Genomic DNA, 110,958 nt, shown 5'->3' with positions numbered 1-110,958 from the left:
TCAACGGCCTGAATCTCTGCTTTGAAACGCGGGAGGGCATTCTCAAGCACTGCTCGCGCGAGAACGCGCGGCGGCTCGGCGCGCTCGGCGAGCGTTTTCTGGAGGGGCGGCAGCCTTCCATCGAAGCGCAGATCGCCAATGTCGCCGATGAGATCGCTTACAACAACCACGACGTCGACGACGGCTTGCGCTCCGGCTTGCTCACGGTGGAGCAGCTTGCCGAAGTCGAGTTATGGCAGACGCACTACGTGGCGGCGCGCGGCGACTTTCCGCAGATCGAAGGGCGCCGGCTGATTCACGAGACGGTGCGCCGCATCATCAATACGTTGATCGTCGACCTGATCGATACGACCTCGCTCAATCTTGCAAAGCACGCGCCGGTCTCGCTGGACGCAGTGCGCGCCGCACCGCCGCTGGTCGCGCATAGCGAAGCAATCGCCGCGCAGGCGGCGGCGCTCAAGCGTTTTCTGTTCAAAAACCTGTACCGCCACTATCGCGTGATGCGCATGGCCAACAAGGCACGCCGTGTGGTGGCCGGTTTGTTCGATGCGTTCACCGAAGATTCGCGGCTATTGCCACCCGGTTATCAATCGACAGACGCGTCGCAGCAACCGCGTCTGATCGCCCATTACATCGCGGGCATGACGGATCGATACGCGGTGAAGGAGTATCAGCGGCTGTTCGTGATCGACGACAACTGAACGGGCCTACACCGACGGGTGTCGGCGCAAAAAGGCCGCCGAGGCGGCGGCCCGTCTCGCTGCTCGTTGCAACAACTCGCCTAGCGCAGCCGCGATGCGAACAGCGCACCCGCGATCAGCGCGACGCCGCCGACGATCGCAATCGTCTGCCAGGGGTTTTCGTGCACGTAGTCGTCGGCGTCGGCGATCGCCACTTCAGCGCGTTCGCGCATGGCTTCGCGGGTGTCGTTCAGGCGCTCGCGAGCGGTGTCGAGCTGCTTGCGCAGTTTGCTGCGCAGTGCCACTGCGTCCGCCTGGGTGCCGTCCGCCAGGGTGGATTCGAGTTCGGACATCAGCGTGCGCAGTTCACCTGCGATATCTTCGGCCGCGTGGCGGCTATGGCGAGCGATACGCCGCGCACGGCGGCTGGTAGTGGTCCAGGATTCGCCGAGGGCGTCTCGCGTGTTTGGAAGTGCTGTCATGATCGCTCCGTCGATGAAATTGAGAAAAGTCTCCGAGTACTCAAGCGTGAAGCATGGCGTCACGCAACTTTGATGCCACAGGCGGCGAGCCGTTCCGGCGAGATCAACGCACATGTGCAGATCGTTTCTGTTGGGAGAAATTGCACAGGAAAGGTCGATTGGTGGTCAAAATTACAATGCATCCGGCATTCACCACAATGGGTGACAGAGGCATAGAATCAAAAAACGCCGCCACATGGGTGACGGCGTTTGGTTGAGGCGCGAAATGTTCGCGACGGTTCGATCTAGGCGGGCACAGCCGGCTTCCCTAGAACACGTAACCTATCTTCGCGTAAGTAACGATCGGGTTGAGTTTGATTTTTGCCTCAGACGTCACGGTCAGGTTGCCGACCGGAGTTGACGCGTTCGAGGTCAGCTTCGCGGTTACGCTAAGCGGTATGTACGAGACGGAGAGCCCTGCGAACCAATGTTTGGTGATCGCATAGTTGAAACCGAGATTAAACACCGGCGCCCAGGAACGATCCGTCGATACTGAGGTCGGACCATGCAGTACGCCTTGTTCAAACGCGGTGTTGGTGATCTTTGCGTCGGTGAACCAGACGTACGTGACCCCGAGGCCTGCATACGGTCGGAACTTCGCGGCGGCGTCGTTGAAGTAGTATTTGAACAGGAGAGCAGGACTCCATTGCTTCGCGGAGCCGAGCGTACCGAATTGCGAGAAGGTGCCTGTACCTAGCAGATTGAATTTCGGCGGAATGCCAATTTCAGCTTCCGCGGAGATGTGATCGGTGACAAAGTAGCCTAGGCTTAAGCCGAGGGTGTCGGAACTGTCGATGCCAGCGCCCGTGCCGGGCAGTGAAATGTTGACGGGTGTTCCGCCGACGCTTGTTTCCTTCAACGGATCGCTACTGTCTTGGGGGGCGAAATGGAACCACCCCGTCGTAGCGTAGAAACTGCCGGCCGATTGCGCGTTGGCTGCCGTCATGCAGGCAAGCGCCGCGATCCCCGTTATGGCCTGTTTTAATTTCATATGTGCTCCTCCAAAAAAGGCCCGCTCATTATGACCACAACGTTTGAAACAAACCATACGCGGCAGTTAGAGCTTTCTCCCTAAGCGCCGGGCGGTTTCTGGCTAAGCCGCGCCGCGCCGAACCCAGCGCCCATGCGGCTTTTCGGACCTTCGGGTATATACCAACGCGACTATTGGATACTCCAGCATGGCACGGCTTGCACGTCTCTATGTCCCTGACCAGCCGCAGCACGTCATCCTCCGTGGACTCGATCAGCAGCCCGCATTCGTCGACGACCAGGACTACGAGCTTTTCATCGACTGTTTGAAAGCGGCTTCACGCGACCATCACTTGTCCATCCACGCTTATGCGTTGATGCCTGGCTCCGTCCAACTGCTCGTCACGCCTACTGAGGAGTCGAGCCTGCCGAAGGCAATGCAGGCGGTGGGGCGCCGCTACGTTGCGCACTTCAACCGGCGTTACGCGCGCCGCGGCACGCTGTGGGAGGGCCGCTACCGTGCCACGGTAATCGAAGGCGAGCGGTATTTCCTGCTGGCGAGCCGCGTGGTCGAGATGTCGCCGGTGCGCGCCGGGCTCGTGAGCGCGCCCGAGGACTACCGCTGGTCGAGCTATCGCCATCACATCGGCCTCACGCTCGACAGCCTGATTACCGACCACCCGTTGTACTGGTCGCTCGGCAACACGCCGTTCGAACGACAGCGCGCTTACCGGGAGTTGTGCGAGCAACCGCTCGACGAACGCGAGGCCAGTCAGCTTCAGCAGGCCACCCTGAAAGGCTGGGTTCTGGGCAGCGACACCTACCGCGAATGGGCGGCGCGGGCCGCCAACCGGCGTGTTTCGCCGCTGCCGCGCGGGCGGCCGCGCAAGGTCCGCGAAACGCCGCAGACGCAATAAAGCGTTCCATATCAAAGGGCTGCACCCGAAACGGCATCTTCGCATGCCGTTTTCTTTTGCACCTTTTTGATGTGGCACCAATAAAAAATAGCCGCAATGCACCAACTTGATAATTGGGGTTCGAACATCATGTTTTATTTGCTATTCCGTTGATTCGTCGCGTATATTCCGAATTCCGGCACTTTTTGGCACGCGTAACATTCAGCGTACCGAGTCGCCGACGCGGTTGCGGAGCGCACTGCGGCAATAGAAAAACGGTTTTAACGGCCTGTCCGGCCCCTCACAGACGGTGTCCCCATGAACGACCACCAGCAACCGACTCACCCGGTTCCCGCCGCGCAAGGTCTGTACGACCCGCAAAACGAACATGACGCCTGCGGCGTCGGCTTCGTCGCTCACATCAAGGGCAAGAAAAGCCACGAGATCATCGAGCAGGGCCTGAAGATTCTCGAGAACCTCGACCACCGGGGCGCCGTCGGCGCCGATCCGCTGATGGGCGACGGCGCGGGCATCCTGATCCAGATTCCGGACGGTTTCTACCGCGAGGAAATGGCCAAGCAGGGCGTGGTGCTGCCGCCGAACGGCGAGTACGGCGTCGGCATGGTGTTCCTGCCGAAGGAACACGCATCGCGTCTCGCCTGCGAACAGGAGCTGGAACGCACGGTGAAGGCCGAAGGCCAGGTCGTGCTGGGCTGGCGCGACGTGCCGGTCGACCACACCATGCCGATTTCGCCCACCGTCAAGGCGAGCGAGCCGCTGATCCGCCAGATCTTCATCGGCCGCGGCAAGGACATCATGGTGACCGACGCGCTCGAGCGGAAGCTGTACGTGATCCGCAAGACCGCGAGCCACCGCATCCAGGCGCTCAAGCTCAAGCACGGCAAGGAATACTTCGTGCCGTCGTGCTCGGCGCGCACGGTCGTCTATAAGGGGCTGCTGCTGGCGGGCCAGGTCGGCGTGTATTACCGTGACCTGCAGGACGAGCGTACGGTGTCGGCGCTGGCGCTGGTGCACCAACGCTTCTCGACCAACACGTTCCCGGCGTGGGAACTGGCTCACCCGTACCGCATGATCGCCCACAACGGCGAAATCAACACGGTGAAGGGCAACGTCAACTGGCTGAACGCCCGTACCGGCGCGATCGCGTCGCACGTGCTCGGCGACGATCTGCCGAAGCTGTGGCCGCTGATCTACCCGGGTCAATCGGATACCGCGTCGTTCGACAACTGTCTCGAACTGCTGGTGATGGCCGGGTACCCGCTCGTGCACGCCGTGATGATGATGATCCCGGAAGCGTGGGAACAGCACACGCTGATGGACGACAACCGCCGCGCGTTCTACGAATACCACGCCGCGATGATGGAGCCGTGGGACGGCCCTGCCGCGATCGCCTTCACCGACGGCCGCCAGATCGGCGCCACGCTTGACCGTAACGGTCTGCGTCCGGCGCGCTACATCGTCACCGACGACGACCTGGTCATCATGGCGTCGGAGGCTGGCACGCTGCCTATCCCCGAGTCGAAGATCGTCAAGAAGTGGCGTCTGCAGCCGGGCAAGATGTTCCTGATCGACATGGAACACGGCCGCATCATCGACGACAAGGAACTGAAGGACAACCTCGCGAACGCCAAGCCGTACAAGAGCTGGATCGACGCCGTGCGCATCAAGCTCGACGAAATCGAGGCGAAGGCCGAAGACGTCGCGACGGAACGCCGCGAAGCCGCTGCTTTGCTGGATCGTCAGCAGGCGTTCGGCTACACGCAGGAAGACCTCAAGTTCCTGATGGCGCCGATGGCGCAAGCCGGCGAAGAAGCTGTCGGTTCGATGGGCAACGACTCGCCGCTGGCCGTCATGTCCAACAAGAACAAGACGCTCTATCACTACTTCAAGCAGCTGTTCGCGCAAGTCACGAACCCGCCGATCGACCCGATCCGTGAAAACATGGTGATGTCGCTGGTGTCGTTCGTCGGTCCGAAGCCGAACCTGCTGGACACCAACAACATCAACCCGCCGATGCGCCTCGAAGTGTCGCAGCCGGTGCTCGACTTCAAGGACATCGCCAAGATCCGCGCGATCGATCAGTACACGGGCGGCAAGTTCAGCTCCTACGAACTGAACATCTGCTATCCGGTGGCCTGGGGCAAGGAGGGTATCGAAGCGCGTCTGGCATCGCTGTGCGCGGAAGCCGTGGACGCGGTCAAGTCCGGCTACAACATGCTGATCGTGTCGGACCGCAAGACCGACCGCGACAACGTCGCGATCCCGGCATTGCTGGCCACCGCCGCGATCCATACGCACCTCGTCCAGCACGGTCTGCGCACGAGCGCGGGTCTCGTCGTTGAAACCGGCTCGGCGCGTGAAACGCACCACTTCGCGCTGCTTGCGGGCTACGGCGCGGAAGCCGTGCACCCGTACCTCGCGATGGAAACGCTCAGCCAGATGGCAGTGGGCCTGAAGGGCGACCTGTCGGCGGAGAAGGCGGTCTACAACTTCACCAAGGCAGTCGGCAAGGGTCTGATGAAGGTCATGTCGAAGATGGGCATTTCGACCTACATGTCGTACACCGGCGCGCAGATTTTCGAAGCGGTCGGTCTGGCTGAAGGCCTGGTGTCGAAGTATTTCAACGGCACCTCGTCGAAGGTCGGCGGGATCGGCCTGTTCGACGTCGCGGAAGAAGCGATCCGTCTGCATCGCGATGCGTTCGGCGACAACCCGGTGCTCGCGAACATGCTCGACGCGGGTGGCGAGTACGCCTATCGCGTGCGCGGCGAAGAGCACATGTGGACGCCGGATGCGATCGCCAAGCTGCAACACTCGGCGCGCAGCAACTCGTACCAGACGTACAAGGAATACGCGCATCTGATCAACGATCAGACCAAGCGTCATATGACGTTCCGCGGCCTGTTCGAATTCAAGTTCGACCCGACCAAGGCGATTCCGCTCGACGAAGTGGAATCGGCGAAGGACATCGTCAAGCGTTTCGCCACCGGCGCCATGTCGCTGGGCTCGATCTCGACCGAAGCCCACGCCACGCTGGCGGTCGCGATGAACCGCATCGGCGGCAAGTCGAACACCGGCGAAGGCGGCGAGGACGTGAACCGTTATCGCAACGAACTGCGTGGCATTCCGATCAAGAACGGCGACACCATGAAGTCGGTGATCGGCGACGAAGTGATCGTCGACATTCCGCTGAAGGACGGCGATTCGCTGCGCTCGAAGATCAAGCAAGTGGCGTCGGGCCGTTTCGGCGTGACGGCGGAATACCTCGCGTCGGCCGATCAGATCCAGATCAAGATGGCGCAGGGCGCAAAGCCGGGCGAAGGCGGTCAGTTGCCGGGTCACAAGGTGTCGGAATACATCGGCAAGCTGCGTTACTCGGTGCCGGGCGTCGGCCTGATTTCGCCGCCGCCGCACCACGACATCTACTCGATCGAAGATCTGGCGCAGCTGATTCACGACCTGAAGAACGCCAACTCGGCCGCCAGCGTGTCGGTGAAGCTGGTGTCGGAGTCGGGCGTCGGTACGGTCGCTGCCGGTGTCGCCAAGGCGAAGGCCGATCACGTTGTGATCGCCGGCCATGACGGCGGCACGGGTGCATCGCCGCTGTCGTCGGTGAAGCATGCCGGTACGCCGTGGGAACTGGGTCTGGCCGAAACGCAGCAAACGCTGGTGCTGAACCAGCTGCGCGGCCGTATTCGCGTGCAGGCCGACGGTCAGATGAAGACCGGTCGCGACGTCGTGATCGGCGCGCTGCTCGGCGCGGACGAATTCGGCTTCGCGACGGCGCCGCTCGTCGTCGAAGGCTGCATCATGATGCGCAAGTGCCACCTGAACACCTGCCCGGTCGGTGTCGCGACGCAAGATCCGGTGCTGCGTGCGAAGTTCCAGGGACAGCCGGAACACGTCGTCAACTTCTTCTTCTTCGTTGCCGAAGAAGCGCGCGAAATCATGGCGCAACTGGGCATCCGCAAGTTCGAGGACCTGATCGGTCACGCCGAACTGCTCGATATGAAGAAGGGCGTCGAACACTGGAAGGCGAAGGGTCTCGACTTCTCGCGCGTGTTCTATCAGCCGCAGGTTTCGGCTGACGTCGCACGCAAGCACGTCGACGTGCAAGACCACGGTCTCGACCGCGCATTGGATCACGTGCTGATCGAGAAGGCGAAGGCCGCGATCGAGAAGGGCGAGCACGTCTCGTTCATTCAGCCGGTGCGCAACGTGAACCGTACGGTCGGCGCGATGCTGTCCGGCACGATTGCGAAGAAGTACGGCCACGACGGCCTGCCTGACGACACGATTCACATCCAGTTGAAGGGCACCGCGGGCCAGAGTTTCGGCGCGTTCCTCGCAAGAGGCGTGACGCTGGATCTGGTTGGCGACGGTAACGACTACGTCGGCAAGGGCCTCTCGGGCGGCCGCATCATCATCCGTCCGACTAACGATTTCCGCGGCAAGTCCGAAGAAAACATCATCTGCGGCAACACGGTGATGTACGGCGCGATCGAAGGCGAATCGTTCTTCCGCGGCGTCGCGGGCGAGCGTTTCTGCGTGCGTAACTCGGGCGCGACTGCGGTTGTCGAAGGCACGGGCGACCACGGTTGCGAATACATGACGGGCGGCACGGTGATCGTGCTCGGCGAAACGGGCCGTAACTTCGCGGCCGGTATGTCGGGCGGTATCGCTTACGTGTACGACCCGGACAACACGTTCGCGGGCAAGTGCAACAAGTCGATGGTCGCGCTCGATCCGGTTCTGCAACAGGCGGAACAGGAACGCACGGTCGACAAGGGCTTGTGGCACAGCGGCGCAACCGATGAAGTTCTGCTCAAGGGTCTCATCGAACGTCACTTCCAGTTCACGGGTTCGCCGCGTGCGAAAGCGTTGCTGGAAAACTGGGATGCATCGCGCCGTCAGTTCGTGAAGGTATTCCCGACCGAATACAAGCGCGCACTGGGCGAAATGGCAGCGAAGAAGGCGAACAAGGAAGTCCTCGCCGCTTAACTGACCCGCCCGCGGCTCGACCCGCAGACGTCACACTTAGCCGTACCCGCCGCGCTCAACTACTCGATTGTTCGACGCGCGGCGGGTGTAGATCACCTCACCTGATACAGATAGAGAAGAGAACCACATGGGCAAGGCAACCGGTTTTCTCGAGTTCGAGCGCCGCCACGAGGCGTACGAAGCTCCGCTCACGCGTGTGAAGCACTACAAGGAATTCGTCGCGGCACTGACCGACGACGAAGCCAAGATTCAAGGCGCACGTTGCATGGACTGCGGCATTCCGTTCTGCAACAACGGCTGCCCGGTGAACAACATCATCCCGGACTTCAACGACCTGGTGTTCCATCAGGACTGGAAGACCGCGATCGAAGTGCTGCACTCGACGAACAACTTCCCCGAGTTCACGGGCCGCATCTGCCCGGCGCCGTGCGAAGCGGCGTGCACGCTCGGCATCAACGACGACGCGGTCGGCATCAAGTCGATCGAACACGCGATCATCGACAAAGCGTGGGCCGAAGGTTGGGTCGCGCCGCTGCCGCCGAAGCACAAGACGGGCAAGAAGGTCGCCGTGGTCGGATCAGGCCCCGCCGGTTTGGCCGTCGCGCAGCAACTCGCGCGTGCGGGGCACGATGTCACCGTGTTCGAAAAGAACGACCGCATCGGCGGTTTGCTGCGTTACGGCATTCCTGACTTCAAGCTGGAGAAGTGGCTGATCGACCGCCGCATGCGTCAGATGGAAGCCGAAGGCGTGACGTTCCGCGCCAACGTATTCGTCGGCAAGGCGGATTCGCTGCCGGCGCATATCGGCAACACCGCGAAGGAAACCGTCACGCCGGCCGAGCTGAAAGAACAGTTCGACGCGGTCGTGATCGCCGGCGGTTCGGAAACGCCGCGCGATCTGCCGGTGCCGGGCCGCGAGCTGGAAGGCATCCATTACGCGATGGAATTCCTGCCGCAGCAGAACAAGGTCAACGCCGGCGACAAGGTCGCGAACCAGCTGCTCGCCAAGGGCAAGCATGTGGTCGTGATCGGTGGCGGCGATACGGGTTCGGACTGCGTCGGTACGTCGAACCGTCATGGCGCGAAGAGCGTCACGCAATTCGAACTGCTGCCGCAACCGCCGGAAGAAGAAAACAAGCCGCTCGTGTGGCCGTACTGGCCGATCAAGCTGCGCACGTCGTCGTCGCATGACGAGGGCTGCTCGCGCGATTGGGCGGTGGCTACCAAGCGCCTCGAAGGCAAGAACGGCAAGGTCGAGAAACTGATCGCCGCGCGCGTCGAATGGAAGGACGGCAAGATGCAGGAAGTGCCGAACTCGGAATTCGAAATGAAGGCCGATCTGGTGCTGCTGGCCATGGGCTTCACGCAGCCGGTGTCGCCTGTGCTCGAAGCGTTCGGTGTCGACAAGGACAACCGTGGCAACGTGCGCGCGTCGACTGAAGGCGACAAGGCGTATTACACGTCGGTGGACAAGGTCTTCACCGCGGGCGACATGCGCCGTGGCCAGTCGCTGGTGGTGTGGGCGATCCGCGAAGGCCGTCAGTGCGCACGTTCGGTCGATGCATTCCTGATGGGGCATTCGGAACTGCCGCGTTAACCTAACGTCTCCGGCTGGTTTTCGCTCTTCAAAGCGGAAACCAGCCACTGCTTGCAGGATGTGGTGGAGACGACAAAGCGGCAAAAACAAAGCCGGGCACCTGAGAGGGTGACCCGGCTTTTCTGTTTTTGCGACGCCAGGTGTGTCACGTGGCGTTCGTTGAAGCGTCCTGCCTACGCGTGGGGGCGCGCGGTCATTTCCGATAGCGCGCCAGCGTCAGCCCGTCCAGATCGATCTCCGGCGTGCGCTGCGTAATCAGATCCGCGACCACCCGGCCCGAGCCCATCGACATCGCCCAGCCCGTCGAGCCGTGCCCGAGATTCAGCCACAGATTCTCCACACCGGACGGGCCGAGTAACGGCGCACCATCGGGCGTCATTGGCCGGCGGCCCACCCAGAAGTGTGCGGAGGTCGGGTTGGCCGCGTGCGGAAACCAGTCCTTGAGCACTTTCATCAGCGTCTGCAAGGCCTGCTCGCGCAACGTCGTCTGGCGATTGCCGAGTTCCGCGGTGCCGGCCACGCGCAGGTTGTTGCCGAAGCGCGTGATTGCCGTCTTCAGCGACTCGTCCATCAGTGCGGCATGCGGGGCTTTTTCATCGTCGGTGACCGGCAGCGTCGCCGAATAGCCTTTGACCGGGTAGAGCGGCACCTTCACACCAAGCGGCGCGAGCAGCGCCGCACTGTCGACCCCCAGCGCCACCACGACCGCTTCCGCTTGCAACGTCTCGCTGCCCCGTTCGCTCTCGAGATGCACCGCGCGCACCGTACCGCCTCGCACGTCGAGCGAACTTATCCGCGTGTCGAAGCGAAACTGCACACCGTTGCGCTCGCAGATCGCCCGCAATTCACGGGTGAAGCGGGCGCAATCGCCGGCTTCGTCGTCGGGGAGATAGAGACCCGAGAGCGGCGTCTGACGTGCCCAGCGCAAACCCGGTTCGATCTCGACGCACTGCGCCGCGCTGACCTCACGGTGCGCAATGCCCGCATCGCGCAAGACCGCCAATGCCGGTTGCGCGAGCTCGACGTCGTACTCGCTGCGGAACAATTGCAGATAGCCCTGGCTGCGGCCATAGTCGAACGGATGACGGCCACGGAATTCGTGCAGGCACTCGCGGCTGTAATAAGCGATGCGTTGCATGCGCTGCTTGTTGACGCGAAACCGTTCGAGGTCGCATTCACGGAGCCAGCGCGCGATCCAACGCCATTGAGCCGGATCCAGGGTGGGGCGGAAAATCAGCGGTGAGGCCGGCTCGAACAGATACTTGAGAATCTTCGCCGGCATGCCGGGCGCGGCCCACGGCGTCACGTAACCCGGCGCGATCACGCCGGCGTTGCCGAAGCTGGTCGAGAGCGCGACATCCGGCTCGCGTTCGATCAGGGTAACGTCGCAGCCTTGCTGGCGCAGATAAAACGCGGTGGCGACGCCAATGACGCCGCCGCCGAGAACAATCGTTTTCATGGTTGTGTGCAACGATTTCAGGCGGTAGGGCTGGTCGCGCCGAGCACTTTGCCCTTGGTTTCCGGCAGACACACTGCGGCGACGATCACCAGCAGATAGCCCGAACCGGCGACAATACCCATCGCCTTAACAAGCGTCATGGTTTGCGACAGTGTACCCACCAGGATCGGAAAGAACGAGCCGAGGCCGCGGCCGAGGTTGTAGCAAAAGCCCTGCCCCGAGCCGCGGATCGCATTCGGATAGAGCTCCGATAAATACGCGCCGACGCCCGCAAAAATCCCTTGCACGACGATACCGAGCGGGAAGCCGAGCGCGAGCATCATGCCGTCGGTGATCGGCAGCATCGTGTAGACCATGCCGAGCACGAACGAGCCGATTGCGAACAGCACGAACGATGCGCGCCGGCCGATCTTGTCGCACAGAATCGCCCCGACGATATAGCCGGTGAACGAGCCGACGATAAGCACGATCAGATAGCCGCTGGTGTTGAAGACCGACAGATGGCGCACGGTCTTCAGATAGGTTGGCAGCCAGGTGGTGATCGCGTAGTAGCCGCCGAGCATGCCGGTGCACAGCACGCTGCCCAGCAGGGTGGTCTTGAGGTGAGGGAAGGAGAAGATCTGCAGGAAATGCGAAGTATCGAAACCGCTGTCGCGAGCGCGGCGTGTTTCGAGAAAAATTTCAGGATCGCTGACATTGCGGCGAATGTAGAAGATCCACAGCGCGGGCAGCAGGCCGATCCAGAAGCAGGCGCGCCATGCGACCTGTTCTGGCAGCAGCGCGAAGAACGCCCAATAGATGATGGCCGCCGCGGCCCAGCCGACGGACCAGCTGCTCTGCACGGTGCCGACAGCTTTCGCGCGATGTTGAGGTGAACGGATGGTTTCGGCCATCATGATCGTCACGACCGACCATTCGCCGCCGAAGCCGATGCCCTGCAGCGTGCGGGTGGTCAGCAGTTGCCAGAACGAGTGGGTGAAACCTGACAGGCAGGTGAAGATCGCGAAGGTGGCGATGGTCCACTGGAGCACACGGACGCGTCCGTAACGGTCGGCCAGAATGCCGGCGAGCCAGCCGCCGATCGCCGACGAAATCAGCGAACTGGTCGCGATCATGCCGGCTTCGCTTTTGGTCATGCCCCACGTTGCGATCAGCGTCGGGATGAGGAATGAGTAGATCATGAAGTCGAACGCGTCGACTGCATAGCCGCCGAAGCCAGCGTAGAGGGTGCGGCGTTCGCGCTGGGTCAGTTCGGTGAACCATTGGAGAGAGGGCATGTTTTTTTGTGGTCTCCAGGCGGTTTTTGCCTTCCGGCGGCTTGATCGGGGGTTTTTTGTATTCTAAGGGGACGAGGTGTTGTGCGGCCAGTTGTGGTCAAAAATGGCGATGGAGTAAGAGATTCCATTCCGGTTCCTTACCAACTACTACGATGTAACCCGAAAAAAATTATTCGCCGTTAAACTGCGCCCGCAGCACTCAAGCTGCGAAAGTCCTATTCACGTCCGCACCCGTCACCCTTAATGCACGCAACCGCAAAAACCTGCTCGCCATTCCGCCGCTCCGCGAGCACGCCTTTGCGGGCTTATCAATCGCGCCGCGCATTCCTGAAGTCCTCGGCAAGCGTGTTGCTGCTTTCCGGCATGGGCAGTTCGCTGCTGTCGGCTTGCGGGGGCGGAAATCTGGACGCCGATCAGCCGGAAACGCCACGCCTCGCCTCGGTGAGTAACTTCCGCGATGTGGCGGGCGCGGCCGCCGGTTATCCCACGGTTGACGGCAAACAGATGCGTCGCGGGGCCTTTTATCGCGCGAACGCGCTGACCCTGAGCGCTGCCGACACGGCCGCGCTCGACAAACTCGGCATCGCCGCGGTCTACGATCTGCGCACGCCTGGCGAAATCGCGCGTACCGCGGATATCCTGCCGGTCGGCGCGACATCGCAGGCGCTGGACGTGCTGGGTGTCAGCGACTTCGTCGCGCCAACCTTCGATACGGCAGGCGCCGCCGTCGCGTTCATGGAGGCCCAGGCGCGCGCCTATGTCACCGGCGCCGCTCAGCGCGTCGGCTACGGCGAGCTCCTTACGCGACTCGCCAATGGCGCCGGCGCGCAACTGTTTCATTCCAATGCCGGTAAGGATCGCACCGGTTGGGTCGCGGCTCTCCTGCTCAGCATTGCCAACGTGCCGCTCGACGTCATCATGCAGGACTATCTGCTGAGCAACGTCTATCTGGCTCAGTCGATCGCGGCGCAGACCGAGGTGTTACGCGCGCAAAGCGGCGACGCGATCGCCGCGAGCGAGTCGCCCCTGTTCACCGTCCAGGACAATTATCTGCAGGCGGGGTTCGATCAGGTGCAGGCGAGCTACGGCACGATGGCGAGCTATCTGACACAAGGCCTGGGCCTGTCTCAAGCGACGATCGACACGTTGCACGACCGCCTGGTCCTCTGACTCGCACTTGCCGCGCCTGGTGTGCCTTTTGTTGCGCGGACTACACCGGCAGGCACAGACGAAAAAAAGTCCGCCCCAAATAAGCGGGCGGACAGAGAAGGGCGGCATCGAGGTTGCCGGGGGCGACTATAAGGCCGCTGCCATCACAAAAGGCCATCCAGTAAGGGCGTGTAAGTGCCCGTGCTCGATGCCGCCTCACTGCCGCTTCACCCTTCTCGACCATCCTTCGCGTGTGCCGGCCCAACCGGCAATTCAATCCGCACTTCCAGCCCGCCTTGCGCGTGATTGCGCACATGGCAGCGTCCGCCGCGATCGTGCGCGAGCCGCGCGACGATCGCGAGGCCCAGGCCGCAATGACCTTCGCCACCACGTGCGGCGTCGAGCCGGACGAACGGTTTCATCGCCGCCGCGATGCGATCGTCGGGAATGCCTGGGCCGTGGTCGCGCACGCTGATGACCCAATGCCGGTCATCGCGTGCCGTGGCGATATCCACCGGCGGTGAGCCGTGCTCGAGCGCGTTGTCGACCAGGTTCGTGACCAGCCGGTCGAGCAAGGTGCGCGGAAGCGTGAACGACGAACCGGCGCGCAGATCGAGCGTGAAGAGCGGCGTCTCGGTGCTGTCGCCGGCGGAAAACTGTTCCTGCAGGAATTCGTCGACTTCGACCGGCGGCCCGGTGTCGGCGGACTGACCCGCAAACTCCAGAAACTGCTGGACGATGTTGGTCAGCGAGTCGACGTCGCGTATCAGGCCGGCCCGCTCACTTTCCGCAACCAGTACGCTCGCACGCAACTTCAGCCGCGTGAGCGGCGCTTTCAGGTCGTGCGCGACGCCGGCCAGCATCACCGCCTGGTCGTCACCGGCCTCGTTCAGACGCCGCATCATGTCGTTGAAGGAGCCGATCAGATCGCGCAGTTCGCGCGGACCCTGCACGGTCACGGGTTCCGGCCGGCCGCCTGAACCGAACGCGCGAGCGGCATCGGCCACGCGCGACAGCGGCCGCTGCATCTGCCAGACCGCGAACAGCGACAGAATCAGCGCCGCCGCCAGCATCGAGACGGATTCGATCACGAAGCGCGGGCGCGGCGGCACGTCCACCGGCACGACAACCCAGTTTGATTTGCCGGGGAACAGCACCCATAGCTGCGGCGGGCGCAGGTCGTCGACGGCGATCTGCGTGCCGGGCGGCAGGTTTTCGCGCAAGTGCCGGCTCAATTCGACCAGCGGACGCTGATCCGGCGTGCGCAGATGGACGCTCGACGGCATGTTCCACGTAGGCACGAGGTGCACCCGCATGGCGGGCGCAAGCGCGGCGCCCTTCATCGGCTCGCCGTTGATGGCCTGCAGCACGAGCAGAATGCCGCGTGCGAAGCCGTCGATTTCGTGGCGCGGCGGCTGCATCACCACCAGTACGAACCACCCGGCCTGAATTGCAAACAACACCGCCGCCGACAATAACGCCATTCTGCCGAACAGCGTGTTCAGCGGGTTTCTCATGCGCTTGAGGCAGCCTCGTCGGCGAACGGTGTGCCGTCGGCGTCGGGCACGAATACGTAGCCTTTGCCGCGCACTGTTTGCACGTAGCAGGGATTGGACGGGTCATCTTCGATCACGCGGCGCAGGCGCCAGATCGGCACGTCGAGGCTGCGATCGCGGAAAGCGAGATTGTCGCGATGCACGAGATCGTGGATCAGCACGCGCGACAGCACTTTGTACGGATTGTTGACGAAAATCTTTAGCAGGGCGAACTCGCTGTCGCGCAGCGGCAGCTTCGAGTCGTCGCGCGACAGCGCGCGCGTGGCGAAGTCGAGTTCGAACGGCCCGAAGCGATACGGCTTGCGGGCTTCCGGCGCGCTTGTGGTGGACGGCCCGCGGCGGCGCAGCACCGTATGGATGCGCGCGAGCAGTTCGCGTGGGTCGAACGGCTTGGTCAGGTAGTCGTCCGCACCGAGCGAAAGCCCGACGATGCGGTCGGCCACCGTACCGCGCGCCGTTACGAAAATCACCGGAATGTCGTCGCCGGCGGCACGCAGCGCGGTGAGCGCGCGTAAGCCGTCGGTGTTCGGCATCATGATGTCGAGCACGACGACCGACGGCCGCTCACGTTCGAGCCGGCGTTGCAAATGGGTGCCGTCGTGCAGCACTGACGCGTCGAAGCCGTTCGTCTGCAGAAACTTGCAAAGCAGATCGCGCACTACCGGGTCGTCGTCGACGATAAGGACCTGTGGATTCATGGCGAAATTTTAGACTGGCACGCGCGGCGCGCGATCGACTGTTTTCTTACCAATGCTTACCCAAGCTCGCGCCGTGTCCGCCGGTTCGGGCGTGAGGCCCGCCACCAAAGGCTCACGGCATATTTCACGGCCGCTATATTCGGCAGCGCGCCGGCAACGCACCGGCAAGGGTTGGCCCATTTGCCCATGCGCAGCGCGGCGTGGAAGTCATTTTGCACCGCTTGAATTTCTTCGGGGAAAGAATCTGTGCGCAATTGCTACTGACGGCAAGGGGTCGAAACGGGTCGTAAGAACCGCGGAAAAGCGCGCGTTCCTTCGCGCATCGCCACTACGTGCGCGGCGAGATGATTCGTCGTGCAGTACGTTGCGCCGCATGCCGAAAACAGCCTAACGCCTTGGGCCCACGGCAGGCGGCGTGAAATCGAAACCTAGCGCCACGCGAGGCTCATCATGACCGTTCATAGCAATCTCAGCTCAACCCGCTTTTCTTCGCTCGCGCCCACGCCGCCAGCGGAAAAACCCGCAGCCCCAACCAACTCACTGGCCACGCCGCAGACCAAGGAGCCCGCTAGCGAGGCGCCGCCGTCGCTGCCGACGGGGCTGGTCGGGCATCACGTCAACACGACTGCCTGACGCACCGAGGCCCGTGTGTCGACCTCGAGCATTCCTGAGCGTTTCATCCGTGTCGCTGCGTGGTTGACGCTGGGCACGGCGCTGCTGCCGCTCGGCGGCTGCGCCGTCGCCGCGCTGCCGTGCCGCCTGACGTCGGCCACACTGAAAATCGTCCCGGTCGTCGGCCATGCCGCGGCCGCCCCGTTCGACATGTGTTCATCCGCGATCGACTGAATCATGACACTCAAACGGTTTGCCTGCGTGCTGGCGCTGCTGGGCGGCGCGTTTTCGATGGTCGCTCACGCGCAGCCCGTTGCGCGCGAAGCGAGCGCGGCCAACGCCGCGTCGAAGGCTGCTTCCGCTGACGCACGGCGGCGCTCGCAGGACACGCCGTTTGCGTTTCGCGGCATTGCGCTCGGCATCACGCTCGACGAGTTCCGCGCGGGTTCGACCGTGCGCGCTACGCCGATTGGCAGCGTGCCTGTCTGCGAGACGGACGTGCAGGCGGGTGCACTCGGCATGCGGCTGAAATCGCGCGAGAGTCTGACGGTGGCCTGCCGCTGGGCGCATCGTGCGGACGATGGCTGGGCGGTGTCGCAAGCCGTCGTCGACGGCGCGCCGGCACTGGAGCATGTGCTGCGCTTTGCGCGTGTCGACGGCCAGAGCGCACTGCGTCTGTACGAGATTTCCTTCGTGATCGACGAGATTACCGCCGAAGACTTGCGCGACGCGCTCGCGGACCGTTATGGCACGCCGCGTCTGGTGACGCAAAGCGTGTCGTCATCGGGCGCGCTGCCGGTCTATGTGTGGGAAAACGCGGTGAGTTCGATCACGTTGTGCTTTCTGCCGGGCACCCGCAACGGCACCCTCACCTATCTGTTGAAAGGCTCGGATGCATGGGTGAAGTCGGTCGTGCGGCAATGGCAGGCGAGCGGGGCCGAGGCGGGGTGATGTGACGCCTCATCTGTCGCGCTATTTGCGGACTCATGCGTGGCGCAGATTGCGTCGTTCAACAAAGCATCGGCAACGAGCAAGACCGCAGAGTCCGTTTTTTACCCGGCCGATCCGGCCAAGGAGCATGCATGACTGCGCTACGTCTCACTGTCGCGCTAGGCGCGGTGGCTTGCCTCGCGGCTTGCGGGAGCGGCCAACAGCCGTCAATCGTCGAAACGCCGATGTCGCCGCCGCTCGCGTCGGCGCCGCTGAACGTCAACACGCAGGGCGCGATCTATCAGGCCGGTGCGCCCTTGCTGCTCTACGAAACGCCGCGTGCGCAGCATATCGGCGACGTGCTGACGATCCGCCTGTCGGAATCGTACAGTGGCAACAATAGCGCGACCGCCGCCGCGAGCCGTTCGAGCAGCATCACCGCGACCGCCGCCGATCAGTCGACCAACGCCGCCGCGCGGCTCGCGAGGCTGTTCAACATCGGCTCGGCCAGTACAGACTACAAGGGGCAGGGCAGTCTCACCGACGTCAGCGGCATGACCGGTACGTTGGCCGTGACCGTGATCGGAACGATGTCGACCGGCAACCTTGTGGTATCGGGCGAGAAGATGATCGCGATGAGCGGCAACCGCGACCGCTTGCGCCTGTCGGGCATCGTCAATCCGAAGGATATCGAAGCAGGCAATTATGTGGCGTCGAGCAAGGTCGCGAATGCGCGCATCGAGCAGGCCGGCGTGGGGATGGTTTCCGACTCCACCACGATGGGCTGGCTGCAGAGAATGTTTCTGAGTGTGCTGACGTTCTAACGTCGATGCGGTGCGCGCGCGAGATGCGCGACACGCCGCGTAGGTTTTCTCAAGTCCGAGGCCTGGCGCCAGGCGCTCGCCGGGCAAGCATCATGCAAGCGGTGGCGCGTCGCGCTCCGCAGCGCCGATTTCACCGTCCGGCACGAACACGTAGCCCCGTCCCCAGACGGTCTGCACATAGCGAGGCTCGGACGGATCCACTTCGATCAGCCGCCGCAAACGCCAGATCGAGACGTCAAGACTGCGATTGCGATGCACCTCGCTATTGCCGTGAAGTTTCTCCAGCAACTGCGCGCGCGTGAGTACGGTCATCGCGTGCGTGACGAACACCTTGAGCATCGCGAATTCGCTCGAACGCAGCGGAATCCGCTCACCGTCGCGGCGCAATTCGCGTGCTGGAAAATTCACCTCGAAACGGCCGAAACGATAGGGCGCGCGTTGCTCCGGCGCGCTCGGCGCAATCGTGCCGCGGCGGCGCAGGACCGTGCGAATCCGCGCGACCAGCTCGCTCGGTTCGAATGGCTTGCCGAGATAATCGTCGGCGCCGAGTTCGAGGCCGATCACGCGGTCGATCGGATCGGCGCGCGCGGTCAGCAGGATCACAGGAATATCGTCGCCGGCGACGCGCAATGCGCGTAGCGCGCTAATGCCGTCGAGCTCCGGCATCATGATGTCGAGCACGACCAGCGCGGGACGTTCGTCCTGCAAGCTACGCTGCAGCGCCATGCCATGTTCGAGCGTGGATACCTTGAAGCCACGCCCCACCAGATATTCGCTGACGAGCTCACGTACGACGGGGTCGTCGTCGACGACCAGAATGGATTGGTTCATCCAGGTCATCTTAGTGATCCACGCGAGCGGCGCAAAGCGCGAAACGCTTTCGAATTCTTTCTCGCGTAAGAGAAAGCAAGCAGGCTGGGCGCCTAGTTTGCCAGCGACGTCTGGATGGTCTGCATCGGCTGCCGGACCAGTTGGGTCTGATCGACCACCATCTTGTCGATCAGACCATTGAGTTTGGTCGAGGCGGTCGAGAAGCGGTCTGTGTTGAGGCCGCCGGTCTGGTAGCGCGCGGTGACGAGAATGCGCCCGTGCTGGATCAGCGTCAGATCGATGATCGACAGATACTGGATCGTTTCGTCGCTGAACGAACGGCGGCCGTAATCGATCGCGGCGTTGTAGACGAGGCGCGCCTCGCATCCGGCGGGCGAGGTGCCCGGATTGTAGACGTCCGAACGAATGCCGTGCCGGTCGAGCGCAAGCTGCAGCGCCGGCACGAAATCGCCGACCGTCACGGTCTGATTCACTTCGATGCAGACGTTATGCACGTCCGCCGGTCGGCCATTGACGAAGGTCGGCGATGAGTAGTTCGCCGCGATCGCGTAGCCCGCCTGAATCACGGAGCCGGTGGCGTCGGCCGCCGAGATCAGCGTCCACGCGCAGCCGTTCAGGCCGCAGGCGAGGGTGGCCGAGGCGGCGAGCCACGCACAAGGCCGCCGCAACATGACCCACGCGGCCATTGGGGCCCGCGTGAAAGCGTAAGCGCGCAAGCTTGGCGTAGAGGTCATGATGCGGTGCCTGGTGGCGGTGAGGAAGTACGGCAAATGACAACGGGTCCCAGCAGAAAAGCAGCGGAGCGTGGCAAAAACGGCCCACGCTCAGCGCGTGATGCGCAGGCGCAGTTCGTTTTGCCCTTGCACGCTGGCCGTCACGTTTACGCGCCGATCCTCGGTGGTCACGATGAAATGCTGACGCGTCGGTGTGTTGACGTCGTGCACGACGTTCGGAAAACAGGCGGCGATATCGGCGCCGAATTCTTCGAGCGGATCGTTGACGACACCGTCGGCTTGCCAGTGCGCGCGCCAGTGGCAATCGTAGGCGTGCGTGTTGGCGCGGCAGTCGTCCACGGCCGATACCCCCGGCAGTTGCGCGGCAGGTTGCACGTGCAGCTGCTTGAAGTCGGGTGCGTCGACGATGTGTTTGAGCGCGGGGCAAACATCCGCCGGCTCATTGGGCTGGGTGGCTTGCGCAGCGTACGCGGCGCTCGTGAGCAGCAGGGCTGCGCCAAGCGCAAGCGCTGCGCGCTGGGTCAAAGGATAGAAGCGGCGATCGAATGACATGTGCGGAGAGTCCAGTAGCAGTGAGGGGCGGGGCGGGCGGCGCATGGTACGGCCCGCACGACTATCGTCGCTGCTACAGGGGATTTTCAAAGCGCGGAACAGCTTGCCCGCTTCGCAAATGCTTTCGAACTGTTCTCGCGTGTTTCCGGATGTTGCGGCGTGCTGCCTAACCGAGCGTCAGGCCGCCGTCGATATGGATCACCTGGCCGGTGATGTGACGCGCTTCATCGGAGAGCAGGAAGGCGATCAGCGCGGCGATATCCGCGGGCTCGGCGACGTGGCCGAGCGGTGTCGCTTCGGCGGCGCGGGCCCACACCGATGCATTATCGGCACTTGGGCCGCGATCTTTACGGGTATAACCGGGCGCCACGCAATTGACCGTCACCCCATGCGGCGCAAGTTCGGCGGCGGCGGTTTTAGCCAGTGACTCGAGCGCCGCTTTCGCCGCCGCCGTTGCGGCGAACGGCGCATCCACGCGATAGCGATGCGCGACGAACGAACTGAGCGCGACCACGCGGCCTCGCTTCGAGGTTTCCAGCGCGTTCGTCGCACGCTTGACGAGCGCGGCGAACGCGGCCGGCATGGCGGCAAAGGCGGCGCTGAACGCATCCGCGTCGAGTGCATTGAGCGTTTGCCGTTGCGCGTGGCCGGCGTTCGCTACCAGTTGATCAAGCGCGCCGAAGTTCGCGAGCGTTTGATGAATCACATGTTCGGCAGCGCCGCGTTCGGCCAGATCGCCGAACACCGTCGCACAGCGCGCGCCGTTCGCGCTGCAATCGGCGGCGACCTGTGCAAGACGCTGGCGCGCTTCGTCGTCGACGCCGCGGGCGTGCAGCATCAAGGCGGTGCGCGGCGCGGCGATGCGTCGGGCCAGTGCGGCGCCGATGCCGGAGCCCGCGCCGGTGATCAGGACGACCCGATCGAGCCCGGCGCCGCTCATGCCAGTCGTGCTGCTCGCGTCACCGGTGCTGCTCATGTCGCTCGCGTTGTTCATGCTGTTCACGCAGCAATCGGTTCGCCCGAGCGTTCGACGTCGAGCGTTTCGTCATGGAATGCCGCCAGCGATTCGCGATGCGCGACGCTGACGATTGCCGCCTGCGGCAGCCGCTCAGTGAACAGGTGATAGAGGCGTGCCTCGTTTTCCGAATCGAGCGCACTGGTTGCTTCGTCGAGGAACAGATAGTCCGGTTTGTGCAGCAGCACGCGGGCGCCGGCGAGGCGCTGTTGTTCACCCGGCGAGAGAATGCGCGTCCAGTGCCCCGATTCCTGCAGGCGGTCGGCGTACTCCGACAGGCGGCAAGTGATGAGCGCTTCGCGGCATTCGTCGTCAGTGTAGGTATCTGCAGAAGACGGATAGGTGAGCGCGGCTTTCAGCGTGCCGATCGGCATGTAGCTGACCTGCGGGATGAACATCATGCGCGCGTTGACCGGTGCGTCGATCGAGCCGTCGCCGAACGGCCACAAGCCGGCGAGCGCGCGCATCAGCGTGCTCTTGCCGGAGCCGGACGGACCCCGCACCAGCCAGCGTGAACCCGGCTTGATCGCGATATCGCGGATGCGCGACAACGGGTTGCCGTTCGGCAGCGCAAGCTGGAGGCCTTCAGTTGTGAGCTCGTCTTCGTCGACGAAATGCAGATTGATGCCGCCATGCGCGGTAGCGGGCGAGACCGATTCCTTCAGACGCGGCGCATGCACGATGCGCTTGAATTCACGCAACCGGTTCACGGTAGCGCGCCATTCGACGAGGCTGCCGTAACTATTGATGAACCACGAAAACGAATCGCTGACGGTACCGAATGCGCTCGAGATCTGCATCAGTACGCCGAACGTGAAAGCGCCCGCAAAGTAGCGGGGCGCGGCGACCACCAGCGGAAAGATGATTGCAATCTGGCCGTAGAAGGCCGTTACGAAGGTGAGCCGCTTGGTGTACTTCATCACCTGCCACCAGTTGTCGCGGATGCGGCCGAACAGCGAGTGCGTGTTCTTCTTCTCAGTCTCCATGCCGTCGTAGAAGGCGATCTGCTCGGCGTTTTCACGCAGACGGATCAGGCCGAAACGGAAATCCGCCTCGACTTTCTGTGCCTGGTAATTGATCGACACGAGCGGATGGCCGACCTTCTGGATGATCACTGAGCCGACTACCGCGTACAGCGCTGCGGCCCACACCATATAGCCCGGAATCTGCACCGGCATGCCGCCGAGCGAAACGGTCAGCGCACCGGCCAGCGACCACAGGATCGTCATGAACGAGACCAGTGTGACGATCGTGGACAGCAGGTCGAGGGTCAGCGAAAGCGTGCTGGTGGCGAGCGATTGCAGGTCGTCGCTGATCCGCTGGTCGGGGTTGTCGGCGAGCCGGTCGCGTTCGATCCGGTAGAAAGCGCTGTCGTGCAGCCATTCGTTGAGATAACGCGTGGTCAGCCACTGGCGCCAGCGGAAGCCGAGCATCTGGCGTAGATAGCGGCCGTACACGGCAAGGATGATGAAGCCGAACGCGAGCCCCGAGAACACCATCAGCAGGTGCGGGAAATCGTGCACGTTTTTGGTTTGCAGCGCGTTGTAGAAGTCGGCGCTCCAGCGGTTCAGGCGCACGTTGATCCACACGATGAGCAGATTCATCACGACGATCGCGATGAGCAGCCCCCACGCCGTTTTTCGTTCTTCGGAAACCCAGTAAGGTTTGATCAGGCTCCATGCGGAGACTTTTTCGTCCGGCGGCAGCGCGGGGCTGGAAGCGGTATTCGGTGTCATGAGCATCCTGGTGAAGTGCTGGCCCGCGTCAGGCGGCCCCCAAGTCGGGCCGGCCCCACGGCGGGTTTGCGGTGCGTGCCCCGGGCGTCGTGCTCGACGAACGCACGTCCGGGTGAGCGACCGATTCTGGCGCGAAGCCCTTAAGTGAAAATTAATTTCCGCTCAGAGGTCCCGCCTCGATGCCGCTGGTGCGCGAGTGGCGAAGCATGTCGCCCGCGCGCCAGCGGCATCCGGTCCTGGCATTGTGCCAGAGCGCTGCATTCGGCCGTATTGATGAATCGAAAGATAGTGACGGATCAACGGCGTGTGACGGCAGAAGCCGTTGGTTTGCGGGCGCCGCGCCTTTTATGGTCTAATGACCTTCGACGAAACAGGGGTGCTTTGCCCACAGGCAGCGTGATTTTCACGCAGCGGCGGCGAGGCTGAGAGAGACCCTTTGCACCCGATCCGGGTAATACCGGCGCGGGAAGTTTCCGGAAGCAGTCAGTCTTCCATTCCCCGCCGGGCGGCGTCCGTCATTGGACGTGCATTTTGCCCGGCCGGCCTCACCCGCCGGTTTCGTCCTGGGTACGTGCGTTTTTTTGCCGTACGGAAAGGATTCGATGACCGCCTATTCTTCAGACATGTGTTTTGCTCTTCACGGCGTTTTTGTCGGTTGTGTCGGCGCGCCGGGCTGTTTTAGCGTTGCTTGCCGTTGTGACCCGGAGCGCACGCGATGAATTGTTTAGCTCAACCCGATTTCGCCGTGCTCGGCGGTGGGCTGTGCGGGCGTCTCGTCGCGTGGCGCCTCGCCGGTGAAGGGCATCGCGTGGCGCTCTATGAGCGCGGCGACGTCGCAGGTACGCAATCCGCGGCCTGGGTCGCCGCCGCCATGCTGGCGCCGCTCGCCGAAGCCGCCAGTGCCGAACTGCTGATCACCCGTCTGGGCGCAAGTTCGCTCGACACCTGGCCGCGCGTGCTGGCCGAATTGCCCGAACCGGTGTTCTTCCAGCGCAATGGCACGCTAGTCGTATGGCATCACGCCGATCGCACCGAAGCGCCACTGTTCGAACGCCGGGTGCGCTCGAACGCGCCTGCTGAATTGCTCGACGGCGGCTTCGTGACGCTGGCGGGCGCTCAGGTCGGCACCGCCGAGCCCGCATTGGCAGGCCGCTTCAACCAGGGCTGGCTGCTGCCGCGCGAAGGCCAACTGGATAACCGTCAGGTGCTGACCGCGCTCGCCGCGGGCCTCGCTGAGCGTGGTGTCGAAACACACTGGAACACGCCGGTCGACGATCATGCGCTGCCGTCCGCCCGCATCACGATCGACTGCCGCGGTTTGGGCGCGAAGTCGGTGCTGCCCACGTTGCGAGGCATTCGCGGCGAAGTCGCGCGCGTGCATGCGCCCGGTATCAAGCTGACGCGGCCGGTGCGCCTGCTGCATCCGCGCTACCCGCTGTATATCGCGCCGAAGCAGGACGATCTCTACGTGATCGGCGCCACCGAAGTGGAAGGCGAGGACATGTCGCCGGTCAGCGTGCGCTCGGCGCTCGAGTTGCTGAGCGCGGCGTTTTCCGTGCATCCCGGCTTCGGCGAAGCCCGCATCCTCGAACTGAATTCGCAGTGCCGCCCGACTTTGCCGGACCACCGTCCGGCCCTGCTGTGGGATGGCGCGCAGACATTGCGCGTGAACGGCCTGTACCGGCACGGCTACATGATCGTGCCCGAAGTCGCCGACGAAGCCGTGCGCTTCGCCGCCGCGCTGCTCGACGGCCGCATCGGCGACGCCGATGCTTTCGCCGACTGGCAAAATGCCGCGCGCTGGAGCGAGCTGTTTCAACTGGACGCCACGCGGGAGCCGGCATGAGCGTTGCGCGGCTGCTGGCGAAATAACCGCAGGCAAAACAGGCGCAGGCCGCTGCCTCAATCGATTGAACCGTATTCGAACACCATGGACATTCATATCAATCAGAAGCCGTTGTCGTTGCCCGAAGGCGCGACTGTCGCCGATGCGCTCGCCGCGTTCGGCGCGCGTCCGCCGTTCGCGGTCGCGCTGAACGGCGATTTCGTCGCACGCACCCAGCATGCGGCGCGCGCGCTGCAGCCGGGCGACAAGCTCGATGTCGTGCAACCCGTGGCCGGCGGTTAAGCCCCGCGCCACGCCTTGCCGGAGACCAGGTTTATGCAAATGACTGCCCCCCAAACCGCCGACGCGCTCACGCTCTACGGCCAGACTTTCGCGAGCCGCGTGCTGCTCGGCACCTCGCGCTATCCATCGCTGCAATCGCTGTCCGATTCGATCGACGCCGCGCAGCCCGGCATGGTGACCGTCGCGCTGCGCCGGCAGATGAACGAAGGCGGCGCCGAAGCCGGTTTCTTCGACCTGCTCAAGCGCCACGGCGTGCCGCTGCTGCCCAATACCGCCGGCTGCCTGACTGTCGGCGAGGCGGTGACGACCGCGCATATGGCGCGCGAAATCTTCGAAACCGAGTGGATCAAGCTTGAACTGATTGGCGACGACTACACGTTGCAGCCTGATCCGGTTGGCCTGATCGAAGCGGCCACGCAGCTGATCAAGGACGGCTTCAAGGTCCTGCCGTATTGCACTGAAGATCTCGTGATCGGCCGCCGCCTACTTGATGCGGGCTGCGAGGCGCTGATGCCGTGGGGCGCGCCAATCGGTACCGGCAAGGGTGTGATCAATCCGTACGGCCTGCGGGTCTTGCGTGAACGCTTGCCCGACGTGCCGCTGATCGTCGACGCCGGCCTCGGCGTGCCGTCGCACGCGGCGCAAGTGATGGAGTGGGGCTTCGACGGCGTGCTGCTGAACACCGCCGTTTCGCAGGCGACGCACCCCGACGCGATGGCGCGTGCCTTCGCGCTGGGCGTCGAAGCGGGCCGCCAGGCTTTTCTGGCGGGGCCGATGGCCGAGCGCGAAAGCGCGCACGCGAGCACGCCGGTAGTCGGCATGCCGTTCTGGCATCAAGACGGGAGCGCCGCATGACGCAAACTTTGCCTTTGACTGGCCGCGACCTTTTCTGGCCGCCTGCTGACGAACTTACCGAAGCCGCCGAGCGAATCCGCGCCCGCCTGGGCGAGTGGCCGCCGACGCACGCGCCGTGGCGCATCTGCCTGACCGCGCCGGACGAGCCGAACGGCGGCGACCTGATCATCGTCGCCGACGCGCAGCAGCATGGCGAGCAGGTGGCGCGCTGGCAGGTGCAGGGCGCAGGCGTGATCGTCGCTGCCGAGAACGCGGCGACGCTGCATCTGGGCGGCGAGAAATACAGTCTGGAAGGTCATCTGGCGGAAGACTGGATTTCCGCGCTGGCGGCGTTTCTGGATTGCGGCTTCGATCCGCACGACGCGCTGGTCCTGGCGTTGGCGTGGCGCGACGGCGACGAAATCAAAGCGGAAGACGCCTTTCCGGCCGATATCGCGCACTTCCCACGCCTCGCCGGTCTGCCGGCCGCGCCGGCGCAAGCGTTCGCGCGTTGCCCTGACCGGCTCGGCCTGTACCCGGTGCTGCCGACCGCGGAGTGGGTCGAACGGGTGGTGGGCTTTGGCGTGAAAACGGTCCAGTTGCGCCGCAAGTCGGCTGAACCCGCCGACGAACTGAAGCGCGAAATCGCCCGCTGTGTGGCTGCGGGCCGTGAGCACGATGCCCAGGTTTTCATCAACGATCACTGGCAAGCCGCGCTGGAAGGGGGCGCTTACGGTGTCCACCTTGGGCAAGAAGACGTGCATACCGCCGATCTGTCGGCACTTGCCGCTGCCGGCGTCCGCCTCGGTCTGTCAACGCACGGTTTCTACGAGATTCTGAAAGCACTGCATTTCCGGCCAAGCTACATTGCGTTAGGCGCGGTGTTCCCGACCACCACCAAGGTCATGCCGACCGCGCCGCAGGGCCTCAAGCGTCTGGCGCGGTATGTCCGCCTGCTCGACGGCGTCGTGCCGCTGGTGGCGATCGGCGGGATCGATCTGCAGGTGCTGCCGGACGTGCTGGCGACGGGCGTGGGCTGCGCGGCCGTGGTGCGCGCCGTGACCGAAGCCGCCGACCCGGCTGTCGCTGTTTCTGCGCTGCAACATGCGTTTACGCAATAATCGTCAAGTTCAGTAAAGGGACAGGGCACCTCACGGCAGCATTTCCATGATGGCCCTATAATTCGGCCTTCCGTGTAAAAGGACTGTCAGTTTCGTGTCTTCCTCCCCCGAGACCTTACTCGAGCTGCGCGACGTCGACTTCGGTTATGGCGACCGGCTCGTCCTGTCGAACCTGAATCTGCGCTTCAAGCGCGGCCAGGTCGTCGCGGTTATGGGCGGCTCGGGTTGCGGCAAAACCACAGTGCTGCGCCTGATCGGCGGTCTGGTGCGCGCGCAGCGCGGCCAGATCCTGTTCCAGGGCCAGGACATCGGCGCACAAACGCGCGACGGCCTCTACGCGCTGCGCCGCAAGATGGGCATGCTGTTCCAGTTCGGCGCGCTGTTTACCGACATGTCGGTGTTCGAAAATGTCGCTTTTGCGCTGCGTGAGCACACCGACCTTCCCGAAGAACTGATCCGCGACCTCGTGTTGATGAAGCTCAACGCGGTCGGCTTGCGCGGCGCGCGCGACCTCGCGCCGTCGGAGATTTCGGGTGGTATGGCGCGGCGGGTGGCGCTTGCCCGGGCGATTGCGCTCGACCCCGAGTTGATGATGTACGACGAGCCGTTCGCCGGCCTCGATCCGATCTCGCTCGGCATTACGGCGAACCTGATTCGCGCGCTGAATCAGGCACTTGGCGCGACGTCGATCCTGGTCACGCACGACGTGCCGGAATCGTTCGCGATCGCCGATTACGTCTATTTCCTTGCCAATGGCGGGGTGCATGCCGAAGGCACGCCGGCTGAGCTGCGCGCGTCGACCGATCCTACGGTGCGCCAGTTCATCGACGGCGCGCCTGATGGCCCGTTCAAATTCCACTATCCCAGCAAGACGCCGCTCGCGGCGGATTTCGGTATCGGCGGAGGTCAGTCATGATCAGCGCGCTTGGTCGCTCGGTACTCGACGGGCTGGGAACGGCCGGCTACGCCACGCGGTTCTTCTTCCGGCTGCTGCTCGAGTTTTTCCCGTTGCTGCGCCGGCCGCGCCTTGTCACGAAGCAGATCCACTTCGTAGGTAATTATTCGCTGGTGATCATCGCCGTGTCGGGGCTGTTCGTCGGCTTCGTGCTCGGCTTGCAGGGCTATTACACGCTGAACCGTTACGGTTCCGAACAGGCGTTGGGTCTGCTGGTCGCGCTTTCGCTGGTGCGCGAACTCGGGCCGGTGGTCACTGCGCTCCTGTTTGCGGGCCGCGCCGGCACGTCGCTCACGGCCGAAATCGGTTTGATGAAGGCGGGCGAGCAATTGACCGCGATGGAAATGATGGCGGTGGACCCGGTCAAGGTCGTTGTCGCGCCGCGCTTGTGGGCGGGCATTATTTCCATGCCGATCCTCGCCGCGATTTTCAGCGCGGTCGGCGTGTTCGGCGGTTATGTGGTGGGTGTGCTGCTGATCGGCGTCGATGCCGGCGCGTTCTGGTCGCAGATGCAAGGCGGCGTCGATGTCTGGCGCGACGTGGGCGCCGGGGTCATCAAGAGTGTGGTGTTCGGCCTCGCGGTGACCTTTGTGGCGCTGTTTCAGGGCTACGAAGCCAAGCCGACGCCGGAAGGCGTGTCGCGCGCCACGACCAAGACGGTCGTGTACGCGTCGCTTGCGGTGCTCGGCCTCGATTTTCTGTTGACCGCACTGATGTTCAGCTAAAACTGCGCTGCACGTTTTCGCTCGGCGGGCGCGCCTAGGTTTGCGCGTGACGGGAGCGGGAGCAGCGTGGCGGATTCACTTTGGGATGACGATGAAAAAGACTGCTCTCGACTTCTGGGTCGGCCTGTTCGTGGTGTTGGGTTTCGTGGCGTTGCTGTTTCTCGCGCTGAAGGCCGGCAACATGAGCTCGTTGTCGTTTCAGGCAACGTACCCGGTCAAGCTCAAGTTCGACAATATCGGCGGACTGAAGGCGCGCGCACCGGTGAAGAGCGCGGGCGTGACGGTTGGCCGGGTTGCCTCGATCGGCTTTGACAGCAATGCTTATCAGGCTGTCGTCACGATCGATATCGACAAGCAATACCCGTTTCCGAAAGACACGTCGGCGAAGATCCTGACCTCGGGTCTGCTGGGCGAGCAATACATCGGGCTCGAACCCGGTGGCGATAGCGAGATGCTTAAAGCGGGTGACACGATCTCAATGACACAATCAGCGATCGTGCTGGAAAACCTGATCGGACAATTCCTGTATAGCAAGGCCGCGGACTCGGGCGCATCCAAGCCGGGCGCGGGTTCGGCCACACCTGGGGCCGCCCCTGCCACGGCGCCCGCGTCGGCGGCGCCGACTCCGCCCGCCTCTGGTGCGGCCGGTCAATAAGGAGAATAAAAATGCAGACCCTACGCAAACGAGGCGTGCGCGCCGTCCAGATGGCGACGTTCGCGCTCGCGACCGCTACGCTCGTCGGCTGCTCGACCGTGCAGACGCCGACCAAGGGCGATCCGCTCGAGGGCTTGAACCGCACCATCTTCACCGTCAACGACAAGCTCGACCAGTACGCGCTGAAGCCGGTCGCGAAGGGCTACGTCTTCATCACGCCGCAGCCGGTGCGCGACAGCGTCACCAACTTCTTCTCGAATATCGGCGACGTCTACATCGCGGCAAACAATCTGCTGCAGTTGAAGATCGCCGACGGCGTCGAAGACATCATGCGGATCGTGATCAATACGGTGTTCGGCGTCGGCGGTCTATTCGACGTGGCGACGCTTGCCAAGCTGCCCAAGCACGACAACGACCTCGGCCTGACGCTCGGTCACTACGGCGTGCCGGCGGGTCCGTACCTCGTGCTGCCGCTGTTCGGGCCGAGCACGCTGCGCGACGCGGTTGGTTCGATCGGCAATTACTATGTGAATCCGCTCAGCTACATTCATCCGGATGGCCTGAGCTGGGCGCTGTACGGCCTGAACGTGGTCAACACGCGCGCGAATCTGCTGAACGCGGGCGACGTGCTGGAAGGCGCTGCGCTGGATAAGTATTCGTTCGTGCGTAATGCGTACCTGCAGCGCCGCCAGTATCTGCTGTCGGATGGCAAGCAGTCGCAGTCGCTGCCGAATTACGGCGACGAAGCACCGCTGCCGAAGTACGACGACGTCGATAGCGGCGCGGCTGCGGGCACGCAGGGTGCTGCCGCGAAAGCATCGGCTGCGTCCGGTGCGGCTGCCGCAACGCCGCCGCAAGCTGCTTCGGCGGCTGGCGCAACCACGGGCGCAACCGGCACGGCGGCTGCACCTGAAGCCGCTTCGGGCAGTTCCGAAACGCCGCCGCTCGACCTGAACGGCGGTCCGGAAACGACGCAGATTCCGGCCGGCCAACTGGTTCCGCCGACGCGTTTCAACTTCCCGTCATTCAAATTGCGTTGATCGTGCGGCCGTAACACCTCGATACGACTCTCGCAGTTTGCGCATGGATTGCTGCTGAACTCGCGTGTTAATGTCGGCTCAAACGGTTGCACTATTTTTAAGGCAAGCAAGGTTCGATATGAAAAAACTATTCCTGATTCCGTTGTTCGCAGCGCTGTTCTCGTTCGCCAGTGCCGGTGCATCGGCGCAAGCGGTGGACTCCAATTCGCCGGACGGCCTGATCAAGACCGTCACGCAGCAGGTGATCGACGCGGTGCGCGCCGACAAGTCGATCCAGCAAGGCGACATTTCGCACATCACCCAGCTCGTCAACGAAAAGATCCTGCCGTACACCGATTTCCGCCGCACCACACAACTGGCGATGGGCCGCAACTGGCGCACCGCGACGCCGGAGCAGCAAAACGCCGTGGTCGAGCAGTTCAAGATGCTGCTGATCCGCACGTATTCGGGCGCGTTGGCACAGGTGCGCGACCAGCAGATCCAGTACAAGCCGTTCCGTATGAACCCGGACGACACCGACACGGTGGTGCGCTCGGTGGTGATGAACAACGGCTCGCCGATCGAACTCGACTACCGTCTGTACAAGACGCCGAACGGCTGGCGCGTGTATGACATCAACGTGCTCGGCGCGTGGCTGATCCAGGCGTATCAGCAACAGTTCAACGAGCAGATCCAGCAGAAGGGCGTGGACGGACTGATCCAGTTCCTCACGCAGCGTAACCAGCAACTCGCCGCGGGCAAGCAGTCGTGAGCGAAGTGCTGAACGCGGTCGTCGCAAGCCGCTTCGAAAGCGGCGCGACGCTGACCCACGAGAGCGCGAAAGCCGCGTTTGAGGCGGGTTTGCAGCGGATCGCTGCGGGCGCGACCGGCGTGGATTGCGCGCCGCTCGCGCAATTCGACTCGTCCGCTCTGGCCGTCCTGCTCGCGTGGGAGCGTGCCGCCCAGGCGCGCGGCACCGCGTTTGAGATCGTCAACCTGCCGGCTGGTCTCGCCAGCCTCGCACAAGCCTACGGCGTCGATACCCTGTTATGTCGACCGGAGTTAGCGCTTTAGCGGTTACTCCGGTCCCATGCTGCTTGCAGCGCGCGCGACATTGACGCTCCCCTAGCGTCACTTCCAATCGCCCCGGCCGAGCCGGGGCTGCCGATTTTTGCCCTATAATCAAACGTTTTTCGGGGCATATAACCGGCCCCAATTTCGTCCCTTCCAGCACTTTTGCGCCCCCTCGGGGCTCCTTTAGGCGCCGCGACGCACGCGGCCCACAGTCATGTCAGCCATAGAAATTCGTAACGTCAAGAAGCGCTACAAGGATTTGCAGGCGCTCAAGGGCGTCAGCCTCACGGTGGAAGAAGGCGAGTTCTTCGGACTGCTCGGTCCGAACGGTGCGGGCAAGACAACGCTCATCAGCATACTTGCGGGTCTCGCGCGCGCCGATGAAGGCAGCATCGCGGTACGTGGCCATGACGTAGTCAGCGATTTCCGCGACGCGCGCCGCGCGCTCGGCGTGGTGCCGCAGGAGCTCGTGTTCGATCCCTTCTTCACGGTGCGCGAAACCTTGCGCATCCAGTCCGGCTACTACGGGCTGCGCAACAACGACGCGTGGATCGACGAGATCATGGCCAATCTCGACCTCACCGAGAAGGCCGACGCCAATATGCGCGCGCTGTCGGGCGGCATGAAGCGCCGCGTGCTCGTGGCGCAGGCGCTGGTGCACCGGCCACCGGTGATCGTGCTGGATGAGCCGACCGCGGGCGTCGACGTCGAGTTGCGTCAAACCTTGTGGAAATTCATCTCGCGCCTGAATCGCGAAGGCCACACGATCGTGCTGACCACGCACTATCTGGAAGAAGCCGAATCGCTGTGCGACCGCATCGCGATGTTGCGGCGCGGTGAGGTCGTCGCGCTCGAGCGCACCAGCACGCTGCTGCAGCGCTTTGCCGGCATGCAACTGTTCCTGCGCTTTACGCAAGGTGTGTTGCCGGCCGAGTTGCGTCCGCTCGAAGTGGAAAGCGGCGCGGGCAACGGCAATGGCCGACAGCATCTGCTGCGGCTCGCGAGCTATGACGACGTCGAGCGGATTCTCGCGCAGTGCCGCGCAGCGGGCTGCGCATTCGAAGAAATCGAGGTCCGTAAAGCCGACCTCGAAGATGTGTTCGTTCAGGTGATGAACGGTCCGGAAGTGATCGAGGGGCTGGCATGAGCGGCTTTCGCACGCTGTTTTACAAGGAAATCCTGCGTTTCTGGAAGGTGTCGTTCCAGACCGTGCTGGCGCCGGTCATCACCGCGCTGCTGTATCTGACGATTTTCGGCCACGCGTTGCGCGGTCACGTTCAGGTCTACCCGGGCGTGGAGTACACGAGCTTTCTGATTCCGGGTCTCGTGATGATGAGCGTGCTGCAGAACGCCTTTGCGAATAGCTCGTCCTCGCTGATCCAGTCGAAGATCACGGGCAACCTGGTGTTCGTGCTGCTGCCGCCGTTGTCGCACTACGAGATGTTCGGCGCGTATGTGCTCGCTGCCGTAGCCCGTGGTCTTGCGGTCGGCTTCGGCGTGTTCATCGTGACGATCTGGTTCGTGCCGGTCAGCTTCAGCGCGCCGCTTTACATCGTCGCGTTCGCGATTTTCGGCGCGGCGATCCTGGGCACACTCGGTTTGATCGCCGGCATCTGGGCCGAAAAGTTCGATCAGCTTGCCGCGTTTCAAAACTTTCTGATTATGCCGCTCACGTTCCTCTCGGGCGTGTTCTACTCGACGCATACGCTGCCACCGGTGTGGCGCGAAGTGTCGCGGCTCAATCCCTTTTTCTACATGATCGACGGCTTTCGCTACGGTTTCTTCGGGATGTCGGATATCAATCCGCTCGTGAGCCTTGCGATCGTTGCCGGTTTCTTTGTGGTGCTGGCCGTGGTGGCGATGCGCATGCTCGCCTCCGGCTACAAACTGCGCCACTGATCAGGAGCATCTCTCATGTTGCCGACTCCCGAACAGGTCAAGCAATACATCGCGGCTGGGCTCGCTTGCCAGCATCTCGAAGTCGAAGGCGACGGTCAGCATTTCTTTGCGACCATCGTTGCCGAGAGCTTCGAAGGCAAGCGTTTGATCCAGCGCCATCAACTCGTGTATGCGGCGCTCGGCGACCGCATGCGCGAAGAAATCCACGCGCTCAGCATGAAGACGCTGACGCCCGCCGAATGGCAGAACGCGTAATCTGGAAATTTAGTGCGAATTACTCAAGAAGGGCGCGACGCCGGTAGCGGCGCGTCGAACACAGTCAAAGCGGGCCCGGCTGAAGTCCGGGTCAATCAGGAACTGACAGGCATGGATAAACTCGTCATTGAAGGTGGCTACCCGCTGTCGGGTGAAGTCGTCGTCTCAGGTGCCAAGAACGCGGCGTTGCCGATCCTGTGCGCGAGTCTGCTTAGCGCGGAGCCGGTGCATCTGGAGAACGTGCCCGACCTGCAGGACGTGCGCACGATGCTCAAGCTGCTTGGCCAGATGGGCGTGCAGATCGAGAGCGGCGAGGGCCGCGTGTCGCTGGATGCGTCGAAGGTCGATAACCTCGTCGCGCCGTACGAAATGGTTAAGACCATGCGTGCGTCGATCCTCGTGCTTGGCCCGCTGGTCGCGCGCTTCGGTCACGCTCGCGTGTCGCTGCCGGGCGGCTGCGCAATCGGCGCGCGTCCGGTGGATCAGCACATCAAGGGCCTGCAGGCCATGGGTGCCGAGATCACGATCGAGCACGGCTTCATCGAAGCGCGTGCGAAGCGTCTGAAGGGCGCGCGCATCGTGACCGACATGATCACAGTGACGGGCACCGAAAACCTGCTGATGGCAGCGGTGCTGGCTGAGGGCGAAACGGTCATCGAGAACGCCGCGCGTGAGCCGGAAGTGGGCGACCTCGCGCATCTGCTGGTCGAGATGGGCGCAAAGATCGAGGGTATCGGCACTGACCGTCTGGTGATCCAGGGCGTCGACAAGCTGCATGGTGCAAAGCACACGGTGATTCCGGATCGTATCGAAGCCGGGACGTTCCTGTGCGCGGTCGCGGCTGCCGGCGGCGATGTGACGTTGCGTAAAGTACGTCCGCTCATTCTGGAAGCCGTCACCGAGAAGCTGCGCGAAGCCGGCGTCACGATCGAAGAGGGCGACGACTGGATGCGTGTGCGCATGGACAAGCGTCCGAGCGCGGTGAGCTTCCGCACGTCCGAATATCCGGCTTTCCCGACCGACATGCAGGCGCAGTTCATGGCGCTCAACACGCTTGCGGACGGCACCTCGCAAGTCGTCGAGACGATCTTCGAGAACCGCTACATGCACGTGCAGGAGTTGAACCGCCTCGGCGCGAACATCACGATCGACGGCAACACCGCGCTCGTGACCGGTGTCGAGAAGCTGTCCGGCGCGAAGGTCATGGCGACCGACCTGCGTGCGTCGGCGAGCCTCGTTATCGCCGCGCTGCGTGCCGAAGGTGAAACGCTGATCGACCGTATCTATCACCTGGATCGTGGTTACGACCGGATGGAGACCAAGCTCAACGCCATCGGCGCCAAGGTGCGCCGTATCTCGGGGAGCGAGGCATGAGCTCGATGCCGCAAACGTCGTCGTCGCCGGCTGTGAGCGCACCGCTCACGCTGGCTTTGTCGAAAGGGCGTATCTTCGAAGAGACGCTGCCGCTGCTCGCCGCAGCCGGCATTGAAGTCGCCGAAGATCCGGAAACCTCGCGCAAGCTGATTCTGCCGACTACCGACGCGAACGTGCGCGTGATCATCGTGCGCGCCACGGACGTGCCGACCTACGTCGAATACGGCGCAGCCGACTTCGGCGTGGCCGGCAAGGACGTGTTGCTCGAGCACGGCGGCAGCGGGCTGTATCAGCCGGTCGACCTGGATATCGCGCGTTGCCGGATGTCGGTCGCGGTGGCGGCCGGTTTCGATTACGCGAACGCGGTGCGCCAGGGCGCACGTCTGCGCGTGGCGACCAAGTATGTGGAAACGGCACGTGAGCATTTTGCCGCCAAGGGCGTGCACGTCGACCTGATCAAGCTGTACGGTTCGATGGAACTGGCGCCGCTGGTCGGCCTCGCCGACGCAATCGTCGACCTGGTGAGCTCGGGCAATACCTTGCGCGCCAACAATCTTGTCGAGGTGGAAGAGATCATGCAGATTTCGTCGCGCCTCGTTGTGAACCAGGCCGCGCTGAAGCTCAAGCGCGCGGCGCTGCGGCCGATCCTCGATGCGTTCGAACGCGCGTCGAAGGCCGGTGCCGCGGCCTGAAAAGTTTGACCACGCTCGTTTGACCACGCTTTAGCGCGCCTTACCGAAACGGATACCCGTATGTCTATCAAGATTCGCAAACTCGATTCCAGCGCTCCCGACTTCCAGAAGTCGCTGCACGCGGTGCTCGCGTTCGAGGCGAGCGAAGACGAAGCAATCGAGCGCTCGGTCGCGCAGATTCTGAACGACGTGAAGACACGCGGCGACGCTGCGGTGCTCGAGTACACGAACCGCTTCGACCGCGTCGAGGCGAAGAGCGTCGCGGCACTCGAGTTGCCGATGTCCGAACTGGAAGCGGCGCTCGAGGGCCTGGAGCCGAAGCGCCGTGCGGCGCTCGAGGCAGCGGCGGCGCGCGTGCGCGGTTACCACGAGAAGCAGAAGATCGAGTGCGGCAGCCATAGCTGGCAGTACACGGAAGCCGACGGCACCGTGCTCGGCCAGAAGGTCACGCCGCTGGATCGCGCGGGTATCTATGTGCCGGGTGGCAAGGCGGCGTATCCGTCGTCGGTGCTGATGAACGCGATTCCGGCGCGGGTGGCCGGTGTGCGCGAAATCGTCATGGTCGTGCCCACGCCGGACGGCGTGAAGAATCCGCTGGTGCTGGCGGCCGCCTTGCTGGGCGGCGTGGATCGCGTGTTCACGATCGGCGGCGCGCAGGCGGTGGGCGCACTGGCGTACGGCACGGAAACGGTGCCCGCGGTGGACAAGATCTGTGGCCCCGGCAATGCCTATGTCGCGTCGGCCAAGCGCCGGGTGTTCGGCACGGTCGGCATCGACATGATCGCCGGGCCGTCGGAAATTCTCGTGCTGTGCGACGGCACGACGGACCCGCGCTGGATCGCGATGGACCTGTTCTCGCAAGCCGAGCACGACGAACTCGCGCAATCCATCCTGCTGTGCCCCGACGATGCGTTCATCGCCCGCGTACGTGACGCGATCAACGAACTGCTGCCGACCATGCCGCGCCAGGACGTGATCCGCGCGTCGCTCGAAGGCCGCGGCGCGTTGATCAAGGTGCGCGATATGGCCGAAGCCTGCGCTATCGCCAACGACATCGCCCCGGAACACCTCGAAATCTCCGCGCTGGAACCGCATCAATGGGGCCAGCTGATCCGCCATGCCGGCGCGATCTTCCTCGGCCGCTACACCAGTGAAAGTCTCGGCGACTACTGCGCGGGGCCGAATCACGTGCTGCCTACGTCGCGTACCGCACGGTTCTCGTCACCGCTGGGCGTCTACGATTTCTTCAAGCGTTCGAGCGTGATCGAGGTCAGTGCGGAAGGCGCACAGACGCTTGGCGAGATCGCCGCCGAGCTCGCGTACGGTGAAGGCCTGCAGGCGCATGCCCGCAGCGCCGAATACCGGATGCGGCAGAACGGCTAAGCGCGGCTGACCGCGGCGGGCCGGAATACGGAGCAGACGGGCATCGAACCGGTGTCCGCGAACTCTGCCGACGGATTACGCGCGGTTTCCCGTTAAATAACGACAATACAGACCAACCTGGGGCAGTCCGCAAGCCGCCGATTCCCGGCCGGCGTATCCCGTGCGGCCCGGTCCACTGACTTATGACGACACCTCAAGACATCATCCGCCGCGACGTGCTCGCGATGACGAGCTACCCGGTTCCGGACGCCACGGGCTACATCAAGCTCGATGCGATGGAGAATCCGTTCTCGCTGCCACCGGTGCTCGCCGCCCATCTGGGCGAGCATCTGGCCGGCGTTGCGCTGAACCGCTACCCGGCGCCGCGCCCGGAAGCGCTGATCGAAAAGATCAAGCGCGTGATGGGTGTGCCAGCGGGTTGCGACGTGCTGCTCGGCAACGGCTCGGATGAAATCATCAGCATGGTGTCGGTGGCGTGCGCGAAGCCGGGCGCCAAGGTGCTCGCGCCGATGCCGGGGTTCGTCATGTATCAGATGTCGGCGAAGCTGGCGAATCTGGAATTCATCGGCGTGCCGCTGAAGCCCGATTTCACGCTCGACACCGAAGCGATGCTGGCGGCGATCGCCGAGCATGAACCGGCGGTCATCTATCTGGCCTATCCGAACAACCCGACCGGCACGCTGTACGACGACGCGGATATGGAGCGCATCATCGCCGCGGCGAACAAAAGCCTGGTGGTGATAGACGAGGCTTATCAACCGTTTGCGCAGCAAAGCTGGCTGCCGCGCGCCGATGCGTTCGACAACGTCGTCGTCATGCGTACGGTGTCCAAGCTCGGTCTGGCCGGCATCCGCCTGGGTTATCTGGTCGGCAAGCCCGCCTGGCTCACCGAATTCGACAAGGTGCGGCCGCCCTACAACACCAACGTGCTGACGCAAGCCGCCGCCGATTTCCTGCTCGACCACGTCGATGTGCTCGACGCCCAGGCCGAGCAACTGCGCGAAGAACGCACGAAACTCGCGCAGGCCGTGGCCCAATTGCCGGGCGCCGAAGTGTTCCCGAGCGCTGGCAACTTCCTGCTGGTGCGGGTGCCTGACGCATCCGTTATGTTCGAAACGCTGCTGGCAGCGCGGGTTTTGATCAAAAACGTGAGTAAAATGCATCCATTGCTGGTCAATTGCGTGCGTTTGACCGTCGGTTCGCCCGAAGAAAACGCCCAATTGGTCGCTGGACTGAAACTCGTGCTGCACTGAACGGCGAGCTGAATGGCCGCGTGAGCGCTTTTCCATACTGCGAAAAGCGCGCGCGGCCCGCCTTCCCATCCCACACTACTATCGCTTTCTAGCTAGATTCGAGGAATTACCATGCGCCTTGCGGAAGTCGTTCGCAACACCAGCGAAACGCAGATCCGTGTGAAGATCAATCTGGACGGCACCGGTCAGCAGAAGCTGGCCACCGGTGTGCCGTTTCTTGATCACATGCTCGACCAGATCGCACGACACGGCTTGTTCGATCTCGACATCGAAGCGCATGGCGACCTCGAAATCGACGACCACCACACGGTCGAAGACGTCGGCATCACGCTTGGCCAGGCTGTCGCGAAGGCAATTGGCGACCGCAAGGGCATCCGCCGCTACGGTCATTCTTACGTGCCGCTCGACGAAGCGCTGTCGCGCGTTGTGATCGATTTTTCCGGACGTCCGGGTCTCGAATTCCATGTGCCGTTCACGCGCGCGCGCATCGGCACGTTCGACGTCGATCTCTCCATCGAATTTTTCCGCGGCTTCGTCAATCACGCCGGCGTCACGCTGCATATCGACAACCTGCGCGGCCTGAACGCCCATCACCAGATGGAAACGGTGTTCAAGGCGTTCGGACGTGCATTGCGCATGGCCGTCGAGATGGACGAACGCGCGGCGGGACAGATTCCGTCGACCAAGGGCAGCCTTTAAGCGCTCATTTACCAGCCTTGTGACCAGGACCGGCTGCGCTTGCCCGCACCCGGTGTGCGATGGATATTCTGAAGTCGTTTATTTCGCTGCTGGCGTTGATCAACCCGGTCGGCGCCATCCCGTTCTTTATGAGCCTGACGGCGCTTCAGAGCGACGCCGAGCGGCGTAGAACAATCCGCATCGCGGCAATTTCGGTGTTCTGCGTGATTGCGGTGACTACGCTGCTCGGGCAGCAGATCATCAGTTTCTTCGGCATTTCGGTCGGCTCGCTCGAAGTGGGCGGCGGGATCATCATGCTGCTGATGGCCATCAACATGCTGAACGCGCAGATCGGCAACAGCCGTTCGACGGCGGAAGAGCGCGACGAGGCCGAGCAGAAAAACAACATCGCGGTTGTACCGCTGGCGATTCCGCTGTTGACCGGCCCGGGCGCGATCAGCACCACGATCATTTATGCGGCCGGCTCGGCGCACTGGTACGACCGGCTGAGCCTTGTCGCGATCGGTGCGGTGCTGGCGGCGATCTGCTTTTTTTCGCTGCGCCTCGCTGAACCGATTGCCCGCTGGGTCGGTCGCACGGGTATCAACATCGGTACGCGGCTCATGGGTTTGATGTTATCGGCGCTGGCGGTGGAATTCATCGTCGATGGATTGAAGGCATTGCTGCCTAACTTGAAATGAAAACTTCGATAGCGATTGTGGATTACGGAATGGGCAACCTGCGCTCGGTTGCTCAGGCATTGCGCAAAGCCGCGCCGGAAGCGGACGTAGCGATCGTCGATCAGCCCGAAGCGATCCGCTCGGCCGACCGAGTGGTGCTGCCCGGCCAGGGCGCCATGCCCGACTGCATGCGCAGTCTGGCCGAATCCGGCCTGCAGGAGGCGGTCATCGAAGCCTCGCGCAGCAAGCCGCTGATGGGCGTGTGCGTCGGCGAGCAGATGCTGTTCGACTGGAGCGCCGAGGGTGATACGCCCGGTCTGGGTCTGTTGCCCGGCAAGGTGCTGCGCTTCGATCTGGAAGGCCAGGTGCAGGACGACGGCTCGCGCTTCAAGGTCCCGCAAATGGGCTGGAACCGCGTGCGCCAGGCGCAGCCGCATCCCTTGTGGGACGGCGTCGCGGATAACGCGTTCTTCTACTTTGTACACAGCTATTACGTCGTGCCGGACAACGCCGCCCATACCTCGGGCGAAACGGTGTACGGTGTGCCCTTTACCTCGGCGGTGGCGCGGGATAACATCTTCGCGACCCAATTCCATCCGGAAAAGAGCGCCGAAGCGGGGCTGCGCGTGTATCGCAACTTCGTGCACTGGAACCCGTGAGCGCCTTTCTTCATTCTGTTGCCCAACGCCGTTCCGCAACACGCGGAGCGTCGGCCGTGCGCCACAACCGCAGCAAGACGATTTCGCTTCACTACGGCGCTCCGCAAGGGCGTCGAAAGAGTTGTACTAAACTAGCGAAACGGCGTTATGGCGGGCTGGCTTGTCAGCCGCTGCCGCCGACCTTCAACCACCTCCCAGACAACACCCGATTGCTATGCTGCTGATTCCCGCCATCGACCTGAAAGATGGTCACTGTGTACGCCTCAAACAGGGCGATATGGACCAGGCGACGATATTTTCCGAGGAACCGGCGGCGATGGCCCGGCATTGGGTCGATCGCGGCGCCCGCCGTCTGCACCTCGTCGACCTGAATGGCGCGTTCGCCGGCAAGCCGAAAAACGAAGACGCGATTCGCGCGATCATCGAGGAAGTGGGTGGTGAGATTCCCGTCCAGTTGGGCGGCGGCATCCGCGATCTGAACACGATCGAGCGCTATCTGGACGACGGTTTGTCGTACGTCATCATCGGCACGGCGGCGGTGAAGAATCCTGGCTTCCTGCAGGATGCGTGCACGGCTTTCGGCGGCCATATCATCGTTGGCCTGGATGCCAAAGACGGCAAGGTCGCGACCGACGGCTGGAGCAAGCTGACCGGCCACGAAGTGGCCGATCTGGCGCGCAAGTTCGAGGATTACGGCTGCGAGTCGATCATCTACACCGACATCGGCCGCGACGGCATGCTCCAGGGCATCAACATCGAAGCCACGGTGCGTCTCGCCCGCGCGGTGAAGATTCCGGTGATCGCGAGCGGCGGTTTGTCGAACCTCGCGGACATCGAGTCGCTGTGCGAGGTCGAGGACGAAGGCATCGAAGGCGTGATCTGCGGCCGGGCGATCTACTCGGGCGATCTGGACTTCGCGGCTGCACAGACCCTCGCAGACCGGTTGCGCGAATCGGACGACGCTTAAGGCTCCAAGCCCGGAGCGTCGCGGTCGGCACGGAATCGACGCAGCAGCGGGCTTCGGACTTTAAAAGCGGACGCAACGGCGTGTCCCGAAAGCGCGTCAAGCCGCCAGCTGGTGTCTTCGGCACATTTCCGGCTTGCGGCTTGCGGCCTGACGCGGCGAGCAGCGCCGGCACAGTGCCGCTCGTAAAGATTCAGGCGAGCGGCCTCATCAGCGGTATTGGCAGAATTGCACGATTATGGCTCTAGCTAAACGCATCATCCCCTGTCTCGACGTCACGGCTGGCCGCGTGGTCAAGGGCGTCAACTTCGTCGAACTGCGTGACGCCGGCGACCCGGTCGAAATCGCGCGCCGCTACGACGATCAGGGCGCCGACGAACTGACCTTCCTCGACATCACCGCCACCTCCGACCAGCGCGATCTGATTCTGCCGATCATCGAAGCGGTCGCCTCCCAAGTGTTCATTCCGCTGACGGTCGGCGGCGGCGTGCGCGCTGTCGAAGATGTGCGGCGGCTGTTGAACGCGGGCGCGGACAAGATCAGCATGAACTCGTCGGCGGTCGCGAATCCGCAACTCGTGCGCGACGCGACGGACAAATACGGCTCGCAATGCATCGTCGTCGCCATCGACGCGAAGCGTGTCTCCGCGGACGGCGAGCCGCCGCGCTGGGAAGTCTTCACGCATGGTGGGCGCAAGGCCACTGGCCTCGAAGCCGTCGAATGGGCGCGCAAGATGGCCGAACTGGGTGCGGGCGAAATCCTGCTGACCAGCATGGACCGCGACGGCACCAAGAGCGGCTTCGATCTCGCGCTCACGCGGGCGGTGTCCGACGCGGTGTCGATTCCGGTGATCGCCTCGGGCGGCGTCGGCTCGCTGCAGCATCTGGCCGACGGCATCAAGAGCGGCCACGCGGACGCAGTGCTGGCCGCCAGCATCTTCCACTACGGCGAACACACCGTGGGCGAGGCCAAGCGCTTCATGGCCGATCAAGGCATTTCGGTGAGGTTGTGACGTGGTGAATTCCTCGGCAGTAGAGTGGCTCGATAAAGTCAGGTGGGACGCGAACGGCCTCGTGCCGGTGATCGCGCAGGAAGCCTCGACCAACGACGTGCTGATGTTCGCGTGGATGAACCGCGAAGCTTTGGCGAAAACTGTCGAAACCGGCCGCGCGGTGTATTTCTCGCGCTCGCGCCAGCGCCTTTGGTTCAAGGGCGAAGAATCCGGCCACGTGCAGCATGTGCATGAAGTGCGGCTCGATTGCGACGAAGACGTCGTGCTGCTGAAGGTCGAGCAGGTGTCGGGCATTGCGTGCCACACCGGCCGCCACTCGTGTTTTTTCCAGAAATTCGAAGGCACGGTTGAAGATGGCGACTGGGTCGCCGTCGATCCCGTGCTGAAAGATCCCGAACACATCTACAAATGACGCAATCCACGCAATCCACCGAATCGGCTTCGTCCACCAAGGACACGCTGCTGCGCCTCGCGGCCATCATCGACAGCCGCAAGGGCGGCGATCCGGACGTCTCGTACGTTTCGCGCCTGTTCCACAAAGGCGATGACGCGATTCTCAAGAAGATCGGCGAAGAGGCCACCGAAGTCGTGCTGGCCGCCAAAGACACTCGCCACGGCGGCGCGCCGAAAGCGTTGGTCGGCGAAGTGGCGGACCTCTGGTTTCACTGTCTCGTGATGCTGTCGCATTTCGACCTGAGCCCGGCTGATGTGCTTGCCGAACTCGAGCGCCGCGAAGGCCTGTCGGGCATCGAAGAAAAGGCGCTGCGCAAGAGCCGCGAGCGCGAAGAGAACGGCGACTGATTGTCGCCGCCTGGTCGTCACCTTGTCGCCGCGTCTTGAAGTGGCGAGCGTCGGCACCCACATTGCACTGAACGAATAGGATCGCATCCTCGGGAGGACGCAAGCATGGAACAGTCGCAAGGAAATTATCCGCCGCCGGTCTACCGCAACGCGATCGAGCCAGAGCGCGAACGCAGTCTGCGCACGCTCACGCATGTGCTGTACGCGCTATATGCGGTTCATTGGCTGACGGGTGGCCTGACGATTCTGATCGCGATCATCATCAACTACGTGAAACGGCCCGATGTGGTGGGCACGCCTTACGAAGCGCATTTCGAGTGGCAGATCCGCTCGTTCTGGATGGCCTTGGCTGGCTATGCGATCGGCGGTGTGCTGCTGTTCGTGGTGATCGGCATTCCGGTCCTGTGGGCCGTCAGCATCTGGATGTTGTACCGTATTATCAAAGGCTGGCTGTATCTGTACGATAACAAGCCGCTCGCGAACCCGCGTGGCTGGTTCTGAGTTGGGTCCGGCCGCGGCCGGACCGGATACGAGCCGTGCCGCATCGCGCTTCGCGCTCTAGCCATACTGTGTCAGGAATACGATGAGCCACGACCCGAACTGCCTTTTCTGCAAGATCGCCGCCGGCGAGATTCCGTCGACCAAAGTCCATGAAGATGACGAATTCGTTGCCTTCCGCGACATCCGTCCGGCCGCTGAAACGCACGTGCTGGTGATTCCCCGCAAACACATCGCCACGCTATCGAATTGCACCGAAAGCGACGCACCGCTGCTTGGTAGAATGCTTGTTCTGGTGGCGCGTCTGGCCGACCAGCTGGGCGTGGCGTACACCGGCGGCGAAACCGGTTTTCGTACGGTCATCAATACGGGGCCGGGCGGCGGACAAGAGGTGTATCACCTGCATGCGCACATCCTCGCCGGGCCGCGTCCGTGGCAGCGCATGGGCTGATAGAGCAGGCTGATTGAGCGGGCTCGTAAATAACCGCTGGCTGCGAGGCGCGCAGCGAGTTTTGGCCGCAGACAATAGCAGGGCCGTTTTTTTGCTGCACTGTAACGACGCCGACGCGATCGTCAGGTCACAATGGCACACCGTGTCGTGGGTTGCATCGAAACAGCTCGCGGCAACATATAGATGGAGCGTACGCGCTTCGATTCACGCCGCAAGGCGCACGAGTTTTGCCGCATCACGTGCGGTGTCGGGGTTAAGGAGAGTAGTCATGGGTTCGTTGAGCATTTGGCATTGGCTGATCGTGTTGCTGATCGTGGCGCTCGTGTTCGGCACGAAGAAGCTGCGCAATATCGGTACCGATCTGGGTGGCGCGGTGAAGGGCTTCAAGGAAGGCATGAAGGAAGCCGAAACGCCCGCAGGCGAAGCGCAACAGCGCGAACTGCCGCGCAATGGCACGGTAGATGTGGATGCGAAGGAAAAGACGCCGCGTTCCGGCGATTACCGCTAAGCCGCGGCCCAACCGCGTTACTGACGGACACTCCACTTCATGCTGGACCTCGGTCTAACCAAGATGGCGCTGATCGGCGTCGTCGCGCTGGTCGTACTCGGGCCTGAGCGCCTGCCTCGCGTCGCCCGCACGGCCGGCGCGCTGTTCGGCCGTGCGCAGCGGTATATCAACGACGTGAAGGCCGAAGTCACCCGCGAAATCGAACTCGACGAATTGCGTCGCATGAAGACCGAGTTCGAAGCGGCGGCGAGCAACGTCGAAACCTCCGTTCAGGACAATCTGCGCAAGCACGAAACCGAACTGAACGACGCGTGGAATAGCGGCACGTCGGTGTCGCCGAGCATTGCCGGCGGCGCGCTTGAAGATGTCAGCAATTCGCCGTGGCAGACCAGCACGCCACCGGCAGGCCCCAAGCGCAAGAACTGGCGCGTCAAGCAGACCGCCATGCCCACCTGGTACAAGCGCGCCACCACGCGCCGCACGCGTGTGCAGTCGGGCGCGGCGCGCGTGGCGCGGCATACGCCGGCCACCATGCGTCGTCCGACGCGGTTCTTCTGATGATCAGAACGACAATCTCTAACCGAGGGCCGGTGTGAGCGACCCCCAGCAAACCCAGGACGAAGGCACTGAAGAGACCTTCATTTCCCACCTCGTTGAATTGCGCGACCGTATCATCCGCGCCGGCCTTGCCGTCATCGTGGTGTTTGTCGGGCTCGTGTATTGGGCGCCGGATATCTTCCGGCTGCTGGCGCGGCCCTTGATGCAGAATCTGCCGAAGGACGGCAAGATGATCGTCACCGACGTCACCGGCTCGTTCTTCGTGCCGATGAAGGTGACCATGCTCGTCGCCTTCGTGATCGCGCTGCCGATCGTGCTGTACCAGATCTGGGCGTTCGTTGCGCCGGGTCTGTATCAGCACGAGAAGAAGCTGGTCGGGCCGCTGGTGGGCAGCAGCTACACGCTGTTCCTGTGCGGCATGGCGTTCGCGTACTTCGTAGTGTTTCCGACCATCTTTCGCGTGATGGCGCACTACAACGCGCCGCTCGGCGCGGAGATGACCACCGATATCGACAACTACCTCAGCTTCGTGCTCACCATGTTCCTTGCGTTCGGCGTGACGTTCGAGGTGCCGATTGTCGTGGTGCTGCTGGTCCGCATGAACGTGCTGACCATCAAGAAGCTCAAGGAAATCCGTCCGTATGTGATCGTGGGCGCGTTTGTGATTTCGGCGGTGGTGACGCCGCCGGACGTGTTCTCGCAGCTGATTCTGGCGATTCCGCTGATCGTGCTGTACGAGGCGGGCATCATCGCGGCGCGGTTGATTGTCGGCAAGCAGAAACCTGTCATTGCGGAAGACAGTCCGCCGGGTTGAACGGCACGGCAGCGCAGAGAGACAAACAAAAAGGGCAGTCCATCATGGACTGCCCTTTTTGTTTTGCGGTGCCCCACAACCACTGGCCGCTATCTATCGCTTCTCAACCGCCGTCGTCGTCCTGCTGATCGCCGCCGCCGTTGTCCTCGGCCGGTTGCTTTGGCGGAGGCGGGCGCTTGCCGATCGTCACTTCCAGATCCATCTCGTGGCTCTTGCGCACCAGATGAACCTTCGCCGCCGTGCCCGGCTTGATCTGCGCGATAACGTTCAACAAACGCGTGGTGTCGGTAATCTCCTGGCCGTTCACGCTGACCAGGATGTCACCCGGCTTGATACCTGCACGGTCGGCCGGGCCATTCTTCAGCACGCCCGCGACAATCGCGCCCGACTTCTGCTCGAGCCCGAACGATTCGGCGATTTCCGGCGTCACGTCCTGCGGCTCCACGCCGATCCAGCCGCGCGTGACCGAGCCCGTCGTGATGATGCTCTCCAGTACGCTGCGCGCGGTCGAGACCGGAATCGCAAAGCCGATGCCGAGCGAGCCGCCCGAGCGCGAATAGATGGCGGTATTGATGCCGAGCAGATTGCCGTTCACGTCCACCAGCGCACCGCCCGAGTTGCCGGGGTTGATGGCCGCGTCGGTTTGAATGAAGTTTTCGAACGTATTGATGCCGAGGTGATTGCGCCCCAGCGCGCTGACAATGCCCATGGTCACCGTCTGGCCGACGCCGAACGGATTGCCGATTGCCAGCACCACGTCGCCCACGCGCGTCTGGTCCATGCGGCCGAGCGTGATGGTGGGCAGGTTGGTCATGTTGACCTTCAGCACGGCCAGATCGGTCTCAGGATCGACGCCGATCACCTTGGCATTGGTGGTGCGGCCGTCGGCGAGCGCGATTTCGATCTGATCGGCGCCGTCCACGACGTGCTGGTTCGTTAGAATGTAACCTTCCGAACTCACTATCACCCCAGAGCCGAGATTCGACGCGGGTTGTTCCTGCTGCTTGCCTTTGTTCTTGTCGCCGAAGAAGTAGCGGAACAGCGGATCTTTCGCGCGTGGATCGGGTGGCAGCGAGCCATCCTTGCTGGAGAACACATTGACGACCGCGGGCATGGCCTTTTGCGCAGCGTCTGCATACGACGCCTGCGCAGGACCCGTGCCGATGCCTGGCGCCACTTCCCGAAGGGCGACGATCGGTTCGGCGAGTTGCTTGCCGAATTGCCCTTGACGCTGGAGCCACTGCGGTTTGAGGGTCGCAATGATGAACATCAGCGCCAACAGCACAGTCACCGCTTGGGCAAAGAACAGCCAAAAGCGTCTAAGCATCTGAAGACTAGAGGTTTATATGGATCGGATCGAACTTGAATTGTACTTGAACAATCTCCTTGAAACCGCGCGCTTCAAGGACTATTGCCCCAATGGATTGCAGGTGGAAGGCCGGCGCAGGATCAATAAGCTCGCGACCGGCGTGACGGCTTCCGTGGCCTTTCTCGAAGCCGCGCTCGACTGGGGGGCGGACGCGGTGCTGGTCCATCACGGCTACTTCTGGCGCAACGAGGCGCCGCAGATCACCGGCCGCAAACACGCGCGGCTCAAGCTGCTGATCGCCAACGACCTGAACCTGTTCGCCTATCACCTGCCGCTCGACGACCATCCCGAGTTCGGCAACAACGCGCAAATCGGCGCGAAGATGGGCTGGATTAGCGACGCGCGCTTCGGCGAGAACGACCTAGGCTGGCTCGCCACGTTTCCGATGCCGATCACGCTCGCGCACTTCACCGCGCAAGTCGAGCAGACGCTCGGCCGCACACCGCTCGTGTTCGGCGATCCGGATCGCGAACTGCGTCGCGTGGGCTGGTGCACCGGCGCTGCGCAAGGCATGTTCGACGCGGCCATCAATGCCGGCGCGGATGTCTACCTGACCGGCGAAGTGTCGGAGTCGGTGATGCACACCTCGGCCGAAAGCGGCGTGGCGTTCCTCGCGGCCGGCCATCACGCCACCGAGCGTTTCGGCGTCCAGGCGGTGGGCAAGCATCTGTCCGAGCAGTTCGATATCGAACACGTGTTTATCGATATCCCTAATCCCGTCTGAATTGAAAATCGGCATTAGATAAGAAAAAGGCACGAATAACGTAGAGGGCGCTTAAAAGGAGGTGCGAAAAAGTTTGCGATCCGTACGGAGAAACCCTGACTTATCAAGGGCTTCGCACGGTTTTTGGCAATGGGGCCTTGTAAATGCCGACTCCATTCGCGCAAACTAGCGGCGGTAGAAGCGACGTGAAGGAAAAATCCAACTCAGAAGTGGGGCGTGTAATGCGAGACAAGGAAGATGAACGCGTCGACGGCGGCCGCCGTACCTGGCTGATAGCGACGACCGTAGCAGGTGGCATAGGAGGCGTTGCCACTGTCGTACCCTTTGTTAGTTCGTTTGCACCATCTGAAAAGGCCAAGGCGGCAGGCGCCCCGGTCGAAGTCGATATCAGTGATCTCAAGCCCGGCGACATGAAGACGGTCGCCTGGCGCGGTAAGCCGGTGTGGATCATCAACCGCACCGACAGAATGCTGGCCGATGTCCAGAAAGCCGATAACGAAGTAGCGGATCCCCACACCAAGAATCCTTTTTCGATGCCGTTGCCGGAGTACTGCAACAACGAATTCCGTTCGCGCACCGATCACAAGAATCTTTTCGTCGCCGTCGCCGTGTGCACCCATCTGGGCTGCACGCCGACGCCGCGCTTCCAGGAGGGCGCGCAGCCCAATCTTCCCGACGACTGGCCAGGCGGCTTCCTGTGCCCGTGCCACGGCTCGACCTATGACATGGCCGGCCGCGTCTTCAAGAACAAACCTGCGCCGCAGAACCTCGACATCCCGCCTTACATGTTCACGTCGGCCACCGGCCTCGTGATCGGCAAGGACGAGAAAGGAGAAGCGTAATGGCGATCGAACATGAAGTGGAGACGACCGGGCTGGTCGGCTGGATCGACCGGCGCTTTCCCCTGACGTCTACCTGGAAGAAGCACGTTTCCGAGTACTACGCGCCGAAGAACTTCAACTTCTGGTACTTCTTCGGTTCGCTCGCGTTGCTGGTGCTGGTCAATCAGATCGTCACCGGCATCTTCCTCACGATGAACTACAAGCCCGACGCGACGCTCGCGTTCTCGTCGGTCGAGTACATCATGCGCGAGGTGCCGTGGGGCTGGCTGATCCGCTATATGCACTCCACGGGCGCGTCGATGTTCTTCGTCGTCGTGTATCTGCATATGTTCCGGGGGCTGCTGTACGGCTCGTACCGCAAGCCGCGCGAACTGGTGTGGGTGTTCGGCTGCGCGATCTTTCTGTGCCTGATGGCCGAGGCGTTCTTCGGCTACCTGCTGCCGTGGGGCCAGATGTCGTTCTGGGGCGCGCAGGTGATCGTGAACCTGTTCTCGGCGATCCCGTTTATCGGACCGGATCTGTCGCTGTGGATTCGCGGCGATTACGTCGTCTCGGACGTCACGCTGAACCGCTTCTTCGCGTTTCACGTGATCGCGATTCCGCTGGTGCTGATCGGGCTGGTGGTCGCGCACCTGGTGGCGCTCCACGAAGTGGGTTCGAACAACCCTGACGGCATCGAGATCAAGGCGAAGAAGGACCCGGACGGCATTCCGCTCGACGGCATCCCGTTTCACCCGTACTACTCGGTGCACGACTTCATGGGGGTGACGGTATTCCTGATCATCTTCGCGGCGATCATCTTCTTCGCGCCGGAGATGGGTGGGTACTTTCTTGAAGCGAATAACTTCATTCCCGCCAATCCGCTGCAAACACCGCAGGAAATTGCGCCAGTGTGGTACTTCACGGCGTTCTATGCGATGTTGCGCGCCACCACCGATCCATTCAAGATCGTGTTGATGATCATCGTCGCGCTGCTCGGCCTGTTCGCGCTGGTGCGCGCACGCGGCAAATGGAAGCTCGGCTTGCCGGTGCTCGCGGTGCTTGTGGTTCTGGCCATGGCGTTCACCGAATCGAAGTTCTGGGGCGTGGTGGTGATGGGCGGCGCGGTGATCTCGCTGTTCTTCCTGCCGTGGCTCGATCGCTCGCCGGTGAAGTCGATTCGTTACCGGCCGTTTTTTCACAAGGTGTTCTACGGGATCTTCGTGCTCGCTTTCCTGACGTTGGGCTTCCTCGGCACCAAACCGCCGTCGCCTGCCTCGACGTTGATTGCCCAGATCTGCGCGCTGATCTACTTCGCGTTTTTCCTCGGTATGCCCGTCTGGACGCGGCTTGGCACGTTCAAGCAGCCGCCCGAGCGGGTGCGGTTCAAGCCCCACTAATCGCGAGCCCGGAGAACACGAAATGAAAAAACTGCTTTCGACGTGCGCGCTGATCGGCGCGACACTGCTCGCGGTGCTGGCCGGACCGGCGCACGCGGACGAGAATTTCCCTCTCGACCGCGCGCCCGATAACGCGGAGAATTTTGCTTCGTTGCAGCACGGCGCCCAATTGTTTGTAAACTACTGCCTGAATTGCCATAGCGCGAATCTGATGCGCTATAGCCGGCTGACCGACCTCGGCATCAAGCCAAGCGAAATCCAGTCGAACCTGCTGTTCACCACGGATAAAATCGGCAACACCATGACCGTGGCGATGCGCCCGGACGACGCGAAAGCGTGGTTCGGCGCGAGTCCGCCGGATTTGTCGGTGGAAGCGCGGGCGCGCGGCAAGGACTGGCTGTACACGTACCTGCGCAGCTTCTATCGCGACAATACGCGGCCGACCGGTTGGAACAATCTGGTGTATGAGAACGTGAGCATGCCTCACGTGCTGTGGCAGCTTCAGGGGCAACGTACCGCGAAGTTCGGTGACGAAGTCGACGAAAAAACAGGCGAAACGGTGCACAAATTCGTCGGCTATCAACAGGTCACGCCGGGGACGATGTCGCCGGTAGATTATGATTCTGCTGTGGCCGACCTCGTGTCGTACCTGTCATGGATGTCCGAACCGACGCAGAAAACCCGCAAACAGCTTGGCGTGTGGGTGCTGCTGTTCCTCGGCATTCTGAGCTTTTTCGCCTGGCGACTGAACGCCGCGTACTGGAAACATATCAAATAATCACGCCGTCACCCGGCGTGGGGCCGGCGCCAGGAAAAACCTGTTGAACGGTTTTTCCGCGCGCTGGCCTTTCAGCTTTTTGAGGAAACGTAAACATGATGGTTCTGTATTCCGGCACAACTTGCCCGTTCTCCCAGCGCTGCCGGCTGGTGTTGTTCGAAAAGGGCATGGACTTCGAGATCCGCGACGTCGACCTGTTTAACAAGCCGGAAGACATCGCTGTGATGAATCCGTATGGTCAGGTGCCGATTCTTGTCGAACGGGACCTGATTCTGTATGAATCGAACATCATCAACGAGTACATCGACGAGCGCTTCCCGCACCCGCAACTGATGCCGGCCGATCCGGTTCAGCGCGCCCGCGCCCGTCTGTTCCTGCTGAACTTCGAAAAAGAACTGTTCGTTCACGTCGGCACGCTCGAAAACGAAAAGGGCAAGGCCGCTGAGAAGAATCACGAGAAGGCACGTCTCGCGATCCGCGACCGCCTCACGCAGCTCGCACCGATCTTCCTGAAGAACAAGTACATGCTCGGCGAAGAGTTCTCGATGCTGGACGTTGCGATCGCACCGTTGTTGTGGCGTCTGGACCACTACGGCATCGAGCTGTCGAAGAATGCTGCACCGCTGATGAAGTACGCCGAGCGCATTTTCAGCCGCCCGGCTTATATCGAAGCGCTGACACCTTCGGAAAAGGTGATGCGTCGTTGAGTTTGGCTTTGGGGTGAGGGCGCCGCGTCTCGATTGTTTTCCGTGCGCGCCCAAACCCGGTAAGAGGACTGTTGATGCAAGAGATTTCCACCAAGCCTTATCTGCTGCGCGCGCTGTACGAGTGGTGCACGGATAACGGCTACACGCCGCATATCGCCGTCCGGGTCGACAATCAGACGCGCGTGCCGCGGCAGTTCGTGCGCGATAACGAGATCGTATTGAACATCAGCTTCGAGGCGACCAGCCAGTTGCAGATGGGCAATGAATGGATCGAGTTCAGCGCGCGCTTCTCCGGCAAGTCGCACAAGATCGAAGTGCCGATCGCCAATATTCTCGCGATCTACGCGCGGGAAAACGGGCAGGGCATGGCGTTCCCGGTCGAGTCGGCAGGCGGCGAAGCGCAGGATTCTGGCGCCGATGCGGAACTGGCGGACGAGACCGAAGCACCGGCCGCGCCCGTCAACGCGGCGCCGCGTGCGGTCGAAACGTCGTCCGCCGCGGATGCCGCCAAAGCGGAAAGCGCGACGGATGGCCCGCAGCCTGACGATGATGGATCGAAAGGTGGCGGAAGGGCTCGCCTCAAGATCGTGAAATGAAGTAGAATCACGGCCTCATGCCGGCTTAGCTCATCAGGTAGAGCGCTTGACTTGTAATCATGAGGTGGCGGGTTCGAGTCCTGCAGCCGGCACCAGTAGTGCGAAAGCGGGTTTCTGAATAACTTCAGAAACCCGCTTTTTTTATTTGGGGCGGGGATTTCGCGGGTTGGACGAGAGGCGGGAACGGCTCATTTTTGCCAGATCTCATTCACCTTGTCGATTGTGGACATTTTAGTCTACGAACTGCTAGCAGACCGCCGCAAAGGGCGGTGGTGTCAGCCTTCTTCAGACGGCCGCCCTCAGATACCGCCCCGCGAACCCGACTGGGAGAGGTACTATTCGGGCGTCAGTCGGCATCAAGATCAGTCACTCCGGCGGGCAACGCCCCCCGAGACGCGCGTTTTCACCGCGTCACTCCCGCAACACAGACCCCACCTTCATCATGACCAGCCCCGCAACCATCACCTGGCCCGAAGCCGACGGCCCCCGCACTGCGCGTTGGCGCTCCGAAGCCGCGGTGCCGCCGCCCAAGCGCGTTGTCGTCGCCGATGACCGCACCACCGCCGACTCCGCCTACCGTCTCGCGTGCGAAGGCACCGCGTTGCTCTGGAACGGCGACTTTCAGAACGCCCGCCAATTGCTGCAGGCGGTCACGCGCCGGCTGGAGCGCAAACCGCGCAAGCATGGCGAAACGCCGATCGACGCGTTCAACCTGCATCGTCAGGCACAGTCGCAACGCGCCCGTACGCTCGGCATGATCCTGATTCCGCTCGACGCCGCGTACGCAATTCCGCTGCGTCGCGCGCCTGAAGTGCAGCAGGCCTGTATCGAAACCTATGGTCCGTCTACCGACGAGCCCTCGGTCGTGTCGCTTCGTGAATTGCTCGGTCTGATCGGTGCGCACGAGTGGCGCAAGAAGGGCGTGGACATTCCCGCGCTGGGCGAGCGCATCCATCCGCACTACGGCGTGTTTTCGCCGGTGCGCGGTGAATATGTGGATCTGGTCGCGCGCACGCCGTTGCCGTCGTTGAACAAGGCGTTCGATATCGGCACCGGTACGGGCGTGCTGGCTGCGCTGCTCGCCAAACGCGGCGTGAAGAAAATCGTCGCAACCGATCAGGACCCGCGAGCGCTGGCCTGCGCACGCGAAAACCTCACGCGTCTTGGCTACGATCAGCAAGTCGACGTCGTGCAGGCTGATCTGTTTCCGGAAGGCCGTGCGCCGCTGGTGATCTGCAATCCGCCGTGGGTGCCGGCGCGCCCCGCCTCACCGATTGAATACGCGATCTACGATTCGGAAAGCCGCATGCTGCTCGGTTTTCTGGACGGGCTGGCGGAGCATTTGTCGCCGGGTGGAGAAGGCTGGCTGATCATGTCGGACTTCGCCGAGCACCTCGGATTGCGTACGCGCGAGTGGTTGCTTGCCGCCATTGAAAAGGCGGGGCTGACCGTGGTGGGTCGTGAGGATATTCGTCCTCGGCACCCGAAGTCGACCGATGAAACCGACGCGCTACATACGGCGCGCAAGGCTGAAGTGACGTCGCTCTGGCGTCTGAAGGCGAGCTAAACGGTCGCGTTCAAGGGGAGAGCAATTAAGCGTAAAGACGCGCCACTGAAGAACGGCGTGTCAGACCGGCACGCCGCGCGCCTTGAGATACGCTAAAGCGCCGCGTCCGGCTGCCAAGCCGCTTGCGAAGCAGGCGGTGAGCAGATAACCGCCGGTCGGCGCTTCCCAGTCGAGCATTTCACCCGCGCAGAACGCGCCGGGCAGACGCTCGATCATCAAATGTCGATCCAGCGCTTCGAAGGGGATGCCGCCCGCGGTGCTGATCGCTTCCGCGATAGGCCGGGCGCGCGTAAGTCGCACTGGCAGTGCTTTGATCGCGTGCGCGAGACCATTCGCATCGGCGAAGGCTTCCTTCGACAGAATCTCGTGCAATAAGGCCAGTTTTACGCCGCCAATGCCGACTCTGCCATGCAGGTGAGTCGACATGGAGCGCGAGCCGCGCGGTCGCGTGACCTCAGCCACGACACGCTCCAACGTCAAGCCTGGCGCCAGGTCCAGCGCGATCGTGACGTCGCCGTCGGCGAGAATCCGCTCGCGGATGGCTGCCGACAGCGCGTAAATCAGGCTCCCTTCGAGGCCGGTTTCGGTCAGAAGTATTTCACCTTGTCGATTGTGGACTTTATTGTCTACGTCGGTGAGCGTGATGGCTACGGATTTCACCGGCTGACCGGCGAAACGCTCGCGGAGATAAGGGCTCCAGTCCGCATCGAAGCCGCAGTTCGCGGGCCGCAACGGCGTCACCGGCACCTCGCGTGCGCTCAGGAGCGGCACCCAGGCGGCGTCCGATCCGAGCCGCGGCCAGCTTGCGCCACCGAGTGCGAACACCACGGCATCACAGCTCACGCGTTGCTCGCCCTCGGGTGTTTCGAAGCGCAATGTGTGCGCAGCGGTGTCGCCGTCATCGTTATCCCAGCCGGTCCACTTGTGGCGCATGTGAAAGCGCACGCCGGCTTCTCTCAACCGATGCAACCACGCCCGCAGCATCGGCGCCGCTTTCATGTCGGTCGGAAAAACGCGCCCTGAGCTGCCGACGAAGGTTTCGACACCAAGCCCATGCAGCCAGGCCCGCAAGGCGTCGGGACCGAACAGGTCGAGTAGCGGCGCGATCTGTTCGCGGCGCGCGCCGTAGCGGCCGAGAAACGGCTCGAGCGGTTCCGAATGCGTGATGTTCATGCCGCCTTTGCCCGCCATCAGGAATTTGCGGCCAACGGACGGCATCGCGTCGTAGACGTCGACTTGCACGCCGTGCTGGGCGAGCGCCTCGGCGGCCATCAAGCCGGCGGGGCCGCCGCCGATCACGGCGACGCGGGCGGAATCGAAGGAGGATGACATGCGGTCCTGCGGATGAGCGGAAGGCGGCGCGTTGGCCTGATCTGACAATCGGGCGGCGCGAAGGGCGCTATTTTCACACCGCCGGCAACGCAGGGCAACGCGGCGGGCTGCGAACGGCTGAAGAGCTAACGGGCCGGCGCGAGCCAGCGGCCGAAAAGAGCTGGGTTCGGGCGTGTCGCTATCTCTTGCGCTCACGTTCGCTCCTTCGCTATTCACTCGCGCGAACTATACTTTTCAAACACCTTCCACCGGACGCAGTCCGCTTCTTCCCCGCGTCACACTAGCCCACCGCTCTCATTTCGCCCGACACGGCCAATGCAGCCGCGTCGCGGCTGGCGACGTGGTCTGCGGGCCCGCTGTTTGTCTGGATGTTTCGACGTTTGATCTAGGAGATTGCCATGACTCGCAAATACATCGACTGCCGCGAGTTCCCGAGCGAAATGAATTGCACCGTCGCCCTGTCCGCCGACAGCGAGAGCGAATTGCTCGACGCGGCCGTGCAGCATGCGGTCACGGTGCACAAACATACGGACTCGCCGGAACTGCGCTCGCAGCTCAAAGCGCTCTTTCATGAAGGCACGCCGCCTGTCGAGGCGCCGCGCGCATGATTCGTTGTCGTTTTCCTCGAGGATGAAGGCCGGCTAACCAGTACGAGCGGCGGCGCGCCGCTCGCGCTGGTCGCGGCGGTGTCTTAGCGCCCTAGCCGGGATATGCCTCATCCACCTTCAGTCCGGCCAGCTTGAAAATAACCCGCAGCGTTTGCGGTTTGATATCGCGACGTGAAGCGAGCGTCGTCATCACAAAGTCGAGTACTTTCGCGTACTTCAGCATCGTCAGGCACGTTTCCATGTCGACGCTGCCATCGCGCATGAGCTCGGCGAGCCGCAGCATTTCGGTGGAGATGTCGCGTGCCATTTCCAGTTCGAGCTGCTGCTTTTCCGACCACGCAGGGGTGGCAGTGAGCTTCGCCAGCATTTCCTGAAACTTCTGTTCGACGTTTCCGTTGGGTACGGTGTCCATTGCTGCCTCTTCTATTTTCCAGGCGCGCGTCCGTTTGAGATCGCGGCGCGCTGCTGGTTACGTAACGTTCGGTCCGTGTTCCGGGACCGTCCTCCCCACATGCATTCGGTTCGCGTGATCGAAGCCACGGCCGGCAGCTTGTTGTTATGCGCGACACGGCTTACGCCATCGAGTGAGCCGGCCCGCAAGATGCTTTCAAGCCACGTCGGAATACGTCCCGCATATTGCGTTTCGAGCAGGAAGTGTTCCAGGTTTGTGGCATTTCTCGCGCGGTCGACGCGGCTCCTTAGGTGAGCGGGCTGCGCTTTGGGTAAACTGGCAGCAACTTTTCCTTTTTTCCGTCATCTGTCGCACGTTCGCGTTGCAATCGATGACGGTCCACCACGATGTCCAGCAAAACCCACGAAATCCGTCCGAACCAGTCCGTCGAGTTGCTGAAGGAGCTTCATATCCTCACGCGCGACGGCAAGATGAACCAGGACAGCCGCCGCAAGCTGAAGCAGGTCTACCACCTGTTCCAGTTCATCGAGCCGCTGCTGAAAGACCTCAAGGAGCAGCAGGGCGCGGTGACGCTCGTCGACCATGGCGCGGGCAAGTCATACCTAGGTTTTATCCTGTATGACCTTTTCTTCAAGGAGTTTCAGGACGCGGCTGGTGGGGCGTCGCACATATACGGCATCGAAACGCGCGAGGATCTCGTGACGAAATCCGAGGAGCTGGCCGGGCGGCTGGGCTTCAAGGGGATGTCGTTCCTCAATTTGTCGGTGGCGGAGTCGATTACGTCAGATCGTTTGCCGGCGCAGATCGATATCGTGACGGCGCTGCATGCGTGCAATACCGCGACTGACGACGCGCTCCGGTTTGCGCTGGAAAAGCGTGCGAAGTACATCGTGGTAGTGCCGTGTTGCCAGGCCGAGGTGGCGGGGGTTTTACGGCAGAACAAGAGTAAATCGCTGGGAAATGCGTTGACCGAGATATGGCGGCATCCGTTGCATACCCGGGAGTTTGGAAGCCAGATTACCAATGTGCTGCGCTGCCTGCAGCTTGAAGCGCATGGATATCAGGTGAGTGTGACCGAGCTGGTCGGGTGGGAACATTCCATGAAGAATGAACTGATTATTGCGCAGTTCAAGGACCTGCCGAGACGGCGGCCGACCGAGAGGCTGAATGAAGTGATGGAGACGCTCGGGATCGAGGAGCTGAAAGAACGGTTCTTTGTCTCGGCTTGATCCGTGCTGCGGCGGCGGCTTTTTCATAGCCGCCGCGCGAATTACTTTTTCATTAATTCATTCCAGCCTTTAAGACCAATTCGCCGAAGCGTTTCCTGATTCCGCTCATAAATAGCCTCCGCATCGGGGAAAGCCTGAACTGCCCGTTCGATACTATCCTCGCGAAGCAGATGCAAAATCGGATAGGGCGCGCGATTCGTATAGTTTTCGATATCGTCAGGCTCGGTGTCTTCGAACTGATAATGCGGGTGAAAACTGGCAATCTGAATAATACCTTCCAGCCGAAATTGTTTAATCATCCTCTCGGCAAAAAACAGGCAGTCGTTATAGTCGAGAAAATCGCTGAGCGCGCCCGGTATAACCAGAAGCGTAGTATCTACCGCGTCAGGACTCGCCCCGACGAGCGCCTGAATCTCGGTTTCGAGATCGGCCAACACCCCTTCCATATCCACGGCGTCGCTCACGGCATACCGAATCTGCCCTTTCACATGCACGGCTTTGGCGAAGGGGCACAAATTGAGCCCGATCACGGCCGCCGTCAGCCAATGACGAGTTGCGGCGATAACGGCATCATGAGATTCGGCGGGCGACGACATGGCAGGCAGCAAAAGAGGAAAGTGCCATTCTAACGGCGCGGAACAGCACCGATCCGCACCCTGCCGCAACAGGACCGCTAGAACCTCAGCCCGCCTGCGTCCCGCTGCATGCCGCGGCGATCAACTGCGCCGCTACCTTCGGTGCGGCAAGAATCGGCCCGCAGCCCGGGCCGTAGGTCTGGCTGGCCGCGTACACGCCTTCGATCATCAAACCCAGTCCGTTGGCCAAGGCCACCGGATCGTCGGCGCCTGCCGCGGTTGTCAGTTCCAGAAGCCGCGCCATCAGCCGTTCCTTGTTGCGAAACACGAATTGCCGCGCCGGATGCGTCGTGTCGGAAAACTCCACCGACACATTCACGAAAGGACAGCCGCGGTAGTCCTCGACCGATGCACGCACCGCCAGGTCGTCGAAATATTGCTGAAGCTGCCTGGCCGGTTCGCCTGGATGCTTCGCAAAGCTCTTCTCCACATAGCCGAAAAACTGCTCGTCCTTGCGCTCCAGATAGGCCATCACCAAGTCGTCCTTCGACGAGAACTGGCGGTACAAGCTCATCTTGTTCACGCCCGCGCGCTCCACCACCGCGTCGACGCCGACCGACCGCACACCCTCGCGATAGAACAGTTCGTCCGCGGCGCGCAGCAGATGCTGCCGCGCCTCCGGGCCGGCCGTCTGCGTGCCGCGTGCTCGCCGTGTGCTGCCTGGCTTGAGGGTTTCACTATCGGACATGGATCCCACCTGAATTGAATTGATGCCTTGACATGTTACCGACCAGTAACTAACATCGCAACACCATTGTGACAGATCTGTCACAAGTCCTTTACCGAAGTTGTAACAATGCGAGCGGCGCGGCCTGCGGGGCAGGCGCCGATTGGAGAATCAATGAACTGGGCAGCGAGACTGATTGGCGGGCGTTTCCACTACGGCTGGTTGGCCGTGGCGGTGGTGTTTCTGGTGCTGCTGGCGGCGGCCGGCACGCGTGCCACGCCGAGCGTGATGATGGTGCCGTTGGAGCATCAATTCGGCTGGAGCCGTGCGACGATTTCGCTCGCCATCTCCGTGAACATCGCGCTCTTCGGGCTGATGGGGCCGTTCGCGGCCGCGGCGATGCAGCGCTTTGGCGTGCGTCCTACTCTGCTGATCGCGCTTGGCACGATGGCCGCAGGTGTGGCGTTGTCCTCGCTGATGACGCGTCCGTGGCAGATGGTTCTGATCTGGGGCGTGATGGTCGGAGGTTCGACCGGGGTGGCGGCGCTGTCATTGTCCGCGACGGTGGTGACTCGCTGGTTCACCACCCATCGTGGTCTCGTGATGGGGATTCTCACGGCCAGTTCGGCGACCGGCCAACTGGTGTTCCTGCCGATGCTCGCGGCCATCGCCGAGCATTACGGCTGGCGTCAGGTGGTGTGGGTCGTCGCGGGCGCGGCAGCAGTTGTCCTGCCGCTGGTCGCGTTCCTGTTGCCGGAGCGGCCTGCGGATATGAAGCTGCGCCCGTTCGGCGAACCGGCCGACTCGCCGATCTCTACCTCCGTGACCAAGCAGAATCCGCTGGCCATCGCCTTCGGCACGCTCGCCATGGCGAGCAAGACGCGCGATTTCTGGCTGCTGTTCTTCAGCTTCTTTATCTGCGGCGCGAGCACCAACGGTTACGTCGGCACGCATCTGATCGCAATGTGCGGCGACTACGGCATGAGCGAAGTGCAGGGCGCATCGTTGCTCGCCGCCATGGGCATCTTCGATCTGTTTGGCACGACGCTGTCGGGCTGGTTGTCGGACCGCTTCAATAGCCGTGTGCTGCTGTTCTGGTATTACGGTCTGCGCGGTTTGTCGTTGATGTATCTGCCGCACGCTTTCGGCATCGATTTCTTCGGGCTGCCGTTGTTCGCGGTGTTCTACGGACTGGATTGGATCGCCACCGTGCCGCCCACGGTGCGTCTCGCAACCGATGTCTACGGCAAGGAAGCGGCGCCGGTCGTGTTCGGCTGGGTGGTCGCGGGCCACCAGCTCGGTGCGGCCTTCGCGGCGCTCGGCGCCGGCATGCTGCGCGCGAGTCTCGGCACGTACACGGTGGCGTCGATGATTTCCGGCGGACTGTGCCTGGTTGCCGCCGTGATCGTGCTGCGGATCAACCGGCCGGCCAAGGTGCCGGAGCCGCAAGCGGCATAAAGCTGCGGCCTTGCGCGCGGCGAACACAGCGCACTTGAGCAAACGGCCTCATATGAGGCCGTTTGCCATTGCAGCTGAGATGAAAACTAAGTGTGCACTTGTCGGAGCGCGAGCGGCTCAGCCCGGTTATGCTATGAAGCCCCGGGCAGCCGCCCGTCGTTCATGAATTTCGACCGAGAGAAGCGCATGACCAACAAACCCGCCCCTACCGCAGTTGCCATTCACGAGCTGATTGCAGGTCGCTGGAGCCCGCGCGCGTATTCGAGCGAGCCGGTCAGCCGCGAGGATCTGCATTCGGTGCTCGAAGCGGCACGCTGGGCGCCGTCTTCGTATAACGCGCAACCGTGGCGTTTCCTCGTATTCGACCGCAGCGTCGATGAAGTCTCGTTCAAGCAGGCTTTCGCCACGCTGGTGCCGTTCAACCAGGGTTGGAATGCGCCGGCGCCGGTGCTGATCGCGGTGACCACGCACACGCTCACCAACAAGGGCGAAGTGAACCGCTGCGCGCCGTACGACGCGGGTGCCGCGGCGATGGCGCTGGTGCTGCAGGCGCATGCGCTCGGTCTGGCCGCGCATCAGATGAGCGGCTTCGATCCGAACGCGTTCCGCGCGGCATTCAAGCTGCCGACCGACGTCGACGTGATCGCTATCATTTCGCTCGGTCACTACGGCGATGTCGACAAACTCGATCCGGTGCTGCGTGAGCGCGAGAAGTCGGTGCGTCAGCGTTTGCCGCTTGCTGAAATCGCTTATGGAGGCGGCTGGAAGAAGGCGTTCTGAGTCCTTCGCGACTTTGGTGGTGACAAAAACGCGCGGCGCTGACCGCGCGTTTTTTATTCTGCATTGTCCGCGACGCTTTAGGGCGCGTGCTTCATTCCTCACCGTCCGCGACGCTCGAAAGTGGCGTGGCGACATTCTCGAGCGACTTGCGCTCTGCATCCACGCCCCAGATCGCGGCGATCACCGCGGCGGCGAGCATCAACCCCGAGCCGACCAGATAGCCCACAAACACTTCGCTGCGCTGATGCGTATCGATCAGCCGGCCGAAAAACGCCGGCCCGATGATGCCGCCCAGCGCCGTGCCGAACGCGTAGAACACCGCGATCGCCAACGCGCGAATTTCCAGCGGAAATGATTCGCTGACGGTCAGATACGCCGAACTCGCCGCCGCCGAGGCGAAGAAGAAGACCACCATCCACGCGATCGTCTGGGTCACGACGGTAAGCATGTGCTGCTCGAACAGATAGCCGCTGAGCGTCAGCAGGATGCCGGACAGCGCGTAAGTTGTGGCGATCATCTTGCGTCGCCCGATGACGTCGAAGAGCCGGCCGAGCACCAGCGGTCCAAGGAAGTTGCCGAGCGCGAACGGCAACAGATACCAGCCGATATGGTCGCCCGGCACCTGATAGAACTCGGTCAGCACCAGCGCATAGGTGAAAAAGATCGCGTTGTAGAAGAACGCCTGCGCGGTCATCAACGATAGGCCGACCAGCGCGCGCCGTCGGTGCACGTTGAACAGCGTGTGAAACACCTCGCGCAGCGGCGTATGTCCGCGTGCTCGCAGTCTTAGCCGCGTGAGATCGTCGTCGGCGAGTGCATGGCCTTCGCTGCGAAAGCGCGTTTCGATACCGTCGACGATCGAGCGTGCATCGCGTTCGCCGCCGTGTGTCAGCAGCCAGCGGGGACTTTCGGGCACCCAGATGCGCATCGGCAGAATCCCCAGCGCCAGCACCGCGCCGATGAAGAAACAGGCGCGCCAGCCCCAGTCGCCCGGCAGCAGATTCGGGTCGAGCAGGATCAGGGAGCCCGCCGCGCCGAGCCCCGCGCCCACCCAGAAGGTGCCGTTGATGCCGAGATCAGTCCAGCCGCGCACCCGCGCGGGCGTGAATTCCTGGATCGTCGAATTGATCGCCGTATATTCGCCGCCGATGCCTGCGCCGGTGAGAAAGCGAAACAGCAGAAAACTGGCGAGATTCCACGAAAAAGCGGTCGCCGCGGTAGCGGCCAGATACAGCGCGAGCGTGATGAAAAACAGTTTGCGGCGGCCGAGCCGGTCGGTCAGCCAGCCGAAGCCGAGCGCGCCGAGCACGGCGCCGGCAATGTAAGCGCTGCCGGCGAGGCCCACGTCGGCGTTGGTAAAGCGCAACGATGGGCTAGACTTCAACGCACTTGCGACCGCGCCTGCGAGCGTCACTTCGAGACCATCGAGCAGCCACGTCACGCCCAGCGCGACGACGATCTGCGAGTGAAAGCGTCCCCATGGCAAGCGGTCGAGCCGCGAGGGCAGGTCGGTTTCGATGACGGCGGCGTTTTTCTCGTGGACAGCGGCGGTAGGCGGCGCGCTCATTGCTGCAAGTCTCCTGATTACCGAAAATTGGCGGCGTATCCTGTCGAATTCAGCAATTTTTGTTCCGTCGAGCGGACCTTGGTCAGTATTGCGGGCGTCCCGGAAAGCGTCAGTTGATGCTGATTGGGCTTTCGTGATACAAAGCCGCTCCCCTTTCTGTCCGCGCCAGCCGTGAGCGGCGATTCCTGCCATGAACTATTGCGCGATTGACTTCGGTACTTCCAATTCGGCCGTGGCCGTCCCAGACGGCGCTGCGCTTAGGCTTGCGCCGGTCGAGGGCGCCTACACGACGCTGCCGACCTCCGTCTTTTTCAACACCGACGAGAACACGCGCGAATTCGGGCGTGCGGCGTTGGCGGCGTATATCGACGGTTTCGACGGCCGTCTTATGCGCTCGATGAAAAGTATTCTCGGCTCGCCGCTCGCTGAGAATTCGACCGATCTCGGCGACGGTTCGGCGATCAAGTACACGGATATCATCGCGATTTTCGTCGACCATCTGAAGCGCTCGGCCGAGAAGAGCACTGGCGGCCCGATCAGCCGCGCCGTGCTGGGCCGTCCCGTGTTCTTCGTCGACGACGATCCGCGCGCCGACCAGATGGCTCAGCAGCAGCTCGAAGCCGCGGCGCGGTCAGTGGGTTTGCGGGAGATTCACTTTCAGTATGAGCCGATCGCAGCCGCGTTCGACTACGAATCGCATCTGACGGAAGAGGGACTCGTGCTGGTGGCCGACATAGGCGGCGGTACGTCGGACTTTTCGCTGGTGCGGGTAGGGCCGGAGCGGGTGAAGCGCGTCGAGCGCAAAGACGACGTGCTGGCCCACCACGGTGTGCACGTTGCGGGTACGGACTTCGACCGCCGTGTCGAACTGGTGACGATCCTGCGCGAACTTGGCTATCAGACGCTCGACCCCGAAGGCCGTGAGATTCCGAACCGCATCTATTTCGATCTGGCCACCTGGCACCTGATCAATACCGTCTATGCCCCGAAGCGCGTCAGCGAACTCGCGCTCATGCGGCATCTGTTCCTCCAGACCAAACATCACGACCGCCTGATGCGCGTTGTGGACCGCCGCCTGGGGCATGCGCTGGCGGCTCACGCGGAAGAAGCGAAGATCGGCGTGGCGGCGGGTGGCGAGACCGTGATCGACCTCGACGAGGTAGAAGGCGACCTGCGCCTCGCATTTGACGAAGCGCAACTCATCAAGGCCGGTCAGGACGAGACGCAGCGCATCGTGCAGGCGGCGCGCGATACCGTGCAGGCGGCCGGTGTGGCTCCGCGCGACGTCAACGCGATTTACTTCACGGGCGGCTCGACCGGATTAGCGTTTCTATCGGGCGCATTGGCCGCGGCATTTCCGGATGCCAAAGCGGTATTCGGCGACCGTCTCGCCAGTGTCGCGACAGGTCTCGGTATTCACGCGCGGCGTTTGTTCGGATAACCAAATTGATCAAACGCATACTGCGGAGATAATCGCCGAATACAGTTACGACGAATATAAAAAAACCCCGCCGAGGCGGGGTTTTTTGCGTCCAGAAGGAAGCGTGCTTGCTTACACCGGCTTGATGTTGGCAGCTTGCTTGCCCTTCGGGCCCGTCTTCACTTCAAACGTAACCTTTTGGTTTTCTTGCAGCGTCTTGAAGCCTTCCGTGCGGATTTCCGAGAAATGCGCGAACAGATCTTCGCCGCCGCCGTCCGGCGTGATGAAGCCAAAGCCCTTTGCGTCATTGAACCACTTGACGGTACCGGTTTCCATATTACTTGTTCCTAAAGATGGTAAATAAGGCCGAAGCCCAATGGGTGCGCATGAAAATCAAGGAAGGGGGTAATGGGACCAACCGGAGTACCGTTGATGGGCGAACTACGAAAGACCAATTCACTCGCCGCTTGAAATCCTGCCCGAACGTTATACGGCGATTTCGGGCGAAGGTCAACACTCTCGTCCTAACTTTGCAAGATTTTGACGGATTGGCGTAGAAATTGCTTACAAAGCTTGCTATTCATCTGAGAATTTTGCTAGGGACAACCCTTAGTTTCGCTGCAACGGCGGGGTGCAACCGTTAAACTACGCGCCGCGCGTCGGTTGCACCTGGTTGGGGACCGCCGCGCACGCATGGGCGTCACCCCGTCCGCAACGCCATAAGCGATGTGACGCGGTGCCGACATGGTTCTGACGCAATCTGCATGGGACCGGCGCCAGTGCTTTGCATGCGGCCAGAGTAAGCGTTAAAGCGCTAACTCTGGCCGACAGCTAAAGCGCTAACTCTGGTCGACACAGGAGAAGATGTGAAAAGTTCTATACAACGGAACATCGGACCGGTCGCGCTACTGCTGACCGGCTTGGGTTCGATCATCGGATCGGGCTGGCTGTTCGGCGCGTGGAAGGCTGCAAAAATTGCCGGGCCGGCTGCCATTTGTGCATGGGTCATCGGCGCGGTGGTGATTCTCGCGATTGCCTTGACCTACGCAGAACTCGGCGCGATGTTCCCGGAGTCCGGCGGCATGGTGCGTTACGCGCGCTATTCGCACGGCGCACTGGTTGGGTTCATCAGCGCGTGGGCCAACTGGATCGCCATTGTTTCGGTGATTCCAATCGAGGCTGAAGCATCCATTCAATATATGAGTACCTGGCCGTACCCATGGGCGCATGCGCTATTCGTGGATGGGTCATTAACCACGAATGGGCTATTGCTGTCCGCGGCCCTCGTGATTATTTACTTCCTGCTGAATTACTGGGGTGTGAAGCTGTTCGCGCGCGCCAATTCGGCGATCACGGTCTTCAAGTTCCTGATTCCGGGTGCGACGATCGCCGGTCTGATGCTGTCGGGCTTCCACAAGGAAAACTTCGGCGAAGTGAGCACCTTTGCGCCGTACGGCTGGTCGGCTGTGCTGACCGCAGTGTCGACGAGCGGCATCGTGTTCGCCTTCAACGGCTTCCAGAGCCCGATCAACCTCGCGGGTGAAGCGCGCAATCCGGCGAGGAGCGTGCCGTTCGCGGTGATCGGCTCGATCCTGCTGGCGCTGGTGATCTACGTGTTGCTGCAGATCGCGTACATCGGCGCGGTGAATCCGGCCGACGTCATGAAGGGCTGGAGCCACTTCAACTTCGCTTCGCCGTTTGCCGAACTGGCCATCGCGCTGAACCTGAACTGGCTGGCTATCCTGCTTTACGTCGACGCGTTCGTCAGCCCGAGCGGCACCGGCACGACTTACATGGCGACCACCACCCGCATGATCTACGCGATGGAGCGCAACAACACGATGCCGAAGATGTTCGGCAACGTGCACCCGTTCTACGGCGTGCCGCGTCAGGCGATGTGGTTCAACCTGCTGGTGTCGTTCATTTTCCTGTTCTTCTTCCGCGGCTGGAGCTCGTTGGCGGCGGTGATCTCGGTCGCGACCGTGATCTCGTACCTGACTGGCCCGATCAGCCTGATGGCGCTGCGCCGCGCGGCAACGGATCTGGAGCGCCCGCTGCACATTCCGGGCATGAAATTCATTGCGCCGTTCGCTTTCGTTTGCGCGTCGCTGATTCTGTACTGGGCGAAGTGGCCGCTGACCGGCGAAATCATTCTTCTGATGGTCGTCGCGCTGCCGGTCTACTTCTATTTCCAGGCGAAGTCGGGTTTTGGCGGCTGGGGGCGTGACCTGAAGGCTGCATGGTGGCTCGTGGCCTACCTGCCGGTGATGGCGATTCTGTCGCTGATCGGCAGCAAGGAGTTTGGCGGGCACGGCCTCCTGCCGTACGGCTGGGACATGCTGGTGGTGGCCGTATTCTCGCTGGTGTTCTACTACTGGGGCGTGCATAGCGGCTACCGTTCGGAATACCTCGAAGAACGTCAGACTCACGACGAAGTGCTTGAGGGCATCGGCGCACACTAAGTTGCTGCGCTGAGCTCTTCGCCGGACCGCCGGACCGCCGGACCGCCGGATCGCCGGATCGCCGGATCGCCGGATCGTCATGATCCGCCCGGTATGAAAAAAGCCCGCCTGAGTTGCTCAGGCGGGCTTTTTTGTTGGCGGCGCTTTGGCCTTGGTTCGGCGTCGCGCTGGCGTTGAATCAGGCGGCGGTGCCGAACACGTAATTCGTCATGGCGAGCGAACGCTGGTAGGTTCCGAGCGATTGAATCGCCAGCGAATATTCGTCGTCCGCCGCGCCGAGGGCCGCGAACACGGGCAGCAGGTGCTCGTCGGTCGGATGCATCAGCACCGCGTGCGGCGCTTGGCGGCGGTAGTCGAGCAATGCGTCGATGTCGTGCGCGGCGAGCCTGGCCTCGAACCAGTCGGTGAATTCGGCCACGCGCGGATCGGCATCGCCCGGGCGCGCGGAAAAATCCGCAGCGCGCAGGTTGTGCGTGATCTGGCCCGAGCCGATCACCATCACGCCGTCATCTTTCAGAGAGCGCAGCGCGCGACCCACCCGGAAGTGATGGGCGGCGTCCATGTGCGGCTGGATCGACAGTTGCGCGACCGGTATGTCGGCTTCCGGGAACATCAGCAGCATCGGCACCCACGCGCCGTGATCGAGCCCGTGCGGCTGGGCATCCGTGAGGATGCCGTGTTCGCCGAGGAGCACTGCGGCACGGCGCGCCACATCGGGCGCGCCGGGAGCCGGGTACTGAATTTCATACAACTGACGCGGGAAGCCGTAGAAATCGTGGATGGTCTCAGGCGCCGTGGATGTGCTCACCACCGGTTGCGCCGTGCCCCAATGGGCCGACAGCATCAGCACGCTCTCAGGGCGCGGCAATTGCGCCGACAGCGCGCCGAATTCGGCGGACGGCAGGGAAGGGTCGATTGGCAGCGTAGGGGCGCCGTGGGAGAGGTAGAGCGACGGTAAGCGATTCATGGCAGCAACGCCGCCGCGGGACGCGGCGCGGAAGTAGGGTTGCTATCAATATAGGTCCCCACCGGCGTTTGATAAACGGGTGAAAACGGAATTGATTGTGTCGCCGGTGTTGTTAATGGCGATGGAGTGGTTGCATCGCGCCGCTCGTCAGGCCTTGGCAATGCATGGCGCTTGCCTTCGCGCCACACGCGGTGGTGGCACGTCGTTCTGCAAATTATTCCTGCGCGCCGCGCAAACCTTGCCACGCCGGCGACATGGCCGGCCCCAACGCGAACAGATCCAAAACGCGCGCCACCGTGTGATCGACCATTTCGTCGATCGTCGTGGGCTGGTTGTAGAAGGCAGGCAGGGGCGGAAAGATCACGCCGCCCATTTCGGTGACGGCCGTCATATTGCGCAGATGCGCGAGGTTTAACGGCGTTTCGCGCACGAGCAGCACGAGCCGGCGGCGCTCTTTGAGCGTGACGTCGGCGGCGCGGGTGATCAGGTTGTCGGAAAAACCGTGTGCGACGCTTGCCAACGTTTTCATCGAGCACGGCGCGACCACCATGCCATCGGTTGCAAACGAGCCGGACGCGATACTCGCGCCGACGTCGCGCACCGAATGGACAACATCCGCGAGCGGATGCACGTCTTCTTTGCTCAACTGGAGTTCGTGCTGGATATTGAGCCACCCAGCGCTCGAAATCAGCAGATGGCTTTCAACGCCGCCCAGCCTGCGCAACGTCTCGAGCAGCCGGATGCCGTAGATGGCGCCGGTCGCGCCGGTAATCGCAATGATCAGCCGGCGTGGCGCCGCAGCACGTGTTTCCATGGCTTGCGGCGCCTTATCGGAGGACAACGAAGGTTCGGACAGCGGCCGCTTAAGCCGCAGCGAACAGTTGCTGCAGTTCGCCCGATTCGTACATTTCCATCATGATGTCCGAGCCGCCGACGAATTCGCCCTTCACGTAGAGCTGCGGAATGGTCGGCCAGTTCGAGAACTGCTTGATGCCCTGGCGGACTTCGTCGTCTTCGAGCACGTTGACGGTTTTGATTTCGCCGACGCCGCATGCCTTCAGGATCTGGATGGCGCGGCCGGAAAAGCCGCACATCGGGAACTGGGCGGTGCCCTTCATGAAGAGCACGACGTTGTTTTCGTCGACGATTTGCTTGATGCGTTGTTGCGTATCCATGACTGACCTTGCGGTTCCGTTATGTGTAGGGAATAGGCTGAAATGATAGCGGATTTCGGTAAGACCGGCCGAGGGCCGCTTTGCCACCTCGGCGATTAGGGCCATTCATCAATGGTTAGCCGGGCCAGCGTCCGCCGCTGATTCGCTCGATGCCGGCGAGATCGTGCTCCGAGCGCACTTGCATAAAACCCTGAGCCGTCAGCAGAGCGCGCACGGCTTCCGCCTGATCGTAGCCATGTTCGAGCCACAATACGCCGTTGGCGGTCAAACGTGTGGGCGCGCCCGCGACAATCTTGCGGATCGCGCTGAGTCCGTCGGCTTCGTCGGTGAGCGCGCCGCGCGGCTCGAAGCGCAGATCGCCTTCCGACAGATGCGGATCGCCGCTCGCGATATACGGCGGATTGCTGACGATCACATCAAAGCGCAATGCGGCGTCGAGCGAGTTGTACCAGTCGCTTTGCTGCAAGCCCACGGCGCCGCCGGGGCGTTTGGCATCCAGCAGACGCTTGGCGTTGCGCGTGGCCACCGCCAGTGCTTCGGCGGAACGGTCCAGCGCCCAGACTTGCGCATCGGGCCGCATCGACGCAATGGCCACGGCAATGGCGCCGGTGCCGGTGCCGAGATCAAGTACGCGCGGCCGCGAGATGTTTTCCATCGCCGCCAACGCCGTTTCGACCAGCAATTCGGTTTCAGGACGCGGAATCAGCACGTCCGGCGTCACTTCGAAATCAAGCCCGAAAAATTCGCGCGCGCCGACCAGTTGCGCCACCGGCTCACCGGCGACACGCCGAGCTTCCAGAGCCCGGTATCGTTCGACTACCGGGCCGTCGAGCGCCTCATCGCTGCGCGTAATCAATTGCGTATGCCGCCAGCCGAGCACGTGCGTCAGCAGAATCCGCGCTTCGAGTGACGGTAGTGGCGAGGCGCGCAACAACGCGGCGGGCGTGACCGGATCCATTCGCGCTTAGTCCGCGTCGCCCAGCGATGCCAGCAACTCGGCCTGATGCTCGCTGACGAGCGCCGCGATCAATTCGTCGAGATCGCCGTCCATGATCGCGTCGAGACGATACAGCGTCAGATTGATCCGGTGATCCGTCAGACGCCCTTGCGGGAAGTTGTAGGTGCGAATCCGCTCCGAGCGATCGCCCGAACCGATCAGGCTCTTACGGGTTGCGGCTTCCTTCTGCTGCTGCTCGTGCGATTGCTTGTCCTTGATGCGTGCGGCCAACACCTTCAGCGCACGATCCTTGTTCTTGTGCTGCGACCGGTCGTCCTGACATTCGACGACGATGCCCGTCGGCAAGTGCGTCACCCGCACGGCCGAGTCTGTCTTGTTGATGTGCTGACCGCCCGCGCCGGACGCGCGGAACGTGTCGATGCGCAGATCGGCCGGATTGATTTCGACTTCGCCGATTTCGTCCGCTTCCGGCATCACCGCGACCGTGCACGCCGACGTGTGAATGCGGCCCTGCGTCTCGGTGGCCGGCACGCGTTGCACGCGATGACCGCCCGACTCGAACTTGAGCTTGGAGTAGGCCGCTTCGCCGGCAATCCGCACGATCACTTCCTTATAGCCGCCGAGGTCCGATTCGCTCGCCGACATCATCTCCACTTGCCAGCGATTGCGCTCGGCAAAGCGCAGGTACATGCGCAGCAAATCGCCCGCGAACAGCGCGGATTCGTCGCCGCCGGTACCGGCACGGATTTCGAGGAAGATGTTGCGATCGTCGTTCGGGTCCTTCGGCAGCAGCATTTTCTGCAATTCCGCGCCGAGTTTTTCCATCCGCTCGCGCGCCGCGCGAATTTCTTCTTCCGCAAAGTCGCGCATCGACACGTCCGCCAGCAGTTCCTGCGCGGTCGCCGCGTCGTTCATCGCAAGGCGCCACAGTGCGTAATGCTCCACAACCGGCCCGAGCTCGGCGTGTTCACGCGTGAGCTTGCGGTATTGGTCGAGATTCGAGGTGATGTCCTCGCGGCTCAACAGGTCGTTCAGTTCGGCCAGCCGGGTAGTGAGCTGGTCGAGCTTGCGTTGCATGCTCGTTTTCATCGGACGGGTATCGGAGCGGACTCCGGCAAAGACGACGACTAGGGAAGTGGGCAGATGCCCTGGTCAGAAGCGTGTCGCGGGCCACTCAGTGTGGCGCGGACGGTGCGGCGGTGGCTGCGCCGCTAACGCTCCGTAGAACCGGAGTGTTTGTAGAAACCGCTCATCAATTCGATAAGCGTGTCACGGTTCTCGCTGCTCGCGCGATTGAGCGCGTGCGTGGGGCCGTGGATCAGTTTGTTGGTGAGCGATTGCGACAACGCTTCGAGCACCGCTGCCGGGTCCTCGCCGCGTGCGAGCATTTTCTGCGCGCGTTCGACTTCGGCGCGACGCAGAACGTCGGCCTGTGTATGCATGTGGCGGATCACCGGCACGATGCTGCGTGCGTCGAGCCATTGCATGAAGTTCTGCACGCGCGTTTCGATGATCGCCTCGGCCTGCGCGACCGCGGCTTGCCGCGAGGCATTGCCTTCGCGCACGATCGCGCCGAGATCGTCGACGGTGTACAGGAAAACGTCTTCGAGCTTGCCGACTTCGGGTTCGATATCGCGCGGCACGGCCAGATCGACCATGAAAATCGGCCGGTGACGGCGTGCTTTCACGGCTCGCTCGACGGCGCCCAGCCCGATGATCGGCAAGGTGGACGCGGTGCACGACACGATGATGTCGAACTCATGCATGCGGGCGGGCAGTTCCGAGAGCGGAATGGCCCGGCCGTTGAAGCGCTCAGCGAGTCGGGTGCCGCGCTCGGCCGTGCGATTAGCGACCACGAGTTCGCGTGGCTGCTGCGCCGCGAAGTGCGTAGCGCACAACTCGATCATTTCACCCGCGCCGATGAACAACACGCGCTGGTTTGAAATCTTGTCGAAAATCCGCTGTGCGAGCCGCACGGCGGCTGCCGCCATGGAAACCGACTGCGCGCCGATTTCGGTCGTGCTGCGCACTTCTTTCGCGACGGCGAAGGTGCGCTGGAACAACTGGTTCAGATAGGTGCCGAGCGCGCCGGCCTCGGACGCCGTGCGCACCGCGTCCTTCATTTGTCCGACGATTTGCGTCTCGCCCAGCACCATCGAATCGAGCCCTGAGGCGACGCGGAACGCGTGGCGCACGGCTTCCGACTGCGGTAGCGCGTAGACGTGTGGTGCGAGTTCGTCGACGGGAAGGTTGTGGTACTTCGAGAACCACTGGATCGCGGCTTCACGCGCGGCCTGGTCGTCGGTCGCGCAGTAGAGTTCGGTGCGGTTACAGGTGGACAGAATCGCTGCTTCCGGCGCCGTGCGGGCGGTGCGGCCGAGCCAGACGCTCTTGAAGGTGTCCAATGCAGGCTTGATCTGTTCGAGCGGAAACGCCACGCGTTCGCGCAAGGCGACAGGCGCAGTGTGGTGATTGATTCCGATCGTTAGAAGCTGCATATGGGGAGCTATGGTTTAGCTCAATATTATAGCGTTTCCACGATTCTTACATTGTGGATGCGTCACCCGGCCCCCACAATGGCGTCCGGCGCAATGGCATCGAGTTGGTAGCCATAGCCGTAAAGCGGTGTCAGGCAGTAGCCGTGCTCGGGCCGCAACTGCAGCTTGGTCCGCACGCGCGATGCATGGGTGTCGACGGTGCGCGACTGTACGTCGCGGCGGCGAGTCCAGACCGTTTCGAGAATATGCGCGCGCGACACCGGCCGTGACAGATTGGAAAAGAGCAGCAGCGCAAAGCGGAATTCCTTCGGCGTCAGGGCGACCGTCTGGTTGCGGAAGGTGACGGCGAACTGAGCCGCATCGAACGCATAGCCGCCGATCGTGTCGCGCCGCCGGTTGGACGGCCGCCGCAGGCCCGCGCGCCGCAGCAGCGCGTCCACCCGGGCCAGCATTTCCGGGCCGCGGACCGGTTTGGTCAGGCAGTCGTCGGCGCCGGCATGCAGTGCGGCGACAATCTGGCTCTCGCGTGGCTCCGACAGCAGCACGATCACCGGCAAGTTCGGCAGGATCGCGCGGGCGCGTGGAATCAGGTCTTCGGCGCAATGGTCGCCGGCCCAGTTTTCGGTGATGAGAAGATCGAAGAATTCGTCGGCGGCGCGATGCAGAAACGGTGCGCTCGCTGTGAAGTGCTGGCACGCATGGCCGCCGGCAAAGATCAGCCGGCCGACCAGGGTGGCGTGCCGTAAGTCCGGCTCGATAAGGGCAATTCGCATGGCGCGCTTTCAGCTTGGCAATTACCCGGACTAGGTTTCTCCGTAAGGCTTACAGCTTGCCTAACATCACCCCGACCCCTAAACTCAACCGCTATGCGGAAAGCGCCGTGCTGAACCTCTATAGTTAATGAGACAAAAATGCTATCTGTGTTGGCTCCTTGCGCCCATGAGACGAATCTGAAACTGCGCGAGACCTGCCGCTAATGGGGTGGCCCGGAATCCTGGTGCTGGGTGCGGTGATCGGTCTCGCAGGCTGGTGGTTGCATCCGCTGCGCCGTTCGAGCCGTGCCGCCTGGTGGGTGGCGCTACTGGTCGGCGTGCTGGGCGCATGGCCGGCAACGTGGTGGGTCTTTTTCATGATGGCGATACGCTCGAATGGCCAGTATGTACCGCCATCGCGCTGGTCGCCGTTGCCGTGACGGTCGGCTTGCTTTCCCGTCGATGAATACTTGCAGGTGACTCTGATGAATGCCCGACTCCCCGAAACTTCCTCCATCCCCGAACGGCTCGCGACATTGCGCAATGCGATGGCGCACGAAGGTGTAGCCGCCTATCTTGTGCCGTCCTCAGATCCGCATCTTTCCGAATATCTACCTGGGCGCTGGCAAGGCCGGCAGTGGTTGTCGGGCTTCACCGGCTCGGCCGGCACGCTCGTCGTGACCGCCGATTTCGCCGGCGTGTGGACCGACAGCCGCTATTGGGAACAAGCCAACGCGCAATTGGCCGGCACCGGCGTTCAGTTGATGAAAATGACCGGCGGCCAGCAGACCGCGCCGCATTTTGAATGGCTTGCGCAGAACGTCGCGACCGGCGATACGGTCGGTGTGGACGGTGCCGTGCTGGGTGTGTCGGCGGCGCGCGCTTTGAGCCAGGCGCTTTCCGCGCACGGCGTGAAGGTGCGCACGGACGTCGATCTGTTCGACGCGATCTGGCCGCAGCGCCCGTCGCTGCCTGTCGCCGCCGTGTTCGAACATGCCGCGCCGCACGCGAGCGTCGCCCGCTCGGAAAAGCTCGCGCAGATTCGCCGTGCGATGGCGGAGAAGGGCGCGCAGTGGCACTTCATTTCCACGCTCGACGACCTCGCATGGCTTTTGAATCTGCGCGGCGCCGACGTCAGCTATAACCCGGTGTTCGTGGCGCACGCGCTGATCGGTCCGGAAAGCGCGTCGCTCTTCGTTGCCGACGGCAAGGTGCCGCAAGCATTGGCCGATGCGCTCGCACGCGACGGCATCAGCGTCGAGCCCTACGCGAAGGCGGCAGAAGCGCTGGCCGCGCTGCCGGCCGGCAGCACGCTGCTGATCGACCCACGCCGCATTACCTATGGCTCGCTGCAGTCGGTGCCGTCCACGGTGAACGTCGTCGAGGCGGTCAATCCGTCCACGTTCTTCAAGTCGCGCAAGACCGAGGCAGAAGCGGAGCATGTGCGCGAGACGATGGAACAGGACGGCGCGGCGCTCGCTGAATTCTTCGCGTGGTTCGAAGGCGCGCTGGGTCGCGAAACGATCACCGAACTGACGATCGACGAGCGCCTGACTGCAGCACGCGCGCGCCGTCCGGGTTTCGTGTCGTTGAGCTTTGCGACGATCGCCGGCTTCAACGCGAACGGCGCGATGCCGCACTACCGCGCAACCGATGAAGCGCATTCGGTGATCGAGGGCAATGGCCTGTTGTTGATCGATTCGGGCGCGCAGTATCTGAGCGGCACGACCGACATCACCCGCGTCGTGCCGGTCGGCACCATCAGCGAGGCGCAGCGGCGCGATTTCACGATCGTGCTGAAGGGCACCATGGCGCTATCGCGCGCGAAATTCCCGCGCGGCATCCGTTCGCCGATGCTCGACGCGATCGCCCGCGCACCGATCTGGGAAGCCGGTGCCGATTACGGTCATGGCACCGGTCACGGTGTGGGCTATTTCCTGAACGTGCACGAAGGCCCGCAGGTGATCTCGCACTACGCGCCGGCCGAGCCGTGGACCGCGATGGAAGAGGGCATGATCACGTCGGTCGAGCCGGGTATCTACCGGCCGGGCAAGTGGGGCGTGCGGATCGAGAACCTGGTGCTGAACGTGCCGGCGGAGAAAACCGAGTTCGGCGATTTCCTCAAGTTCGAGACGCTGACCCTGTGCCCGATCGATACACGCTGCCTCGACCTGTCGCTGTTGCGTGACGACGAGCGCGCGTGGCTCAACGCGTATCACGAGATGGTGCGCACGCGCCTGTCGCCGCATGTGTCGGGCGAGGCCAAGGCTTGGCTCGAGTTGCGCACGCAAGCTATCTGATCTTATCGCCACGACCTTACTGACGGAGCGTGCATGGCCATCAAGGCAGTCGTGTTCGATTTCGGCGGCGTGCTGATCGACTGGAGCCCCGAGTATCTGTATCGCCAGTTGATTCCTGACGAAACGGAGCGCCGCTGGTTTCTGACGCACGTTTGTTCGATGGATTGGGTGATCCGTCAGGACGGTGGTCAGCCGATCGCTGAGGGGACAAACGAGCTGATCGCGAAGTTTCCCGATCACGCCCCACTGATCTGCGCGTTTTACGAGCGCTGGCACGAGATGGTGCCCGGCGTGCTGGAAGAGGGCGTGGCGCTCATGGAAAAGCTCGAAGGGGCCAATGTGCCGCTCTTCGGGCTGACGAACTGGTCGGCGGAGACGTTTCCGTATGCGTGGGAACATTTCCCCGTGCTGCGGCGCTTCCGCGACATCGTCGTGTCGGGCAGGGTGAAGCTAGTGAAGCCCGATCCGGCGATCTTCGCGGAAATGCGTCAACGGATCGAGGCGCAACTGCCGGGCATCCAGCCGGGCGAACTCGTCTTCATTGATGACAATCTGAAAAACGCCGAGGCCGCGACGGCACTCGGCTGGCATGGTGTGCACCACACGAGCGCCGCAAAAACGGAAGCAGGACTGCGCGAATTGGGTTTGCCGGTCTAGGCGCGAGGTGCCTAGACCGGGGATGCCGGTTAAAGCGGCGACGTGGCGCGTCTTCGCATTGATGGCGCCGCCTGCGTCGGCCCAAGCCCGCCTACTGACCGAGCAGATTTTTCAACGCGTTACCTAGTCCTTTCACGGTCTCCCCGGCACCCTTCGCCACGCCTTCGACGCTCACGCCCATCGCCTTCGCAAAACCGGTGCCAAGGCGGGTCATCAGACTTTCCTGCACCGAAAACTTCGGATCGCGCAAATTCCCATCCAGTACAAAATGTACCGTGATGTCGCCGTTGTGCGTCTTGAGCGCGGCGATGGCGGCTTTAGTCGGAATCGACATGAAGGTGTCGAGCGGGTTGTCGTTGTCGGCGAGTTGCAGATGGTGGATCGTCACCGTGCCGGGTGCATGCAGCTGATAGTTACGCACCGTCGAGTCGACCGTCAGGTCGACCGTGCCACCCGTCACTTGCGCCTTCGCGCCGGTTTTTTTCAGCAGGTACGGATCGAGCATCACGACATCGACGCCGCGCAATGTGCTGGTGGTCTGCGAATCCTTGCTGGCGATCTTGATCCACCCGCCGAACGAAACGGTGCCCGTATGCGTCGGGCCCTTGATCGAGCCAGTGACGCTGACGTTGGTCGGTTCGGTGAGCGCGGGCAGATGCAGGTGATCGACAGTCGCGTTTGCGTTGCTGACCGTGACTTTGAATGCCGGCGGGCCGACCGTCATGTCGTAGAAATGGAAGTTGCCTTGCTCGAAGCTAACGTGATCGACCAGCTTTTCGCGGGAACTGGGTGTTGCGGCGCCGCTGGCTTCGTCGTCTGAGCCGTTGATCGGGCCGTCAATCGATTGCCGCAGATTCGGCATCAGGCGGATCGCACCGTCCTTGCTTCGCAGCACGGCGATGTCGAAGCCGCGCACCACCACGCTGCGAATATGCATGCGCCGCGCGAGCAGATCGCGGATATCGGGCGTGATGGTGATTTCGTCGGCACGTAGCGGATCGCCGGCGGGCCAGTTCGGCGGCGCCTTGAGCAGAACGTTGGTGAGATGGACTGAAGTGAGGCCGACGCGGATGCTTTCGGCGCTGCCTAATGGCCCGAGCGCCGCAATGATGCGCTCCTTGACTTCGCGTTGCGCGAACTGCAGCGCACCGACCGCGACGACGATCAGCACAAGCAGCACGCCACCTGCGGCGATCGCCCAGCGCTTGCCCTTCGACATCGCCATGCTTGCCTCCTCGTCGCCGCGCTGGGCGCGGTGTGGGTGTGATCTGCCGGTGTGCGCGCCCGTTGGACGCTCAATTATTTGATACGGCGGAGTTCCTGCATGCCGCCGGGACGACGTGTATTACGCCGTGGCACGCAAAGCGTGTGCCCTACCGCCTGTCCGGCAAACGCGCGGCAAACGCACGGCAATTTTGGCCTGCAACGGTGAACAGAATGACCGGACAATCGGCCGGCAAAATGCGCCGACCAGGCAGTCAGCCAAGCGGTCCACGAAGCGCCAGCAAAAAACCGACCCGCAAGACAGCCCGCTTTTCAACCAACGAGCGGGCCGCCAGGCCAGCGATTTATCGCGCGATCGGCTTGTAACGCAGACGCTTCGGACGTGCAGCTTCTTCCCCGAGGCGGGCGCGCTTATCCGCTTCGTATTCCTGGTAGTTGCCGTCGAAGAACGTGATTTGCGAATCGCCTTCGAACGCCAGGATGTGTGTCGCGATCCGGTCGAGGAACCAGCGATCGTGCGAGATCACCATGACGGAGCCGGCGAATTCGAGGAGTGCGTCTTCCAGCGCGCGCAGCGTTTCGACGTCCAGGTCGTTCGACGGTTCGTCCAGCAGCAGCACATTGCCGCCTGCGATCAGCGTCTTCGCCAGATGCAGCCGGCCGCGCTCACCGCCCGACAGATTGCCAACGGTCTTCTGCTGATCGCCGCCCTTGAAGTTGAAGCGGCCGATGTACGCACGAGAAGGCGTTTCGTACTTGCCGACCGTCAGCACGTCCGCACCGCCGGAGATTTCTTCGAACACGGTCTTCGAGCCGTCGAGCGCGTCGCGGCTTTGATCCACGTACGCGAGCTTGACTGTCGGGCCTTGCACGATCTCGCCCGAATCCGGTTGTTCACGGCCGGTGAGCATGCGGAACAGCGTCGACTTACCGGCGCCGTTCGGCCCGATGATGCCGACGATCGCGCCCGCGGGAATCTTGAAGCTGACGTCGTCGAGCAGCAGACGATCGCCGTACGACTTGCTGACGTTCTTGAACTCGATAACTTCATTACCCAGACGGTCGCCGACCGGGATGAAGATTTCCGAGGTCTCGTTGCGCTTCTGGTAGTCCTGGCTGTTCAGTTCCTCGAAGCGGGCGATACGCGCCTTCGACTTCGCCTGACGGCCCTTCGGGTTCTGGCGCACCCACTCCAGCTCCTTCTTGATCGCCTTCTGACGCGCCGATTCCGACGACTCTTCCTGCTTCAGGCGCTCTTCCTTCTGGTCGAGCCAACTGCTGTAGTTGCCCTTCCAGGGGATGCCGTGGCCGCGGTCGAGTTCGAGAATCCACTCGGCGGCGTTATCGAGGAAGTAGCGATCGTGGGTGACGGCGACGACCGTGCCCGGGAAGCGCGTGAGGAACTGTTCGAGCCAGTCGACCGATTCCGCGTCCAGGTGGTTGGTCGGTTCGTCGAGCAGCAGCATGTCCGGCTTTTCGAGCAGCAGTTTGCAGAGTGCGACGCGGCGTTTTTCGCCGCCAGACAGATGCTCGATCTTCGCGTCCCACGCCGGCAGACGCAGCGCGTCGGCGGCAATTTCGATCTGCTGTTCGGCGCTGCCGTCGGTGGTGGCCAGAATCGCTTCGTACTTGGCTTGCTCCGCCGCGAGCGCGTCGAAGTCGGCGTCCGGTTCCGCGTAGGCGGCGTAGATTTCATCGAGCTTCTTTTGCGCGCCGAAAACGTCGCCGAGACCTTCCTCGACCGCTTCACGCACCGTCTTGTTCGGATCGAGTTGCGGTTCCTGCGGCAGGTAGCCGATGTTCAGGTTCGGCATCGGCGTGGCTTCGCCCTCGATGTCCTTGTCCACACCGGCCATGATGCGGATCAGCGTCGACTTGCCCGAGCCGTTCAGGCCGAGCAGGCCGATCTTCGCGCCGGGGAAGAACGACAGCGAGATGTCTTTCAGGATTTGACGCTTGGGCGGCACGATTTTGCCGACCCGGTTCATGGTGAAGACGTATTGGGCCATTTGCTTGCAATAGACGTTGACGACGCCGGCCGCGTGGGGGCGGGCGGTCGTGGGTGGATGGGTAATCGGTGTGTTGGCCGGGCAGTGCGCCCGGCGCCGGCCGGCGCGGCGTCGAGCTCGGCGTCGAACTTCGCGACGCCCCGCGCGCGGGCGGGTTGTGCAGATGGCATTGTACTTCGGGGCGGGGGCGGGGCGGCAACGCGAATGGAAACGGGGCAGCTTGCCGCCCGCCCCATTACAACCAATCCGCTACGCCGCCGTGCCGTGAACAGGTGCCGCTGCGATGCCGGCTGAAACTGTAGGTGCCGTCGCGGCAGCGTGCGGTCGCGCCTTCTGGCGCCTTGCCCGAAAGGGAGCGCGCTGGCGCATGCACCGTGTTGCCGTCGCGACTGGTATAGGTGTTGTGATTGCTGAGGTTCGCTTCGTCGGGCGACGTTCCGGGCGCGACGTACGCGAACGCCGAGGTCGCGGCGAACAGCAGCGCAGCGGTGAGCGCTGCTGTTCGCCGCAAGCAGTGGAAGGCAATGCCTTGCATGGTCCTGAAGTCTTTATTGTTTTGGGTACGTCGGGTTTGGCTGAAGCGGGACGTCAGTTCGCGCGACGTCCACTTGCCGGATCGAAGAAATGCAGATGCTGCGCGGGCAGCGAGACCTGCAGCGCTTCGCCAGCCGGGGGGCGGTGCGTGTGCGGCAGCCGCACGGTCACGTCGTGCTTGCCCCAGCGGCCGTGCGCGAGATTGTCCGCGCCGAGCAGTTCGCAGGAATCGACGGTCAACGTGGCGTTGGATGCGTCTGCTTGACCCGGCGTCATGTGCTCGGGGCGAATGCCGAGCGTCCACTCGCGGCCCTTGGCAACTTCCCGGCCGATCGACGCCACGCCTGTAAGCGGCAGCTTCGGACCGTTACCGGCCACTTCGAACGTCAAGCCGTCATCCGATACCCGGCCTTCCAGCAGATTCATCCCCGGCGATCCGATGAAGCTCGCGACGAACACCGTCGCCGGCCGCTCGTAGACCTCGGTCGGCGCGCCGATCTGTTCCGCGTGGCCCTTGTTCATCACGATCACGCGTTGCGCGAGCGTCATTGCTTCGATCTGATCGTGGGTGACGTACAGGCTGGTCGTGGCAAGCCGTGCATGCAGGCGCTGGATTTCGAGGCGCATCTGCACGCGCAGGCGTGCATCGAGATTGGATAGCGGCTCATCGAACAGAAACACCGCCGGCTCGCGCACGATCGCGCGGCCCATGGCGACGCGTTGTCGCTGCCCGCCGGACAACTCGCGCGGCTTGCGTGCGAGCAGCGGCCCAAGCTCGAGAATCTGCGCCGCAGCGTCCACGCGCTTCGCAATCTGCGCACGGTCGACGCCCGCGATCTTCAGCGCGTAGCCCATGTTCTCGGCGACGCTCATATGCGGATACAGTGCGTAGTTCTGGAACACCATCGCGATGTTGCGATCCTTCGGCTCCAGGCGATTGACCACTTTGCCGGAGATCGAGACGGTGCCGTCGGAAATGCCTTCGAGCCCGGCCACCATCCGCAGCAAGGTCGATTTGCCGCAACCGGACGGGCCGACCATCACGACGAACTCGCCGTCCGCGACGTCCACGTCGATGCCGTGCAACACGAACTGTTTGCCGTCGTAGGTCTTTTTAACGCCTTGCAGAGTCAGTGCAGCCATGCTGTTTTAGCCTTTTCGTTGCTTGCCGCGCATGCCACGCTTTGCGCGATGTTCTTTTTTCCATGTCCAACGCCGAAGCTCGCCCACGCTGCGCGAGTTACTTCTCCGAGTCCACCAGTCCGCGTACGAACCAGCGCTGCATCGTCAGCACGACGGCGAGCGGCGGCAGCATCGCAAGCAGCGTCGCGGCCATCACGAGGTGCCATTCGGTTGCGGTGTCGCCGGACGCGATCATGCTTTTGATGCCGACCACGGCCGTGGTCAGCGATTGCTGGCTCGTAATCAGGATCGGCCACAGATACTGATTCCAGCCGTAAATGAACGTGATAACAAAGAGCGCCGCCATGTTCGTTTTCGACAGTGGCAGCACCACGTCCCAGAAGAAACGCATCGCGCCCGCGCCGTCGATACGCGCCGCTTCCATCAGCTCATCGGGCAGCGTCATGAAGAACTGCCTGAACAGGAACGTGGCAGTGGCCGACGCGATCAGCGGCAAGGTCAAACCGCTGTACGTATTGCTCATATGCAGCGACGACACAACCTGCACGGTCGGAAAGATCCGCACTTCGACCGGCAGCATCAGCGTGATGAAGATCAGCCAGAACGACAGATTGCGAAACGGAAAGCGGAAAAACACGATCGCGTACGCGGAGATCATCGAGATGGCGATCTTGCCGATCGATATCACCAGCGCCATCACGAGGCTGTTGAACAGCATGCGGCCGAACGGCGCCGCCGCATTGCCGCTGCCATGCGACCAGACCGTCGCAATGTTCTCGAACAGATGCGTGCTCGGCACCAGCGACAGCGGCACGCTGAATATCTCATGCTCGCTCATCGTCGCTGCGCAAAACGCGACGTACACCGGAAACACCACCAGCACGACGCCGAGAATCAGCACCGCATGGCAGAAGAGGTCGAAACCGCGGCGGTTCTCGATCATGAGTATTGAACCCTGCGTTCGATGAAGCGGAATTGCACGACCGTCAACGCAACGACGATCACCATCAGGATGACGGACTGCGCGCCCGAACTGCCGATGTCCAGCCCCTGAAAGCCTTCGGCGAAAATCTTGTAGATCAGCGTGCGGGTGGACTGGGCCGGGCCGCCGCCGGTGGCGGCGTCGATCACCGGGAAGGTGTCGAAGAACGCGTAGGTGATATTGATCACCAGCAGGAAGAAGCTGGTCGGCGAAAGCAGCGGCAGGGCGATGCCGAAGAAGCGCCGCACCGGCCCGGCGCCGTCGATGGCCGCTGCTTCGATCAACGAGCGCGGAATCGCTTGCAAGCCGGCATAGAAGAACAAAAAGTTATAACTGACCTGTTTCCACACCGAAGCCAACACCACCAGAAACATCGCCTGGCCCGCATTCAATGCGTGATTCCACACGATGCCGTACTTGGCGAGCGCGTAAGTGACGAGGCCGATGCTCGGATTGAACAGGAACGACCACAGCACCGCGGCGATCGCGGGCGCGACCGCATACGGCCAGATCAGCAGGGTTTGATAAGCCTTGGCGCCGCGTGTCACGCGATCCGCGCAGACTGCCAGCAGAAGCGAAATCACCAATCCGAACACGGTGACGAGCGCACAGAAAATCAGCGTGGTATTGAACGACGACAGGTAAAGCGGATCGGCGAACAACTGCTTGAAATTGGCAAGCCCGACAAACTCGCTCGACGTGCCGAACGCGTCCTGACTCTGCGTGGATTGCCATAGCGCTTCGCCTGCCGGCCAGAGAAAGAACAGCAGCGTGATCAGGAGTTGCGGCGCGACGAGCAGGTAGGGCAGCACGCTGGTGCCGAAGCTGGAGCGCTTTTCCATCGAAGTTTCCTAGGTTTTGCTGCAACAACAGGTTTCGGTGCGGGCGCACCGAAACCTTGCCGGCGGCTGCTTAGTTACCGGCTTTCTCGAAGCGGCGCAGCAACTCGTCGCCACGCGACACCGACGAATCGAGTGCCTGTTGCGGCGTCTTCTTGTCCGCCCATACCTGTTCGAGTTCTTCGTCGATCACGGTGCGGATCTGCGGCATGTTGCCCAGACGCAAGCCCTTCGTGTACGGCAGGGGCGGCTTATTAAGCATCTGCTTGATCGCGGTATCGCTGCCCGGATTTTTCTCGTAGAAGCCTTGCTGCTGGGTCAACTGATACGCGGCGGTCGTGATCGGCAGATAACCGGTGTCCTGGTGCCACTTCGCGGCAACCGGTGCCGACGACAGATAAGACATGAACTTCGCCACGCCCTTGTACACCGCCGGATCTTTACCCGACAGCACCCACAGGCTCGCCCCGCCGATGATCGCGTTCTGCGGCGCGCCCTTCACGTTGGCGTCGTACGGCATCATGCCGGTGCCAAAATTAAACTTCGCGTACTTCTTGATCGTGGCAAGCGAGCCCGACGAGTTCGTGATGATCCCGCAGTCACCGCTATAGAACTTCGATATCGGTTCGTCCTTGCGGCCGACGTACGTGAAGGTGCCTTCCTTCTGCATGTTCTGCAGGAACTGGATGTGCGCGACTTGCAGCGGCTTGTTGAATTCCAACTGCGCGTCGGCGCCGTCGAACCCGTTGTTCTTCGACGCGAACGGCGCGCCATGCCAGGCGCTATAGTTTTCGAGCTGAATCCAGCTCTGCCAGCCCGACGAATAGCCGCACGCCATGCCCGATGCCTTCAGCTTCTGCGCGTCCACCTGCAATTCGGCCCAGGTTTTCGGCGGCTGATTCGGATCGAGCCCGGCTTTCTTGAACGCGTCCTTGTTGTAGTACAGCACTGGCGTCGAGCTGTTGAACGGCATCGAGATCAGTTCGCCGGTCTTGGAGTCGCTGTAATAGCTGGCGATGGTCGGCACGAAGGCCTTTTCATCGAGCGGTACGCCGGCTTGCTTGAACACTTCCGAGACCGGGATCACGGCTTTCTTCGCCTGCATCATTGTCGCGGTGCCGACTTCGTAGACCTGCAGAATGGCCGGCGCGTTGCCGCTGCGATAAGCCGCGATGCCGGCGGCGAGCGTCTGGTCGTAGCTGCCCTTGAACACCGGTACGATCTTGTAGTCGCTTTGCGACGCGTTGAACGCGTTGGCGATGTCGTTCAGACGCTCGCCGAGGGCGGCTTCCATGGCGTGCCAGAACTGGATTTCAGTGGCGGCTTGGGCTGCCTGGCTAATGCCGAGGCTCAACACGGCGGCAACGGAAAGTGAACGGAATAACGGCTTGCAACGCATCGATTTGATCTCCTTTGTCGACCGGAGTTAGCGCTTTAGTGCTTACTCCGGTCCCATGCAATTGATTGCTGACGGAACGGGCGCGGATGGGAATCGCGCGATTCTATTTGTGTTCGATGACAGTCCGGCGTCAGTCGCCTGGCGGAAGCCCGCTTTCGAGAGGCGTCGACTGCCGCAATTTAACATCGGCTGTCACGGAACGGAAACAATGCGCGTCTGAATGCGCTGGTTTGCGCGAGGTCAAGGCAAAACGTCGACCGGCGAACATCGCTGCGAGCGCGCGGTCAAGTTGGACATCGAGAGGGGAAGACGGGTGCCGACGCGATGTTTGAATTGGGCACGCACTAACGTGACGTTCGTTAATCAGGATCCCATATGCTTCGGTCAATGCGATTTGCGCTGTGTGGTGCGGTGATGGGCCTTGTGCTGGCCGGTTGCCCCTTGACGCGCGTGGCGGCGGACAGCGGCGCGCTGCCGGTTACCACGTTGCCGAAGATCGTTGCCCATCGCGGCGGCACGGGCGATGCGCCCGAGAACACGCTCGAAGCGATTCGCCAGTCGATCGCGCATCATGCCGACGCCATGTGGCTCTCCGTCCAGTTGAGCAAGGACGGGGTGCCTGTGCTGTACCGTCCAGCCGACCTGTCGGCGCTGACTGATGCGAAAGGCCCGGTTTCCGGGTACACCGCGGCGCAGCTCGCGGCCGTGAACGCCGGCTGGACTTTCCGTCGCGGCGACGCGTATCCGTATCGCGCCCAGCCGGTGGGCATTCCGACTCTGCGTGACGCGTTGCGTGCAATCCCACCGACCATGCCGGTCGTGCTGGATATGAAGGCAATGCCTGCACAGCCGCAAACCCAGGCGGTGGCCCAGGTGCTGAGCGAGGAGAATGCATGGTCGCGCGTCACGATCTATTCAACCGATGCGCAGTACCAGCAGAGCTTCGGCATTTATACGCAAGCACGGCTTTATGAATCGCGCGACGCAACCCGCCAACGTTTGTTGAGCGTGCTGCTCAACCGGGGATGTGTGGATGCCCCCGCGCAACACACTTCGACAGCGTTCGAGATGCGCCGTACCCTGACGGTGGTTGAGCAGTTCACGTTGGGCGAGGGCCGTTCGGAAGTGATCGCGACCCTGTGGACGCCCGCAACGGTAGCCTGCTTCAGACGGAACCCAGACGTGCGGATTCTTGCGATCGGGGTGAATAACGCGGCCGACTATCAGGCGGCGGCGTGTATGGGGATCGACGCGGTGCTGGCGGATTCACCTTCACAGATGGCCGCGATCAAGTTCGGGACGGTCATGCCGTTGCGGTGCCCAACGCAAAACATAACCGCGGTCCCGCAGTAAAACCAACCTCCGCGGCGAACGCAATGCCGTCCGCTTTGGCGAGCGGCGTTGAGGGTTAGGACTCTCGGCTTCTTTGAGGTTGCGACTATCTTGGCCTTTAAGCGGGCATGCCAAAACCTAAGGTATGAATTAAGGCCCTGAACTTTCCTTCGTTTTCAAGCCGCACTATTAGCTGGCGATTGCCCACAAGCTGGCACAAACCGGCTAATTCCTTATGTCTGGCGATCAAGGTTGCGATTTCCGCATTTTGGCAATCGATCAACAGCCTTGTACCCGAAATTTTCAGCGCCCTACCTTGTTGCTGGATGATTTTCATGAAGGACTCGACCGTCTCGGGCAGGGGTTGGTCCTCCCGGCTCTTAAGGAATACCCGAAGGTCGTCAATATCGTGTCCTCTTTCAACCGCTTCAACGGCCTTTTGACGGTCCAGCCGCCAACTTTTGTCCGTCGCTTCTACGGCCCAAGTGCCGAGCGTCAGAAGTTCTTCCGCCGACAGGTTTCCGCCAACGACATTGATCTGCAGACTGGGCAACACCGAAAGCTTGGCATTGGGTTGGATTGGCGCTGCCGTGTAGTCATCATTCAGTCCGAGGCAATAAGCACCAAGCGGTGTTACACGGAAGTAGATGAGGCCGTCGTAACGACTGAGGAATGCCAGATCATCCGTTCCCCATATGCGGCAAAAGTCAGCGCGCGCCCCAGTCGCCTCGATGTAGGCGACGTCAACGATGCCCAGCGCGGCGGCATACTCAAACAGGAAACAGAGCAAATAGCGCAATTGCAATATGTTCCAGCCGTTGTGGCCTAGGGCGCCGTATTGCGGATCGATGACATAGAGCTTCCATGGATCGTGGGTCACGTCAAACGTGCGACCTGTTGCTTGCATGAATCGGGAAATGTCATCGACATTGATCCACGCTCCGATCGGACAGAGTCGCAGCATTTCGGTGATAGCCGTGCGACGGGGCGCCAGGGGAGTCATCACGCGACCTTTCGATTTCTGCCCCTTGATGACATCGACGCGGCTGAACTCGTCAAACAGACTGGATTTAAGCCACTTGTTCCAGATCGCACTCAATACGCTGGCTGGGGATGAGGCCAGCGCTTTCCGCCCCGCTGCGCTCAACGCCAGTTTGCTGCCGTTCCGTTGCACCAGCCCGGCAGCCTGAAGCAGCAGCGGCCACGAGAACGCCTTGATTGGGCCGCTCTCCTGATCCCATTGATCTTGCGGGGGCTTATGGGCGTAGAAGTCGCCACCGGCGAGGCTCTCTGTCAACAGGCGCAGCGTTGCTGCGCCGGGTAAAGATGTCTTTTCGCTGACCTGGATTTTGCCCTGATCCATCAGACGTAGCAGAACCGACAGATCCACCATGGCATCGCGCTCGGTATGTCGCACCGTCAGCCGATTTTCGTCGATCGACTCCGGAAGTGTTTCGCTAGTGCTCAGCTGGACGGACTCGGGTTCGGGCACGAAGGCTTTTAGTCGCTCGCGCATATCAACCGGCAGGCTGTAATACCCATCCTGGTCGTACAAAAAGAGGCCCAGCGCCGTCGGCGGTCCATAGTACGAATAGCGGCCATTTTCCTTCACAGTGAATTCAGGCAAGCACCCATGTTTCGCATGGAACCGGTTTTTATCAAACAAACCGTCTGGCGCGTATGCGGTCTCCGCCACCGCCGTACGTTGGGTCTCGTCGAGGCGATCCCAGAGGGCGCGCAGCCCGTTGCCCATAAGACTTTGCATAATTTTCCCGACCAGTTGCTCTTTCGTGCCCGTGTGGGCAGCATCAGGAAACCAGCGCATCATCGATTTCAACCGGTTCTTGGTGAGCCGGAAGAGCATTTCGTTTAGCGTGTTCATGGGCGAAATTGGATGCGTTGCTCAGAAAGATGACCCGAATTATCTTCGAAATTGTCGGCGTGCCCTCAGGATTAGCGCATACGTCTCGACCGTCGCGCCAGGCGATTACGCAGCACTGGCCGGCCCCGAGTGTCGGGTTCTTCTGTACCCGGGTTTTTGTCTCGTCCGTCGAACGAAGATGCCTTTTTCGCGCCTGGCTACTTGTTGGATATCGATCGATCCGTTCGGATGGGATTGGCTTGCGTTGCCCGAGCACATTGGACAAACAGGGTGTAAAATAGGTCTAAATTTTGACCTATTTGGTGTTGCCATGGAAAACATCCACAGCGTGCTAACCGTCAGCATCTCGGAATTTAAACAGAATCCGGGCAAAGTGGTTGAAGAGGCGCATGGCCAGCCTGTGGCCGTGCTCAATCACAATCGTCCGGCCTTCTACACGGTATCGCCTGAGCTGATGGCCCAGATGGCCGAGTTATACGACGAGCGTCAGCTGGCGACGCTTGTGCAGTCTCGCCTCAAATCGGTGAGGCGCGCGGTCAAGGTCAACCTCGACGACCTCTGATGGCGCACGAACTCCGATTCGTGCCTGAGGCGCTTGAAGACTGGGCGGACCTTGACGGCTCGGTCAAAGCGCTCTTCAAGAATGCGCTGAAGAAACGCCTGTTAACGCCTAGGTTGCCGGGCGCCGAACTCCGGTCGCCACTCGTCGACTGCTACAAAATCAAGTTGCGGGGAATCGGTTACAGGCTGGTCTATCTGGTCCGCGATAATGAGAATCCGCCGGATATCGTCGTGCTGGCGGTCGGCCGCCGTGATGGCGGCATCTACGAGGCCGCAGCGGCTTCGTGGGCGGAAGCGCGAGCCCATGAACGCGATTGACCAGGCAAGGTAGTCATGCTGGACACCGCACGCAGAAGGGCCAGCATCGGCGCCGAGGCAATCTGACTAGCGCTTGAAGTAGCGGGACGTTCTTGTCGGCCGCTGCAATGGCTATTCGGCGCTAGTTTTCTGCCGCCCCTAACGAACGGGAGCGCGTCTGGCAACGCTGCCTTGCCACCCGGAGGCACCTTGGCTCTCGCACCTGGCCTTGACATTTCGCCCTCGGCGGAAAACCGGACAAGAAGAAGCCCCTGTAGTCTTTGACTAACAGGGGCTATTCCGCCGCACTACGGGGTGGGTTTCAACAGCTTAAGCGACCGGCTTGGTTGGAGAGGTGGGCCTTTTTTTGGTTTCTTGGGTGAGGGTTAGGCCTGATAGCGCTTCCGCTCAAACGTTGAACAGGAAGTTCATCACGTCGCCGTCGTGGACGACGTATTCCTTGCCTTCCGCGCGCATCTTGCCGGCTTCCTTCGCACCTTGTTCACCCTTGTAGGTGATGTAGTCGTTGAAGGCGATCGTCTGCGCGCGAATGAAGCCGCGCTCGAAGTCGGTGTGGATCGCGCCCGCTGCCTGAGGTGCGGTATCGCCGATATGGATCGTCCACGCGCGCACTTCCTTCACGCCGGCCGTGAAGTAGGTCTGCAGGCCCAGCAACTTGAAAGCCGCACGAATCACGCGATTCAGGCCCGGCTCGTCCATGCCCATGTCCTGGAGAAACACTTCCATGTCCGCTTCTTCGAGGTCGGCGATTTCCGCTTCGATCGCTGCGCACACGGCGACGACCGGCGCGCCTTCGGCTGCCGCGAACTTCGTGACTGCGTCGAGGTGCGGATTGTTCTCGAAACCGTCGTCCTTCACGTTGGCGACGTACATGGTCGGCTTGGCGGTGATCAGGCAGAACGGCTTGAGCGTGGCCTTTTCTTCATCCGACAGGTCGAGCGCGCGGACCGGCTTGGCCTGGTCGAGCTGAGCGCGTACCTTTTCCAGCACCGCGGCGTTCTTGATGGCTTCCTTGTCGTTGCCCGACTTGGCAGCCTTTGAATAGCGCGACAGCGCTTTTTCGACGGTCGCGAGGTCAGCCAGCGCCAACTCGGTGTTGATCACTTCGATATCCGACAGCGGATCGACCTTGTTCGCGACGTGAATCACGTTTTCGTCTTCGAAGCAGCGCACCACGTGCGTGATCGCGTCGGTTTCGCGGATGTTCGCGAGGAACTGGTTGCCCAGACCTTCGCCCTTGCTCGCACCGGCCACGAGACCGGCGATGTCGACGAATTCCACCACGGCCGGCAGGATGCGCTCCGGCTTGACGATTTCGGCGAGCGCCTTCAGACGCGCGTCCGGTACTTCGACGATGCCGACGTTCGGCTCGATCGTGCAGAACGGATAGTTTTCGGCGGCAATGCCCGCCTTGGTCAGCGCGTTGAACAGGGTGGACTTGCCGACGTTAGGCAGGCCGACGATGCCGCATTTGAGGCTCATGGAAATCCTTCAGTGAATCAGTAAGTTGCGTGATGCGCTCGACGCTGTGTGCAGGATTCGGAAAGCCTTCGCGTTTGGCGGGGCGAAGCGAGTGCAGCGGAGCGGGACAAGACACCAGATCGGGGCGTTGCCTCGACGATTCTGGGCGAGTTTTGTCACGGAAAGCGCAATTGTAACCCGTTCGGATGGGGTTCTTGATCTGCCTGCGGTAAAGCGGGGCGCTCGATCCGTCCCCCGCAACCCCCGCGGCTATAATGCGCGGATGAACGCACACCACCAGACCTTTGATGCCGCCGTGATCGGTGGCGGGCTCGTCGGCAAGACCGCGGCGCTGGCGCTGACGCAAGGCGGACTGCGCGTGGCGCTGCTCGCGCAACCCTGCGCGGCGCTGGCGGCCGGCGCCACTTTCGACTCGCGGGTCTACGCGCTGTCGTCGAGTTCGCAGGCTCTGCTGGAGCGGTTGCGGGTCTGGCAGGCGCTCGATCTGTCAAAGCTCGGGCCTGTCTACGACATGCGCGTCTATGGTGATGCGCATGCCGAACTCCACTTTTCCGCTTTTCAGGCGTCCGTGCCGCAATTGGCGTGGATCGTCGAATCGTTGGTGATCGAGCGCGCGCTGGATGCCGCGCTGCGATTCCAGCCCAATCTCACCTGGATCGACACGCGTGCACAGGCGCTGGACTTTACCGCGGATGGCGCAAGCGTCGGTCTTGCCAACGGCAACGTGCTCGAGGCCGATCTCGTGGTCGGCGCTGACGGGGCGCATTCGTGGGTACGCGCGCAGATCGGCTCGAAAATGGATCGGCGCGACTATAAGCAAACCGGCGTGGTCGCGAACTTCAAGGCGGAAAAGCCGCACAGCGAAACCGCTTATCAATGGTTCAGGGACGGCGAAATCATCGCGCTACTGCCGATGCCGGACGGCCACGTGTCGCTGGTCTGGTCGGCGCGCACCGAGCATGCCGAGCAACTGCTCGCGCTCGATCCGGCGCAACTCGCGGCTGAAGTCGAACGCGTGACGGGCGAGCAGTTCGGCGCGCTGGAATGCGTGACGCCCGCGCAAGGCTTCCCGCTCGCGCTGCAAACCGTCGATAAGCTCGTGGCGCCGCACGTCGCGTTGGTTGGCGACGCCGCGCATCTGATTCACCCGTTGGCGGGCCAGGGCATGAACCTCGGTTTACGCGATGTCGCGGCGCTTGCCGAAACGGTCGCCGGCAAGGAAGCGTTCCGCGATCTCGGCGACATGGTGCTGCTGCGCCGCTACGAACGCGCCCGTCGCGAAGACATCCGCGCGCTGATGATCGCCACCGACGGCCTGCAAAAACTCTTCTCGGCGCCCGGCCCTTTTGCCAAGGTGCTGCGCAATACCGGCATGGCGTTTGTCGGCGCGCAGCCGTTTATCAAGCGCTGGCTGGTGTCGGCCGCGCTCGGGTAATGCGTCCGAGCCGGCATACCCGGCCGGCGAGACGGGTATTATGAACGGATGGACATCATTCTGGTCAGACCAGAAACGTCCCAAAAAACGCGCCTCGAGCGCGATTGAACTCCAGGAATTCAGCATGAAAAAATCCTTCCGCATCGCGGCCGCCGTGCTCGCGATCGCTGCCGTGGCAATCGGCTGCTCCGCACAGGCCGATCAAGCTACCGACAAGCTCAAAGCCACCCTGCAAACGCGTCTGACGGACGTGACGATCAAGAGCGTGACGAAGTCGCCGATTGCCGGCATCTACGAAGTGAATCTCGGCACGCAGATCATCTATAGCGATGCGAACGGCGATTACCTCATGCTCGGCGACCTGGTCGACGCGAAGACCCGCAAGAATTTGACGGAAGCGCGTCTGGCTGAGACCAACCGGATCGACTTCGCGAGCCTGCCGTTCGCGAACGCGGTGAAGGTCGTAAAGGGCAACGGCGCGCGCAAGATCGCCGTGTTCTCCGATCCGAACTGCCCGTACTGCAAGCAGCTCGAGACCTCGCTCAAGTCGATCGATAACGTCACGGTCTATACCTTCCTGTACCCGGTGCTGTCGCCGGATTCGACTGCCAAGTCGAAGTCGATCTGGTGCTCGACCGACCGCGCGAAGGCATGGGAATCGTGGATGCAGGATCATCAGGCGCCTACGGCAGCCGGCACCTGCGACACCGCTGCGATCGACAAGAACCTGGCGCTCGGCCGCGCGATGAACGTCGACGGCACGCCGACCGTGTTCCTCGCCGACGGCCGCCGCCTGCCCGGCGCCGTGCCGGCCGACCGGCTGGACAAGGAAATGTCCGCCGTGCGCTGAGCACGCAGCACCAGTCGAAGAAAGGAGGCGCGCAGTGCGCCTCCTTTCACATCAAGCCCGAATCTCCCCCCGCCAAAACACTTCTAGTCGCCGCCGATGAAGCCGATCCGCTACACCATCGTTCCGAAGCAACCCGCCGCCCACCTGTTCGAAGTCACTGTGACCGTCGCCGATCCCGATCCGGCCGGCCAGCGTTTCATGCTGCCGGTGTGGATTCCGGGCAGCTATATGGTGCGCGAGTTCGCGCGCAACATCGTCACGTTGCGGGCCACCAATGAAGCGGGCCGCAAGGTGCGCGTCGAAAAGACCGACAAGCACACGTGGCAGGCAGCGCCGGTCAAAGGCGCGCTGACGCTGCGCTACGAGGTATATGCGTGGGATCTGTCGGTGCGCGCCGCGCATCTTGACGACACGACGGGCTTTTTTAACGGCACCAGCGTATTTCTGTCGCCGCTCGGTCACGAGGAGGCGCAGTGCGTGGTCGATATCCAGAAGCCGGAAGGCGCGGCGTATCGCGACTGGCGTGTCGCCACCGCGTTGCCGGAAGCGCGCGGCACGAAGCGCTATGGCTTCGGCGAATATCGCGCGCAGAACTACGACGAGTTGATCGATCATCCGGTGACGTTGGGCGAATTCGCACTTGCGACCTTCAAGGCGCACGGCGTGCCGCACGACATCGTGATCGCGGGTCGCGTGATCGGGCTCGATATGGCCCGTCTGTCCGCCGATCTGAAGCGTATCTGCGAAACACAGATCGCGCTGTTCGAGCCGAAGTCGAAGAAAGCGCCGATGGATCGCTACGTGTTCATGACGCAGGCCGTCACCGATGGCTACGGCGGACTGGAGCATCGCGCCTCGACTGCGCTGATCTGCAACCGCGGCGATCTGCCGGTGGAAGGCCGCGACGCGCCCACCGAGGGCTATCGAACCTACCTCGGTCTGTGCAGCCACGAATACTTCCACACCTGGAACGTGAAGCGTATCAAGCCGGCCGTGTTCGCGCCGTACGACCTGAGCGTCGAAAACTACACGTCGCTGCTGTGGCTGTTCGAAGGCTTCACCTCTTACTACGACGATCTGATCCTCGTGCGCAGCGGCCTGATCTCGCAAGACGACTATTTCGGCCTGCTCGGCAAAGTAGTTGGTGGCGTGCAGCGTGGCAGCGGCCGTCTGAAGCAGACGGTGGCTGAAAGCTCGTTCGACGCCTGGGTCAAATACTATCGTCAGGATGAAAACGCGCCGAATGCGATCGTCAGTTATTACACCAAGGGCTCGCTCGTCGCGCTGGCATTCGATCTGACGATTCGTGCGCAGACTGACAACCGCAAATCGCTCGACGACGTGATGCGCCTGCTGTGGCAGCGCTTCGGGCGCGACTTCTACCGCGGCAAGCCTGTCGGCGTCGAAGAAAGCGAGGTCGAGGCGATTTTTGCCGAAGCGACCGGCGTGCAGCTGGGCGAGTTGTTCGCCGAAGCCGTCCACGGTACACGCGATCTGCCCCTCGACACGCTGCTCGCGCCTTTTGGCGTCACGCTCGCACCCGAGCTCGAGAAGAATGGCAAGCCGTCGCTCGGCGCGCGCGTGCGCGGCGGCACGGATTGCACGCTGGCGGCCGTTCATGACGGCAGCGCGGCGCAGAAGGCCGGCCTCTCGGCGGGCGATGTGCTGATCGCGCTCGACGGTCTGCGTGTCACCGGCTCGAATCTTGATTCGCTGCTATCGCGCTATCTGCCGGGCGCGAAGGTCGAAGTCCACGCTTTCCGCCGCGACGAGCTGCGCACGGCGCAACTCAAGCTGGACGGGCCTGACGTGGCGCGCTACAAGCTGACCGTCACCGACAAACGGCCCGTCACACGCAAGGCGCGGGAGCGTTGGCTGGCAAGCTGATCGTAATCCGGGCTGCCCTTAATCGGCGGTTCAGGGCGGGGGATTGTTCTACCAGTGCAACAATCCTTCGCTGCCGGATGGCTTTTTCCCAGGCGGGTAAAAAATCACAATGCCTCCACTCGCGCAAAACTGCGCGCCCCTACTGGAGTCAACCATGACCACGATCCTGCAAATCAACTCGGCAGCCCGCTCGCAAGGCGCGAACTCGACGCTTCTCGTCAACGAGCTGACCGCAAAGCTGCAACAATCGAATTCGGGCGCGCAAGTCGTCGTCCGTAACCTGCAAGCTGAACCGCTGCCGCACCTGGACGACGCCGTCCTCGGCGCGTTCTTCACGCCGGCTGACCAGCGCACGCCGGAACAAGCCGCGATCGCTGCACGCAGCGAAGCGCTGATCGCCGAACTGCAAGCCGCCGACATCATCGTGATCGGCGCACCGATGTACAACTTCGGCATCTCGTCGCAACTGAAGACGTACTTCGACTTCATCGCACGCGCCGGCATCACGTTCCAATACACGGCGAACGGTCCGGAAGGTCTCGTGAAGGGTAAGAAGGTCCACGTGGTTTCGGCACGCGGCGGCAAGTATCTGGGCACGCCGAACGACAGCCAAACGCCGTACCTGAAGAGCTTCCTCGGCTTCCTCGGCATGACCGATGTGAACTTCATCTACGCCGAAGGCCTGAACATGGGCCCGGACGCTGCTACCGCCGCATTGGCTGGCGCGCGTGAAGCGATCGCTGCTGCGTAAGGTTTGAGGTTTCCCGCGCGGCGTGATCGCGGCGCGGTGGAATGAAAAAACGCCACGGGGTGTGAATTCCGTGGCGTTTTTGTTTTTGCGGTAGTGGTCTTTGGTGGCCGGTGTTGGAGTGCTTCGCGCGACGGGCGTTAGGCCAGCATCTGCGCTTCGTCGGGCAAGCGCCAGTCGATTGGTTCGCGGCCGTGCTTCACGAGATAGTCGTTGGCCGACGCAAAATGCCCGCAGCCGAGAAAGCCGCGATGCGCAGATAGCGGCGAGGGATGCGGCGCTTCCAGCACGTAATGCGACTTGCCGCCAAGCAACGCGCGTTTGGCTTGCGCATGCGCGCCCCACAGCATGAACACGAGGCCGTCATGGCGCATGGCCAGTTCGTGGATCAGCGTGTCGGTGCATTTTTCCCAGCCGCGTTTTGCGTGACTCGCGGCCGAATCGCGCTCGACAGTCAGCACCGTGTTCAGCAGCAGCACGCCCTGTTTGGCCCATGTGTCGAGGCAGCCATGACGCGGCGGCTCGTGGCCGAGGCTCGCGGCGATTTCCTTGAAGATATTGCGCAGCGACGGCGGCGTGCGTACGTTCGGCGCGACTGAAAACGCCAGTCCGTGAGCTTGTGGCGTGCCGCGATCTTCGCCGTGATATGGGTCTTGGCCGAGGATCACGACTTTGACTTCGTCGGGGCTGGTGAGGCGCAGGGCGCGGAAGACGTCGGCGGGATAGACGGTTTTGCCGGCCGCGCGTTCACCGTCGACGAAACGGCACAAGGGCGCGTAGGCGTTGCTTTCGATGAACGGTTTGAGGTGGGCGCGCCAGGCCGGGGGCAGGGCGGCGAATTGGGCTTCGAGCGTTGGCGGCGAGCCAGCGGCTGTTGATGTCTGCGGCTGTGCAGTTGCGTCGACCGGTGTGGCCGAGGCCTCGTCGAATAACGAAGCTTGCGACGATTTGGTGCGGGTGCGGGAGGCTGAGGTCATGGCGGGGAAGTGTCGCAGCAAACGCGGGCTAGCTCAAGGTGTGAGTGCCGCTCGGGCTCTGTGTACCTCTGCTGGCGCGCGTGGGCGGCAGGGTAGCGGTGCTGAGGCGGGGGGGCTTAGCGCGCCCGCAATTGATAGCCGCGCTGAGCTTTGCTGATGTCGTCCGGAGCCAGTCCCTCTACCTGCTTGCCGAGTTCTTTCGCCAGCGCGTGGAGCGCCGCTTCGTCGCCGGACTTCAGTTCCAGTTCGACTTCCGAGATTGGCGCGCGGCGGATCTCACCGTTCACTTCGGCAAGCACATTGCCCTGGTCGATCGCGGCTTCGACTTTCGAGCCGTCCAGCGAGACATTCCACAGCGTGCGCGTGAAATTCGTGCGGAACAGTTCGATCAGTTCAGGCGCGGCCTGACGCAAAGCCTCAGCGGCAGCGGGTTCATCGCATGCGTGCAGCAAGGCGTCGATTTCGAGTTTCTCACCCGCCACCGGCATTTCCCACTCGTGCCGGCTATGCAGCCCGTCCTTCGCGTTGCCCACGGTCTTGAACGTTTGCAGCCAGCCGTCCGGCGTATGCCGTAGACGCAGCGCGCTTTTCGACGCAGCCAGCGCAAGCTTCGGTGTATCGAAGTAGATATTCGCCAACTCGATCGGGCGACCTTCATCGCCAGTGCGCGCGACGAACCACTGCGTCGCTGCTTTCACCTGGCTCACCGGCAGTGCCAGTTTGATTTCACGTTCCATGCCCATCGTGTGCTCCGCAGCGTCCGCTGAATGTTGAAACCGCGCTTAGAAAAACATACGCGCAAGTTCCACACCCGGCTCTTCCGCACGCATGAACGCCTCGCCGACGAGGAACGTATGCACGTCCATCGCCCGCAGACGTTCGACATCCTGACGCGACAGAATGCCCGACTCCGTGACGACGATACGGTCGTCCGGAATCGATTCGAGCATGCCGATGGTCGTCTCGATCGATGTTTCGAAGGTGCGCAAGTTGCGGTTGTTGATGCCGATCAGCGGCGTCTTCAACGTCAGCGATTCCATCAGTTCATGGTGGTCATGCACTTCGACCAGCACCGCGAGGCCCAGCGAATGCGCGAGCGCTTCGAGGTCTTGCATCTGCGAGGTTTCCAGAGCGGCAGCGATCAGCAGGATCGCGTCGGCACCCATCGCGCGGGCTTCGACGATCTGGTACGGATCGACAATGAAGTCTTTGCGCAGCACCGGCAGACTGCAGGCAGCGCGCGCCTCTTCGAGATACGCAACGCTGCCTTGGAAGAACTGGACGTCGGTGAGTACGGACAGGCAGGCCGCACCGTGCTTCTCATACGAACGCGCGATTTCGGCAGGGACGAAGTTTTCGCGCAGCACGCCTTTCGACGGGCTTGCCTTCTTCACTTCGGAGATCACCGCAGCGAGGCCGGCCGCGTGTTTCGCGCGCAATGCGCCGACGAAATCGCGAATGTCGCGCGACGATGCTTCGAGGCGCAGCTCTTCGAGCGGCGCGCTCTGTTCAGCCGCGCGGACTTCTTCGCGTTTGACCGCGATGATGCGGTCGAGGATGTCGCTCATGGGTGTCTCGCTACGTAATTACTGCTTGAATTGCTGGGTGAAGCGGACCAGGTCGTCGACTTTCGCGCGTGCCTTGCCGCTCGCGATCGCTTCGCGCGCCAACTGGATGCCGTCCGCAATCGACGCCGCCACGTTCGCCGAATAGAGCGCCGTGCCCGCATTCAGCGTGACGATCTCACGCGCGACGCCCGGCTTGTTGTCGAGCGCTTCCAGCAGCATCAGTTTGGACTCGGCCGCGTCGGCCACTTTCAGCGTACGGTTCGACACCATCTGCATGCCGAAGTCTTCCGGGTGAATTTCGTACTCGTGGATCTGGCCGTCGCGCAGCTCGCCGACTTGCGTCGCCGCGCCGAGCGAAACCTCGTCCATGCCGTCCATACCGTACACCACCAGCACGTGCTTCGCGCCGAGGCGCTGCATCACGCGCACCTGAATACCGACGAGGTCCCCATGGAACACGCCCATCAGTTGATTGGGCGCGCCGGCCGGATTGGTCAGTGGCCCAAGAATATTGAAGATGGTCCGCACGCCGAGTTCGCGACGTACCGGCGCGATGTTCTTCATGGCCGGATGATGGTTCGGCGCGAACATGAAGCCCATGCCGGTTTCCGCAATCGATGCCGCCACCTGTTCCGGTTGCAGATCGATGTTCACGCCGAGCGCTTCGAGCACGTCTGCGCTACCTGACTTGCTCGACACGCCGCGGCCACCGTGCTTGGCGACTTTGGCGCCCGCTGCTGCCGAAACGAACATCGTCGCCGTGGAAATATTGAAGGTGTGCGATCCGTCGCCGCCGGTGCCGACGATATCGACGAAGTTCGAGTTGTCCTGCACCTCGACGTGCCGGGCAAATTCACGCATCACCGTGGCGGCGGCGGTGATTTCGCCGATGGTCTCTTTTTTGACGCGCAAGCCGGTAATGATCGCCGCCGACATCACGGGCGAGAGTTCGCCGCGCATGATGAGCCGCATCAGATGCAGCATTTCGTCGTGGAAAATTTCGCGGTGCTCGATCGTGCGTTGCAGCGCTTCCTGGGGCGTAATCGACATGATTTCGTCTCTCTTTATCAAGCGGTGCGGTGAGCGGTCTTCGACTGCTTCACGAAGTTTTCGAGCAAGGCGTGGCCGTGTTCGGACAGGATCGATTCCGGATGGAACTGCACGCCTTCAACGGCTAGTTCCTTGTGACGCACGCCCATGATTTCGCCGTCTTCGGTCCATGCGGATACTTCGAGGCAATCCGGCAGCGATTCGCGTTCGATCGCGAGCGAGTGATAACGCGTCACGACGAAATGCTTCGGCAGGTCGGCGAACACGCCTTTGCAATCGGTTTCGATTGTGCTGACCTTGCCGTGCATGATGGTCTGCGCGCGTACCACGCGGCCGCCGAATGCTTCACCGATCGCCTGATGGCCGAGGCATACGCCGAGAATCGGCGTCTTGCCGGCGAATTCGCGCAGCACGTCGAGGGTGATGCCGGCGTGTTGCGGATTGCTCGGACCGGGCGACAGGCAAATGCGCTCCGGGTTGAGTTTCGCGATTTCGTCCAGCGTGATTTCGTCGTTCCGATAGGTGCGCACGTCTTCGCCGAGTTCGCCGAAGTACTGCACCAGGTTGTAGGTGAACGAGTCGTAGTTGTCGATCATAAGCAGCATGGTGTGTCTCCGGTCAGAAGTCGCTATCGAGGCCGTCTTGAACCTGCTCGGCGGCGCGCAGCACAGCGCGCGCCTTGTTCTCGGTCTCTTGCCATTCGGATTCCGGCACCGAATCCGCGACTACACCCGCTGCCGCCTGCACATACAGATTGCCGTTTGCGATCACGCCGGTGCGGATCGTGATCGCCAGATCCATTTCGCCGGTGAACGACAGATAGCCGACGGCGCCGCCGTACAGGCCACGCTTCACGGGCTCCAGTTCGTCGATCAGTTCCATCGCGCGAACCTTCGGCGCGCCGGACAACGTGCCGGCCGGGAAGGTGGCGCGCAGCACGTCGAAATTAGTGGTGCCGGGCTTCAGCTTGCCTTCGACCGAGCTCACGATGTGCTGCACGTGCGAGTACTTCTCGATCACCATCTGATCGGTGACGACCACCGAACCGATCTGCGAAATACGACCTACGTCGTTACGCGCGAGGTCGATCAGCATCACGTGTTCGGCGATTTCCTTCGGATCGTTCAGCAGTTCGGTGGCGAGTTCGGCATCGCGTTCCGGCGTGTTGCCGCGCGGACGGGTGCCGGCAAGCGGCCGGATCGTCACGATGCGGTCTTCGCCACGCTTTTCCTGGCGCACCAGAATTTCCGGCGACGCGCCGACCACGTGGAAGTCGCCGAAGTTGTAGAAATACATATAGGGCGACGGATTCAGCGAGCGCAGCGCGCGATACAGCGACAGCGGATTGTCGCGGTACGGCTTGATCAGACGCTGGCCGACCTGCACCTGCATCAACTCGCCAGCGGCGATGTATTCCTTCGCCTGGCGCACGGCGGCCAGGTAATCGTCTTTGGCGAACTCGCGGTAAGTCTCGGTGCGCACACTGGCCGACGTGACCGGCGGCTGCACGGTCGTGCGCAAACGCTGGCGTAATTCACGCAGACGCTGTTTGGCTTTGGTGTACGCCTCGGGCTGCGTCGGATCGGAGTACACCACCAGGTAGAGCTTGCCCGCGAGGTTGTCGATCACCGCGACTTCTTCGGTAAGCAGCAGCTGAATGTCCGGCAGATTCAGATCGTCTTTCGGTGCGGTGTGCGCGAGCTTTTTCTCGATGTAGCGCACCGCGTCATAGCCGAAGTAGCCAGCGAGGCCGCCCGCGAAACGCGGCAAACCGGGGCGCTGCGCCACTTTGAAGCGGCCCTGGAATTGCTGGATGAACTCGAGCGGATCGCCCTCGTGCGTTTCGACGACTTTGCCGTCGCGCACCACTTCCGATACGCCGTTGCGAGTGCGCAGCAGCGTGCGCGCCGGCAGTCCGATGAATGAATAGCGGCCGAAGCGTTCGCCGCCCACCACCGATTCCAGCAGGAACGAGTTGGCGCCGTTGCGTTCGCTCTGCGCAAGCTTCAGATACAGCGAGAGCGGCGTTTCGAGGTCGGCGAGCGCTTCGGCGATCAGCGGAATGCGGTTGAAACCCTCGTTGGCGAGGGACTGGAATTCGAGTTCGGTCATGTTCCGATCCTGTACGTACGTCAGACGGCACTATGCGTCGGACAAAGCGGGGCGTTACGCAGCCGGTCAGGCGTTCGTTCGACGTTTCGACACGATGATACCGACCGGCGCGAGTTTCCCATCGACGCATGCAAGGGATTTCAGCGCATAGATGTACTTTGCGGGTACACGAACGCCAAATCAACCGATGCAGCGAAACAAGGTGATGGAAAAAACGCGTGAGCGCAGCGAAGTAAAAAACGGTTGCCGAAGACGAGCTTCAGCGTACCTCAGGCGAGGTTAGCGCGACCAGCGACGCCAGGGCCAGGCTCCCCGGTCGATGCTAATCAGACTCCGTTTTTTATTCAGAAACATGAGGATGAAGGACTTTTCAGGTCGTGGAATGGTGCGCTGCGATAGCCTTGGCGGCATCGAGCAGCGAGGCAACTATACCATCGGATTTTATTTCTTGTACAGATCGGCCGTGGTTGTAGCCGTACGGCAGCGTTAGCGTTGCCATGCCCGCCGCGCGGCCTGCCAGCGCATCGTTTTCCGAATCGCCGATGGCGACCGTGGTTTCCGGTGTGACGCCTAGCTGCGCTGCGGCGGTGATCATTGGCAGCGGATCCGGCTTCTTTTTCGGCAGGCTGTCGCCGCCGAGCACGACGCTGAAATACTGGCTGAGCCCGTATTGCTCCAGCAATTCGACCGCGAAACGGTGCGGCTTGTTGGTGACGCACGCGAGTTTGAGGCCGGCGTCGCGCATCGCGCTGAGGCCGGCTTCGACCTCGGGGTACAGCCGCGTGTGCACGCCGTTGATCTTGGCGTACTCCTCCTGATAGATCGCGAGCGCCTCGTCGAAACGGTCCTGTGCGTGGTCCGTTTCGAAGCGCTCGGCCAGCACGCGGCGAATCAGATTCTCCGATCCCTTACCGATGTAGCCGACCACTTCCTCGCGCGAGGTTTCCACCGCGTCGAGTTGCGCAAGCATGCCGTTCAGGCCGGCGGTGAAATCGTCTGCGGTATCGATCATCGTGCCGTCGAGGTCGATGATCGCGGCTTGCAGGCGTGGGCCGGTGAAGGTTGGGGCAGGGAACGGAGTCGTCATTTCTCGTGCGGGATATCAGTGCTCGATGTTGGCGAGTGCGGCGCGCATCTTGTCGATCACCGCCTTGTGATCCGGCGCGCCGAAGATCGCCGAGCCTGCCACGAATGTGTCCGCGCCAGCTGCTGCGATTTCGGCGATGTTGTCGACCTTCACGCCGCCGTCCACTTCGAGATGAATCTCGCGGCCGGTCTTTTCCTTGTAGGCATCGATCCGCTTGCGCGCTTCGCGCAATTTGACGAGCGCCTCAGGAATGAACGATTGACCGCCGAAGCCCGGATTCACCGACATGATCAGCACCAGATCGACCTTGTCCATCACGTAGTCCAGATGGTTCAGCGACGTGGCTGGATTGAACACGAGACCGGCCTTGCAACCGTGGTCGCGAATCAGCGACAGCGTGCGGTCGATATGGTCCGAGCCTTCCGGGTGAAAGCTGATCAGGTTCGCGCCGGCCTTGGCGAAGTCCGGCACGATACGGTCGACCGGGCGCACCATCAGGTGCACGTCGATCGGGACGTCCACGTGCGGGCGGATCGCTTCGCAGACGAGCGGGCCGATTGTCAGGTTCGGCACGTAATGGTTGTCCATCACGTCGAAGTGAATCCAGTCGGCGCCGGCGGCGACAACGTTGCGGACTTCTTCGCCGAGGCGGGCGAAATCGGCGGACAGAATGCTGGGGGCAATACGGAATTGCGTCATGGCGGGGGCGGATGCAAGCGGGAAAACGCCATTTTACCGGTTTGTGCGCGTCTGAACCGGCTTGGCGGCGAGTTGTGGCCGGCGCCGAAAACGCATGGCAAAAGTGACAAAACGCCTTAACGGCCCTTGGCCAGAGGGATTTGTCCGGTTGCGGGCATGCCGCGCATCAAGCAGAATGCCAAACCATAGGCGCCGCTTCGCCGATGTGCCCGCAAACCATTGGCGTTCGGGGCTTCCCGCGATTTTTCACACTCCGTTTCACCAGACCGGAATCAGGATGAGCCAGTACGAATTCAGCGTCTCGGCGCAGGTGCAGTTTCTGCCCGAAGAGTCGGACCCGGAGCGCCGCCAGTATGCGTTTGCATACACGCTGACCATCCGTAACAGCGGTCAGGTGCCCGCGCAGTTGATTGCGCGTCACTGGGTGATCACCGACAGCGAAAACAATGTGCAGGAAGTGAAAGGCCTGGGCGTGGTCGGGCATCAGCCGCTGCTCAAACCGGGCGAGCACTTCGAATATACGAGTTGGGCTGTGATCGCCACGCCCGTCGGCACTATGCGTGGCGACTATTTCTGCGTGGCGGAGGACGGCGAGCGCTTCGACGCGCCCGTGCCCGAGTTCATTCTGCGGATGCCGCGTACTTTGCATTGAACCGAGGGCGCGGCTCGCGGTCTTTAAAAAGCTTTACAGCGCAGCGTTACCGGGATTTTTGCTGCTTTTGCTGTTCATCGCTGGCGGCGCGGGCGGCTTTCTTCTTGCCGGACGACGTCCAGACAACGATAAAGACGAGCAGGAAGAGCGCGAGGAGCGATTCCAGCGCGAAGATGAGCATCGGGTATTCGTCGAACAGATCAGACATGGCGGTTTCCATCAAGAACGAACATTGTATGCGTTTTGTCCGCACGGCCGGAGCATGGCTCGGCGCGCTTTCGGTGGCGGTAATGCTGGCTTCCTGCGGTGGCGGCGGTGCGGTCCGGCCTTCGGTTTCGCCGCCCACGGGTGCCGCGATCATACCCGGGCAGATCGCCGCGACGCGGCTGACTGCCGTGGCCTGGCAGCAGGTGCCGGGATGGCAGGACGATTCGCTGATCGGCGCGACGGCCGCATTGCGGCAAAACTGCCTGAGGCTTGCGCGTCAACCGAACTGGGCCCGTGCATGCGCGGCGGCCTCGCAGATCGACGATCTGGACGTCACCAGTGCGCGGGCATTTTTCGAGGCGTATTTCACGCCGTTCCAGTTAGCCAATAACGACGGCACGCTCGATGGTCTCGTCACCGGATACTACGAGCCGTTGCTGCGCGGTTCGCGCACGCGGCACGGCGTGTATCAGACGGCGCTGTACCGCTGGCCATCGGGTTATCGCGCGGGTGCTCCGCTGCCGGCGCGTGCGCAACTCGAGCGTGCAGGCGTGCTCAACGGCAATGAACTCGTGTGGGTCGACGATCCGATCGAAGCGTTCTTCCTGCAGGTGCAAGGCTCCGGGCGCGTCGTGATGGAGGACGGCAGCGTGATGCGGGTCGGATTTGGCGGCACGAACAATCAACCGTACAAGTCGATTGGGCGGTGGCTGCTCGATCGCGGTGAATTGACGCCGGCGCAGGCGACCATGCAGGGCATCAAGGCATGGGCGCGCGCGAACCCGACGCGGGTCGACGCATTGCTCGATACCAATCCGCGCTTCGTGTTCTTCCGCGAGATGCCGTCCGGCGAGAGTGCGCCGAGCGGCGGTGCGGATGGCCCGATCGGTGCGTTGGGCGTGCCGTTGACGCCGGAGCGATCGATCGCGGTGGATCCGACTTCGATTCCGCTAGGTACACCGGTGTTTTTGCAGACCACGCGACCGTTGACGAACTCGCCGATGAATCGCCTCGTCTTTGCGCAGGACACGGGGTCCGCGATCAAAGGTGGCGTGCGTGCGGACTACTTCTGGGGGCTCGGCGACGATGCCGGCGATCTGGCCGGCAAGATGAAGCAGGGCGGCCGGATGTGGTTGTTGTTGCCGAATTCGTGAGGGTTTGGGGGCGGGGTTTTCCTGATCGCTGGTTTCTGGCTTCTGGTTTGATAACGGCGCTGACACCGGTCAGTTCCGTTATCAAGCATCAACTTTCGGCGCTTCGCTTAAAGCCCCGACTTCCGTTTGTCCACCACACGCCGTGCCTTGCCCACCGACCGCTCGATGCCGTTCACACCCAGCACGTTCACGATGGCGCTGACGCCGATCAGTGCCTTGATGTCGTAGGTCAACGCCTGTTTAGCCGTGGTCAACGCCGCACTATCTGGCGCTGATTCCGGGCAGGGCTCGACGTTCAACGTCAATACATCGAGCGGGCCTTCCTTCGTCAGCACGATTTGATAGTGTGGCGCGAGGGCGTGTTGCTTGAGCAGCAATTCTTCGATCTGCGTCGGGAACACGTTGACGCCGCGCACGATCATCATGTCGTCCGAGCGACCCGTGATCTTTTCCATCCGGCGCATGGTGCGTGCGGTGCCTGGCAGGAGGCGAGTCAGATCGCGCGTTCGGTAACGGACGATCGGCAGCGCCTCCTTGGTCAACGACGTGAATACCAGCTCGCCGAGCTCGCCGTCCGGCAGCACTTCGCCGGTTTCGGGATCGATGATCTCGGGGTAGAAATGATCTTCCCAGATGGTCGGGCCATCTTTCGTCTCGACGCATTCCGAAGCGACGCCAGGTCCCATCACTTCAGACAGACCGTAGATATCCACAGCGTCGATGCCCATGCGCTTTTCGATCGCCTGGCGCATGTCATTGGTCCATGGTTCCGCACCGAAGATGCCGAGGCGCAGCGAGCAATTCGCCGGATCAATGCCTTGCCGTTCGAGTTCGTCGGCGATCGACAGCATATAGCTCGGCGTCACCATGATGATGTCGGGCCGGAAGTCCTGAATCAGTTGCACCTGCTTTTCAGTCTGACCGCCGCCGAAGGGGATCACCGTCAGCCCGGCGCGTTCGGCGCCGTAGTGTGCGCCCAAGCCGCCTGTGAACAGACCGTAGCCGTAGCTCACGTGAACTTTGTCGCCGCGCTTCGCGCCCGCGGCACGGATCGAACGTGCGACAAGATTCGCCCACGTGTCGATATCGCGCGCCGTGTAGCCAACGACTGTCGGCTTGCCTGTCGTTCCGGACGATGCGTGGATCCGCGAGATCTGTTCCTGCGGCACAGCGAACATGCCGAACGGGTAGCTGTCGCGCAGATCCTTCTTGGTGGTGAACGGGAAGCGCGCGAGGTCCGCGAGAGTCTTCACTTCGCTCGGGTGAACGCCGGCTTCATCGAATTTTTGCCGATACACCGGCGAATTTTCATAAGCGTGGTTCAGCGACCATTTGAGCCGTTCGAGTTGGAGCGCGGCGAGTTCGTCGCGGCTGGCTGTCTCGATGGGATCGAGCGGAAGGGCGGTGGTCATCGAATGTCTCCTTGCTGCCTCAATGCTTGGGTCTGGGGTGCGGTGCGCTCGCGCGCAAAAACCGGGGACTCGCTGCTATCTACTATCTATATAGGTGCTGGCAATAGGCCGCGACCGTGTTGCGGCTCTGCCGTTCAATCTGCTGTTCAATCGCCGGTAGGAATCAGGTTGCCTTTGATCTGTGCCGATTTGCCGCGAAACATCGCCACGGTCTCCTCTGCGCGATTCGTGACGCGAATATCGTAAATGCCGGTGCGGCCGCTCAGGGTTTGCTCAACCGCTTCGGCAGTCAACACGTCGCCGCCTTTCACCGGCCGCAGGAACTCGATCGAGCAGCCCGCTGCGACGGTATTGATGTTGTACGTGTTGCAAGCGAAAGCGAATGTCGAATCAGCGAGCGTGAAAATCAGACCGCCGTGGCAAATCTGATGGCCGTTGAGGAAATCGTCGCGCACCGCCATGCGCAGGCGCGCGTATCCTGGGCGCACTTCTACGATTTCGAGGCCAAGCGCGCGGCTGCACGCGTCGTTTTCGTACATGGCGGCCGCGGTTGCGCGAGCGAGTTCGTCAGGTGTCATTTGAGCGGGGTGGTTCGGTTGAGCGGACATATCAGCGACCCTCGAAGCGCGGCGCGCGTTTTTCCACGAATGCCTGCACGCCTTCCGCGTAATCGTGCGAAGCACCGAGTTCGCGTTGCAGATCGCGTTCGAGATCGAGCTGCTGATCCAGCGTTTGCGTCGCGCCGGCGCGCATTGCCTGCTTGATCGCAGCGATAGCGCGTGTGGGCTGCTGCGCTAGTTGGGCCGCGAGCTTGCCTGCCGCGGCGGCTAGCTCGGTGTCGTCAACCGCTTGCCAGATCAGCCCCCAGCTTTCGGCTTTCTCCGCGCTCAGTTTGTCGCCGGTGATGGCAAGACCCAAGGCGCGGGCCATACCGACGCGTTGCGGCAGGAACCATGTGCCGCCCGAGTCCGGCACCAGACCGATCTTCACGAATGCCTGAATGAAGTTGGCCGAACGGGCGGCAAGCACGAGGTCGCAAGCCAGTGCGAGATTGGCGCCGGCACCGGCAGCCGTGCCGTTGACCGCGGCAATCACGGGCAACGGCAGTGCTTGCAGGCGGCGAATCAAGGGATTGAAATGCGCGTTGATCAGTTCGCCCAGATCGGTCATTGCGCCTGGCGTGAAGTCGAGATCCGCGAGATCCTGTCCTGCACAGAAGCCGCGGCCCGCGCCGGTCAGCACGAGCGCGCGCGCGCCGGACGCTTCGACCTGGCCGAGTGCGTCGCTCAATTCCTGGTGCATCGCGCGGGTAAAGCTGTTGAGCTTGTCCGGGCGGTTCAGTGTGATGGTCGCTACGTGGCTCGATGTATCGATGTCGAGGCGAATCGCTTCATATGACATTGGGTGTCTCCTCAAAGTCTCTTTGATCGGCAGTGCAATGGGCGAAGCGGTGTTAGTGTCAGAGCCGCTCGATTACCAATGCAATGCCTTGGCCTACGCCGATACACATCGTGCAAAGCGCAAAGCGGCCGTTGATTCGTTCCAACTGATAAAGCGCGGTAGTGATCAAACGCGCGCCGGAAGCGCCGAGCGGGTGGCCGAGCGCAATCGCGCCACCGTTCGGATTGACGCGCGGATCGTCGTCGCGCAGGCCGAGCGTGCGTAAGACCGCCAGTCCCTGCGACGCGAAGGCTTCGTTCAACTCGATCACGTCGAATTGCTCGAGCGTCATGTTCAGTTGCTTCAACAGCTTTTGCGTGGCCGGCGCAGGGCCGATGCCCATGATGCGCGGCTCCACGCCTGCCGTTGCCATGCCCACCACGCGTGCGCGGCGACGCAATCCGAATTGATCGGCAGCTTCCTGATTTGCGAGCAACAGCGCACACGCGCCGTCGTTCACACCCGATGCGTTGCCGGCGGTCACGCTGCCGTCGGGACGGACCACGCCCTTGAGCTTGGCCAGGCTTTCGAGCGACGTTTCGCGCGGATGCTCGTCGAGCGTCACGCGTACGGGGTCGCCTTTCTTCTGCGTAATTTCAACGCCGACGATTTCCTGAGCAAGCGTGCCGTCGCGCTGCGCGCGAGCGGCTTTTTGCTGGCTCGCCAGAGCAAAGGCGTCCTGATCCGCGCGGCTTATGCCGAACTCGACGGCCACGTTTTCCGCGGTCTCCGGCATCGAATCAACGCCGTAGTGACGCTTCATCAACGGATTGATGAAACGCCAGCCGATTGTCGTGTCGTAAATATCGGCCTGCCGTGAAAATGCACTGGTGGCCTTGCCCATTACGAACGGCGCGCGCGTCATGCTTTCGACGCCGCCTGCAATCATCAGCCGCGCTTCGCCTGCCTTGATGGCGCGCGCCGCAGTGCCGACCGCATCCATACCCGAGCCGCACAGACGGTTGATGGTTGTGCCCGACGCAGCCGTGGGCAAGCCGGCCAGCAAAGCCGCCATGCGAGCCACGTTACGGTTGTCGTCACCGGCCTGATTGGCACAGCCATAGATCACGTCGTCGAGTGCCTGCCAGTCGACACCGGCATTGCGTTCGATCAACGCCCTGATCGGTACCGCGCCGAGGTCGTCGGCGCGGACATCCTTCAGGGCGCCGCCGTAGCGGCCGATTGGGGTGCGAATCGCGTCGCAAATGAAGGCGTCGTTCATGTGGATTCCTGCTGGGCCGGATTGGCGGGACTTGCCAATCCGATGTCTCATGTTAGTTGGGGTGCACGGCTCGGTCCATTCGGCCAATCGGCATAGGGCGAAAGCCGTGTTTTTGCCTTATGCCATTCAGCCAGCTACCGCCGGCGCCGCTTTCGGTTCAACATGAACGCGACTTTGAACGACGCGGAAGCGGTTTGCGACAAAGGCTGCGTCGGCCAGCGCGGCATTTGCCGCCGGGTTTGCGCCCGTGCCGTGGAAGTCGGAGAAGGCCGCCGACTGATTGACGAATACGCCACCCGTCAAATTGATCGAGAGTGCTACGCCGCCGCGGATCGATGCTTCGTGCGCTTCGTCAAGCACGGCTTCGTCCGTGCTGTAGACCGACAGCGTCAATGCGCCATGCTCGGCGGCGATGGCGCCGGCGAGGTCGAGCGACTGGGCTGTCGAGTCCGTCGCGATCACGAAGGAGATCGGGCCGAACCATTCTTTGGTGAACTGCGCGTGGTCGGTAGCAGCATCCAGTTGGAGCATGAGCGGTGTGCGTACGCGGGCGCTGGCAAAAGCCGGATGCTCCAGCGATTGGCTCCCTACTAGAACTCGGCCGAGCTTGCTGGCCTCCTCGATGCGCTGGGTGACACCTTCGTTCTGGATCGCGCCAAGCAGTTCAACGGCGCGAGCCGGGTCGGCGACCAGTTTTTGCACGGCGCCGGCGATAGCCTGAGCAACTTCGTCGAAGCCGAGCGTGCCCTCAGCGGTGCGGATGCCGTTGCGCGGCACATAGATGTTTTGCGGCGCGGTGCACATTTGTCCCGAGTACAGCGCGAGCGAGAATGCGATATTGCGAGCGGCGGCTTTGATGTCGTCAACCGAGTCGATCACGATCTGGTTGACGCCGGCTTTTTCGGTGTAGACCTGAGCCTGGTGTGCATTGCGCTCGAGCCAGGTGCCGTTTTGCGTGCTGCCCGTGAAATCGATCAATTTGATTTCAGGGCGCAGGGCCAGGTCCTGAACCAGCGCGCCATCGTTCGGTTCGGTGGCCAGCAGCGTAACAACGTTCGGATCGAATCCGGCTTCGCGCAGCACATCGCGTGCGATGCGCACGGTCAGCGCGAGGGGCAGAATCGCGCCAGGGTGCGGTTTGACGATGACCGTGTTGCCGGTGGCCAGATCAGCGAAGAGGCCCGGATAGCCGTTCCATGTCGGGAAGGTGCAGCAGCCGAGCACGAGGCCGGTGCCGCGCGGCACGACTGTATAGCGCTTGTGCATTGCAAGCGGCGGATTTTTGCCTTGCGGCTTTTCCCAGTGGGCGTCAGCGGGAATGCGGCGCAGTTGGTCCCACGCGTACACGACCGCTTCGAGGGCACGGTCCTGCGCATGCGGGCCGCCAGCCTGGAAGGCCATCATGAATGCCTGGCCGGTCGTGTGCATCACGCTGTAGCCGATTTCGAAGCTGGCGCGATTCACTCGCGCGAGGATTTCGAGGCACACACCGATCCACGCCTGCGGGCCGGCCGAGCGCCAATCGCGCTGTGCCACGGCGGCTGCGGAGATCAACACATCAGGATCGGCCTTCGGATAGCGCACGCCGAGCGGGAACCCGAACGGCGAGACTTCAGAGCCGACTGTTTCTCCGGTCGACGGCTGGTCCAGTTCGAACGTCTTGTTCAGAAGCGCTTTGAATGCGGCTTCGCCGTCTGCGCTAGCTGTTTCCCCGTACACTTTCGGACTGGGCATCTCGACGAACGGACTCCAGTAGCCGCGCGTTTCGACCGCGGTGAGTGCCTTTTGCAGCGTGTCTTCGTGCTTGGTGAATAGCGGATGTGTCATGGCAGAGGGGCTTGGCTGTACGTTGGGAAAAGCCTGTCGAATAATTGACCGACCGGTTGGTTGGTGAATGGTAGCATTACTGAGACAGCCGCGCGAAGCGTTTTTTGCGCGCCATTAACTATTAGGAGGCGGCATGGCTTACGAAAACATTCTGGTTGAGACGCGTGGACGGGTCGGTTTGGTCACGTTGAATCGTCCGAAGGCGTTGAACGCACTGAACGACGCGTTGATGGACGAACTGGGCGCAGCGCTGCGGGAGTTCGACGCCGATGACGCGATTGGTGCGATCGTGGTGACGGGCAGCGAAAAAGCGTTCGCCGCTGGAGCCGACATCGGCATGATGGCGACTTATACCTATATGGACGTCTACAAAGGCGACTACATCACCCGCAACTGGGAAACCGTTCGCTCCATCCGCAAACCGATTATTGCTGCAGTGGCCGGCTTTGCGCTTGGCGGCGGTTGCGAACTGGCGATGATGTGCGACATCATTCTCGCCGCCGACACTGCGAAGTTCGGCCAGCCGGAAATCAAGCTTGGCATCATGCCGGGTGCGGGCGGCACGCAACGGCTTCCGCGCGCAGTCTCCAAGGCGAAGGCAATGGATCTCTGCCTGACCGCCCGCTTCATGGACGCTGCTGAGGCCGAGCGGGCAGGATTGGTCTCGCGGGTGATTCCCGCGGCTTCCCTGCTTGACGAGGCGGTGGCTGCGGCCGCGACCATCGCTGAATTCCCGTTGCCGGCGGTGATGATGATCAAGGAATCGGTCAACCGCGCATACGAAACGACGCTCGCAGAGGGCGTGCATTTCGAGCGCCGCCTCTTCCATTCGCTCTTCGCCACGGAAGATCAAAAGGAAGGGATGGCCGCGTTCGTTGAGAAGCGCAAACCGCTTTTCAAGCATCGTTAATACGCTTGTCAAAATAACGCTTGCAAGGGGCCGTGCGGCTCGCTAGAATCTCGCTCTTTCGTGCTTCGGACACCGGGGCACGGGAAGCGGGAGAGCCAGCAGTGGCAAGGCTTTGCGCGAAGTGGGCGG

111 protein-coding genes, 1 tRNA gene, 1 pseudogene and 1 riboswitch (1 of these 114 only partly in view) are annotated in these 110,958 nt (G+C 62.3%); of the genes and pseudogenes, 65 read left to right on the top strand and 48 right to left on the bottom strand.

Going from position 1 to position 110,958, the window contains the following annotated elements:
- Positions 1-701 carry the 3' portion of a deoxyguanosinetriphosphate triphosphohydrolase gene (locus KHO33_RS27210; protein ID WP_200566025.1) on the top strand. It extends 502 nt beyond the left edge of the window, so only the last 701 of its 1,203 coding nucleotides appear in the window; the start codon falls outside the window, past its left edge; it ends in the stop codon at positions 699-701.
- An 80-nt stretch (positions 702-781) separates the two neighbouring features.
- On the opposite strand, the gene KHO33_RS27205 is transcribed toward KHO33_RS27210, so the two are convergent.
- Both KHO33_RS27205 and KHO33_RS27200 read right to left on the bottom strand, forming a co-directional pair.
- Entirely contained in the window at positions 782-1,162 is a 381-nt protein-coding gene (locus tag KHO33_RS27205) for a DUF883 family protein (protein WP_200566026.1), read from the bottom strand.
- 307 nt (positions 1,163-1,469) lie between these two features.
- The gene (locus tag KHO33_RS27200) at positions 1,470-2,192 is read right to left on the bottom strand and encodes an OmpW/AlkL family protein (RefSeq protein ID WP_054036584.1); all 723 of its coding nucleotides are present in this window, start codon (positions 2,190-2,192) and stop codon (positions 1,470-1,472) included.
- Positions 2,193-2,379: 187 nt separating this feature from the next.
- Here KHO33_RS27200 and KHO33_RS27195 point away from each other — a divergent pair, with 187 nt between their 5' ends.
- The 3 genes from KHO33_RS27195 (at position 2,380) to KHO33_RS27185 (ending at position 9,685) form a co-directional block, all read left to right on the top strand.
- Positions 2,380-3,087: a transposase gene (locus KHO33_RS27195; protein ID WP_054036587.1), complete on the top strand. Its 708-nt coding sequence runs from the start codon at positions 2,380-2,382 to the stop codon at positions 3,085-3,087.
- A gap of 297 nt (positions 3,088-3,384) precedes the next feature.
- Positions 3,385-8,088, top strand: a complete 4,704-nt coding sequence (locus tag KHO33_RS27190; protein ID WP_200566027.1) for a glutamate synthase-related protein — start codon at positions 3,385-3,387, stop codon at positions 8,086-8,088.
- A gap of 127 nt (positions 8,089-8,215) precedes the next feature.
- Entirely contained in the window at positions 8,216-9,685 is a 1,470-nt protein-coding gene (locus KHO33_RS27185; protein ID WP_200566028.1) for a glutamate synthase subunit beta, read from the top strand.
- Positions 9,686-9,878: 193 nt separating this feature from the next.
- On the opposite strand, the gene KHO33_RS27180 is transcribed toward KHO33_RS27185, so the two are convergent.
- Both KHO33_RS27180 and KHO33_RS27175 read right to left on the bottom strand, forming a co-directional pair.
- Positions 9,879-11,144, bottom strand: a complete 1,266-nt coding sequence (locus KHO33_RS27180) for a D-amino acid dehydrogenase (protein ID WP_200566029.1) — start codon at positions 11,142-11,144, stop codon at positions 9,879-9,881.
- Positions 11,145-11,161: 17 nt separating this feature from the next.
- Complete coding sequence (locus KHO33_RS27175; RefSeq protein ID WP_054036593.1) at positions 11,162-12,421, bottom strand: MFS transporter; 1,260 nt, start codon at positions 12,419-12,421, stop codon at positions 11,162-11,164.
- 243 nt (positions 12,422-12,664) lie between these two features.
- Between KHO33_RS27175 and KHO33_RS27170 the strand changes: the two genes are divergently transcribed.
- Complete coding sequence (locus tag KHO33_RS27170; protein ID WP_200566030.1) at positions 12,665-13,591, top strand: tyrosine-protein phosphatase; 927 nt, start codon at positions 12,665-12,667, stop codon at positions 13,589-13,591.
- Positions 13,592-13,797: 206 nt separating this feature from the next.
- Here the strand turns inward: KHO33_RS27170 and KHO33_RS27165 are convergent, their stop codons facing one another.
- Together KHO33_RS27165 and KHO33_RS27160 are read right to left on the bottom strand one after the other, a co-directional pair.
- Positions 13,798-15,087 (bottom strand): ATP-binding protein, encoded by a 1,290-nt coding sequence (locus tag KHO33_RS27165; RefSeq protein WP_200566031.1) that lies wholly within the window; start codon positions 15,085-15,087, stop codon positions 13,798-13,800.
- Positions 15,084-15,824, bottom strand: coding sequence for a response regulator (locus tag KHO33_RS27160; protein WP_093643412.1), 741 nt, complete (start codon positions 15,822-15,824; stop codon positions 15,084-15,086). The genes KHO33_RS27165 and KHO33_RS27160 overlap by 4 nt, the downstream gene beginning before the upstream one ends.
- Before the next feature lie 450 nt (positions 15,825-16,274).
- Between KHO33_RS27160 and KHO33_RS27155 the strand changes: the two genes are divergently transcribed.
- From KHO33_RS27155 to KHO33_RS27140, 4 genes are all read left to right on the top strand, one after another.
- Complete coding sequence (locus KHO33_RS27155; protein WP_054036597.1) at positions 16,275-16,457, top strand: hypothetical protein; 183 nt, start codon at positions 16,275-16,277, stop codon at positions 16,455-16,457.
- Positions 16,458-16,502: 45 nt separating this feature from the next.
- Positions 16,503-16,670: a DUF6726 family protein gene (locus tag KHO33_RS27150; protein ID WP_328822067.1), complete on the top strand. Its 168-nt coding sequence runs from the start codon at positions 16,503-16,505 to the stop codon at positions 16,668-16,670.
- A 3-nt stretch (positions 16,671-16,673) separates the two neighbouring features.
- Entirely contained in the window at positions 16,674-17,387 is a 714-nt protein-coding gene (locus tag KHO33_RS27145) for a hypothetical protein (RefSeq protein ID WP_200566032.1), read from the top strand.
- A gap of 131 nt (positions 17,388-17,518) precedes the next feature.
- The gene (locus KHO33_RS27140) at positions 17,519-18,190 is read left to right on the top strand and encodes a flagellar basal body L-ring protein FlgH (protein WP_054036599.1); all 672 of its coding nucleotides are present in this window, start codon (positions 17,519-17,521) and stop codon (positions 18,188-18,190) included.
- 90 nt (positions 18,191-18,280) lie between these two features.
- Here the strand turns inward: KHO33_RS27140 and KHO33_RS27135 are convergent, their stop codons facing one another.
- The 5 genes from KHO33_RS27135 to KHO33_RS27115 form a co-directional block, all read right to left on the bottom strand.
- Complete coding sequence (locus KHO33_RS27135) at positions 18,281-19,021, bottom strand: response regulator (RefSeq protein ID WP_200566033.1); 741 nt, start codon at positions 19,019-19,021, stop codon at positions 18,281-18,283.
- A gap of 92 nt (positions 19,022-19,113) precedes the next feature.
- Entirely contained in the window at positions 19,114-19,755 is a 642-nt protein-coding gene (locus KHO33_RS27130) for a hypothetical protein (RefSeq protein ID WP_054036601.1), read from the bottom strand.
- Positions 19,756-19,845: 90 nt separating this feature from the next.
- Positions 19,846-20,307: a hypothetical protein gene (locus KHO33_RS27125; protein WP_200566034.1), complete on the bottom strand. Its 462-nt coding sequence runs from the start codon at positions 20,305-20,307 to the stop codon at positions 19,846-19,848.
- A 166-nt stretch (positions 20,308-20,473) separates the two neighbouring features.
- Complete coding sequence (locus KHO33_RS27120) at positions 20,474-21,247, bottom strand: SDR family NAD(P)-dependent oxidoreductase (protein ID WP_200566075.1); 774 nt, start codon at positions 21,245-21,247, stop codon at positions 20,474-20,476.
- A gap of 59 nt (positions 21,248-21,306) precedes the next feature.
- A complete protein-coding gene (locus KHO33_RS27115) occupies positions 21,307-23,058 on the bottom strand; it encodes an ABC transporter ATP-binding protein/permease (RefSeq protein ID WP_200566035.1) in 1,752 nt (583 codons plus the stop codon).
- 362 nt (positions 23,059-23,420) lie between these two features.
- Positions 23,421-23,544, top strand: a riboswitch (TPP riboswitch).
- A gap of 229 nt (positions 23,545-23,773) precedes the next feature.
- On the opposite strand from KHO33_RS27115, the gene KHO33_RS27110 reads away from it, so the two are divergent.
- The 29 genes from KHO33_RS27110 to tatC all read left to right on the top strand — a co-directional run bounded on the left by KHO33_RS27110 (position 23,774) and on the right by tatC (position 46,048).
- Positions 23,774-24,904: an FAD-dependent oxidoreductase gene (locus KHO33_RS27110; RefSeq protein WP_200566036.1), complete on the top strand. Its 1,131-nt coding sequence runs from the start codon at positions 23,774-23,776 to the stop codon at positions 24,902-24,904.
- An 84-nt stretch (positions 24,905-24,988) separates the two neighbouring features.
- On the top strand, positions 24,989-25,186 hold the full coding sequence (gene thiS, locus KHO33_RS27105; RefSeq protein WP_028199627.1) for a sulfur carrier protein ThiS: 198 nt from the start codon (positions 24,989-24,991) through the stop codon (positions 25,184-25,186).
- A 39-nt stretch (positions 25,187-25,225) separates the two neighbouring features.
- Positions 25,226-26,041: a thiazole synthase gene (locus KHO33_RS27100; RefSeq protein WP_054036603.1), complete on the top strand. Its 816-nt coding sequence runs from the start codon at positions 25,226-25,228 to the stop codon at positions 26,039-26,041.
- The gene (thiE, locus tag KHO33_RS27095; RefSeq protein WP_200566037.1) at positions 26,038-27,141 is read left to right on the top strand and encodes a thiamine phosphate synthase; all 1,104 of its coding nucleotides are present in this window, start codon (positions 26,038-26,040) and stop codon (positions 27,139-27,141) included. Before KHO33_RS27100 ends, thiE begins: the two co-directional genes overlap by 4 nt.
- Before the next feature lie 94 nt (positions 27,142-27,235).
- A complete protein-coding gene (locus KHO33_RS27090; RefSeq protein WP_200566038.1) occupies positions 27,236-28,057 on the top strand; it encodes an ABC transporter ATP-binding protein in 822 nt (273 codons plus the stop codon).
- Positions 28,054-28,821, top strand: coding sequence for a lipid asymmetry maintenance ABC transporter permease subunit MlaE (gene mlaE / locus KHO33_RS27085; RefSeq protein WP_054036607.1), 768 nt, complete (start codon positions 28,054-28,056; stop codon positions 28,819-28,821). The genes KHO33_RS27090 and mlaE overlap by 4 nt, the downstream gene beginning before the upstream one ends.
- Positions 28,822-28,912: 91 nt before the next feature.
- Positions 28,913-29,476, top strand: a complete 564-nt coding sequence (mlaD, locus tag KHO33_RS27080; RefSeq protein WP_200566039.1) for an outer membrane lipid asymmetry maintenance protein MlaD — start codon at positions 28,913-28,915, stop codon at positions 29,474-29,476.
- Positions 29,477-29,487: 11 nt separating this feature from the next.
- Positions 29,488-30,516, top strand: coding sequence for an MlaA family lipoprotein (locus KHO33_RS27075; protein ID WP_200566040.1), 1,029 nt, complete (start codon positions 29,488-29,490; stop codon positions 30,514-30,516).
- A 118-nt stretch (positions 30,517-30,634) separates the two neighbouring features.
- Positions 30,635-31,267, top strand: a complete 633-nt coding sequence (locus tag KHO33_RS27070) for an MlaC/ttg2D family ABC transporter substrate-binding protein (protein ID WP_054036609.1) — start codon at positions 30,635-30,637, stop codon at positions 31,265-31,267.
- Positions 31,264-31,569: an STAS domain-containing protein gene (locus tag KHO33_RS27065; protein WP_054036611.1), complete on the top strand. Its 306-nt coding sequence runs from the start codon at positions 31,264-31,266 to the stop codon at positions 31,567-31,569. Before KHO33_RS27070 ends, KHO33_RS27065 begins: the two co-directional genes overlap by 4 nt.
- 214 nt (positions 31,570-31,783) lie before the next feature.
- A complete protein-coding gene (locus KHO33_RS27060; protein WP_154560982.1) occupies positions 31,784-32,716 on the top strand; it encodes an ABC transporter ATP-binding protein in 933 nt (310 codons plus the stop codon).
- Positions 32,713-33,468: an ABC transporter permease gene (locus tag KHO33_RS27055; RefSeq protein ID WP_054036613.1), complete on the top strand. Its 756-nt coding sequence runs from the start codon at positions 32,713-32,715 to the stop codon at positions 33,466-33,468. The genes KHO33_RS27060 and KHO33_RS27055 overlap by 4 nt, the downstream gene beginning before the upstream one ends.
- Before the next feature lie 15 nt (positions 33,469-33,483).
- Positions 33,484-33,723 (top strand): BolA family protein, encoded by a 240-nt coding sequence (locus KHO33_RS27050; RefSeq protein WP_054036615.1) that lies wholly within the window; start codon positions 33,484-33,486, stop codon positions 33,721-33,723.
- A gap of 18 nt (positions 33,724-33,741) precedes the next feature.
- Positions 33,742-35,097, top strand: a complete 1,356-nt coding sequence (gene murA, locus KHO33_RS27045) for a UDP-N-acetylglucosamine 1-carboxyvinyltransferase (RefSeq protein WP_407946199.1) — start codon at positions 33,742-33,744, stop codon at positions 35,095-35,097.
- Entirely contained in the window at positions 35,094-35,789 is a 696-nt protein-coding gene (hisG, locus tag KHO33_RS27040; protein ID WP_093643445.1) for an ATP phosphoribosyltransferase, read from the top strand. The genes murA and hisG overlap by 4 nt, the downstream gene beginning before the upstream one ends.
- 60 nt (positions 35,790-35,849) lie before the next feature.
- Positions 35,850-37,172 (top strand): histidinol dehydrogenase, encoded by a 1,323-nt coding sequence (gene hisD, locus KHO33_RS27035; RefSeq protein ID WP_200566041.1) that lies wholly within the window; start codon positions 35,850-35,852, stop codon positions 37,170-37,172.
- A 182-nt stretch (positions 37,173-37,354) separates the two neighbouring features.
- Positions 37,355-38,425 carry a histidinol-phosphate transaminase gene (gene hisC / locus KHO33_RS27030; protein WP_054036617.1) on the top strand — a complete coding sequence of 357 codons (1,071 nt, stop codon included), beginning with the start codon at positions 37,355-37,357 and terminating at the stop codon, positions 38,423-38,425.
- A gap of 111 nt (positions 38,426-38,536) precedes the next feature.
- Complete coding sequence (hisB, locus tag KHO33_RS27025; RefSeq protein WP_054036619.1) at positions 38,537-39,124, top strand: imidazoleglycerol-phosphate dehydratase HisB; 588 nt, start codon at positions 38,537-38,539, stop codon at positions 39,122-39,124.
- A 59-nt stretch (positions 39,125-39,183) separates the two neighbouring features.
- Positions 39,184-39,804, top strand: a complete 621-nt coding sequence (locus tag KHO33_RS27020) for a MarC family protein (RefSeq protein WP_054036621.1) — start codon at positions 39,184-39,186, stop codon at positions 39,802-39,804.
- The gene (gene hisH / locus KHO33_RS27015; RefSeq protein ID WP_093643455.1) at positions 39,801-40,442 is read left to right on the top strand and encodes an imidazole glycerol phosphate synthase subunit HisH; all 642 of its coding nucleotides are present in this window, start codon (positions 39,801-39,803) and stop codon (positions 40,440-40,442) included. Before KHO33_RS27020 ends, hisH begins: the two co-directional genes overlap by 4 nt.
- 214 nt (positions 40,443-40,656) lie before the next feature.
- Positions 40,657-41,409, top strand: a complete 753-nt coding sequence (gene hisA / locus KHO33_RS27010) for a 1-(5-phosphoribosyl)-5-[(5-phosphoribosylamino)methylideneamino]imidazole-4-carboxamide isomerase (RefSeq protein WP_054036624.1) — start codon at positions 40,657-40,659, stop codon at positions 41,407-41,409.
- A gap of 235 nt (positions 41,410-41,644) precedes the next feature.
- Positions 41,645-42,418, top strand: coding sequence for an imidazole glycerol phosphate synthase subunit HisF (gene hisF / locus KHO33_RS27005; protein WP_054036627.1), 774 nt, complete (start codon positions 41,645-41,647; stop codon positions 42,416-42,418).
- Between the two features lies 1 nt (position 42,419).
- A complete protein-coding gene (gene hisI, locus KHO33_RS27000; protein WP_200566042.1) occupies positions 42,420-42,830 on the top strand; it encodes a phosphoribosyl-AMP cyclohydrolase in 411 nt (136 codons plus the stop codon).
- Positions 42,827-43,219, top strand: coding sequence for a phosphoribosyl-ATP diphosphatase (locus KHO33_RS26995; RefSeq protein WP_054036629.1), 393 nt, complete (start codon positions 42,827-42,829; stop codon positions 43,217-43,219). The genes hisI and KHO33_RS26995 overlap by 4 nt, the downstream gene beginning before the upstream one ends.
- Before the next feature lie 105 nt (positions 43,220-43,324).
- Positions 43,325-43,720 (top strand): DUF4870 family protein, encoded by a 396-nt coding sequence (locus KHO33_RS26990; RefSeq protein ID WP_054036630.1) that lies wholly within the window; start codon positions 43,325-43,327, stop codon positions 43,718-43,720.
- 82 nt (positions 43,721-43,802) lie between these two features.
- On the top strand, positions 43,803-44,168 hold the full coding sequence (locus tag KHO33_RS26985) for a histidine triad nucleotide-binding protein (RefSeq protein ID WP_012434499.1): 366 nt from the start codon (positions 43,803-43,805) through the stop codon (positions 44,166-44,168).
- Between the two features lie 268 nt (positions 44,169-44,436).
- The gene (gene tatA, locus KHO33_RS26980) at positions 44,437-44,676 is read left to right on the top strand and encodes a Sec-independent protein translocase subunit TatA (protein ID WP_028199650.1); all 240 of its coding nucleotides are present in this window, start codon (positions 44,437-44,439) and stop codon (positions 44,674-44,676) included.
- A gap of 39 nt (positions 44,677-44,715) precedes the next feature.
- A complete protein-coding gene (gene tatB / locus KHO33_RS26975) occupies positions 44,716-45,234 on the top strand; it encodes a Sec-independent protein translocase protein TatB (protein ID WP_200566043.1) in 519 nt (172 codons plus the stop codon).
- A 34-nt stretch (positions 45,235-45,268) separates the two neighbouring features.
- Entirely contained in the window at positions 45,269-46,048 is a 780-nt protein-coding gene (gene tatC / locus KHO33_RS26970; RefSeq protein WP_054036635.1) for a twin-arginine translocase subunit TatC, read from the top strand.
- A 103-nt stretch (positions 46,049-46,151) separates the two neighbouring features.
- On the opposite strand, the gene KHO33_RS26965 is transcribed toward tatC, so the two are convergent.
- On the bottom strand, positions 46,152-47,375 hold the full coding sequence (locus tag KHO33_RS26965; RefSeq protein WP_054036636.1) for a Do family serine endopeptidase: 1,224 nt from the start codon (positions 47,373-47,375) through the stop codon (positions 46,152-46,154).
- Between the two features lie 19 nt (positions 47,376-47,394).
- On the opposite strand from KHO33_RS26965, the gene KHO33_RS26960 reads away from it, so the two are divergent.
- From KHO33_RS26960 to KHO33_RS26925, 8 genes are all read left to right on the top strand, one after another.
- Complete coding sequence (locus tag KHO33_RS26960) at positions 47,395-48,141, top strand: Nif3-like dinuclear metal center hexameric protein (protein WP_054036638.1); 747 nt, start codon at positions 47,395-47,397, stop codon at positions 48,139-48,141.
- A gap of 221 nt (positions 48,142-48,362) precedes the next feature.
- Positions 48,363-48,983 carry a ubiquinol-cytochrome c reductase iron-sulfur subunit gene (gene petA, locus KHO33_RS26955; protein WP_120289276.1) on the top strand — a complete coding sequence of 207 codons (621 nt, stop codon included), beginning with the start codon at positions 48,363-48,365 and terminating at the stop codon, positions 48,981-48,983.
- On the top strand, positions 48,983-50,362 hold the full coding sequence (locus KHO33_RS26950; protein WP_054036639.1) for a cytochrome b: 1,380 nt from the start codon (positions 48,983-48,985) through the stop codon (positions 50,360-50,362). Before petA ends, KHO33_RS26950 begins: the two co-directional genes overlap by 1 nt.
- 22 nt (positions 50,363-50,384) lie before the next feature.
- Entirely contained in the window at positions 50,385-51,140 is a 756-nt protein-coding gene (locus tag KHO33_RS26945; RefSeq protein WP_054036641.1) for a cytochrome c1, read from the top strand.
- 95 nt (positions 51,141-51,235) lie between these two features.
- The gene (locus KHO33_RS26940) at positions 51,236-51,847 is read left to right on the top strand and encodes a glutathione S-transferase N-terminal domain-containing protein (RefSeq protein ID WP_006052302.1); all 612 of its coding nucleotides are present in this window, start codon (positions 51,236-51,238) and stop codon (positions 51,845-51,847) included.
- Positions 51,848-51,921: 74 nt separating this feature from the next.
- Positions 51,922-52,443, top strand: a complete 522-nt coding sequence (locus KHO33_RS26935) for a ClpXP protease specificity-enhancing factor (RefSeq protein WP_200566044.1) — start codon at positions 51,922-51,924, stop codon at positions 52,441-52,443.
- A gap of 19 nt (positions 52,444-52,462) precedes the next feature.
- A tRNA-Thr gene (locus KHO33_RS26930) sits at positions 52,463-52,538 on the top strand.
- Between the two features lie 347 nt (positions 52,539-52,885).
- Positions 52,886-54,010, top strand: coding sequence for a methyltransferase (locus KHO33_RS26925; protein ID WP_200566045.1), 1,125 nt, complete (start codon positions 52,886-52,888; stop codon positions 54,008-54,010).
- A gap of 60 nt (positions 54,011-54,070) precedes the next feature.
- Here KHO33_RS26925 and KHO33_RS26920 read toward each other — a convergent pair whose 3' ends face one another.
- Positions 54,071-55,342 carry a TIGR03862 family flavoprotein gene (locus KHO33_RS26920; RefSeq protein WP_200566046.1) on the bottom strand — a complete coding sequence of 424 codons (1,272 nt, stop codon included), beginning with the start codon at positions 55,340-55,342 and terminating at the stop codon, positions 54,071-54,073.
- A 398-nt stretch (positions 55,343-55,740) separates the two neighbouring features.
- Between KHO33_RS26920 and KHO33_RS26915 the strand changes: the two genes are divergently transcribed.
- Complete coding sequence (locus KHO33_RS26915) at positions 55,741-55,950, top strand: DUF1059 domain-containing protein (protein WP_054036643.1); 210 nt, start codon at positions 55,741-55,743, stop codon at positions 55,948-55,950.
- A gap of 91 nt (positions 55,951-56,041) precedes the next feature.
- Here KHO33_RS26915 and KHO33_RS26910 read toward each other — a convergent pair whose 3' ends face one another.
- Positions 56,042-56,362 (bottom strand): type II toxin-antitoxin system HicA family toxin, encoded by a 321-nt coding sequence (locus KHO33_RS26910; protein ID WP_054036645.1) that lies wholly within the window; start codon positions 56,360-56,362, stop codon positions 56,042-56,044.
- 386 nt (positions 56,363-56,748) lie between these two features.
- On the opposite strand from KHO33_RS26910, the gene KHO33_RS26905 reads away from it, so the two are divergent.
- Positions 56,749-57,591, top strand: a complete 843-nt coding sequence (locus KHO33_RS26905; protein WP_054036647.1) for a class I SAM-dependent methyltransferase — start codon at positions 56,749-56,751, stop codon at positions 57,589-57,591.
- 41 nt (positions 57,592-57,632) lie between these two features.
- On the opposite strand, the gene KHO33_RS26900 is transcribed toward KHO33_RS26905, so the two are convergent.
- Positions 57,633-58,187: a DUF1415 domain-containing protein gene (locus tag KHO33_RS26900; RefSeq protein ID WP_200566047.1), complete on the bottom strand. Its 555-nt coding sequence runs from the start codon at positions 58,185-58,187 to the stop codon at positions 57,633-57,635.
- Positions 58,188-58,272: 85 nt separating this feature from the next.
- Complete coding sequence (locus tag KHO33_RS26895) at positions 58,273-58,914, bottom strand: TetR/AcrR family transcriptional regulator (RefSeq protein WP_200566048.1); 642 nt, start codon at positions 58,912-58,914, stop codon at positions 58,273-58,275.
- A 153-nt stretch (positions 58,915-59,067) separates the two neighbouring features.
- On the opposite strand from KHO33_RS26895, the gene KHO33_RS26890 reads away from it, so the two are divergent.
- Both KHO33_RS26890 and KHO33_RS26885 read left to right on the top strand, forming a co-directional pair.
- On the top strand, positions 59,068-60,351 hold the full coding sequence (locus KHO33_RS26890) for an MFS transporter (RefSeq protein ID WP_054036774.1): 1,284 nt from the start codon (positions 59,068-59,070) through the stop codon (positions 60,349-60,351).
- A 186-nt stretch (positions 60,352-60,537) separates the two neighbouring features.
- On the top strand, positions 60,538-61,131 hold the full coding sequence (locus tag KHO33_RS26885; protein ID WP_200566049.1) for a nitroreductase family protein: 594 nt from the start codon (positions 60,538-60,540) through the stop codon (positions 61,129-61,131).
- 91 nt (positions 61,132-61,222) lie between these two features.
- Here the strand turns inward: KHO33_RS26885 and KHO33_RS26880 are convergent, their stop codons facing one another.
- Complete coding sequence (locus KHO33_RS26880; RefSeq protein ID WP_200566050.1) at positions 61,223-62,698, bottom strand: MFS transporter; 1,476 nt, start codon at positions 62,696-62,698, stop codon at positions 61,223-61,225.
- A 190-nt stretch (positions 62,699-62,888) separates the two neighbouring features.
- Between KHO33_RS26880 and KHO33_RS26875 the strand changes: the two genes are divergently transcribed.
- Entirely contained in the window at positions 62,889-64,139 is a 1,251-nt protein-coding gene (locus tag KHO33_RS26875) for an Hsp70 family protein (protein ID WP_200566051.1), read from the top strand.
- Between the two features lie 111 nt (positions 64,140-64,250).
- On the opposite strand, the gene KHO33_RS26870 is transcribed toward KHO33_RS26875, so the two are convergent.
- Complete coding sequence (locus tag KHO33_RS26870) at positions 64,251-64,454, bottom strand: cold-shock protein (protein ID WP_007180251.1); 204 nt, start codon at positions 64,452-64,454, stop codon at positions 64,251-64,253.
- Positions 64,455-64,984: 530 nt separating this feature from the next.
- On the opposite strand from KHO33_RS26870, the gene KHO33_RS26865 reads away from it, so the two are divergent.
- Positions 64,985-66,580, top strand: a complete 1,596-nt coding sequence (locus KHO33_RS26865; RefSeq protein WP_200566052.1) for an APC family permease — start codon at positions 64,985-64,987, stop codon at positions 66,578-66,580.
- Positions 66,581-66,758: 178 nt separating this feature from the next.
- Here KHO33_RS26865 and KHO33_RS26860 read toward each other — a convergent pair whose 3' ends face one another.
- The 7 genes from KHO33_RS26860 to KHO33_RS26830 form a co-directional block, all read right to left on the bottom strand.
- Entirely contained in the window at positions 66,759-67,547 is a 789-nt protein-coding gene (locus tag KHO33_RS26860; protein WP_054036652.1) for a DODA-type extradiol aromatic ring-opening family dioxygenase, read from the bottom strand.
- A 214-nt stretch (positions 67,548-67,761) separates the two neighbouring features.
- Positions 67,762-68,361: a UbiX family flavin prenyltransferase gene (locus tag KHO33_RS26855; RefSeq protein ID WP_054036654.1), complete on the bottom strand. Its 600-nt coding sequence runs from the start codon at positions 68,359-68,361 to the stop codon at positions 67,762-67,764.
- A 49-nt stretch (positions 68,362-68,410) separates the two neighbouring features.
- Entirely contained in the window at positions 68,411-68,722 is a 312-nt protein-coding gene (gene grxD / locus KHO33_RS26850) for a Grx4 family monothiol glutaredoxin (RefSeq protein ID WP_012434475.1), read from the bottom strand.
- A 115-nt stretch (positions 68,723-68,837) separates the two neighbouring features.
- Positions 68,838-69,680, bottom strand: coding sequence for a peptide chain release factor N(5)-glutamine methyltransferase (prmC, locus tag KHO33_RS26845; RefSeq protein WP_200566053.1), 843 nt, complete (start codon positions 69,678-69,680; stop codon positions 68,838-68,840).
- 6 nt (positions 69,681-69,686) lie between these two features.
- A complete protein-coding gene (gene prfA / locus KHO33_RS26840) occupies positions 69,687-70,769 on the bottom strand; it encodes a peptide chain release factor 1 (protein ID WP_054036659.1) in 1,083 nt (360 codons plus the stop codon).
- A 122-nt stretch (positions 70,770-70,891) separates the two neighbouring features.
- Entirely contained in the window at positions 70,892-72,178 is a 1,287-nt protein-coding gene (gene hemA / locus KHO33_RS26835; RefSeq protein WP_200566054.1) for a glutamyl-tRNA reductase, read from the bottom strand.
- A 62-nt stretch (positions 72,179-72,240) separates the two neighbouring features.
- A complete protein-coding gene (locus tag KHO33_RS26830) occupies positions 72,241-72,951 on the bottom strand; it encodes a response regulator transcription factor (protein WP_200566055.1) in 711 nt (236 codons plus the stop codon).
- A gap of 203 nt (positions 72,952-73,154) precedes the next feature.
- Between KHO33_RS26830 and KHO33_RS26825 the strand changes: the two are divergent.
- The 3 genes and pseudogenes from KHO33_RS26825 (at position 73,155) to KHO33_RS26815 (ending at position 75,887) form a co-directional block, all read left to right on the top strand.
- A pseudogene (locus tag KHO33_RS26825) lies at positions 73,155-73,396 on the top strand (hypothetical protein).
- A gap of 19 nt (positions 73,397-73,415) precedes the next feature.
- Complete coding sequence (locus tag KHO33_RS26820; RefSeq protein WP_200566056.1) at positions 73,416-75,230, top strand: aminopeptidase P family protein; 1,815 nt, start codon at positions 73,416-73,418, stop codon at positions 75,228-75,230.
- A gap of 33 nt (positions 75,231-75,263) precedes the next feature.
- Positions 75,264-75,887 carry an HAD family hydrolase gene (locus KHO33_RS26815; RefSeq protein WP_200566057.1) on the top strand — a complete coding sequence of 208 codons (624 nt, stop codon included), beginning with the start codon at positions 75,264-75,266 and terminating at the stop codon, positions 75,885-75,887.
- A 91-nt stretch (positions 75,888-75,978) separates the two neighbouring features.
- Here the strand turns inward: KHO33_RS26815 and KHO33_RS26810 are convergent, their stop codons facing one another.
- From KHO33_RS26810 to ugpB, 7 genes are all read right to left on the bottom strand, one after another.
- Entirely contained in the window at positions 75,979-77,112 is a 1,134-nt protein-coding gene (locus KHO33_RS26810; protein ID WP_200566058.1) for a DUF748 domain-containing protein, read from the bottom strand.
- Between the two features lie 343 nt (positions 77,113-77,455).
- Positions 77,456-79,120: an energy-dependent translational throttle protein EttA gene (gene ettA / locus KHO33_RS26805; RefSeq protein ID WP_093643520.1), complete on the bottom strand. Its 1,665-nt coding sequence runs from the start codon at positions 79,118-79,120 to the stop codon at positions 77,456-77,458.
- Positions 79,121-79,355: 235 nt separating this feature from the next.
- A complete protein-coding gene (locus tag KHO33_RS26800; RefSeq protein WP_200566059.1) occupies positions 79,356-79,655 on the bottom strand; it encodes a DUF3761 domain-containing protein in 300 nt (99 codons plus the stop codon).
- 53 nt (positions 79,656-79,708) lie between these two features.
- Positions 79,709-80,797, bottom strand: a complete 1,089-nt coding sequence (locus KHO33_RS26795; RefSeq protein WP_054036668.1) for a sn-glycerol-3-phosphate import ATP-binding protein UgpC — start codon at positions 80,795-80,797, stop codon at positions 79,709-79,711.
- Positions 80,798-80,894: 97 nt separating this feature from the next.
- On the bottom strand, positions 80,895-81,740 hold the full coding sequence (gene ugpE, locus KHO33_RS26790; protein WP_200566060.1) for a sn-glycerol-3-phosphate ABC transporter permease UgpE: 846 nt from the start codon (positions 81,738-81,740) through the stop codon (positions 80,895-80,897).
- Positions 81,737-82,621 (bottom strand): sn-glycerol-3-phosphate ABC transporter permease UgpA, encoded by an 885-nt coding sequence (gene ugpA, locus KHO33_RS26785; RefSeq protein ID WP_054036671.1) that lies wholly within the window; start codon positions 82,619-82,621, stop codon positions 81,737-81,739. The genes ugpE and ugpA overlap by 4 nt, the downstream gene beginning before the upstream one ends.
- 70 nt (positions 82,622-82,691) lie before the next feature.
- Positions 82,692-84,017 carry a sn-glycerol-3-phosphate ABC transporter substrate-binding protein UgpB gene (ugpB, locus tag KHO33_RS26780; RefSeq protein ID WP_200566061.1) on the bottom strand — a complete coding sequence of 442 codons (1,326 nt, stop codon included), beginning with the start codon at positions 84,015-84,017 and terminating at the stop codon, positions 82,692-82,694.
- A gap of 375 nt (positions 84,018-84,392) precedes the next feature.
- Here ugpB and KHO33_RS26775 point away from each other — a divergent pair, with 375 nt between their 5' ends.
- Complete coding sequence (locus tag KHO33_RS26775) at positions 84,393-85,370, top strand: glycerophosphodiester phosphodiesterase family protein (RefSeq protein WP_200566062.1); 978 nt, start codon at positions 84,393-84,395, stop codon at positions 85,368-85,370.
- A gap of 97 nt (positions 85,371-85,467) precedes the next feature.
- Here KHO33_RS26775 and KHO33_RS26770 read toward each other — a convergent pair whose 3' ends face one another.
- Positions 85,468-87,231: a hypothetical protein gene (locus KHO33_RS26770; protein ID WP_200566063.1), complete on the bottom strand. Its 1,764-nt coding sequence runs from the start codon at positions 87,229-87,231 to the stop codon at positions 85,468-85,470.
- Positions 87,232-87,541: 310 nt separating this feature from the next.
- Here KHO33_RS26770 and KHO33_RS26765 point away from each other — a divergent pair, with 310 nt between their 5' ends.
- Positions 87,542-87,793 carry a type II toxin-antitoxin system Phd/YefM family antitoxin gene (locus tag KHO33_RS26765; RefSeq protein WP_054036675.1) on the top strand — a complete coding sequence of 84 codons (252 nt, stop codon included), beginning with the start codon at positions 87,542-87,544 and terminating at the stop codon, positions 87,791-87,793.
- The gene (locus tag KHO33_RS26760; RefSeq protein WP_200566064.1) at positions 87,793-88,110 is read left to right on the top strand and encodes a type II toxin-antitoxin system RelE family toxin; all 318 of its coding nucleotides are present in this window, start codon (positions 87,793-87,795) and stop codon (positions 88,108-88,110) included. Before KHO33_RS26765 ends, KHO33_RS26760 begins: the two co-directional genes overlap by 1 nt.
- 387 nt (positions 88,111-88,497) lie before the next feature.
- On the opposite strand, the gene ychF is transcribed toward KHO33_RS26760, so the two are convergent.
- Positions 88,498-89,592, bottom strand: coding sequence for a redox-regulated ATPase YchF (gene ychF, locus KHO33_RS26755; RefSeq protein WP_054036679.1), 1,095 nt, complete (start codon positions 89,590-89,592; stop codon positions 88,498-88,500).
- A gap of 262 nt (positions 89,593-89,854) precedes the next feature.
- Here ychF and KHO33_RS26750 point away from each other — a divergent pair, with 262 nt between their 5' ends.
- The 4 genes from KHO33_RS26750 to KHO33_RS26735 all read left to right on the top strand — a co-directional run bounded on the left by KHO33_RS26750 (position 89,855) and on the right by KHO33_RS26735 (position 94,515).
- On the top strand, positions 89,855-91,027 hold the full coding sequence (locus KHO33_RS26750) for a UbiH/UbiF family hydroxylase (protein ID WP_054036682.1): 1,173 nt from the start codon (positions 89,855-89,857) through the stop codon (positions 91,025-91,027).
- Positions 91,028-91,151: 124 nt separating this feature from the next.
- Entirely contained in the window at positions 91,152-91,877 is a 726-nt protein-coding gene (locus tag KHO33_RS26745) for a DsbC family protein (protein ID WP_054036683.1), read from the top strand.
- A 96-nt stretch (positions 91,878-91,973) separates the two neighbouring features.
- Entirely contained in the window at positions 91,974-93,764 is a 1,791-nt protein-coding gene (locus KHO33_RS26740; protein ID WP_054036685.1) for a M61 family metallopeptidase, read from the top strand.
- 154 nt (positions 93,765-93,918) lie between these two features.
- Positions 93,919-94,515, top strand: coding sequence for an FMN-dependent NADH-azoreductase (locus tag KHO33_RS26735; protein ID WP_054036687.1), 597 nt, complete (start codon positions 93,919-93,921; stop codon positions 94,513-94,515).
- 137 nt (positions 94,516-94,652) lie between these two features.
- Here the strand turns inward: KHO33_RS26735 and KHO33_RS26730 are convergent, their stop codons facing one another.
- The 8 genes from KHO33_RS26730 to rpe form a co-directional block, all read right to left on the bottom strand.
- Positions 94,653-95,489, bottom strand: a complete 837-nt coding sequence (locus KHO33_RS26730; protein WP_200566065.1) for a uracil-DNA glycosylase — start codon at positions 95,487-95,489, stop codon at positions 94,653-94,655.
- Positions 95,490-95,605: 116 nt separating this feature from the next.
- The gene (locus KHO33_RS26725; protein ID WP_200566066.1) at positions 95,606-96,232 is read right to left on the bottom strand and encodes a CYTH domain-containing protein; all 627 of its coding nucleotides are present in this window, start codon (positions 96,230-96,232) and stop codon (positions 95,606-95,608) included.
- 39 nt (positions 96,233-96,271) lie between these two features.
- A complete protein-coding gene (gene trpC, locus KHO33_RS26720) occupies positions 96,272-97,057 on the bottom strand; it encodes an indole-3-glycerol phosphate synthase TrpC (protein WP_200566067.1) in 786 nt (261 codons plus the stop codon).
- Between the two features lie 18 nt (positions 97,058-97,075).
- A complete protein-coding gene (gene trpD, locus KHO33_RS26715; RefSeq protein WP_054036695.1) occupies positions 97,076-98,107 on the bottom strand; it encodes an anthranilate phosphoribosyltransferase in 1,032 nt (343 codons plus the stop codon).
- A 17-nt stretch (positions 98,108-98,124) separates the two neighbouring features.
- Positions 98,125-98,712: an aminodeoxychorismate/anthranilate synthase component II gene (locus KHO33_RS26710; RefSeq protein WP_054036698.1), complete on the bottom strand. Its 588-nt coding sequence runs from the start codon at positions 98,710-98,712 to the stop codon at positions 98,125-98,127.
- A 13-nt stretch (positions 98,713-98,725) separates the two neighbouring features.
- Entirely contained in the window at positions 98,726-100,219 is a 1,494-nt protein-coding gene (trpE, locus tag KHO33_RS26705) for an anthranilate synthase component I (RefSeq protein ID WP_054036746.1), read from the bottom strand.
- 370 nt (positions 100,220-100,589) lie between these two features.
- Positions 100,590-101,306 (bottom strand): phosphoglycolate phosphatase, encoded by a 717-nt coding sequence (locus KHO33_RS26700; protein ID WP_200566068.1) that lies wholly within the window; start codon positions 101,304-101,306, stop codon positions 100,590-100,592.
- Positions 101,307-101,321: 15 nt separating this feature from the next.
- Complete coding sequence (gene rpe / locus KHO33_RS26695) at positions 101,322-102,005, bottom strand: ribulose-phosphate 3-epimerase (RefSeq protein ID WP_028199698.1); 684 nt, start codon at positions 102,003-102,005, stop codon at positions 101,322-101,324.
- 277 nt (positions 102,006-102,282) lie between these two features.
- On the opposite strand from rpe, the gene apaG reads away from it, so the two are divergent.
- Positions 102,283-102,657 (top strand): Co2+/Mg2+ efflux protein ApaG, encoded by a 375-nt coding sequence (gene apaG / locus KHO33_RS26690; RefSeq protein ID WP_054036748.1) that lies wholly within the window; start codon positions 102,283-102,285, stop codon positions 102,655-102,657.
- 46 nt (positions 102,658-102,703) lie between these two features.
- Here apaG and KHO33_RS26685 read toward each other — a convergent pair whose 3' ends face one another.
- Complete coding sequence (locus KHO33_RS26685) at positions 102,704-102,865, bottom strand: hypothetical protein (RefSeq protein WP_172737691.1); 162 nt, start codon at positions 102,863-102,865, stop codon at positions 102,704-102,706.
- Between the two features lie 28 nt (positions 102,866-102,893).
- Between KHO33_RS26685 and mltA the strand changes: the two genes are divergently transcribed.
- Positions 102,894-104,018, top strand: a complete 1,125-nt coding sequence (mltA, locus tag KHO33_RS26680) for a murein transglycosylase A (protein WP_054036778.1) — start codon at positions 102,894-102,896, stop codon at positions 104,016-104,018.
- Between the two features lie 107 nt (positions 104,019-104,125).
- Here the strand turns inward: mltA and paaK are convergent, their stop codons facing one another.
- The 5 genes from paaK to paaN form a co-directional block, all read right to left on the bottom strand.
- On the bottom strand, positions 104,126-105,430 hold the full coding sequence (gene paaK, locus KHO33_RS26675) for a phenylacetate--CoA ligase PaaK (protein ID WP_054036750.1): 1,305 nt from the start codon (positions 105,428-105,430) through the stop codon (positions 104,126-104,128).
- A gap of 146 nt (positions 105,431-105,576) precedes the next feature.
- A complete protein-coding gene (gene paaI, locus KHO33_RS26670; RefSeq protein ID WP_054036751.1) occupies positions 105,577-106,038 on the bottom strand; it encodes a hydroxyphenylacetyl-CoA thioesterase PaaI in 462 nt (153 codons plus the stop codon).
- Between the two features lies 1 nt (position 106,039).
- Entirely contained in the window at positions 106,040-106,831 is a 792-nt protein-coding gene (gene paaG, locus KHO33_RS26665) for a 2-(1,2-epoxy-1,2-dihydrophenyl)acetyl-CoA isomerase PaaG (protein ID WP_200566069.1), read from the bottom strand.
- A 58-nt stretch (positions 106,832-106,889) separates the two neighbouring features.
- Entirely contained in the window at positions 106,890-108,092 is a 1,203-nt protein-coding gene (gene pcaF, locus KHO33_RS26660) for a 3-oxoadipyl-CoA thiolase (RefSeq protein ID WP_200566070.1), read from the bottom strand.
- Positions 108,093-108,218: 126 nt separating this feature from the next.
- Positions 108,219-109,919, bottom strand: a complete 1,701-nt coding sequence (gene paaN, locus KHO33_RS26655; RefSeq protein WP_054036753.1) for a phenylacetic acid degradation protein PaaN — start codon at positions 109,917-109,919, stop codon at positions 108,219-108,221.
- Between the two features lie 133 nt (positions 109,920-110,052).
- On the opposite strand from paaN, the gene KHO33_RS26650 reads away from it, so the two are divergent.
- Complete coding sequence (locus tag KHO33_RS26650) at positions 110,053-110,829, top strand: enoyl-CoA hydratase (RefSeq protein ID WP_200566071.1); 777 nt, start codon at positions 110,053-110,055, stop codon at positions 110,827-110,829.
- Positions 110,830-110,958: the final 129 nt, after the last annotated feature.

The sequence above is a fragment of the Paraburkholderia nemoris genome (genome assembly GCF_905221015.1).
GTDB classification, from domain to species: Bacteria; Pseudomonadota; Gammaproteobacteria; order Burkholderiales; family Burkholderiaceae; genus Paraburkholderia; species Paraburkholderia nemoris.
This window is presented reverse-complemented; position numbering and strand designations above follow the sequence as displayed.

What these genes read in the sequence shown, in the direction of transcription:
- KHO33_RS27205 (WP_200566026.1), bottom strand. Translation starts at nt 1,162, where the DNA reads ATGACAGCACTTCCAAACACGCGAGACGCCCTCGGCGAATCCTGGACC.
- KHO33_RS27200 (WP_054036584.1), bottom strand. Translation starts at nt 2,192, where the DNA reads ATGAAATTAAAACAGGCCATAACGGGGATCGCGGCGCTTGCCTGCATG.
- KHO33_RS27195 (WP_054036587.1), top strand. Translation starts at nt 2,380, where the DNA reads ATGGCACGGCTTGCACGTCTCTATGTCCCTGACCAGCCGCAGCACGTC.
- KHO33_RS27190 (WP_200566027.1), top strand. Translation starts at nt 3,385, where the DNA reads ATGAACGACCACCAGCAACCGACTCACCCGGTTCCCGCCGCGCAAGGT.
- KHO33_RS27185 (WP_200566028.1), top strand. Translation starts at nt 8,216, where the DNA reads ATGGGCAAGGCAACCGGTTTTCTCGAGTTCGAGCGCCGCCACGAGGCG.
- KHO33_RS27180 (WP_200566029.1), bottom strand. Translation starts at nt 11,144, where the DNA reads ATGAAAACGATTGTTCTCGGCGGCGGCGTCATTGGCGTCGCCACCGCG.
- KHO33_RS27175 (WP_054036593.1), bottom strand. Translation starts at nt 12,421, where the DNA reads ATGCCCTCTCTCCAATGGTTCACCGAACTGACCCAGCGCGAACGCCGC.
- KHO33_RS27170 (WP_200566030.1), top strand. Translation starts at nt 12,665, where the DNA reads ATGCACGCAACCGCAAAAACCTGCTCGCCATTCCGCCGCTCCGCGAGC.
- KHO33_RS27165 (WP_200566031.1), bottom strand. Translation starts at nt 15,087, where the DNA reads ATGAGAAACCCGCTGAACACGCTGTTCGGCAGAATGGCGTTATTGTCG.
- KHO33_RS27160 (WP_093643412.1), bottom strand. Translation starts at nt 15,824, where the DNA reads ATGAATCCACAGGTCCTTATCGTCGACGACGACCCGGTAGTGCGCGAT.
- KHO33_RS27155 (WP_054036597.1), top strand. Translation starts at nt 16,275, where the DNA reads ATGACCGTTCATAGCAATCTCAGCTCAACCCGCTTTTCTTCGCTCGCG.
- KHO33_RS27145 (WP_200566032.1), top strand. Translation starts at nt 16,674, where the DNA reads ATGACACTCAAACGGTTTGCCTGCGTGCTGGCGCTGCTGGGCGGCGCG.
- KHO33_RS27140 (WP_054036599.1), top strand. Translation starts at nt 17,519, where the DNA reads ATGACTGCGCTACGTCTCACTGTCGCGCTAGGCGCGGTGGCTTGCCTC.
- KHO33_RS27135 (WP_200566033.1), bottom strand. Translation starts at nt 19,021, where the DNA reads ATGAACCAATCCATTCTGGTCGTCGACGACGACCCCGTCGTACGTGAG.
- KHO33_RS27130 (WP_054036601.1), bottom strand. Translation starts at nt 19,755, where the DNA reads ATGACCTCTACGCCAAGCTTGCGCGCTTACGCTTTCACGCGGGCCCCA.
- KHO33_RS27125 (WP_200566034.1), bottom strand. Translation starts at nt 20,307, where the DNA reads ATGTCATTCGATCGCCGCTTCTATCCTTTGACCCAGCGCGCAGCGCTT.
- KHO33_RS27120 (WP_200566075.1), bottom strand. Translation starts at nt 21,247, where the DNA reads ATGAGCGGCGCCGGGCTCGATCGGGTCGTCCTGATCACCGGCGCGGGC.
- KHO33_RS27115 (WP_200566035.1), bottom strand. Translation starts at nt 23,058, where the DNA reads ATGACACCGAATACCGCTTCCAGCCCCGCGCTGCCGCCGGACGAAAAA.
- KHO33_RS27110 (WP_200566036.1), top strand. Translation starts at nt 23,774, where the DNA reads ATGAATTGTTTAGCTCAACCCGATTTCGCCGTGCTCGGCGGTGGGCTG.
- thiS (WP_028199627.1), top strand. Translation starts at nt 24,989, where the DNA reads ATGGACATTCATATCAATCAGAAGCCGTTGTCGTTGCCCGAAGGCGCG.
- KHO33_RS27100 (WP_054036603.1), top strand. Translation starts at nt 25,226, where the DNA reads ATGACTGCCCCCCAAACCGCCGACGCGCTCACGCTCTACGGCCAGACT.
- thiE (WP_200566037.1), top strand. Translation starts at nt 26,038, where the DNA reads ATGACGCAAACTTTGCCTTTGACTGGCCGCGACCTTTTCTGGCCGCCT.
- mlaE (WP_054036607.1), top strand. Translation starts at nt 28,054, where the DNA reads ATGATCAGCGCGCTTGGTCGCTCGGTACTCGACGGGCTGGGAACGGCC.
- mlaD (WP_200566039.1), top strand. Translation starts at nt 28,913, where the DNA reads ATGAAAAAGACTGCTCTCGACTTCTGGGTCGGCCTGTTCGTGGTGTTG.
- KHO33_RS27075 (WP_200566040.1), top strand. Translation starts at nt 29,488, where the DNA reads ATGCAGACCCTACGCAAACGAGGCGTGCGCGCCGTCCAGATGGCGACG.
- KHO33_RS27070 (WP_054036609.1), top strand. Translation starts at nt 30,635, where the DNA reads ATGAAAAAACTATTCCTGATTCCGTTGTTCGCAGCGCTGTTCTCGTTC.
- KHO33_RS27060 (WP_154560982.1), top strand. Translation starts at nt 31,784, where the DNA reads ATGTCAGCCATAGAAATTCGTAACGTCAAGAAGCGCTACAAGGATTTG.
- KHO33_RS27055 (WP_054036613.1), top strand. Translation starts at nt 32,713, where the DNA reads ATGAGCGGCTTTCGCACGCTGTTTTACAAGGAAATCCTGCGTTTCTGG.
- KHO33_RS27050 (WP_054036615.1), top strand. Translation starts at nt 33,484, where the DNA reads ATGTTGCCGACTCCCGAACAGGTCAAGCAATACATCGCGGCTGGGCTC.
- hisG (WP_093643445.1), top strand. Translation starts at nt 35,094, where the DNA reads ATGAGCTCGATGCCGCAAACGTCGTCGTCGCCGGCTGTGAGCGCACCG.
- hisD (WP_200566041.1), top strand. Translation starts at nt 35,850, where the DNA reads ATGTCTATCAAGATTCGCAAACTCGATTCCAGCGCTCCCGACTTCCAG.
- hisC (WP_054036617.1), top strand. Translation starts at nt 37,355, where the DNA reads ATGACGACACCTCAAGACATCATCCGCCGCGACGTGCTCGCGATGACG.
- hisB (WP_054036619.1), top strand. Translation starts at nt 38,537, where the DNA reads ATGCGCCTTGCGGAAGTCGTTCGCAACACCAGCGAAACGCAGATCCGT.
- KHO33_RS27020 (WP_054036621.1), top strand. Translation starts at nt 39,184, where the DNA reads ATGGATATTCTGAAGTCGTTTATTTCGCTGCTGGCGTTGATCAACCCG.
- hisH (WP_093643455.1), top strand. Translation starts at nt 39,801, where the DNA reads ATGAAAACTTCGATAGCGATTGTGGATTACGGAATGGGCAACCTGCGC.
- hisA (WP_054036624.1), top strand. Translation starts at nt 40,657, where the DNA reads ATGCTGCTGATTCCCGCCATCGACCTGAAAGATGGTCACTGTGTACGC.
- hisF (WP_054036627.1), top strand. Translation starts at nt 41,645, where the DNA reads ATGGCTCTAGCTAAACGCATCATCCCCTGTCTCGACGTCACGGCTGGC.
- KHO33_RS26995 (WP_054036629.1), top strand. Translation starts at nt 42,827, where the DNA reads ATGACGCAATCCACGCAATCCACCGAATCGGCTTCGTCCACCAAGGAC.
- KHO33_RS26990 (WP_054036630.1), top strand. Translation starts at nt 43,325, where the DNA reads ATGGAACAGTCGCAAGGAAATTATCCGCCGCCGGTCTACCGCAACGCG.
- KHO33_RS26985 (WP_012434499.1), top strand. Translation starts at nt 43,803, where the DNA reads ATGAGCCACGACCCGAACTGCCTTTTCTGCAAGATCGCCGCCGGCGAG.
- tatA (WP_028199650.1), top strand. Translation starts at nt 44,437, where the DNA reads ATGGGTTCGTTGAGCATTTGGCATTGGCTGATCGTGTTGCTGATCGTG.
- tatB (WP_200566043.1), top strand. Translation starts at nt 44,716, where the DNA reads ATGCTGGACCTCGGTCTAACCAAGATGGCGCTGATCGGCGTCGTCGCG.
- KHO33_RS26965 (WP_054036636.1), bottom strand. Translation starts at nt 47,375, where the DNA reads ATGCTTAGACGCTTTTGGCTGTTCTTTGCCCAAGCGGTGACTGTGCTG.
- KHO33_RS26960 (WP_054036638.1), top strand. Translation starts at nt 47,395, where the DNA reads ATGGATCGGATCGAACTTGAATTGTACTTGAACAATCTCCTTGAAACC.
- petA (WP_120289276.1), top strand. Translation starts at nt 48,363, where the DNA reads ATGCGAGACAAGGAAGATGAACGCGTCGACGGCGGCCGCCGTACCTGG.
- KHO33_RS26950 (WP_054036639.1), top strand. Translation starts at nt 48,983, where the DNA reads ATGGCGATCGAACATGAAGTGGAGACGACCGGGCTGGTCGGCTGGATC.
- KHO33_RS26945 (WP_054036641.1), top strand. Translation starts at nt 50,385, where the DNA reads ATGAAAAAACTGCTTTCGACGTGCGCGCTGATCGGCGCGACACTGCTC.
- KHO33_RS26940 (WP_006052302.1), top strand. Translation starts at nt 51,236, where the DNA reads ATGATGGTTCTGTATTCCGGCACAACTTGCCCGTTCTCCCAGCGCTGC.
- KHO33_RS26935 (WP_200566044.1), top strand. Translation starts at nt 51,922, where the DNA reads ATGCAAGAGATTTCCACCAAGCCTTATCTGCTGCGCGCGCTGTACGAG.
- KHO33_RS26925 (WP_200566045.1), top strand. Translation starts at nt 52,886, where the DNA reads ATGACCAGCCCCGCAACCATCACCTGGCCCGAAGCCGACGGCCCCCGC.
- KHO33_RS26920 (WP_200566046.1), bottom strand. Translation starts at nt 55,342, where the DNA reads ATGTCATCCTCCTTCGATTCCGCCCGCGTCGCCGTGATCGGCGGCGGC.
- KHO33_RS26915 (WP_054036643.1), top strand. Translation starts at nt 55,741, where the DNA reads ATGACTCGCAAATACATCGACTGCCGCGAGTTCCCGAGCGAAATGAAT.
- KHO33_RS26910 (WP_054036645.1), bottom strand. Translation starts at nt 56,362, where the DNA reads ATGGACACCGTACCCAACGGAAACGTCGAACAGAAGTTTCAGGAAATG.
- KHO33_RS26905 (WP_054036647.1), top strand. Translation starts at nt 56,749, where the DNA reads ATGTCCAGCAAAACCCACGAAATCCGTCCGAACCAGTCCGTCGAGTTG.
- KHO33_RS26900 (WP_200566047.1), bottom strand. Translation starts at nt 58,187, where the DNA reads ATGTCGTCGCCCGCCGAATCTCATGATGCCGTTATCGCCGCAACTCGT.
- KHO33_RS26895 (WP_200566048.1), bottom strand. Translation starts at nt 58,914, where the DNA reads ATGTCCGATAGTGAAACCCTCAAGCCAGGCAGCACACGGCGAGCACGC.
- KHO33_RS26890 (WP_054036774.1), top strand. Translation starts at nt 59,068, where the DNA reads ATGAACTGGGCAGCGAGACTGATTGGCGGGCGTTTCCACTACGGCTGG.
- KHO33_RS26885 (WP_200566049.1), top strand. Translation starts at nt 60,538, where the DNA reads ATGACCAACAAACCCGCCCCTACCGCAGTTGCCATTCACGAGCTGATT.
- KHO33_RS26880 (WP_200566050.1), bottom strand. Translation starts at nt 62,698, where the DNA reads ATGAGCGCGCCGCCTACCGCCGCTGTCCACGAGAAAAACGCCGCCGTC.
- KHO33_RS26875 (WP_200566051.1), top strand. Translation starts at nt 62,889, where the DNA reads ATGAACTATTGCGCGATTGACTTCGGTACTTCCAATTCGGCCGTGGCC.
- KHO33_RS26870 (WP_007180251.1), bottom strand. Translation starts at nt 64,454, where the DNA reads ATGGAAACCGGTACCGTCAAGTGGTTCAATGACGCAAAGGGCTTTGGC.
- KHO33_RS26860 (WP_054036652.1), bottom strand. Translation starts at nt 67,547, where the DNA reads ATGAATCGCTTACCGTCGCTCTACCTCTCCCACGGCGCCCCTACGCTG.
- KHO33_RS26855 (WP_054036654.1), bottom strand. Translation starts at nt 68,361, where the DNA reads ATGGAAACACGTGCTGCGGCGCCACGCCGGCTGATCATTGCGATTACC.
- grxD (WP_012434475.1), bottom strand. Translation starts at nt 68,722, where the DNA reads ATGGATACGCAACAACGCATCAAGCAAATCGTCGACGAAAACAACGTC.
- prmC (WP_200566053.1), bottom strand. Translation starts at nt 69,680, where the DNA reads ATGGATCCGGTCACGCCCGCCGCGTTGTTGCGCGCCTCGCCACTACCG.
- prfA (WP_054036659.1), bottom strand. Translation starts at nt 70,769, where the DNA reads ATGAAAACGAGCATGCAACGCAAGCTCGACCAGCTCACTACCCGGCTG.
- hemA (WP_200566054.1), bottom strand. Translation starts at nt 72,178, where the DNA reads ATGCAGCTTCTAACGATCGGAATCAATCACCACACTGCGCCTGTCGCC.
- KHO33_RS26830 (WP_200566055.1), bottom strand. Translation starts at nt 72,951, where the DNA reads ATGCGAATTGCCCTTATCGAGCCGGACTTACGGCACGCCACCCTGGTC.
- KHO33_RS26820 (WP_200566056.1), top strand. Translation starts at nt 73,416, where the DNA reads ATGAATGCCCGACTCCCCGAAACTTCCTCCATCCCCGAACGGCTCGCG.
- KHO33_RS26815 (WP_200566057.1), top strand. Translation starts at nt 75,264, where the DNA reads ATGGCCATCAAGGCAGTCGTGTTCGATTTCGGCGGCGTGCTGATCGAC.
- KHO33_RS26810 (WP_200566058.1), bottom strand. Translation starts at nt 77,112, where the DNA reads ATGGCGATGTCGAAGGGCAAGCGCTGGGCGATCGCCGCAGGTGGCGTG.
- ettA (WP_093643520.1), bottom strand. Translation starts at nt 79,120, where the DNA reads ATGGCCCAATACGTCTTCACCATGAACCGGGTCGGCAAAATCGTGCCG.
- KHO33_RS26800 (WP_200566059.1), bottom strand. Translation starts at nt 79,655, where the DNA reads ATGCAAGGCATTGCCTTCCACTGCTTGCGGCGAACAGCAGCGCTCACC.
- KHO33_RS26795 (WP_054036668.1), bottom strand. Translation starts at nt 80,797, where the DNA reads ATGGCTGCACTGACTCTGCAAGGCGTTAAAAAGACCTACGACGGCAAA.
- ugpE (WP_200566060.1), bottom strand. Translation starts at nt 81,740, where the DNA reads ATGATCGAGAACCGCCGCGGTTTCGACCTCTTCTGCCATGCGGTGCTG.
- ugpA (WP_054036671.1), bottom strand. Translation starts at nt 82,621, where the DNA reads ATGGAAAAGCGCTCCAGCTTCGGCACCAGCGTGCTGCCCTACCTGCTC.
- ugpB (WP_200566061.1), bottom strand. Translation starts at nt 84,017, where the DNA reads ATGCGTTGCAAGCCGTTATTCCGTTCACTTTCCGTTGCCGCCGTGTTG.
- KHO33_RS26775 (WP_200566062.1), top strand. Translation starts at nt 84,393, where the DNA reads ATGCTTCGGTCAATGCGATTTGCGCTGTGTGGTGCGGTGATGGGCCTT.
- KHO33_RS26770 (WP_200566063.1), bottom strand. Translation starts at nt 87,231, where the DNA reads ATGAACACGCTAAACGAAATGCTCTTCCGGCTCACCAAGAACCGGTTG.
- KHO33_RS26765 (WP_054036675.1), top strand. Translation starts at nt 87,542, where the DNA reads ATGGAAAACATCCACAGCGTGCTAACCGTCAGCATCTCGGAATTTAAA.
- KHO33_RS26760 (WP_200566064.1), top strand. Translation starts at nt 87,793, where the DNA reads ATGGCGCACGAACTCCGATTCGTGCCTGAGGCGCTTGAAGACTGGGCG.
- ychF (WP_054036679.1), bottom strand. Translation starts at nt 89,592, where the DNA reads ATGAGCCTCAAATGCGGCATCGTCGGCCTGCCTAACGTCGGCAAGTCC.
- KHO33_RS26750 (WP_054036682.1), top strand. Translation starts at nt 89,855, where the DNA reads ATGAACGCACACCACCAGACCTTTGATGCCGCCGTGATCGGTGGCGGG.
- KHO33_RS26745 (WP_054036683.1), top strand. Translation starts at nt 91,152, where the DNA reads ATGAAAAAATCCTTCCGCATCGCGGCCGCCGTGCTCGCGATCGCTGCC.
- KHO33_RS26740 (WP_054036685.1), top strand. Translation starts at nt 91,974, where the DNA reads ATGAAGCCGATCCGCTACACCATCGTTCCGAAGCAACCCGCCGCCCAC.
- KHO33_RS26735 (WP_054036687.1), top strand. Translation starts at nt 93,919, where the DNA reads ATGACCACGATCCTGCAAATCAACTCGGCAGCCCGCTCGCAAGGCGCG.
- KHO33_RS26730 (WP_200566065.1), bottom strand. Translation starts at nt 95,489, where the DNA reads ATGACCTCAGCCTCCCGCACCCGCACCAAATCGTCGCAAGCTTCGTTA.
- KHO33_RS26725 (WP_200566066.1), bottom strand. Translation starts at nt 96,232, where the DNA reads ATGGGCATGGAACGTGAAATCAAACTGGCACTGCCGGTGAGCCAGGTG.
- trpC (WP_200566067.1), bottom strand. Translation starts at nt 97,057, where the DNA reads ATGAGCGACATCCTCGACCGCATCATCGCGGTCAAACGCGAAGAAGTC.
- trpD (WP_054036695.1), bottom strand. Translation starts at nt 98,107, where the DNA reads ATGTCGATTACGCCCCAGGAAGCGCTGCAACGCACGATCGAGCACCGC.
- KHO33_RS26710 (WP_054036698.1), bottom strand. Translation starts at nt 98,712, where the DNA reads ATGCTGCTTATGATCGACAACTACGACTCGTTCACCTACAACCTGGTG.
- trpE (WP_054036746.1), bottom strand. Translation starts at nt 100,219, where the DNA reads ATGACCGAACTCGAATTCCAGTCCCTCGCCAACGAGGGTTTCAACCGC.
- KHO33_RS26700 (WP_200566068.1), bottom strand. Translation starts at nt 101,306, where the DNA reads ATGACGACTCCGTTCCCTGCCCCAACCTTCACCGGCCCACGCCTGCAA.
- rpe (WP_028199698.1), bottom strand. Translation starts at nt 102,005, where the DNA reads ATGACGCAATTCCGTATTGCCCCCAGCATTCTGTCCGCCGATTTCGCC.
- apaG (WP_054036748.1), top strand. Translation starts at nt 102,283, where the DNA reads ATGAGCCAGTACGAATTCAGCGTCTCGGCGCAGGTGCAGTTTCTGCCC.
- KHO33_RS26685 (WP_172737691.1), bottom strand. Translation starts at nt 102,865, where the DNA reads ATGTCTGATCTGTTCGACGAATACCCGATGCTCATCTTCGCGCTGGAA.
- mltA (WP_054036778.1), top strand. Translation starts at nt 102,894, where the DNA reads ATGCGTTTTGTCCGCACGGCCGGAGCATGGCTCGGCGCGCTTTCGGTG.
- paaK (WP_054036750.1), bottom strand. Translation starts at nt 105,430, where the DNA reads ATGACCACCGCCCTTCCGCTCGATCCCATCGAGACAGCCAGCCGCGAC.
- paaI (WP_054036751.1), bottom strand. Translation starts at nt 106,038, where the DNA reads ATGTCCGCTCAACCGAACCACCCCGCTCAAATGACACCTGACGAACTC.
- paaG (WP_200566069.1), bottom strand. Translation starts at nt 106,831, where the DNA reads ATGTCATATGAAGCGATTCGCCTCGACATCGATACATCGAGCCACGTA.
- pcaF (WP_200566070.1), bottom strand. Translation starts at nt 108,092, where the DNA reads ATGAACGACGCCTTCATTTGCGACGCGATTCGCACCCCAATCGGCCGC.
- paaN (WP_054036753.1), bottom strand. Translation starts at nt 109,919, where the DNA reads ATGACACATCCGCTATTCACCAAGCACGAAGACACGCTGCAAAAGGCA.
- KHO33_RS26650 (WP_200566071.1), top strand. Translation starts at nt 110,053, where the DNA reads ATGGCTTACGAAAACATTCTGGTTGAGACGCGTGGACGGGTCGGTTTG.